Origin of the sequence: Pseudoalteromonas sp. NCIMB 1079 (genome assembly GCF_040567695.1) — a bacterium.
Taxonomy (GTDB): Bacteria; Pseudomonadota; Gammaproteobacteria; order Enterobacterales; family Alteromonadaceae; genus Pseudoalteromonas; species Pseudoalteromonas distincta.
Genome location: NZ_JBEWZA010000001.1, coordinates 3,056,586 through 3,171,928, shown reverse-complemented (window position 1 = coordinate 3,171,928; position 115,343 = coordinate 3,056,586). Strand labels below are relative to the sequence as shown.

110 protein-coding genes, 1 tRNA gene and 4 pseudogenes (2 of these 115 cut by a window edge) are annotated in these 115,343 nt (G+C 40.0%); 79 read left to right on the top strand and 36 right to left on the bottom strand.

The genetic code is table 11. The features are described 5' to 3' along the window. A protein-coding gene (locus ABX891_RS14760) for a hypothetical protein (RefSeq protein ID WP_024595444.1) crosses the window boundary here: on the top strand, positions 1-210 show its 3' portion. 12 nt of this gene lie to the left of the window's left edge; only the last 210 of its 222 coding nucleotides appear in the window; its start codon lies beyond the left edge, outside the window; the stop codon is at positions 208-210. On the opposite strand, the gene ABX891_RS14755 is transcribed toward ABX891_RS14760, so the two are convergent. Further along, complete coding sequence (locus ABX891_RS14755) at positions 199-1,395, bottom strand: MFS transporter (RefSeq protein WP_024595445.1); 1,197 nt, start codon at positions 1,393-1,395, stop codon at positions 199-201. The genes ABX891_RS14760 and ABX891_RS14755 overlap by 12 nt on opposite strands. 106 nt (positions 1,396-1,501) lie before the next feature. Between ABX891_RS14755 and ABX891_RS14750 the strand changes: the two genes are divergently transcribed. Next, on the top strand, positions 1,502-2,296 hold the full coding sequence (locus ABX891_RS14750; RefSeq protein ID WP_024595446.1) for an AraC family transcriptional regulator: 795 nt from the start codon (positions 1,502-1,504) through the stop codon (positions 2,294-2,296). A 7-nt stretch (positions 2,297-2,303) separates the two neighbouring features. Here ABX891_RS14750 and ABX891_RS14745 read toward each other — a convergent pair whose 3' ends face one another. The 3 genes from ABX891_RS14745 to ABX891_RS14735 all read right to left on the bottom strand — a co-directional run bounded on the left by ABX891_RS14745 (position 2,304) and on the right by ABX891_RS14735 (position 5,814). After that, a complete protein-coding gene (locus ABX891_RS14745) occupies positions 2,304-4,364 on the bottom strand; it encodes a TonB-dependent receptor (protein ID WP_350587568.1) in 2,061 nt (686 codons plus the stop codon). A gap of 74 nt (positions 4,365-4,438) precedes the next feature. Next, on the bottom strand, positions 4,439-5,095 hold the full coding sequence (locus tag ABX891_RS14740) for a YoaK family protein (RefSeq protein ID WP_024595122.1): 657 nt from the start codon (positions 5,093-5,095) through the stop codon (positions 4,439-4,441). A gap of 29 nt (positions 5,096-5,124) precedes the next feature. Next, positions 5,125-5,814, bottom strand: a complete 690-nt coding sequence (locus ABX891_RS14735; RefSeq protein ID WP_024595123.1) for a substrate-binding periplasmic protein — start codon at positions 5,812-5,814, stop codon at positions 5,125-5,127. A 123-nt stretch (positions 5,815-5,937) separates the two neighbouring features. On the opposite strand from ABX891_RS14735, the gene ABX891_RS14730 reads away from it, so the two are divergent. The 3 genes from ABX891_RS14730 (at position 5,938) to ABX891_RS14720 (ending at position 7,731) form a co-directional block, all read left to right on the top strand. Next, positions 5,938-6,186, top strand: a complete 249-nt coding sequence (locus tag ABX891_RS14730; RefSeq protein ID WP_024595124.1) for a TIGR03643 family protein — start codon at positions 5,938-5,940, stop codon at positions 6,184-6,186. A gap of 76 nt (positions 6,187-6,262) precedes the next feature. Next, positions 6,263-6,625 (top strand): hypothetical protein, encoded by a 363-nt coding sequence (locus ABX891_RS14725; protein WP_024595125.1) that lies wholly within the window; start codon positions 6,263-6,265, stop codon positions 6,623-6,625. Positions 6,626-6,648: 23 nt separating this feature from the next. Then, positions 6,649-7,731, top strand: coding sequence for an endonuclease/exonuclease/phosphatase family protein (locus ABX891_RS14720; RefSeq protein ID WP_024595126.1), 1,083 nt, complete (start codon positions 6,649-6,651; stop codon positions 7,729-7,731). A gap of 159 nt (positions 7,732-7,890) precedes the next feature. Here the strand turns inward: ABX891_RS14720 and ABX891_RS14715 are convergent, their stop codons facing one another. Further along, complete coding sequence (locus tag ABX891_RS14715; protein WP_024594862.1) at positions 7,891-8,628, bottom strand: hypothetical protein; 738 nt, start codon at positions 8,626-8,628, stop codon at positions 7,891-7,893. A 372-nt stretch (positions 8,629-9,000) separates the two neighbouring features. Here ABX891_RS14715 and ABX891_RS14710 point away from each other — a divergent pair, with 372 nt between their 5' ends. Next, positions 9,001-9,348: a hypothetical protein gene (locus ABX891_RS14710; RefSeq protein ID WP_024594863.1), complete on the top strand. Its 348-nt coding sequence runs from the start codon at positions 9,001-9,003 to the stop codon at positions 9,346-9,348. Positions 9,349-9,505: 157 nt separating this feature from the next. On the opposite strand, the gene ABX891_RS14705 is transcribed toward ABX891_RS14710, so the two are convergent. After that, positions 9,506-10,882, bottom strand: a complete 1,377-nt coding sequence (locus tag ABX891_RS14705) for an NAD-dependent succinate-semialdehyde dehydrogenase (RefSeq protein WP_350587567.1) — start codon at positions 10,880-10,882, stop codon at positions 9,506-9,508. A gap of 200 nt (positions 10,883-11,082) precedes the next feature. Here ABX891_RS14705 and ABX891_RS14700 point away from each other — a divergent pair, with 200 nt between their 5' ends. After that, positions 11,083-12,123: an NAD(P)H-dependent flavin oxidoreductase gene (locus ABX891_RS14700; protein WP_024597243.1), complete on the top strand. Its 1,041-nt coding sequence runs from the start codon at positions 11,083-11,085 to the stop codon at positions 12,121-12,123. Between the two features lie 78 nt (positions 12,124-12,201). On the opposite strand, the gene ABX891_RS14695 is transcribed toward ABX891_RS14700, so the two are convergent. Beyond that, positions 12,202-12,717, bottom strand: a complete 516-nt coding sequence (locus ABX891_RS14695) for an NUDIX hydrolase (RefSeq protein WP_024597244.1) — start codon at positions 12,715-12,717, stop codon at positions 12,202-12,204. A gap of 234 nt (positions 12,718-12,951) precedes the next feature. Here ABX891_RS14695 and ABX891_RS14690 point away from each other — a divergent pair, with 234 nt between their 5' ends. The 6 genes from ABX891_RS14690 (at position 12,952) to ABX891_RS14665 (ending at position 19,299) form a co-directional block, all read left to right on the top strand. Further along, complete coding sequence (locus ABX891_RS14690) at positions 12,952-14,292, top strand: sigma-54-dependent transcriptional regulator (protein ID WP_024597245.1); 1,341 nt, start codon at positions 12,952-12,954, stop codon at positions 14,290-14,292. 14 nt (positions 14,293-14,306) lie between these two features. Further along, entirely contained in the window at positions 14,307-14,516 is a 210-nt protein-coding gene (locus tag ABX891_RS14685; protein ID WP_024597246.1) for a hypothetical protein, read from the top strand. A gap of 38 nt (positions 14,517-14,554) precedes the next feature. Beyond that, positions 14,555-16,039, top strand: a complete 1,485-nt coding sequence (locus ABX891_RS14680; RefSeq protein WP_024597247.1) for a sensor histidine kinase — start codon at positions 14,555-14,557, stop codon at positions 16,037-16,039. After that, positions 16,040-16,501 (top strand): response regulator, encoded by a 462-nt coding sequence (locus ABX891_RS14675; RefSeq protein ID WP_354629798.1) that lies wholly within the window; start codon positions 16,040-16,042, stop codon positions 16,499-16,501. It abuts the gene before it with no gap. Between the two features lie 11 nt (positions 16,502-16,512). Then, positions 16,513-18,480 (top strand): response regulator, encoded by a 1,968-nt coding sequence (locus ABX891_RS14670; RefSeq protein ID WP_354629797.1) that lies wholly within the window; start codon positions 16,513-16,515, stop codon positions 18,478-18,480. A 198-nt stretch (positions 18,481-18,678) separates the two neighbouring features. Further along, positions 18,679-19,299, top strand: a complete 621-nt coding sequence (locus ABX891_RS14665; protein ID WP_024597249.1) for a fumarylacetoacetate hydrolase family protein — start codon at positions 18,679-18,681, stop codon at positions 19,297-19,299. On the opposite strand, the gene ABX891_RS14660 is transcribed toward ABX891_RS14665, so the two are convergent. The 3 genes from ABX891_RS14660 to ABX891_RS14650 form a co-directional block, all read right to left on the bottom strand. Continuing rightward, entirely contained in the window at positions 19,250-20,173 is a 924-nt protein-coding gene (locus tag ABX891_RS14660; RefSeq protein ID WP_024597250.1) for an ABC transporter substrate-binding protein, read from the bottom strand. The genes ABX891_RS14665 and ABX891_RS14660 overlap by 50 nt on opposite strands. Positions 20,174-20,290: 117 nt before the next feature. Continuing rightward, entirely contained in the window at positions 20,291-21,343 is a 1,053-nt protein-coding gene (locus ABX891_RS14655; RefSeq protein ID WP_272450756.1) for an aldo/keto reductase, read from the bottom strand. 18 nt (positions 21,344-21,361) lie between these two features. Next, a complete protein-coding gene (locus ABX891_RS14650; protein WP_002958095.1) occupies positions 21,362-21,790 on the bottom strand; it encodes an acyl-CoA thioesterase in 429 nt (142 codons plus the stop codon). 161 nt (positions 21,791-21,951) lie between these two features. On the opposite strand from ABX891_RS14650, the gene ABX891_RS14645 reads away from it, so the two are divergent. The 3 genes from ABX891_RS14645 to ABX891_RS14635 all read left to right on the top strand — a co-directional run bounded on the left by ABX891_RS14645 (position 21,952) and on the right by ABX891_RS14635 (position 25,170). Next, positions 21,952-22,128 carry a hypothetical protein gene (locus ABX891_RS14645; RefSeq protein WP_165743387.1) on the top strand — a complete coding sequence of 59 codons (177 nt, stop codon included), beginning with the start codon at positions 21,952-21,954 and terminating at the stop codon, positions 22,126-22,128. A gap of 339 nt (positions 22,129-22,467) precedes the next feature. Continuing rightward, positions 22,468-23,520 (top strand): DNA polymerase IV, encoded by a 1,053-nt coding sequence (dinB, locus tag ABX891_RS14640; protein WP_354629796.1) that lies wholly within the window; start codon positions 22,468-22,470, stop codon positions 23,518-23,520. Between the two features lie 129 nt (positions 23,521-23,649). Next, positions 23,650-25,170, top strand: a complete 1,521-nt coding sequence (locus ABX891_RS14635; RefSeq protein ID WP_354629795.1) for a M17 family metallopeptidase — start codon at positions 23,650-23,652, stop codon at positions 25,168-25,170. A gap of 71 nt (positions 25,171-25,241) precedes the next feature. Here the strand turns inward: ABX891_RS14635 and ABX891_RS14630 are convergent, their stop codons facing one another. Continuing rightward, on the bottom strand, positions 25,242-26,879 hold the full coding sequence (locus ABX891_RS14630) for a methyl-accepting chemotaxis protein (RefSeq protein ID WP_354629794.1): 1,638 nt from the start codon (positions 26,877-26,879) through the stop codon (positions 25,242-25,244). 142 nt (positions 26,880-27,021) lie between these two features. Then, the gene (locus tag ABX891_RS14625) at positions 27,022-29,247 is read right to left on the bottom strand and encodes a S9 family peptidase (RefSeq protein ID WP_165743395.1); all 2,226 of its coding nucleotides are present in this window, start codon (positions 29,245-29,247) and stop codon (positions 27,022-27,024) included. A 111-nt stretch (positions 29,248-29,358) separates the two neighbouring features. Between ABX891_RS14625 and ABX891_RS14620 the strand changes: the two genes are divergently transcribed. Beyond that, on the top strand, positions 29,359-29,763 hold the full coding sequence (locus ABX891_RS14620) for an HIT domain-containing protein (protein ID WP_024597591.1): 405 nt from the start codon (positions 29,359-29,361) through the stop codon (positions 29,761-29,763). Positions 29,764-29,794: 31 nt separating this feature from the next. On the opposite strand, the gene ABX891_RS14615 is transcribed toward ABX891_RS14620, so the two are convergent. Further along, complete coding sequence (locus ABX891_RS14615; protein ID WP_354629793.1) at positions 29,795-31,495, bottom strand: DUF8614 domain-containing protein; 1,701 nt, start codon at positions 31,493-31,495, stop codon at positions 29,795-29,797. A 296-nt stretch (positions 31,496-31,791) separates the two neighbouring features. Here ABX891_RS14615 and ABX891_RS14610 point away from each other — a divergent pair, with 296 nt between their 5' ends. After that, a complete protein-coding gene (locus tag ABX891_RS14610; RefSeq protein WP_354629792.1) occupies positions 31,792-32,631 on the top strand; it encodes an HDOD domain-containing protein in 840 nt (279 codons plus the stop codon). Between the two features lie 55 nt (positions 32,632-32,686). Here ABX891_RS14610 and ABX891_RS14605 read toward each other — a convergent pair whose 3' ends face one another. The 6 genes from ABX891_RS14605 to ABX891_RS14580 form a co-directional block, all read right to left on the bottom strand. After that, positions 32,687-33,364: a FlgO family outer membrane protein gene (locus ABX891_RS14605; RefSeq protein WP_182752465.1), complete on the bottom strand. Its 678-nt coding sequence runs from the start codon at positions 33,362-33,364 to the stop codon at positions 32,687-32,689. A gap of 103 nt (positions 33,365-33,467) precedes the next feature. Further along, positions 33,468-35,144: an amidohydrolase gene (locus ABX891_RS14600; RefSeq protein WP_354629791.1), complete on the bottom strand. Its 1,677-nt coding sequence runs from the start codon at positions 35,142-35,144 to the stop codon at positions 33,468-33,470. A gap of 132 nt (positions 35,145-35,276) precedes the next feature. Further along, entirely contained in the window at positions 35,277-35,513 is a 237-nt protein-coding gene (locus tag ABX891_RS14595; RefSeq protein ID WP_354629790.1) for an EF-hand domain-containing protein, read from the bottom strand. 9 nt (positions 35,514-35,522) lie between these two features. Next, positions 35,523-35,759 (bottom strand): EF-hand domain-containing protein, encoded by a 237-nt coding sequence (locus tag ABX891_RS14590; RefSeq protein ID WP_182694203.1) that lies wholly within the window; start codon positions 35,757-35,759, stop codon positions 35,523-35,525. Positions 35,760-35,945: 186 nt separating this feature from the next. Continuing rightward, positions 35,946-36,173, bottom strand: coding sequence for an EF-hand domain-containing protein (locus ABX891_RS14585; protein ID WP_024597597.1), 228 nt, complete (start codon positions 36,171-36,173; stop codon positions 35,946-35,948). A gap of 24 nt (positions 36,174-36,197) precedes the next feature. After that, positions 36,198-36,431, bottom strand: coding sequence for an EF-hand domain-containing protein (locus tag ABX891_RS14580; RefSeq protein WP_002961641.1), 234 nt, complete (start codon positions 36,429-36,431; stop codon positions 36,198-36,200). A 331-nt stretch (positions 36,432-36,762) separates the two neighbouring features. Here ABX891_RS14580 and ABX891_RS14575 point away from each other — a divergent pair, with 331 nt between their 5' ends. Genes ABX891_RS14575 through ABX891_RS14560 form a run of 4 tightly spaced genes read left to right on the top strand, consistent with a single transcriptional unit; the run spans position 36,763 to position 40,628 of the window. Beyond that, complete coding sequence (locus ABX891_RS14575) at positions 36,763-38,220, top strand: sensor histidine kinase (RefSeq protein ID WP_354629789.1); 1,458 nt, start codon at positions 36,763-36,765, stop codon at positions 38,218-38,220. Between the two features lies 1 nt (position 38,221). Next, the gene (locus tag ABX891_RS14570) at positions 38,222-38,767 is read left to right on the top strand and encodes a hypothetical protein (protein WP_197098145.1); all 546 of its coding nucleotides are present in this window, start codon (positions 38,222-38,224) and stop codon (positions 38,765-38,767) included. Positions 38,768-38,769: 2 nt separating this feature from the next. Beyond that, the gene (locus ABX891_RS14565; protein WP_354629788.1) at positions 38,770-40,119 is read left to right on the top strand and encodes a sigma 54-interacting transcriptional regulator; all 1,350 of its coding nucleotides are present in this window, start codon (positions 38,770-38,772) and stop codon (positions 40,117-40,119) included. An 8-nt stretch (positions 40,120-40,127) separates the two neighbouring features. Further along, a complete protein-coding gene (locus tag ABX891_RS14560) occupies positions 40,128-40,628 on the top strand; it encodes a DUF1543 domain-containing protein (RefSeq protein WP_354629787.1) in 501 nt (166 codons plus the stop codon). Positions 40,629-40,658: 30 nt separating this feature from the next. Here ABX891_RS14560 and ABX891_RS14555 read toward each other — a convergent pair whose 3' ends face one another. Further along, complete coding sequence (locus tag ABX891_RS14555; protein ID WP_007581571.1) at positions 40,659-40,886, bottom strand: hypothetical protein; 228 nt, start codon at positions 40,884-40,886, stop codon at positions 40,659-40,661. Between the two features lie 132 nt (positions 40,887-41,018). Here ABX891_RS14555 and ABX891_RS14550 point away from each other — a divergent pair, with 132 nt between their 5' ends. Further along, positions 41,019-42,269 carry a multifunctional CCA addition/repair protein gene (locus ABX891_RS14550; protein WP_354629786.1) on the top strand — a complete coding sequence of 417 codons (1,251 nt, stop codon included), beginning with the start codon at positions 41,019-41,021 and terminating at the stop codon, positions 42,267-42,269. 5 nt (positions 42,270-42,274) lie between these two features. On the opposite strand, the gene ABX891_RS14545 is transcribed toward ABX891_RS14550, so the two are convergent. From ABX891_RS14545 to pdsR, 3 genes are all read right to left on the bottom strand, one after another. After that, positions 42,275-42,439, bottom strand: coding sequence for a hypothetical protein (locus ABX891_RS14545; protein ID WP_165743405.1), 165 nt, complete (start codon positions 42,437-42,439; stop codon positions 42,275-42,277). Between the two features lie 281 nt (positions 42,440-42,720). Further along, complete coding sequence (pdsS, locus tag ABX891_RS14540; RefSeq protein WP_354629785.1) at positions 42,721-44,859, bottom strand: proteobacterial dedicated sortase system histidine kinase; 2,139 nt, start codon at positions 44,857-44,859, stop codon at positions 42,721-42,723. Continuing rightward, positions 44,859-45,548: a proteobacterial dedicated sortase system response regulator gene (gene pdsR / locus ABX891_RS14535; protein WP_197098138.1), complete on the bottom strand. Its 690-nt coding sequence runs from the start codon at positions 45,546-45,548 to the stop codon at positions 44,859-44,861. The genes pdsS and pdsR overlap by 1 nt, the downstream gene beginning before the upstream one ends. A gap of 204 nt (positions 45,549-45,752) precedes the next feature. Here pdsR and pdsO point away from each other — a divergent pair, with 204 nt between their 5' ends. Genes pdsO through ABX891_RS14520 form a run of 3 tightly spaced genes read left to right on the top strand, consistent with a single transcriptional unit; the run spans position 45,753 to position 49,151 of the window. Next, positions 45,753-46,484: a sortase-associated OmpA-like protein PdsO gene (gene pdsO / locus ABX891_RS14530; RefSeq protein WP_354629784.1), complete on the top strand. Its 732-nt coding sequence runs from the start codon at positions 45,753-45,755 to the stop codon at positions 46,482-46,484. Positions 46,485-46,530: 46 nt separating this feature from the next. Then, positions 46,531-48,549 carry a marine proteobacterial sortase target protein gene (locus tag ABX891_RS14525; protein ID WP_354629783.1) on the top strand — a complete coding sequence of 673 codons (2,019 nt, stop codon included), beginning with the start codon at positions 46,531-46,533 and terminating at the stop codon, positions 48,547-48,549. Beyond that, positions 48,546-49,151, top strand: a complete 606-nt coding sequence (locus ABX891_RS14520; protein ID WP_197098132.1) for a class GN sortase — start codon at positions 48,546-48,548, stop codon at positions 49,149-49,151. Before ABX891_RS14525 ends, ABX891_RS14520 begins: the two co-directional genes overlap by 4 nt. Here the strand turns inward: ABX891_RS14520 and ABX891_RS14515 are convergent. After that, the gene (locus ABX891_RS14515) at positions 49,046-50,005 is read right to left on the bottom strand and encodes a DMT family transporter (protein ID WP_354630142.1); all 960 of its coding nucleotides are present in this window, start codon (positions 50,003-50,005) and stop codon (positions 49,046-49,048) included. The genes ABX891_RS14520 and ABX891_RS14515 overlap by 106 nt on opposite strands. Before the next feature lie 119 nt (positions 50,006-50,124). Here ABX891_RS14515 and proB point away from each other — a divergent pair, with 119 nt between their 5' ends. The 5 genes and pseudogenes from proB to ABX891_RS14490 all read left to right on the top strand — a co-directional run bounded on the left by proB (position 50,125) and on the right by ABX891_RS14490 (position 54,696). Continuing rightward, positions 50,125-51,228, top strand: coding sequence for a glutamate 5-kinase (gene proB / locus ABX891_RS14510; protein WP_197098131.1), 1,104 nt, complete (start codon positions 50,125-50,127; stop codon positions 51,226-51,228). Between the two features lie 101 nt (positions 51,229-51,329). Next, on the top strand, positions 51,330-52,304 hold the full coding sequence (locus ABX891_RS14505; RefSeq protein ID WP_354629782.1) for a GGDEF domain-containing protein: 975 nt from the start codon (positions 51,330-51,332) through the stop codon (positions 52,302-52,304). A 56-nt stretch (positions 52,305-52,360) separates the two neighbouring features. Next, on the top strand, positions 52,361-52,720 hold the full coding sequence (locus ABX891_RS14500) for a glutaredoxin family protein (RefSeq protein ID WP_077535797.1): 360 nt from the start codon (positions 52,361-52,363) through the stop codon (positions 52,718-52,720). 39 nt (positions 52,721-52,759) lie between these two features. Beyond that, the gene (gltX, locus tag ABX891_RS14495; RefSeq protein ID WP_002961608.1) at positions 52,760-54,244 is read left to right on the top strand and encodes a glutamate--tRNA ligase; all 1,485 of its coding nucleotides are present in this window, start codon (positions 52,760-52,762) and stop codon (positions 54,242-54,244) included. 163 nt (positions 54,245-54,407) lie between these two features. Next, positions 54,408-54,696, top strand: a pseudogene (locus ABX891_RS14490) (2OG-Fe(II) oxygenase). Between the two features lie 16 nt (positions 54,697-54,712). On the opposite strand, the gene ABX891_RS14485 reads toward ABX891_RS14490, so the two are convergent. Then, on the bottom strand, positions 54,713-55,105 hold the full coding sequence (locus ABX891_RS14485) for a hypothetical protein (RefSeq protein ID WP_354629781.1): 393 nt from the start codon (positions 55,103-55,105) through the stop codon (positions 54,713-54,715). Between the two features lie 104 nt (positions 55,106-55,209). Continuing rightward, a complete protein-coding gene (locus tag ABX891_RS14480; RefSeq protein ID WP_354629780.1) occupies positions 55,210-55,989 on the bottom strand; it encodes a CPBP family intramembrane glutamic endopeptidase in 780 nt (259 codons plus the stop codon). 202 nt (positions 55,990-56,191) lie between these two features. On the opposite strand from ABX891_RS14480, the gene ABX891_RS14475 reads away from it, so the two are divergent. The 5 genes from ABX891_RS14475 (at position 56,192) to ABX891_RS14455 (ending at position 59,559) form a co-directional block, all read left to right on the top strand. Further along, positions 56,192-56,893 carry a DUF3581 domain-containing protein gene (locus ABX891_RS14475; RefSeq protein ID WP_197098123.1) on the top strand — a complete coding sequence of 234 codons (702 nt, stop codon included), beginning with the start codon at positions 56,192-56,194 and terminating at the stop codon, positions 56,891-56,893. Between the two features lie 175 nt (positions 56,894-57,068). After that, on the top strand, positions 57,069-58,316 hold the full coding sequence (locus tag ABX891_RS14470; RefSeq protein ID WP_182672962.1) for a DEAD/DEAH box helicase: 1,248 nt from the start codon (positions 57,069-57,071) through the stop codon (positions 58,314-58,316). Between the two features lie 59 nt (positions 58,317-58,375). Beyond that, positions 58,376-58,633 carry a hypothetical protein gene (locus ABX891_RS14465; RefSeq protein ID WP_354629779.1) on the top strand — a complete coding sequence of 86 codons (258 nt, stop codon included), beginning with the start codon at positions 58,376-58,378 and terminating at the stop codon, positions 58,631-58,633. After that, a complete protein-coding gene (locus ABX891_RS14460; protein WP_354629778.1) occupies positions 58,554-59,354 on the top strand; it encodes a sensor domain-containing diguanylate cyclase in 801 nt (266 codons plus the stop codon). Before ABX891_RS14465 ends, ABX891_RS14460 begins: the two co-directional genes overlap by 80 nt. Before the next feature lie 16 nt (positions 59,355-59,370). After that, positions 59,371-59,559, top strand: coding sequence for a hypothetical protein (locus ABX891_RS14455; protein ID WP_039484956.1), 189 nt, complete (start codon positions 59,371-59,373; stop codon positions 59,557-59,559). A 126-nt stretch (positions 59,560-59,685) separates the two neighbouring features. On the opposite strand, the gene ABX891_RS14450 is transcribed toward ABX891_RS14455, so the two are convergent. After that, complete coding sequence (locus tag ABX891_RS14450; protein ID WP_197121206.1) at positions 59,686-60,642, bottom strand: methylenetetrahydrofolate reductase; 957 nt, start codon at positions 60,640-60,642, stop codon at positions 59,686-59,688. A 250-nt stretch (positions 60,643-60,892) separates the two neighbouring features. On the opposite strand from ABX891_RS14450, the gene ABX891_RS14445 reads away from it, so the two are divergent. The 4 genes from ABX891_RS14445 to ABX891_RS14430 all read left to right on the top strand — a co-directional run bounded on the left by ABX891_RS14445 (position 60,893) and on the right by ABX891_RS14430 (position 66,301). Continuing rightward, entirely contained in the window at positions 60,893-63,775 is a 2,883-nt protein-coding gene (locus ABX891_RS14445; RefSeq protein WP_354629777.1) for a M16 family metallopeptidase, read from the top strand. 123 nt (positions 63,776-63,898) lie between these two features. Next, positions 63,899-64,657 carry a hypothetical protein gene (locus tag ABX891_RS14440; RefSeq protein WP_354629776.1) on the top strand — a complete coding sequence of 253 codons (759 nt, stop codon included), beginning with the start codon at positions 63,899-63,901 and terminating at the stop codon, positions 64,655-64,657. Positions 64,658-64,769: 112 nt separating this feature from the next. Beyond that, positions 64,770-65,588, top strand: a complete 819-nt coding sequence (gene cysE, locus ABX891_RS14435) for a serine O-acetyltransferase (RefSeq protein WP_002958786.1) — start codon at positions 64,770-64,772, stop codon at positions 65,586-65,588. Between the two features lie 35 nt (positions 65,589-65,623). Then, positions 65,624-66,301: a hypothetical protein gene (locus tag ABX891_RS14430; protein ID WP_024606055.1), complete on the top strand. Its 678-nt coding sequence runs from the start codon at positions 65,624-65,626 to the stop codon at positions 66,299-66,301. On the opposite strand, the gene xseA is transcribed toward ABX891_RS14430, so the two are convergent. Then, entirely contained in the window at positions 66,298-67,629 is a 1,332-nt protein-coding gene (gene xseA / locus ABX891_RS14425) for an exodeoxyribonuclease VII large subunit (protein ID WP_354629775.1), read from the bottom strand. The two genes, ABX891_RS14430 and xseA, sit on opposite strands and share 4 nt — an antisense overlap. Before the next feature lie 401 nt (positions 67,630-68,030). Between xseA and guaB the strand changes: the two genes are divergently transcribed. From guaB to rimI, 5 genes are all read left to right on the top strand, one after another. Then, a complete protein-coding gene (gene guaB, locus ABX891_RS14420; RefSeq protein WP_002958783.1) occupies positions 68,031-69,500 on the top strand; it encodes an IMP dehydrogenase in 1,470 nt (489 codons plus the stop codon). Between the two features lie 102 nt (positions 69,501-69,602). Further along, positions 69,603-71,180, top strand: a complete 1,578-nt coding sequence (guaA, locus tag ABX891_RS14415; RefSeq protein ID WP_002958782.1) for a glutamine-hydrolyzing GMP synthase — start codon at positions 69,603-69,605, stop codon at positions 71,178-71,180. A 155-nt stretch (positions 71,181-71,335) separates the two neighbouring features. After that, positions 71,336-71,412, top strand: a tRNA-Trp gene (locus ABX891_RS14410). Positions 71,413-71,476: 64 nt separating this feature from the next. Continuing rightward, a complete protein-coding gene (locus ABX891_RS14405; RefSeq protein WP_354629774.1) occupies positions 71,477-71,782 on the top strand; it encodes a hypothetical protein in 306 nt (101 codons plus the stop codon). Next, positions 71,769-72,236 (top strand): ribosomal protein S18-alanine N-acetyltransferase, encoded by a 468-nt coding sequence (gene rimI / locus ABX891_RS14400; protein WP_002958780.1) that lies wholly within the window; start codon positions 71,769-71,771, stop codon positions 72,234-72,236. The genes ABX891_RS14405 and rimI overlap by 14 nt, the downstream gene beginning before the upstream one ends. A 73-nt stretch (positions 72,237-72,309) precedes the next feature. Here rimI and ABX891_RS14395 read toward each other — a convergent pair whose 3' ends face one another. Then, positions 72,310-74,976 carry an ATP-binding protein gene (locus ABX891_RS14395; protein ID WP_354629773.1) on the bottom strand — a complete coding sequence of 889 codons (2,667 nt, stop codon included), beginning with the start codon at positions 74,974-74,976 and terminating at the stop codon, positions 72,310-72,312. 243 nt (positions 74,977-75,219) lie between these two features. On the opposite strand from ABX891_RS14395, the gene ABX891_RS14390 reads away from it, so the two are divergent. From ABX891_RS14390 to ABX891_RS14380, 4 genes are all read left to right on the top strand, one after another. Further along, positions 75,220-75,423, top strand: a complete 204-nt coding sequence (locus ABX891_RS14390; RefSeq protein WP_354630141.1) for a multidrug transporter — start codon at positions 75,220-75,222, stop codon at positions 75,421-75,423. A 1,151-nt stretch (positions 75,424-76,574) separates the two neighbouring features. After that, a complete protein-coding gene (locus tag ABX891_RS14385) occupies positions 76,575-76,895 on the top strand; it encodes a helix-turn-helix domain-containing protein (protein ID WP_024606417.1) in 321 nt (106 codons plus the stop codon). Then, complete coding sequence (locus tag ABX891_RS20580) at positions 76,888-77,271, top strand: HipA N-terminal domain-containing protein (protein WP_502936050.1); 384 nt, start codon at positions 76,888-76,890, stop codon at positions 77,269-77,271. Before ABX891_RS14385 ends, ABX891_RS20580 begins: the two co-directional genes overlap by 8 nt. Then, positions 77,202-78,101, top strand: a complete 900-nt coding sequence (locus ABX891_RS14380; RefSeq protein WP_502936049.1) for a type II toxin-antitoxin system HipA family toxin — start codon at positions 77,202-77,204, stop codon at positions 78,099-78,101. The genes ABX891_RS20580 and ABX891_RS14380 overlap by 70 nt, the downstream gene beginning before the upstream one ends. A 427-nt stretch (positions 78,102-78,528) precedes the next feature. Here ABX891_RS14380 and ABX891_RS14370 read toward each other — a convergent pair. After that, positions 78,529-78,873, bottom strand: a pseudogene (locus ABX891_RS14370) (site-specific integrase); the annotation flags it as partial. A gap of 183 nt (positions 78,874-79,056) precedes the next feature. Further along, positions 79,057-79,950 carry a LysR family transcriptional regulator gene (locus ABX891_RS14365; protein ID WP_197098108.1) on the bottom strand — a complete coding sequence of 298 codons (894 nt, stop codon included), beginning with the start codon at positions 79,948-79,950 and terminating at the stop codon, positions 79,057-79,059. Between the two features lie 159 nt (positions 79,951-80,109). Here ABX891_RS14365 and ABX891_RS14360 point away from each other — a divergent pair, with 159 nt between their 5' ends. The 10 genes and pseudogenes from ABX891_RS14360 (at position 80,110) to ABX891_RS14315 (ending at position 89,010) form a co-directional block, all read left to right on the top strand. Further along, positions 80,110-80,868, top strand: a complete 759-nt coding sequence (locus tag ABX891_RS14360) for an SDR family oxidoreductase (RefSeq protein WP_165744967.1) — start codon at positions 80,110-80,112, stop codon at positions 80,866-80,868. Between the two features lie 74 nt (positions 80,869-80,942). After that, positions 80,943-81,950, top strand: a complete 1,008-nt coding sequence (locus ABX891_RS14355; RefSeq protein ID WP_024606412.1) for a zinc-dependent alcohol dehydrogenase family protein — start codon at positions 80,943-80,945, stop codon at positions 81,948-81,950. Positions 81,951-82,020: 70 nt separating this feature from the next. Next, positions 82,021-83,028: a zinc-dependent alcohol dehydrogenase family protein gene (locus tag ABX891_RS14350; RefSeq protein ID WP_197098102.1), complete on the top strand. Its 1,008-nt coding sequence runs from the start codon at positions 82,021-82,023 to the stop codon at positions 83,026-83,028. Positions 83,029-83,150: 122 nt separating this feature from the next. Beyond that, positions 83,151-83,561: a GNAT family N-acetyltransferase gene (locus ABX891_RS14345; protein ID WP_354629772.1), complete on the top strand. Its 411-nt coding sequence runs from the start codon at positions 83,151-83,153 to the stop codon at positions 83,559-83,561. Positions 83,562-83,630: 69 nt separating this feature from the next. Continuing rightward, a complete protein-coding gene (locus ABX891_RS14340; RefSeq protein ID WP_024606408.1) occupies positions 83,631-84,086 on the top strand; it encodes a PaaI family thioesterase in 456 nt (151 codons plus the stop codon). Between the two features lie 135 nt (positions 84,087-84,221). Further along, positions 84,222-84,554: an alcohol dehydrogenase catalytic domain-containing protein gene (locus tag ABX891_RS14335; protein ID WP_502936055.1), complete on the top strand. Its 333-nt coding sequence runs from the start codon at positions 84,222-84,224 to the stop codon at positions 84,552-84,554. A 166-nt stretch (positions 84,555-84,720) separates the two neighbouring features. Further along, positions 84,721-85,917, top strand: a complete 1,197-nt coding sequence (locus tag ABX891_RS14330; protein WP_165744823.1) for a low temperature requirement protein A — start codon at positions 84,721-84,723, stop codon at positions 85,915-85,917. 284 nt (positions 85,918-86,201) lie between these two features. Then, positions 86,202-87,342 (top strand): annotated as a pseudogene (locus ABX891_RS14325) (IS3 family transposase). A 78-nt stretch (positions 87,343-87,420) separates the two neighbouring features. Then, positions 87,421-87,723, top strand: a complete 303-nt coding sequence (locus tag ABX891_RS14320; RefSeq protein ID WP_024603810.1) for a putative quinol monooxygenase — start codon at positions 87,421-87,423, stop codon at positions 87,721-87,723. 217 nt (positions 87,724-87,940) lie between these two features. Continuing rightward, positions 87,941-89,010: pseudogene (locus ABX891_RS14315) on the top strand (IS3 family transposase). Positions 89,011-89,046: 36 nt separating this feature from the next. Here the strand turns inward: ABX891_RS14315 and ABX891_RS14310 are convergent. Beyond that, positions 89,047-89,235, bottom strand: a complete 189-nt coding sequence (locus ABX891_RS14310) for a transcriptional regulator (protein WP_024603823.1) — start codon at positions 89,233-89,235, stop codon at positions 89,047-89,049. Between the two features lie 117 nt (positions 89,236-89,352). On the opposite strand from ABX891_RS14310, the gene ABX891_RS14305 reads away from it, so the two are divergent. From ABX891_RS14305 to ABX891_RS14285, 5 genes are all read left to right on the top strand, one after another. Continuing rightward, on the top strand, positions 89,353-90,000 hold the full coding sequence (locus ABX891_RS14305) for a LexA family protein (RefSeq protein ID WP_024603822.1): 648 nt from the start codon (positions 89,353-89,355) through the stop codon (positions 89,998-90,000). 255 nt (positions 90,001-90,255) lie between these two features. After that, a complete protein-coding gene (gene prfC / locus ABX891_RS14300) occupies positions 90,256-91,845 on the top strand; it encodes a peptide chain release factor 3 (protein ID WP_354629771.1) in 1,590 nt (529 codons plus the stop codon). Positions 91,846-91,905: 60 nt separating this feature from the next. Further along, on the top strand, positions 91,906-93,648 hold the full coding sequence (gene argS / locus ABX891_RS14295) for an arginine--tRNA ligase (RefSeq protein ID WP_024596080.1): 1,743 nt from the start codon (positions 91,906-91,908) through the stop codon (positions 93,646-93,648). A gap of 338 nt (positions 93,649-93,986) precedes the next feature. Beyond that, positions 93,987-94,625 carry a pyridoxamine 5'-phosphate oxidase gene (pdxH, locus tag ABX891_RS14290; RefSeq protein WP_002958774.1) on the top strand — a complete coding sequence of 213 codons (639 nt, stop codon included), beginning with the start codon at positions 93,987-93,989 and terminating at the stop codon, positions 94,623-94,625. A 21-nt stretch (positions 94,626-94,646) separates the two neighbouring features. After that, positions 94,647-95,414: a TatD family hydrolase gene (locus tag ABX891_RS14285; RefSeq protein WP_354629770.1), complete on the top strand. Its 768-nt coding sequence runs from the start codon at positions 94,647-94,649 to the stop codon at positions 95,412-95,414. Here ABX891_RS14285 and ABX891_RS14280 read toward each other — a convergent pair. Next, positions 95,381-96,001 (bottom strand): AhpA/YtjB family protein, encoded by a 621-nt coding sequence (locus ABX891_RS14280; RefSeq protein ID WP_354629769.1) that lies wholly within the window; start codon positions 95,999-96,001, stop codon positions 95,381-95,383. The genes ABX891_RS14285 and ABX891_RS14280 overlap by 34 nt on opposite strands. 173 nt (positions 96,002-96,174) lie before the next feature. Here ABX891_RS14280 and serB point away from each other — a divergent pair, with 173 nt between their 5' ends. Further along, positions 96,175-97,203, top strand: coding sequence for a phosphoserine phosphatase SerB (gene serB, locus ABX891_RS14275; protein WP_182677720.1), 1,029 nt, complete (start codon positions 96,175-96,177; stop codon positions 97,201-97,203). Here the strand turns inward: serB and ABX891_RS14270 are convergent. Continuing rightward, positions 97,200-99,677 carry a PilZ domain-containing protein gene (locus ABX891_RS14270; protein ID WP_354629768.1) on the bottom strand — a complete coding sequence of 826 codons (2,478 nt, stop codon included), beginning with the start codon at positions 99,675-99,677 and terminating at the stop codon, positions 97,200-97,202. The two genes, serB and ABX891_RS14270, sit on opposite strands and share 4 nt — an antisense overlap. Positions 99,678-100,042: 365 nt before the next feature. Here ABX891_RS14270 and radA point away from each other — a divergent pair, with 365 nt between their 5' ends. Both radA and ABX891_RS14260 read left to right on the top strand, forming a co-directional pair. Further along, entirely contained in the window at positions 100,043-101,428 is a 1,386-nt protein-coding gene (gene radA, locus ABX891_RS14265; RefSeq protein WP_076923598.1) for a DNA repair protein RadA, read from the top strand. 75 nt (positions 101,429-101,503) lie between these two features. Then, entirely contained in the window at positions 101,504-102,436 is a 933-nt protein-coding gene (locus tag ABX891_RS14260; protein WP_354629767.1) for an aq_1923 C-terminal domain, read from the top strand. Between the two features lie 53 nt (positions 102,437-102,489). Here ABX891_RS14260 and argE read toward each other — a convergent pair whose 3' ends face one another. Continuing rightward, positions 102,490-103,638 (bottom strand): acetylornithine deacetylase, encoded by a 1,149-nt coding sequence (argE, locus tag ABX891_RS14255; RefSeq protein ID WP_354629766.1) that lies wholly within the window; start codon positions 103,636-103,638, stop codon positions 102,490-102,492. A 224-nt stretch (positions 103,639-103,862) separates the two neighbouring features. Here argE and argC point away from each other — a divergent pair, with 224 nt between their 5' ends. The 10 genes from argC (at position 103,863) to ABX891_RS14205 (ending at position 113,269) form a co-directional block, all read left to right on the top strand. Then, positions 103,863-104,873, top strand: a complete 1,011-nt coding sequence (gene argC / locus ABX891_RS14250; RefSeq protein ID WP_182693380.1) for an N-acetyl-gamma-glutamyl-phosphate reductase — start codon at positions 103,863-103,865, stop codon at positions 104,871-104,873. Next, a complete protein-coding gene (argB, locus tag ABX891_RS14245) occupies positions 104,874-105,641 on the top strand; it encodes an acetylglutamate kinase (protein WP_165744981.1) in 768 nt (255 codons plus the stop codon). Between the two features lie 7 nt (positions 105,642-105,648). Further along, a complete protein-coding gene (locus ABX891_RS14240) occupies positions 105,649-106,581 on the top strand; it encodes an ornithine carbamoyltransferase (RefSeq protein ID WP_002958764.1) in 933 nt (310 codons plus the stop codon). Next, entirely contained in the window at positions 106,578-107,780 is a 1,203-nt protein-coding gene (locus tag ABX891_RS14235; protein ID WP_007377844.1) for an argininosuccinate synthase, read from the top strand. The genes ABX891_RS14240 and ABX891_RS14235 overlap by 4 nt, the downstream gene beginning before the upstream one ends. Positions 107,781-107,831: 51 nt before the next feature. Next, complete coding sequence (argH, locus tag ABX891_RS14230; protein ID WP_354629765.1) at positions 107,832-109,697, top strand: argininosuccinate lyase; 1,866 nt, start codon at positions 107,832-107,834, stop codon at positions 109,695-109,697. 259 nt (positions 109,698-109,956) lie between these two features. Beyond that, positions 109,957-110,151: a hypothetical protein gene (locus tag ABX891_RS14225; protein WP_197238739.1), complete on the top strand. Its 195-nt coding sequence runs from the start codon at positions 109,957-109,959 to the stop codon at positions 110,149-110,151. Between the two features lie 16 nt (positions 110,152-110,167). Then, positions 110,168-110,701: a hypothetical protein gene (locus ABX891_RS14220; protein WP_354629764.1), complete on the top strand. Its 534-nt coding sequence runs from the start codon at positions 110,168-110,170 to the stop codon at positions 110,699-110,701. A gap of 573 nt (positions 110,702-111,274) precedes the next feature. Then, the gene (locus ABX891_RS14215; protein WP_231619994.1) at positions 111,275-111,718 is read left to right on the top strand and encodes a hypothetical protein; all 444 of its coding nucleotides are present in this window, start codon (positions 111,275-111,277) and stop codon (positions 111,716-111,718) included. A gap of 503 nt (positions 111,719-112,221) precedes the next feature. Continuing rightward, positions 112,222-112,749: a hypothetical protein gene (locus tag ABX891_RS14210; RefSeq protein WP_165744984.1), complete on the top strand. Its 528-nt coding sequence runs from the start codon at positions 112,222-112,224 to the stop codon at positions 112,747-112,749. Position 112,750: 1 nt separating this feature from the next. Then, positions 112,751-113,269: a hypothetical protein gene (locus ABX891_RS14205; protein ID WP_182196475.1), complete on the top strand. Its 519-nt coding sequence runs from the start codon at positions 112,751-112,753 to the stop codon at positions 113,267-113,269. 32 nt (positions 113,270-113,301) lie between these two features. Here ABX891_RS14205 and coaD read toward each other — a convergent pair whose 3' ends face one another. Next, the gene (coaD, locus tag ABX891_RS14200) at positions 113,302-113,793 is read right to left on the bottom strand and encodes a pantetheine-phosphate adenylyltransferase (RefSeq protein ID WP_039484868.1); all 492 of its coding nucleotides are present in this window, start codon (positions 113,791-113,793) and stop codon (positions 113,302-113,304) included. Positions 113,794-113,991: 198 nt separating this feature from the next. On the opposite strand from coaD, the gene ABX891_RS14195 reads away from it, so the two are divergent. Beyond that, the gene (locus tag ABX891_RS14195) at positions 113,992-114,657 is read left to right on the top strand and encodes a TetR/AcrR family transcriptional regulator (RefSeq protein ID WP_165744837.1); all 666 of its coding nucleotides are present in this window, start codon (positions 113,992-113,994) and stop codon (positions 114,655-114,657) included. A 380-nt stretch (positions 114,658-115,037) separates the two neighbouring features. Beyond that, positions 115,038-115,343 carry the 5' portion of a tRNA uracil 4-sulfurtransferase ThiI gene (gene thiI / locus ABX891_RS14190; protein ID WP_149602230.1) on the top strand. The gene runs 1,152 nt beyond the window's last position, so the window shows 306 of its 1,458 coding nt (coding positions 1-306); it begins with the start codon at positions 115,038-115,040; its stop codon lies beyond the right edge, outside the window.

Genomic DNA, 115,343 nt, shown 5'->3' with positions numbered 1-115,343 from the left:
CCTAAAAGCAGCCGAGCAGTGAAAAAAACAGCCATTAGTTTTAATGATGAGCTTACTCAAGAGCAGCGCTTGCGTTTTGCTGCAAAAGATAATTTAGCACAAGAGCGCCGTGAACAGCGCGAAGTAACGAATAAACGCTATGAGCAAAAGCACGCGAGTAGTAAACCTTCGTCTGGTTTATTTTCGTGGTTACAGCAGCTAGTTAGCTGATTTAGCTAAAGTGGTGTTTTTACCACAGCCCAAACCACATAAAGCACACAGTACTCCGGCAATAGCGCACAACCACAATGGCGCACTCCAACTTCCCGTAGTCGTGTGTAATGCACCAGCTAGCATAGGACCAATAGCCGCGAGCAAATAACCTACGCTTTGCGACATACCTGAAAGCGACGCTGCTTGTTGCGAATCGTCAGTTCGTAAACTAATAAACGACAGCCCCAATATAAAACATGCCCCAGAGCAAAAGCCCAGCATTAGGGTCCAAACAAAAGCAAAGCTAGGCATGTAAAGCAGTCCCAATGCACTGAGTGCACTCAACATGGCTAAAATAAAGCTAAGCGCGCTTTGATCTTTTAATTTGGCAAGTAACGGAATTAATATTAAACCCGGTAATGCAGTCGCTATTTGAAAAGCACCATGATAAGCACCTGCTTGGGTAGCTGAGTGACCGGTTTCGGTTAATATGCTTGGTAACCACGTAATAATTATATAATTTAAAAATGAGTTTAAACCCAGCAGTAGGGTAATTTGCCATGCTAGTAAATAACGCCAAACACTTTTTGACGTGTTAGCGTGTTGAGCAATACTCGCGGGTTTTGTGTGCTTACTTAATTGCGACATCCATACAATAATACTCGCCAGAGTAATAATGGCTGATGAGCCCAGCGCAAGTTGCCAGCCTAATCCGTTTAACTGACTCAGCGGAAATACCAAAGTAGAAAACCCACCCGATACCACGCCCATAGTAAGCACGTAGGCTGAGGTCATTAACGCAACCTTTGCAGGGAAGTCACGCTTAATTAAACTTGGTAATAATACGTTTGCAATGGCAATACCCACACCAATAATAGCGGTGCCCACAAAAAGCATGGCTGAGGTATTTATTACCCGCGCTGCAACCCCTGCAAGTATAAATAACAAAGCTACAAACAAGGTGCGCTCTAACCCTTGCTTTTTAGCAAGAGTTGCGGCCATTGGCGATACAACCGCAAAGGCAATGAGTGGCAATGTTGTTAAAAAACCAGCTTGCGATGCGCTAAGCCCAAAGTGATTAATAATTTGTTCAAGCACAGGTGCAATACCTGTAAATGTGGCGCGTAAATTCGCGGCAATAAGTAATATGCCAAGCACAAGTAATATGCCAGCAAAGCGTGATTTAGGTGTGTTATTTAACAAAAGGGAAGACCATTAAAGCTAATACTTAATGGGCGCTAGTATAAAGGCTTAGCAAAAACTATAATTTAGAGATAATGACATTAAATAACTAAAAACAGACAAAACTATGTTTGATGCAATTGGCTGGGACGACATTAAAAATTTTGAAACTATGGCGCAGCCCATAATAGCCAAAATAGAGCATGCCCATGCAAGTCACGAAATACCACTGCATACCCATCCAAAAGGGCAATTAATTTTAGCGCTACATGGTTATGTAACGTGTGAAGTGTCGGCAAAAATGTGGATGGTGCCTACGCACAGTGCAATTTGGATCCCAGCACAAAAGGTGCATAGTAATAGGGCGTCTGATAACGCGCAGCTTTGTCATTTATTTATTGATAGTAGTAAAAACGGTATGCCGCTAAATACCTGTACTTTAGCTATTACGCCGCTGGTTAAAGAGCTAATGTGTGAGTTGGCTGGGCATAATCAGCACTATACTTTAAATAGTAAAACAGCGCGTTTAGCGCAGGTGTTATTTGATCAACTTATTGAAATGCCCGTACAACCACTTGATTTTGTATTATCTAAAAACGAGGTAATTCAAACCATGAGCGATCAGCTTATAAATATGCCAAACAACCGAAAAACACTACCACAATGGGCTAAGCAGTTTGCATTAACTGAGCGCACATTAGCGCGGTTAATTAAAAAAGAAACAGGCATGACATTTGGAAAATGGCGTACGCAATTGCATATAATTACAGCCTTAAAAGCGCTTTCTGATAAGCAAAGTGTGCAGCAGGTGTCGGAGTTATTAGGGTATGAGTCGGTGAGTGCTTTTATTACTATGTTTAAAAAGGTAATGAAAAAGTCGCCCATGAAATACATGAGCGACTTAAATCAGCTTAGCCCTTAAATAAGCACTACCACGTGTAAGTTGCCGAAAGCATCGCGTTACGAGGCCTACCCGGGAAGTATCTGTCACCGGTGAAACTGGTGTAATCGGCGCGCTCCGCATAAGCCTCATCAGTTAAGTTAATAATGCGGGCAAGCACTTCAAGGTGATTAGTAACTTGCCACTGAGCGCGCAAGCTTAAAACATCATGCCCTTGGTATTTATTTAAGTTTTCTGGGTCGGTGTAGTAGTTACCAACGCGGTGCCACTGCAAAGCAAATTGCGCGTTGTTTAATGCCTGCCATGTTAAATCGAGATTAGCAATATTACGCGGCGCGGTATCTATGTCGTTGCCGTTTATATTTAAACCGTTAAGTATTTGGTTGTTAGTATAAGTATGCTTTGCGTGTGTGCCTGCAAAGTTAAGTGCAAGCGACTTAGTGAGCTGGTAGTCAAGCTCAAGCTCAATACCACGATGGCGAGAGCTGCCATTATTTACCGTAAAAAAGTCACTATCGCGGTAAATCGTATTGTGTTTACTCATAGCGTAAACCGACACGCCATAACGTAGTTTTTCGTAAATCCCTTTAATACCAAGCTCTGCGTTATTTGCTATTTCGGCGCTTAAATTTGCAGTAGTTTGCTCGCGTTGTAATTGGTATAGCTCAGCCGCTTGTGGCGCTCTGTAACCACGAGAAAAGTTCGCATAAAGCGTGTTATTTGTATTGTACTGATAACTAACCCCAAGCTTTGGCGATAGATTACTAAAACTATTTTTAGCACTCGCTGGGCGGCTGTATCGGCAGCCACCAAAGCCGCATTCTGTGCCATCGTCTTTTGTTCTACCTGCTAGCATATTATTGGTGTAGTCGTACTGCATATGCTCGTAGCGCACACCTGCTGTAAGTAACCATTTATTTAATTGCCAATCAAGCGATGCAAAAGGGGCATAAAGCGTGGCGTTTACATCGTAATCGTAATGCTTACCTTGGGGTACTGTAGCCACTAAAAATGCAGAACCTTGAGTGGGCTCATTTTGACTTTGAGTAAAGTCGGCTTGCGTGTATTCGCCATCAAGCCCGAGGTTTACTTTTACATTGCTTTGTAAATTATGTTGATAAAGCGATTGTATGCCAAAACCAGTTTGACTGTTTGTTTCAAGCGGTGTGCCGGGTAAAAAGTGCTTAAAAAAGTCCATGCTTTGGTCGCGAAAATATAACGTAGTAGAGAGCACATCATCGTTATTTAATTGCCATGTTGCATTGCTCCATGCTCTAAATGCGCGTGCTTTTCTAAATGCGTCAGGGTCAAAGTTTTTTTGCGCTAGGTCTTCGTTTTTATAGCTTTCAAAGCCCGTAATAAATCCCGCAGTTTGCTGATCAAGATTTGTGTAAGTAAGCCCAGAGGTAAGTAATAAATTATTATTTGAATAGCGATGGCGAATATTTACTTTTTGTTGCTCTACGCTTTCGTCGTCGCGGTAACCGCTATCGTCGGTAACACTTGCGTTAATGCCTATACCGCTGTTGCCGTAATCTTGCCCTGCGCGTAATTTGTAGCGAGTATAACCGTACGAGCCATAATCTAAACCAACTAAGCCACCGCCTTGTGTGGTGTCGGGCGTTATTACATTAATAACACCATGCACGGCGTTTGAGCCATAAAGTCCAGAGCCAGGGCCTTTTAGCACTTCAATGCGCTGCGCCATTTCGCTGTGCGCCTCAAATAGCTCGTTTATGTTACAAAACCCAGCGGCTCTCAGTGATATGCCATCCTCCAAAGTCAATATGCCACCACAAGCGCCAGCGCCCGAAAGTACGGGGGAGCGAAGTGCGGGTAAATACTCTTGGCCATTTCCGCGTTGAATATTAGCTCCTGCTACACGTTGCAGGGCTTCTTCAATATGGGTAGGCGCTATGCTGTTTAGCTGCGCTTCGCTGAGTGTACTTATTGATAAAGGGAGTGGGGTAGATAGCGCTTCAATACGTGATGCCGTAGTTGTTATGGTTTCTATTGCATCGTTGTTTTTATTATCGGCAAACGCAGTGTGGCTAAAGGGTAATATCAGCGGCAAAAAATAAGGTTTCATACATTCCTTGAAAGTAATCTATATTGCATTGCCTCTATAATATGCGGTTTTAATATGCATTTAAACTTGTTGCGTTAAAGCGTACGTAACCTGTAAACCCGATACGTAATTGATAAAACAAAACAAGCCACAGCAGGAAACACTAAAGCTAGCACTAAGTAATGCTTAAATAAAACGTAGCCGGTTATACCGCCTAGTAAAAAGCCTGCAATAATGAGTAAAAACATAACGCCTTTACGGGTATCAAATTGCTCATCTTTAAGCGCTTTACCTAGCATTAAACCAAGGTCAGTAAAAATACCGGTTAAATGTGTCGTACGTATAACAGCACCACTGTAATTAGTTGCTAGCGCATTTTGTAACCCACACGCAGCAGACGTTAATACAATGCCGTAAACGAATGTGTTTTTGAGTAAATAAGCACTCGCAAGTAGCAGCAATCCTTCAATAAAAAGCAAAGTGTCGTAATGACGACCAAGTTTTAATGAGCCACCAGAGAGCAAAAAGCCCGACAGTGCCGAACCCAACATAAAGCTAACAATTATTGAAAGTAACAATAAGGCAGTACTAGGATTAGTTATTGCTTTAATACCAAGTAAAGTAACAGAGCCAGATACATGCGAAATAGCCTGGTGCTCAAATCCTAATAAGCCTACAGCGTTTACTATGCCCGCTATAAATGCGAGCGTAAACGCGCCATATTCAACCCACTTTGGTAGTTTTGTAAACATTGGTTATCTCTTAACGTGTACAGTGTTAATTATTGAGTTTGTGCTTTAAAACGCTTTATTTGCTCATCAACTAATTTTGTATCTATTACGCCACGCTTAAAAGCAATGTAAGTAGGAAACGTAAACTCATTGAGCTGCCTAGCGGATACGTTTTTATATTCCTTTGAGTACCACAAACCCGCTTGATAGTTAGTTATTGCGTATTCAACGCGATTTTTTTCTAGCAGCTCAAAAGTGTCTTTAGTTGAAAGTGAACGAAGCAGATTATTCTCATCAAGGTTATACTTTTTAGCAATAACCTCAGGCACAGGAACGCCGCGCAGCATTGCTATTGGGGTATTTGATAAATCGTCAGTGAGCAATTTATCTTTGTTTAAAGCAAATAAACCATACTTAGTAGTATGCAAGGGCACGCTTGTAAAATCTAAATACTCTGCTCGCTCTTTTGTATTGGCCAAAGAGAAATAGCAGTCGTAGTAGCCCAGCGCCATTTCTTTTTTAACGCGCGCCCATGGCAGATGAATTACGTCAATTTTAAGATTTAAATTACGCTCAATAAAGGTTAAGTATTCAATATCTAAACCTGTGAACGTTTCGCTTTTCTCATCAAATATAGTAAAAGGCGGGTAGTGAGTTGTTACGCAGCGCAGGGCTTTACTTGGCGCTGCAAGTAATAATGAAGGTAAAGTTAAAGCTAAAAACAGAAATATTGCGCGCATAAATAAAAATTCGATATCTTTTAAAATACATAAATTGAACGCCAATTATACAGTTACTGAGCTTAATTGCATTGATCTAAGTATTTTTACCTAGCGTATAAGTTAAATTTTGTGAGATATACCATGTTTAACGCAGAGCAGCAGTCACGCATTATCGAAATGGCGTGGGAAGATAGAACCCCTTTTGAGGCAATAGAGCAGTTATACGGATTAAAATACCCGCAGCTGGTGGTATTTATGCGCGAACATATTTCAAAAGGCAGTTTTAAAGTGTGGCGTAAACGCCATGCTGGTCGTAAAACAAAACACTTAAAATTACGCGATCCCGCTATTATGCGAAGCCACTGTAAAACACAATATAAACAACGTTAAATAAGTGTAAGCTGTTTCATATGATGTTCAGCCGTGTTTGTTAACCTTTAGCTATTAATTACGCTAGAGATTATTTATGAGAGCACTAACATACACAGCACTAATAGCATTGGCTTTATGTTCAATAAGCGCAGATGCGAAACCGCATAAAGATAAGCATGGTCATAAACACGGCCATAATAAGCATCATTCACATAAACACAACGACAATGACTACCTTTCTAAAAAAGAGGCTAAGCAGCTAATTCGCGCAGGTTGGACGCCACCAGGGCTAAGTAAAAGCTACCACCGAGGCGACTATTTAGATCGTGATTTATACAAACGAGGTAGAGTGATTGAACGCTCTAGAGATAATGGTACAGTGAGTATTGAAATAGACCGTACAGTTATTCACATGGTGCACGACACCCGAGAAATACTTTCAATTTTAAGTCGCTAAACTAACTTTATAAGGATATTAAAATGCTCATTGCGCTGGCTATAATTATTGGCTTTTTTTTACTGGTTACCTTGTTGCCTATGTCGTACAGCCAGCATTACTTAGTGCGTAGCTGCGACTTTGTGCGCTTACAGGTATTTTATATTGCCAGTTTTGTAGCCGTTACATCGTTGTTTTTATTATGGCAAAGTAGCGCAATAGGTTATGTATTTATAGCCTTAACCTCATTACTTATAATGATTTTACAAGGTAAATGGATTTACCCGTATACGTGGCTTGCTAAAAAAGAAGTGCAAAGCGCACCAAAGCATATAGACCACAGCGTACGAATTATGTCGGCAAATGTACTGATGTCGAACCATAAAAGTGAGCAGCTAATTAGCCTTGTAGATGAGCACCAACCCGACCTGCTCATTACGCTTGAAAGCGATAGCTGGTGGGAAAATAAATTATCAGTCATTAAAAAAAATTACCCGTATTACATAGAATGCCCTAAAGACAATCGTTATGGCATGCACTTATACAGCAAGTTTAAAATACTCGATGCACAAATATGTGAGCTAATAGAAGAAGATATTCCTTCAATTCATATTCTGTTTGAAAATGATGAAGGCCTGCAAATGCAAGGTCACTTTATTCACCCCGCACCACCAAGCCCGACAGAGGAAGACTCATCACGTCCTCGCGACTCTGAGCTAATAATGGTGGCTAAAGCACTTAAAAACCCTACACGGCCTACTATAGTTGCCGGAGATTTAAACGACGTAGCATGGTCGCGCAGCACTCGTTTGTTTATGCAAATAAGTGGCTTTTTAGACCCTCGAAAAGGCCGTGGTTTTTATAACACCTTTCATGCAAGTTACTTTTTTATGCGTTGGCCGCTCGATCACTTATTTCACAGCGAAGGCTTTAAAGTAAAGCGTATTAAGCGCTTAGCTAAGTATGGCTCTGATCACTTTGCGCTACTCACTGAGCTTTCTTTTGAGAACGCTAATCAGGAGTCACTAGAAGATAAACCCGAAGATCTAAAGCAAGAAGAAATCCAAGAGCTTGCTATGAATAAGGCAGACAAGCGAAAAGTGCCGAGATTTGAGGAAAAGTTATAGCTATTAGGTAGTGTAGGTCGGATAGGTGGCGAAGCCACGCCATCCGACAAAAATAATGAATTGGCTAGCAACAAAACGACTACCAAGTTTATATTGTCGAGTGGCTAGAAAGTGCCAATTGCGGACACTCATAACCTTAGTCACTTGTATGGTTGTATTTTATAGGAAGTGTAAGATTAACCTCCCAATTGAGTTCACTAAATCTCGGCTATAACTTGCTAGCCATTTATTGGACTCATTATCAAAATGTGAATCACTAAAACCATTTCTTGAGTTGCCAATGGCACTTGTAAGCGTTGATATGCTTGTAACCATATTCTGAGGAAATGGACCAATCGCATTTAGTTTTACAGTGATATCATCTCGCACAACTTTTGATAAAGGAATTAATTCACTTAAGTGAGAGCTTTGCGGTAAATGCTTGTGCACATAAGCTTTATATAAACCCTCTAGGCACGTATACGATAATGTCATCGAGTGATTATAATTTTTCTGGTCAATAACACTATCTATTTTTTTTAGGAGGGTATTTAACTTTTCAGAATTCCAGTTATCTTGAGGCAACACCGCTTGAGGCACAGGATTACCATAACCAAAAAGATATGATTTGAGCTCATCAGTTTCAATAGGGAAATGAGGAGAAATAATATCTATAAACGTTCTAAATACCTCTAATCTAACAGAGTCATCTAAACCGTCTAAAATATCCCAATAAAAGTCTTTTCTAGAAGTACTGAGACCTCGATTGTTTCTTTCTTTGATATATAGAGAATAACCAGGCTGTCCTTGGTCATACTGCTGAATAACTTTAATGAAGTCACCACCACTATGATACGCAGGTGTGTCTTTTTTATCTAAAAGTAAGAAAAGCCGACTAAATGCGGCGAGCCAATTCATGATGATACATCCTTATACAACTAACAGCTTATTGAACACCATTTTGGTGGTTTATAACACACCAAAATGGCGTATATTAAATACCATGATAATTTCACCAATAATTACCTTTGTAAACAAGTAATTAAAACAGCTAGGAATTAAGGATCTTATTTTGCCCCAAAGCGGCGTTTAATAATGTTATTGGACAAAATTAGATTTCTACTCGAAACACAGGAATAAATTTAACTTTTTTCAGTGTCCGGTTATCACTCATTGTTGCCTGTCAGGTTAAGTCTAGTGAAATAGATTGCATTGCATAATTAAAGTTTTTATATTGTTCGGCAATATTTTATTTGGTGCTAATAAAGCACTACGTGCAAAGGAAAGCATGTGAATTATAAAAAAATGTACTACCCAGTTAAGGCGCTTGCTGTTTTATCTTTAGTTGCTGTTGCTATTAAGTACTGGATGCCAACTGAAATTGGCTTTGCGTTTATGCTGTTGCCTTATTTGCTTCTATATTTTTTAGCTAACACTAAAAACTATAAAAATAAACGGCTCATTTTTATTAGAATTATAGCTGCATTATGTACTATTACTTTAGCGCCAGTACTTGTCTTTGGTATTGAACCTGACCCTCAGGCTGGGATTGGTATTATGTTTTTGCTGATAATGCAGCTAGCTGCAATTAGTGCCTCTGAATTTATTATATTATTCTTTTATGTTGATAATGATTAAAAAGTAAACTGCTCATTTACAGTTATTACTGTGTAGTTACTTTGCGGTTTGAACTTAGTAGAGACTAAGCTCTTCTTTAATCTAATTTTAAAGTTAAAAAACCTAAAAGCGGTTACCCACTTTTAGGTTTTCTAATGTATTAGTATTTAAAGCTAAATTAGCTATTGATCATAATACATTTGATATTCACAAATTCGCGCATACCAAAGCCGCCGTGCTCTCGGCCGTAGCCACTTTCCTTAACACCACCAAACGGTAGGTTAGGTTGTGCTAAACCGTAGCCGTTAATATTGATCATGCCTGTGTCAAAGTACTTTTTAGCAAGCTCAATGGCTTTTTTCTCATCTTTAGAGAAAATACCGCCGCCTAAACCGTAGCGAGAGTCGTTAGCGATGCGCATTGCATCGTCGTTGTCTTTGGCTTTAATAAGTGAAGCTACTGGGCCAAATAATTCGTCGTCATAGGCTGGCATACCAGGGGCTAAGTTATCTAGTAGAGTAGGTGGGTAGTAATAGCCTGTTTGCGAAGGTATTTCGCCGCCCGTTACTATGTTTGCACCTGCTTTAACTGATTCCATTACTTGGTCGTGAATGCCGTCGCGTAAATCTTCACGAGCCATTGGGCCTAAGTCTGTATCGTCAGCCATTGGGTCGCCCATTTTCATGGCTTCAAATTGCTCTTTAATTTGCGCTTTAAAGTCATCGTAAAGTGACTCTACAACAACAAAACGTTTAGCTGAAACACACGTTTCACCGTTATTGATCATGCGCCCGGTTACACAGGTTTTAACTGCAAGCTCTAGGTCTGCGTCATTAAGTACTAAGTAAGCGTCGTTACTACCAAGCTCTAACACTGTTTTCTTAACGTGTTTACCTGCTTCTTCTGCTACTTTTTTACCTGTCGCATCACTACCGGTAAAGGTTACGCCGCTAATTGCTTTGTGCGAAATTAAAGAACTGGCTGTTTTGCCGTCGATAAGTAGATTGTTAAAGCAATACTCTGGGAAACCAGCTTGTTTAAATAGCTCTTCTATTTTTTCAGCCATGCCAAATACATTACCAGCATGTTTTAATACGGTTGTGTTACCCGCCATGATGTTAGCTGCACTGTAGCGAATTACCTGATAAAGCGGAAAGTTCCACGGTTGAATACCTAATAATACACCTGTTGGTTGGTAGCTGATAATTGCGCGGCCGCCGTCCATATCACGTTCTTCGTCAGCAAGTACTTCTGGGCCTTGTTCGGCTGTATAACGACAAATTCCTGCACATAGTTCAACTTCTTGAAAGCCTTGCTCGTAAACTTTACCCATTTCTTCGGTCATGAGTTTTGCAATAGCTTCTTTTTGATCTTCAAAGAGTGAGGCTAACTTATTAAGGTATTTTGCACGTTCAGTGAATGACGTTAATCGCCATTTTAAATATGTTTCGTGAGATTTTTCGATTACCTGTTCTGCTTCCTTTTGAGAAAGTAGTGTATAGGTTTCAATGGTTTGCTCAGTTGCGGGATTAATCGTTTTAACTGTGTTACTCATTTCTATCTCCTTACAAATTATGTATAGGTAATATTGCAAACCGAACGCCAACTATTTAAAGATATAAAATTAAACTGAACCTATTGTTATTTGTTGGTTTTTGTTTTTTATTTGTGAGTGTGCTGATTTTTTATTTAGTTAGTTTTCTGATATGTTCTGTAAATAATGCAAGTTGCAGAAAAAATTACATGGAGAATAAAATGATACGGACACTTTTTGATATTTCAGTTGCGCTAATACAAGCGCCCATGGCAGGTGTGCAAGATGCCAGCTTAGCTGCGAGTGTTTGTGAAGCAGGTGGGCTTGGCTCATTACCATGTGCGATGCTCTCTAATCAGCAGCTTATCGAACAGCTAGAGTTACTTAGCCGCTCAACCAGTAAGCCTTATAATCTTAACTTTTTTTGCCATTCAACTTTGCAATATACCAAACTGCAAAAACAACAATGGCATTCATTATTAGCCCCTTATTTTAATGAATATGCTATTGCTGAAAGTAGCTTAGTGGACGAAGCTTCTCGACAGCCAATAAATCAAAGTGTTATCGATATTATTGCGCCTTATAAACCTGCAGTGGTAAGTTTTCATTTTGGTTTACCTGCGCCTTCTTTGCTTGAACAAATTAAAAGTTGGGGGGCAAAAGTCATTTCTACCGCAACAACCTTTGAGGAAGCTAAATGGCTTGCTGATAATGGTGCTGATGCTGTTATTGCTCAAGGCTTAGAAGCGGGCGGACACCGTGGTCATTTTTTATCTATGGATTTAAGTTTGCATAAAAGCACGACTGAACTAGTGCAAGAATGTGTTGCGCACCTATCAGTTCCTATAATTGCTGCTGGTGGGATTGCAACTGAGGATGATGTAGCACATATACAAACATTAGGCGCATCAGGCGTACAAGTTGGGAGTGCGTATTTACTCTGTAATGAGGCGACTACGTCAATGCTTCATCGTGATGCTATTTTAGCTCAACAAAAAGATAGCACCGTGCTTACTACGTTGTTTTCAGGTCGCGCTGCGAGAGGAGTTTGTAATCGCGTTATGCAAGAGCTTGGTGCAATGCCTGCACATGTGCCACCATTTCCTTATGCAAGTATTGCTATAACGGCATTAAAAAGTCGAGCTGAATCGCTTGGTGATAGTAGTTTTTCGCCTTTGTGGTGTGGTCAAAAATACATTCCAAGAGAGAGCATTAGCGCGGCTCAGATTACACAAATATTAATGCAAAAATGGTCTGTATAAATGCGTAGCTGTAAATAGTTGAACTGATGTTAGCTACGCAGGGTAAGGGGCATATAAGTAATTAATCGTGAATCGTAATTAAAAAAGTTGCTTAGCAATCTTTTTGAGTAAATAGGTTTCACGAAGGAGCGATAACCCTTGCTTTTCGCTGTTAGCTAGCGTGCGTTCGTTATGTGCAATTGCGTCGTTTATATCAACCCATTTAGCAGTCATGCCATTTTGCTGTTCGTAATGCTCTAACTGCGCTTTGCCAAACTCGTCGGCAATACTACATACAAAGCAATACGATTTAATATGAATAATATCAAAATCGTCTTTATACCAAGGGCGATACTCTTCATAGAGTCCAAAAGCTTTAACTACACTTATTTGTTGTGCACCGGTTTCCTCGCTTAGTTCGCGAATTAAGCCTTGTTCAATACTTTCGCCGTCATCTACTCCACCGCCGGGTAGGCTGTAGTCTTCATAACGGTTTGTATACATTAAAAGTATTTTATTATTTTTAATTACAATGGCGCGAGCTGTTAAGCGTGTAAATTGAGTACCTTGGTCAATATTAATACCTGAATGTATTAAGGTTTTTAATTGCTGCATTTCGTCTCCTTTTTTAGGTTCTTAATAATAATAGTTGCTACCATTGTATAAATAGAAACGATTTTAATTATTAATCATAATTTGTGATCGATTTTTTTCAGCATACGTAAATATTAGGTTGGTAACATTAATAGCATTTAGTCGCTTAAGTTTATTTTAAAAATTAGATTCTGGGCGCACCTTTAAATTAATATCTAGGATGCGTAGAATAAGAAAAAAGCATAGGGATTTATCATGTTAGACATACTTTTAGTAGATGACGACGTTGAATTTAGTGACGTTGTTTGCCACATAGTCGAATTCCTCGGCCACAATATAAGCACAGCTACCAGTTTAAAAGAAGCACATCAATGGTTTGAAAATAATACCTTTGATCATGTGCTGCTTGATTTTATGCTGCCTGATGGTAGCGGTTTGCACTTACTTGATCACTTAAAAACGATTGGGCAATCTCCAAAAATTACACTTATTTCGGGCCATCCTTCAGTTAAAGGTATTTTAGCTGATATGTGTGAGCCAAATGTAGGGCATTTATTAAAACCATTACAACGTGAAGATTTAGAACTCGTTTTAAATGACCCTAAAAAAGCAGTCAAAAAAGCAAAGTCGAGCGGTATTGTACGCCACTTTGGCGGTTTAATTGGTGAATCTGAGCCAATGCAAAAGCTTTACAACATGATTGAACGCGTAGCTAAAACAAATGCTAACGTGATGCTTATGGGTGAAAGTGGTGCAGGTAAAGAAGTAGTGGCTCAAGCTATTCATAACGCAAGCCAGTGCGAAGGGCCATTAGTTGCTAGCAACTGTGGCGCACTTTCAAAAGAGTTAATTGGTAGTGAGTTATTTGGCCACGAAAAAGGCGCATTTACAGGCGCAATTGCACGTAAAGAAGGTGTATTTGAGCAATCAAATAACGGTACTTTGTTTTTAGATGAAGTAACTGAAATGCCAATTGATATGCAGCCAAATTTACTGCGAGTGCTTGAAACTAAAAAGGTAACACGCGTAGGTGGTAACAGAGAAATACCAACCAATTGCCGTGTTATTTCAGCCACTAACCGCTCGCTTACCGATTTAGCACAAAATAATGTTATTCGTGAAGATATTTACTTTAGGTTGGCTGTTTTTCCTATTGATATACCGCCACTTCGCGATAGAAAAGAAGATGTACCGTTATTAGCAAAAGCCTTTTTAGATCAACTTAATGACGAAAACGGCACTGCCTTTAGTTGGACTGCCGTACAGCTCAAAGAGCTGCAAAGCTATGAATGGCCGGGTAATGTGCGAGAGCTCCGCCATGCTATACACCGTGCATTTATTATGAGCGACCCACAAACCAGCGACATTATTTTACCTGATAACTTAGAGTCACCTTTTTCGCGCGTTAATAATCAAGCTGCCGAAAAGCCTGTATCAGCAGGGCAAACAATTGAAGAAGTTGAAAAAGAACTTATTCATGCAACGCTTGATAAGGTGCAAGGTAATAAAACGCTTGCTGCACAAATGCTGGGTATTAGTACTAAAACACTTTATAACCGCCTTAATGCATATGGCGGTATTGGCGAATATAAATAGATTTGAGGAAGGGCATGACATCCGATAACCAAATAGAGCAACTCAATAAATTAGTACACGATGCAAGAGGGCCGCTAAATCGTATTTCGATGAATGCTGAGCTGATTAAATTGGTACTTGAAAACGATATGCCAAAAGAAAAAGCGTTAGATGCACTTGATAAAATTATCAATAATTGCCAACAGTGCAGCGAAAGTTTGCAAAAAATATCAGACTCTCAATAAGTATTAAGTGTTGTATAAACTTTAATTCGGGAAGCTAAATGAGCAAGAAAAAACAGCAAGGTAAGGCTAATATTACGTGGGCAACATTTATGGTGGTTGTGCTAGGTATTATTGTGGGCAACGCATTTTTAGCATTGAATACGATTCAAGGCTTAACACAAACCCAAAAAAGTTTAGACAACACTAGCATGCTAACCACAGCAATTGAAAAGCTGCATCTATCCATAGTGCAGGCTGAGTCTGGGCAGCGTGGTTATTTATTGACAGAAGAGGCTGACTATTTAGCGCCTTATTATGACGCTATTGGGCAAATTGAGGCGCAAACAGATCATGTCAAGTCGCTTCACTCTGAGATTGACGGTCAAGCTGAGCGTATAGCCCAGTTGTTAGTTCTTGTAGATAGTAAAATTAAAGAATTAAAACAAACTGTAAACCTTGCGCTAGATGACAAAGAAAGACGTGCGATGTATGTATTAAATACACATAAAGGAAGAAAGCTTTATAAGCAAATTAGAGAGTATGTTAATGAAATTCAAGACCGTGAATTACTCTTTAAAGTAAGCCATTTTTCTAAATTAGCACAGATTAAAAATGAGGCTAAAATTACATTCGCTATAACAGCAATAACCAGTGGGTTGCTGATTATTGGTATGTTTATTATGACGCGCCTTAATTTAAGAAATGCAGCACAATATCGTTTTGAGCTTGAAAAACAAAACGAAACATTAGCAATTAAGGTTTCTGAGCGGACACAAGAGCTAACATTATATTCAGATGAATTGAGCCGAAGTAACCGAGAGCTTGAAGAGTTTGCTTTTGTAGCAAGTCATGACTTACAAGAACCTCTTAGAAAAATCCAAGCCTTTAGTGACCGTCTCGAAACTATGTTTAAAGATGAGCTAGGTGAAAAGGGGATGGATTACATTGGGCGCATGAAAAATGCAGCGCAGCGTATGTCTAACCTAATAAACGACTTATTAGAGTTTTCGCGTATTACAACGCGTGGCAAAGACTTTGACGATACGAATTTAAATGAAGTTGTAGCTGATATATTAAGTGATTTAGAGATAGCAATAAAAGAGTCTGAAGCACAAATTGATGTGGAGGATTTGCCAGTTATTCAGGCTGATAAAAGCCAAATGCAGCAGCTGTTTTTAAACTTGTTGTCGAACGCTGTTAAATTTAGGCGTCCAAATATAAGCCCGCACATAAAAATCAGTTATCAAGATGAAGATATTTTCAGCTCTGATCATAATACTCATTTAAGTTTTCAAGTTATTACCATAGAAGATAACGGTATTGGTTTTTCACAAGACTATGCCGATAAAATATTTGTACCGTTTCAGCGATTACATGGACGCTCACAATATAAAGGCACGGGTATTGGCCTTTCTGTATGTAGGCGGATTGTGGAGCGCCACGGCGGAACAATTACAGCCCAAAGTAAAGACGGTGAAGGTGCAACCTTTATTATAAAATTACCTGTGGAAGCTGAGCTTTTCACATTGCAAGGAGAGGCTTAAATGCCCTATTCAAAAGTAAAACCGATTACTATTTTAATGGCAGACGACGATGAAGATGATCGTTTGTTAACACAAGATGCCCTTGCTGAAAGTCGTGTACTTAACGAGCTTCACTTTGTTGAAGATGGCGTTGAGTTGCTTGAGTATTTAGAGCGTAAAGGTAAGTTTGAAGACAAAACAGTGTCGCCACGACCAGGGCTTATATTACTTGATTTAAATATGCCTAGAATGGATGGCCGTGAAGCGCTTGAAGCTATAAAAGGAAACCCTAGCTTAAAGGGAATTCCGGTTGTTATATTAACTACGTCTAAACAAGAAGAAGACATGGTTAAAGGGTATAACTTAGGTGCTGCATCTTACATTACAAAACCAGTAACGTTTGATGGTTTGGTTGATTTGATGAAAACGCTAGGTAAATACTGGGTAGAATTTGTAGAGCTACCATCAACATTTAACGATTAAAGGGAGATTCTATGTTAGATAAAGTGACTAAGCTGCTGCTAGTTGAAGACGATGAAGATGATTACATACTCACCTGCGACTATTTACAACAATTAGATTCACATACGTTTAATGTAGAATGGATAAGCTCTCCAGAGCAAGCAATTGAAAAGCTGAGTAAAAATGAGCACGATATTTGTTTGCTCGACTATCGCTTAGGTGCATCTAACGGGCTAAGCGTTTTAAAAAAAGCGATAGCCAACGGTTTTAGCGGTCCTATTATTATGTTAACGGGGCAATCTAATGATGAGTTAGACTCAGCTGCGCTTGATGCGGGCGCCGTTGATTACTTAATTAAAACAGAAATGAGTTCGAGCCGATTTGCGCGTGCTATTCGTTATGCTTTAGCGCGTAAAGATGTAGAAGGTGAGCGAGTTGAACGCTTAAAAGCTGAAGCCGAAAATCGTTCAAAAGATCGATTTTTAGCTCATTTGAGCCATGAGTTACGTACCCCTCTATCGTCTATTTTAGGTTACACCGAACTGTTAATGCAGAGCGACTTTAGTCAGCAAGCAGAAAATGAATTGGGTGTTATTTATCGAAACGGTAAACACTTATTGAGCTTGTTAAACGATGTGCTCGATTTGTCAAAAATAGCAGCCGATAAACTGGAACTTACCCTAAGCGAAGTTAACCTTGATAGCATGCTTGCCGATGTATACACGCTAATGCGCGTATCGGTGCTTGATAAGGGTCTTACGTTGCGCTTTGAATCTCATCAGCCATTACCTCTAGTTGCACGACTGGATGCAACAAGAGTTCGTCAAATTTTAATAAATCTAATAAATAATGCGGTTAAATTTACCGATAAAGGCGAAATTGTTGTTAATGCGTGGACGCAATGGGTTGATGGCACTGAAATGCTATTTTTTAGCATTAAAGATTCAGGTATGGGCATTGCCCCTGAAAAACAAGAACTTATATTTAAGCCTTTTGAACAAATAGCCGATGTAGAATCACGCTCTGTAGGTGGCGCAGGCTTAGGTTTGGCAATATGTGCTGAATTGTTAGCGCGTATGCACGGTGATATTAGTTTGCACTCTGAAATAGGCAAAGGTTCTACATTTACTATTTCGGTTTATCCGGGTGACATTAGTGGAGTAGAACGCCAAACGCTTAATTTTAGTAGCGCACCACAATTACAAAGTAAATCAGCTCCTTGTAAGGTACACGGACGAGTATTAGTAGTTGATGATTTACGTGATTTACGCATGCTAGTTGGTCATATGATCAGTACCTGTGGTGCGCGCGTAGATTATGCCGAACATGGCCAGCAAGCGCTTGAAAAAGTACGCATAGCAGATGCGTATAAAGCGCCTTACGACATTATTTTTATTGATATTCATATGCCTGTAATGGGCGGCAAGGAAGCTACCATAGAGCTTAGAAAAATGGGCTATAAAGGCCCAATAATTGCGCTCACTGCCGCTACGATGAAAGGCATACATGAAGAGCTTGCTGCACTTGGTTTTAACGATGTAATACCAAAGCCTGTTGATAGCGCGGCTTTATATCAATGTTTGCAAGATTACTTGGTAGCGCCAGAGCATGCACCGCAAGCTAAAGATATAAATTGTAGTAATGGCTTAACCGAGAAAAAGCAGCGCTTTTTACTTGTGGAAGACGATCACGATGCAGCGCAAATTACGCAACTACTTTTAGAAAGTTTAGGCGTTGAAACCGTCATTGCGTCTAGCTGCGCACAATGTTTGCAAATACTTAATCACGACCAGCAATTTAATAAGGTATTGTTAGATATGCATTTACCTGATGGTCGTGGCGTTGACTTAGGTCAGCAAATTAATGAACGATATCCAGATCTACGTTTAGTAATTGTAAGTGGCGCAGAGCCAGATCCAAGAGAAATAAAAGATTTAAATATTGACCGAGTTTTACTTAAACCTATTAATTTGAGCTTACTTGAAACGCTTATTAGCTAGGGACTGTTTCTCTTTTTAGGTTGAATTCATCAGTATGTTTGGTGTTTAGGCAAGGCTGAGCTTGTGTAGTATGGTTATTTCCTATAAATAGGCGATAGCGAAGCAAAAATGCCGAACATGCGTTGCCCGATAGCTCCTAGATTGAACAAATTTTAATTCTGAAAGGTCAACAGGCCCAATAACTGAGACATTATTTATATGCATTCAATAAAGTTAGTATCTGAAGAGTTAACACCATCAAAAGTAGTGTGTGTTGGGCGTAATTATACCGCACACATTGCAGAGCTAAATAACGAAACGCCAGAGCAAATGGTTTTATTTAATAAGCCAAATAGCGCAATTACTAATACGTTATTTGCAGCTCACAACGGCGATACGCTACATTATGAAACCGAGTTGTGTTTTGTAGTTAAAAATAAAAAATTTGTAGGTGTTGGACTCGGCCTTGATTTAACTAAGCGTACTGTGCAAAGTAAATTAAAAAATAAAGGGCTTCCATGGGAGCGCGCTAAAGCGTTCGACGGCTCTGTAATTTTAACTGATTTTGTAGCGCTAACTGATGCAATGAAGCACTTTACTTTTGAACTTAAAATTAATAATGAAGTGATTCAGCGAGGTGATACTCATTTTATGCTGCACAACCCTGACTCAATTTTACAAGAAATTAGTGAATTTATGAGCTTAGAAGACGGTGATGTAATAATGACAGGTACACCGTCGGGCGTAGGTGAGGTAACAGCTAAAAGTATTTTTGCAGTGGCGCTTTATGCTAATGATCAGTGTTTGCTTGAGCATCAGTGGCAAGTAAGTAAAAGTTAACGACTTGCTGTTGGTAGTGTTTATCAAAGTCAGTAAAGGTGGTTTTAAGCCAGTTATGCTGACTTTGTTGATACTCAGGCGATTGGAGTACATTATTTTTTAATGCGCGGTTAATTTTTTTAAGGGCTTGCTCTGCAAAATTATTAGGTGCTTTAGCCGCACAGCCTATTGCTCCTCTTATAAATTGAATGTCATTTTCTGCAATTGGCACACTTTCTATATACGTATACTCCCCTTGTTTATTAAAGTAATCAGCCATAAACGGGTAATCAATTGAGTAGTCTAAAAAGCCGTGACTCAAGCGTGCTATAACAGCCTGACTTTCATTTTCGCTACTCCAACTTAACGACGACTCTTTATCTCGTTTTGTATTTTCAATAATTGTATTAATTTTAGTTGTAAATTTACGTGCAGCCGCTTGCCCGTATACATATTGCGGGTCGGTTAATAAATTAATAAGGTGAATAGGCGAGCCGTGCTTTTCTTCTAATTGCGGCTTTAGCTCTTTAGTCGTGATAATTGAAAATGGGGGATATACCGTTGTTGGATTTGAGTAGTTAAGTTGTTGGTTATTATTTTTTTTATAAATAACACACGGAAAACATACATTTTTTCCTTCATTTAAATATTTATTTATACGCTGCTGAGGAACAATTAAGCGGGTATGTTTTACATCAGTTATGGTTCTGATGAGTTGCTCGGTTAGGTTGTCGCAAATACCGCCTTGTGGTGCGCTTTCACTTTTAGCTATATGAAAAGGGGGCGTGTAACTTTGCAGCCAAATAATCTCTTCTAGAGGTTGTACTTTTTGCTCAACGGCGTGCGCGTTGAATACAATTAATAAGCAAAATGCATAGTATCCGTTTTTCAGCATTGATAAGTGTTCGTTGAATTAAGAAAACTTAATAAAAGTATAGTGTTGGTTGTAGTAGGGTCAAATATTTTAGTTTAAAAGCAACCTCATTCAAGGCTGCTTTTAACTCATACATGCTTAATAAGGCATCGGATGGTTTCTAAATATGGTGTTAATCTCACTAAGAATTTCGTCGTTTAGCGTTATGCTAAATGCGTCTATATCTTCCTTTAATTGAGCTATAGATGTTGCCCCGATAATTGAAGAAGTTACGCCATCTACTTGGTTACACCATGCTAAGGCTAGTTGTGCTGGAGTAATATTGTTTGCATGAGCCAGCTCAACATACTGCTTAGTGGCTTGCTCTGCATTGGGTGTATCTCTAAAAATACCGTTACGCTGCATGAAGGTCCAACGAGAGCCTTCAGGGCGAGCACCGTTTAGGTATTTACCCGTTAATAAACCGGCTGCTAAAGGCGACCACGGTAAGTAGGCAATATCTTCGTGTACACATTGTTCTATTAAATACGGCCAGTCTTTAGCGTGCGCTAAGCTAAACTCATTTTGAATAGATACCATACGCGGTAAGTTATGCTCTTTGGCCAAACTTAAGAACTGGCTTATACCCCATGGCGTATCGTCAGATAAACCGCAGTGCTTAATTTTACCTGCTTTAACACATTCATTAAGGCCTTCTAGAATATCAAGCATACTAGCTTGTTGCTCTTGTGTATTTACGTCGGTAAATTTAAGAGTGCCGGGCCATTGTCTGCCAAAGTGAGGGGTAGAGCGGTTTGGCCAATGTAGTTGATATAAATCAATGTAGTCTGTTTGAAGTCGCTTAAGTGAATCATCTACGGCTTCTATTACTGTTTGGCGAGTAATATTGCCGCCATCACGTACCCACGATAATCCATTGCCTGCAATTTTTGTAGCTAGTACCACTTCGCTGCGCTTTTGCTGATTACGCGATAGCCAATTGCCAATAATTTCCTCGGTTTTACCATAGGTCTCTGGCGAAGGAGGCACAGCATACATTTCGGCTGTATCAATAAAGTTTACGCCTTGCTCGAGCGCGTAGGCTATTTGTTCATCAGCGTCGCTTTGAGTATTTTGTTTACCCCAAGTCATACTCCCTAGGCACACTCGAGATACGTTTACGCCACTGCTACCTAGTGGGTTGTATTGCATAAAAATTCCTTAACTAAATTAGTTTTGAGCATGGCTGATTAAAGCCGATAAAAGAGGCTCGGAGATTGGGGCTTTTTGCCCTGTAGTAAAATCAAACATTACAACTTTAGATGCACCCGTAGTCGTTATTGCTTTTTGTGCATGGCTGTAAACGGTGTAGTTCATGGTAAAGCGATCTGTTTTAAGATCTGTAATTGTAACGCCTACAGTGAGTGTGTCGGGAAAAGTTACTGGGCGTTTATAGCGAACGTTATTTTCGCTGATTACTGGGCCCACACCGTTTGGGCTTATTGTATCGAACAGATTTATTTTATTTAAAAAGTCGATCCGGGCTATTTCAAAGTAACGTAAATACACTACATTATTTACGTGTTGTAGCGCATCCATATCAGCCCATGCTACGGTGATATCGGTATGAATAGGGTGCTGATCTTTAAACGTTTGCATTATTTATTGGCCCTTGATTTTTAAAGTACTTAGATTATCAACATGGTGTTACGAGCTCAAGGTAATTAATGGCATGTTTTTTTATAAGATGATTGTACCTGTTTAATTTTAGGTCTACAGTTAAATTACACAGACACACAAAAACACACAAAGGTAAAAATATGCAGAATATAATTAATTGGGCCTTAGCTTGTTTGGTTTTTATAGCCTCTTTTACCTGTTACGCGATGGGGAATGAATCTGGCGCTATCATTTTAATGTTGGCAGGATTTTTATTTGAGGTTATGTATTGGCTACGTGGTTATAAAGAGCAAGAAGGTAATAAGCGCTTTTTTTAATCGCTAACTAGGGCCTGTTGACCTTTCAGGATTAAAATTTGTTCAATCTAGGGGCTATTTAATCGCGGCGCGAGGTTTGTACCTAGTGGGCTAAGTAAAAACCGAGCAACAAAGAGTAAATTGCCCCTAGGCAGAACCCTTCGGGCAGCGTATGTTTGGCATTTGTGCTACGTTATCGCCTATTTATGGGGAATAACCACACTACATAGGCTCTGCCTTGCCTAAATACCAAATATACTGCTGCAAATTTAACCTCGAAAGATAAACAGGCCCTAGGCTTGCTTATCACATTTGATTCTATAATAATGACTGTATAAATAACCAGTCGTTATAGTAGTGATGAAAAAGTTTATTCACATAGATATGGATTGCTTTTATGCAGCAGTAGAAATGCGAGATAATCCAAAACTTGCATGTGTACCGCTTGCTATTGGAGGCAATAGCCGACGAGGCGTGCTCTCAACCGCTAACTATATAGCTAGAGAGTATGGCGTACGATCGGCTATGTCGAACTATCATGCTAAACAATTATGCCCCGATTTAGTTATTGTCCCAGGGCGCATGGCTGTATACAAAGAAGCTTCAAACCAAATACGTGAAGTATTTAGACACTACACAGACTTAATTGAACCTCTTTCTTTAGACGAAGCCTATCTAGATGTAACAGACAGCACCGCTTGTAAAGGCAGTGCCACACTTATTGCACAGCAAATAAGAGCCGATATTTACAATGCTACAGGGCTCACTGCATCAGCTGGTATTGCACCGATTAAATTTATTGCTAAAATAGCCAGTGACGAAAATAAACCGAATGGTCAATTTGTCGTTTTGCCTGATGAGGTTGATGACTTTTTAGCGCAATTACCGCTGGGGAAAATTCCAGGAGTGGGCAAAGTAACGCTCGAAAAGCTAAATTTAAAAGGCTTATATACCGGCAAGGATGTACGTGAAAAAGGCATTAACTGGATGCAGCAACATGTGGGTAATTTTGGTGTGTCGCTTTATCAAAAATGTGCAGGTGAGTATGTTGGTAAAGTATCCACAGATCGCATAAGAAAATCGCTGAGTGTTGAACATACCTACGAGTACAACAAAACGAGTTTACAGGAGTGCTTAGATGAGCTGCCAAGGTTGTTAGAGGAATTAGTTTTAAGGCTTAATAAACAGCAGTTACAAAATCGTATTAATAAATTGAGTGTTAAGGTGAAGTTTGCAAATTTTGTAGTGACCTCAGCCGATCAGGTATATCACGAGCTAAATACAGAAATATTTGTTCAACTACTTACTAAGGCCTACCAGCGAGGGCTACAACAGCCTGTAAGATTACTTGGCATAGGCGTTGGGATTAAAAACGAGCCAGAACAAAACTTCCAACTTAGTATTCTCGATTAAGCTGTAAAGCCTGTAACTCCAAGTTGCCATTTATTGATAGGTTATGTGATTAGCTCATCGCTCCTTGCTGGTCTTCAATATATAAATCGACGATAATAGGGGCTTATGTTTTCTAACAGGACCTTATTTATGGCATACCCTCAAGCGGTTAGTGCAAGCCTTGAATGCACATCTCATGATGCGCTTATTATTATTAGTAATGACTTTTCTCAGTTACCAAATAACTCATTACGTGATGCTATTTTAGCTCAAGCAAACGTAGATTCTCGCATCGGTAAGCAAGTTACTTTATTAGTAATTGAAAACAAGCGCGTTGTACTTGCGCCAACCGGTCCGTTAAATAGAGATTACGACGACGTGCGTCGTTATTTTGATGCTGCTAAATTAGCAATTAACGAAGCAAAAGCGTCGGGCAGTGTTAACCCTGCATTATTTTTACCAAATTTAAATGACGATAGCCGTTATCAGCATGCTTTAGAAGTTGCTTATTTAGGCGCTTGCCAAGCCTTATGGCAGCCATTAGAAGCGCGTGAATATCACGGTGAAAGCATTGAACCTATTACACAGATTGGTTTAGTTGGCGCAAGCGAGCAAACGATTAAAGCTGTTAATGCAATTGCAGCAGGCCAATATGCAGCGCGTGACCTGTGTGGTACTGAACCTGAGCGTATGGCTCCACCACGCTTTGCAGATTACTGTGTTGATTTATTTAAAGGCTCAAACATTGCGGTTGACGTAATTGACGATATTGCAGCTATTGATAAAAACTACCCAATGCTGAGTACAGTTGCTCGCGCATCGTATGCAGTTGAGCGCCATCACCCACGTGTTGTTAAGCTTGAATATGTACCAGAGGGCGAAATTACTCGCACACTTATGTTTGTAGGTAAGGGGCTTGTATACGATACAGGCGGTGCAGATTTAAAAGTAGGCGGTTATATGGCAGGCATGAGCCGTGATAAAGGCGGCGCAGCTTCTGTTGCTGGCTTTATGAAAGCCGTTGCGGATTATCAGCCTAAAGGCGTTAAAGTGGTATCGTACTTAGCTGTTGTTCGTAACTCTATTGGCTCGGATTGTTTTGTGCCAGATGAAATTATTACTAGCCGTGAAGGTGTTCGTGTACGTATTGGTAATACCGATGCAGAAGGGCGCTTAGCAATGGGCGACCTGCTTAGCGAAATGAAAGATTTAGCTAAAACAGAGGTTAATCCAACGTTATTTACTGTAGCTACATTAACGGGTCATGCAGCTCGTGCAATGGGTCCTTACGGTGCGTATGTTGAAAATGGTCCAGCTCGTAGCGCTGGTGTTTCACGTCAAATAGCTGATTTGGGTGACTTATGGGCCGATGGCGCTGAAGTATCGCGTTCACGCCGTGAAGACTACGACTTTATTAAACCACGCACGCTAGCTGACGATGTTTTATCTAGTAATAACGCAGCATCTGCCGTGACTGCGCGTGGACATCAGTTCCCTATGGCGTTTATGGCTATTGTTGGTGGGCTTGATAAGCATGGTAATGATTCTGCACAGCCTCTACCTTATGTTCATATGGATATTGCAGGCAGCGGTGTTGAAGGCGGTGATTGGCAGCATGGTAAGCCAACAGCTGCATCAGTAACGAGCTTGTTTGCACGTTATTGTTTGTAAGCTAAAAACTTACATGTAATAAAAAAGCCCTGTTAATTCAGGGCTTTTGCATTTTATGAGGACGCTATCGGTTAATCTAATTTAAAACGATTAACTACGCTCGAAAGACCTTCGCTACTTTGTTTGAGATTATCACTGGCATCAGTAAGCTGCTTAGTATTATTTAATGATTGCTCGGTTGATTGAGATAGTTCATTAATACGCAAATTAACCTCGTCGGCAGCCTGCGTTTGTTGCTCTGTGGCACGTGCTATTTGGCTGTTCATTTCGGTAATAATTGAAACAAGTCGCTCTATTTCATTAAGCGATGTATTGGCTGATGACGCCTGCTCTACGGTAGAAACTGAAAGTGCTTGGCTTGATTTAACTGCTTCTACTGCTGCTTTTGCACCTTCTTGTAGTTTAGTGATCATGGTTTGAATTTCGTCAGTACTTTGCCCTGTACGACTGGCCAATGTTCTTACTTCATCTGCAACCACAGCAAATCCCCGACCATGCTCTCCTGCGCGAGCAGCCTCAATGGCAGCGTTTAATGCCAGTAAGTTTGTCTGCTCCGATATGCTTCTTATTACGTCAAGCACCGAGCCTATATTATGGCTCTCGTTGGCTAAACCTTCTGTTACACGGCTGACTGTTTCAATGTTGCTTGAGAGTGTTTCTATTGCTGTAATTGTTTGCGCAACCACATTTTTACCCGTTGATGCGTTTTGTGCTGCATCCTTAGCTGCTTGCTCTGCGGCTTCAGCGTTACGGCTCACATCGTGTATTTGGTGAGTCATTTGCTCCATGGCAGCTGCAACTTGGGTTGAACTATCGTTTTGAAGCTCTATAAATGAGTGGCTTGTTTTACTTGATTCGTCAACGATTTGTGCATGCTTGCTTACGCCGTTTGCGCTTTGTGATACATGAACAAGTGACTCTCGTATTTTTAAAACAAACAAATTAAATGAGCGCGATAGTTCAGATATTTCATCGTTACCGGATTCATTTAATGTACGGGTTAAGTCGCCTTCGCCTTGTGAAATGTCCTTCATCATATCGGCTGCTAAGCGAGTAGGTATTAAAATACTTTTACCTATAAAGTAACTAAGCAAAATAACAGCAATAATCATAATTATTGCACTGACTATAATTAGGTTACGTTGTTGGCTAAATGCCTCGTCAATTGAATCAAGGTATACACCCGAGCCAATAATCCATTGCCATTGACTAAACCCTTTAACAAAAGCAACTTTCTCTACAGGTTGGTCTTTACCTGGCTTTGGCCATTTATAAGGGATAAATCCCTCGCCAGAGCGTTTAACTATATTTACCATATCAACAAACAATGCTTTGCCGTCAGGGTCCTTGTTATTAGTTAAATCTTTTCCATCAAGCGCCGGTTTTATAGGGTGCATAACCATTGTTGGCTGGTAATTGTTAATCCAAAAGTAATTGGTTTTGTCGTAGCGCAGTGCTTTTATTGCATTAAGTGCTTGTGATTGAGCTTGTTGTTGAGAGAGAGTGTTATCTTGTTCAAGCGCATAATAGTGCTCGATTATACTGTACGCCGTTTCTACTACATTTTGTGTTTTTATGTATTGCTCGTCTTTTAGCGAACTATATTGATGAGTTAGGCTCGATATACTAAGTATTATTAGTCCAAATACAACGATGGCTATTAACAGTGAAAAACGCTGGGATATACTAAAACTTCGTAGATTAGGCATACATTTATCCTCAAAAAGTGTGCGCTTTAGCGCATAGAATAAGCGTAGCTAAAAAAAGAGTTTAATCTAGGCTTAACGCCTATTAATGCAAAAAAAAGGCTGATTTATCAATCAGCCTTTAGTCTGTTATTACTTTACTTGCTTATTTAACGTCAAAATGGCGATTAAAGAAGTTTGTAATTGTTTGATGTAAGTGTGTTTGCACTTGTTTACCGCGTAGGCTGTGCTTAGAGCCTGGGTAGGTCATCATTTCAAACTGTTTTTCGTTATCTTGCAGTTGTTTAAACAACTTAGTTGAATGCGTAAACAATACGTTGTCATCAGCCATTCCATGGTAAATCATTAATGGGCCTTTTAAGCCATCAGCATATGGAAATACTGCGCTGTCTTCATAGCCTTTAGCATTTGTATCGGGGTGACCTAAATAACGCTCTGTGTAATGCGTATCATATAGAGCCCAATCGGTTACTGGAGCACCTGATACGCCGGCTTGAAAGTAATCGCCCGCTTTAAACATAGTCATAAGTGCCATGTAACCGCCGTAACTGTGGCCATAAACACCGATGCGTTGTGGGTCAACGTAATCCAGTGTACGTAAAAACTCTACGCCTTTAATTTGATCGGCAACTTCAACCACACCTAAATGTTTATAAATAGCATCTTCAAACTTTTTACCACGGTTGTACGAACCACGGTTATCCAGTTGAAAAATTACGTAACCTTGTTGCGCCATGTACTGAAAGTACAAGTTTTTACTGCGCCAGCTATTCGTTACTCGCTGAGCATGCGGGCCGCCGTATACGTTAACAATAACAGGGTGCTTTTTGCCATCAGCAATGGTGCTAGGCTTAAATAAACGGTAATGCATAACTTGGCCATCATCGGCTTTAATTGTGCCGTATTCTGGTTTTGCTAAGTCGCTTAAATAAGGAGTAAGCGGATGGTTACTATCAAGCTTATTTTCTTCAAGCCAGGTAATGAATTCGCCGTTTACTTTACGAAGTGCTGCTGAGTTTGGTTTATTATCAGACGAGCTATTATCGATAAAGGTTTTATTGTCTTTTGCTAGCACAACATTGTGGTACTGACCTTTTTCGGTAATACGTTTGGCATCGCCTTTTTTAAATAAAGGCGCGCTGTATAAATGGCTTTCAAGCGGTGTATCTTTTCGACCGGCAAAGTAAACAATGCCTTTTTTCTCATCAATACCTTTTAAGCTATCAACAGCCCAATCACCAGAGGTGATTTGACGTACAAGTTGACCGTTTGTGCGATACAGATATAAATGTTTAAAGCCGTCTCGCTCAGATGCCCATACAAAATGTTTTTTGTCTTTTAAAAACTCAAGATCAAAATGTAGGTTAATCCACGTTTTGCTATTTTCGGTCAGTGCTACTTTTTGGGCTTTAGTTTCGCTGTTATAAAAACGCAGTTCTAATTTATGTTGCGAGCGATTTTGCCATTGGTACGACAGTGTATTGCCGTCTTTTAGCCATTTAGCGCGCGCAATGTAAATGTCTTCATCTTTACCTAAATCAATCCAATCTACTTTTTGGTCGTTTAGCTTAACCACACCAAGTTGAATTTTAACGTTATCGGTACCTGTAAACGGGTAGCGCTGGTTAAATAATTTAACTTCGTCAGCGTAAATTTCGTTACGGATAGCTTCTTTTACAGGGGTTTCGTCAACGCGGGTATAGGCAATTTTAGTTTCATCACCTGACCACCAGTAACCTGTCATACGGCTCATTTCTTCTTGAGCAACAAATTCGGCCATGCCGTTTTTAATTACGCCGCCGCCATCTTTACTAAGCTGAATCTCTTTACCTGATTCAAGCTCTAAAGCATAAAGGTTTTGCTCTCGAATAAACGATACGTAGTTACCTTTAGGTGAAAAGCGTGCATCGGTTTCAAATGCTTCAGTGTCGGTTAGTTTTTTACTTTTAGCTGAGGCTAAATCGTAATAATAAAGGTCACCATTGAGTGGGAATAAAAGTGCTTTGCTATCTTTAGACCATTTGTATTCAAGTATGCCTTTACCAAAAATACGTTGGCGTTCGCGGCGTGCTTTTTCTTCATCTGATAGGTTTTCTGGGCCTGAAAATAACTTTGCCGAATCAACTAGCACACGGTTGGTGTTATCTTTTAGATTGTACTCCCATAAATCGTAGCGGTTGTAGTCATCGCTTTTGCCTTGTAGGTAAGTTACACGGCTGCCGTCAGGCGAAAATTTAAGTTGTACAGGCGATTTACCAGAAAGGCTCGGATCGTCAAAAATACGCTCCAGCGATAAAGGTTTTGCTTGAACACTAATAGCGCCAACCATTAACGGTATAGCTAGTGAGAGGTGTTTTATTTTTTTTAGCACAAGGTTGCCTTAGCTTATTATAAATATTGCTTTGATGGTAAAGCCAAGCGTGTGCAACTGCAACTAAATGCTATAAAGTGGCGATTATCAAAGACAAAGTAGGACATAGCAATGACTCACCCTGAATTTAAACTAGCGCCAGAACTTAAACGCGACTGTATAGAACTTGCCGATTGGCCACTGTGTAAAGTGCTTTTACTGAACGACAGCTTGTATCCGTGGTTTGTATTAGTGCCTAGGCAGGCTAACTTAAAAGAGATAATTGATTTATCTGAGGATGATCAAATTGTTTATTTAAAAGAGTCAGCCAAGCTAAGTAAATTATTAATGGATGTATTTAAACCAGATAAATTAAACATAGCGGCTTTAGGGAATATGGTGCCGCAATTGCATATTCATCATATTGCGCGTTTTACGAGTGATGCTGCATGGCCTGCGCCAATATGGGGTAAGCACCCAGCAGTGCCTTATACAGATCTACAAATCACAGAGCTAAAAAAAGCGCTGCAGTTTTAAGCTGCAACGCTTTTTTAGGGTTTAACTAAACTTATTTAAGCCCTAGTATTTCCTTACCTTGCTTAAATGTTACATCTACAGGGATATTAGCTTTGCTTAGTTTTTCTAAGTCTTTAGCAAGTTCTTCTTTAATGTCGCCATGCGTTGCAATTAGTTGATCTACTTTTTCGTAATCGCCATCACCCTGTAAGGTTAAAATTAAGCGAGAAAGCTTAGCCATTGCAATGCTCATTTTTTCCATATTAACGCGGTATAAGCCTTCTTCATTTTTAGAAAAAGCACCTTCTTGAGCAAAAAAGTTAAAGCGGATCATATTTGCTTTACCATGCGCGCTTGATGCTCCAAAACGAACTGAGCGGAATATACCTGCCATGAAGGTCGTGTAATAATCTTCAATAGTGCCTTCAGTAATTTCGCCTTTTTTAAGTAACTGTTCAATCATGTATAGACCTAAAATATCGGCTTTACCTTCTTCAAGGGCACTTGCGTGCTCTTGTAATGATTGACGAACAGTACCTTTACCTGTGATTGTGTTTTTAATACCTAAACCGTGAGCCACTTCATGGAACATCGTATTGGCAAAAAATGCATCAAAAGTAATGTGTTTACGCTGCTCTGGTACAATTAACTGCTCTGAAATTGGCACTAAAATTTTATCAAATTTAGCACGCATTGCGTTTTTAAGTTGCAGACGACGAGTTCCTTTTTCTAGCTGTACTTGCTCATCGTTTGGTAAGTTAATTGCAATTGTTTTACTACCCGCGTTTGAATGCCCAGCGTAGTAAACAACATCATAAGCGTTTAAGTCGGCGTCAGAGCCTGGTACTTCTTGTTTGTACTTATCATCTACAGGTAAGCCTTTTTGAAGCTCAGGTAAAAATGCTGCAAACTTAGCTAAGCGTTCGCTCCATTTTAAATCTTTAATAAGTACGTAAGATTCATAAGCTGCGCGGTAACCAAATAATTGATCTTCATAAGTTTCAATTGGACCAATAACCACATCTACTGGGTTATTTTTCATATCCATCCAAGCAAAGTCAGATACTTGGAAGTCATCTTTTTGTAGAGCATCGGCACGCAAGTTTAGATAGTTAGCAAATTCTTTATCGTCAGCAAGTTTGCTTGCTTCACGTAAAATATCAGCGGCTTTTGCAAGCTCATCAGCGTATTCTTTTGAATAAGGCACGCTGTAAAGCTTACCTTGCTCATCACGCTTAATTACAGAATAAAGCCCTGTTTTATCTTCAACGTCTGCATTGTTCAACTCTTCTTTGGTTATATCAGCAGGGTAAAACTGTGCGCCAAGAGGTTTTTCTTTATAGCTGGATAAAAATGCTTCATCACCATTTAAACGATCCCATGGACCATAGTTAATGTCAGCAAATTTACGTACTTTTTCATCGTTTAGTTTTGCTAAAAAAGCATCTTTATTTTCACCAAATGCTTGCTTCCAAAATAACTCATCCATTATTTTTGAAGCGTCAATAAGCTTTGCAACCATTGCTCGTTGATTATCGCTTAAGTGCGATAAATCACTTTGTAAGCTAAAGTCGGTGTAAATATCTAAACGTTGTTTATCTGCATTAATAAGCTTAGGGCCTGACTGTGCACTGCTTTTTTGAGCAAGCTCTGTGGCTGTGTTGTCGGTAGAAGACGGCGCTTGTTCAGAACATGCGCTTAGAAAAACAACACCAGAGAGCATAATTGCTTGGCTAATTTTATTTAAGATCATTATATTGCCTGTTAAAAAGTAAGTTTAATAATTTGTACTGCTTTAGTTAAAATATTAAGTATGTACAAACGCTTCCTTATTGTGAGTGCATTAAAGCAAAACTAAATGGTAAATAGCAAGTATTTGGCGTTGTAAGGCAAGCATGAGCGGTAAAGCATTATAAATAAAAATAAACTTCTATAATTTTCTTAACTTTATCGGTAAGTTAGACAATACTAATTATATTACTAATACGAAAATTAACTGCCTGAGTTTGCAGTTACTTTACAGGCTGAACACAAAAGGATGGCAGCTTTATGTCTACAGAAAACGCTTTATTAACGATTCTAGTCGATAGAATAAATAACGATACGTTGGTTTTACCAACGCTACCTGAAGTAGCGATTAAGGTTCGCCAAGCTGCAGATAACCCAGATGTGAATTTAATCCAAATGTCAGATGTAATCTCACAAGATCCAGCGCTTTCAGCTCGTATGATAAAAGTAGCTAATAGTGCGATTATGGGACGTTTTGTAAAAGTATCTAATTTACAACAAGCAGTGACTCGTATTGGATTACGTCAAATTAAAAACATTGCTACAGCTATGGCTATGGAACAATTATTTGTATCAAATAATGAGCTAATTAAAGGCTACATGGGTAAGGCATGGCAAAAAACATTAACTGTTGCTAGCCATTCAATATCACTCATGGAATTTTATTTAAAAAATAGTAAGCACACGTCACTAAACCGCGATTCTATTACACTCGCCGCACTTGTTTATAATATTGGTGTATTACCAATTTTAACCGAAGCTGAGCGCCACCCAGAGGTATTTGCTAATCCAAGCTTTTTGGCTCATGCAATTCAAAAGCTGAGTGGAAAAATTGGCTCATCTATTATGCAAGCGTGGGAATTCCCTAAAGAGTTTGTTGATGTAGCTCAGAGCTGGGCTGACCCAAGTTACAAACCTGAAAAAGTAAGTTACGTGGATTTTATTCGAGTAGGGGCTATTTTAGAGGGCACGTTACAGGTTTCTGATAAGTCTGCAGCGCTGCAAACGTATATAGACAAAGGCGTTATACCGTCTATGCAGCTATTCACAAGTGATGAGTACAACGACATGCTAAAAGATGTGAAAAACATGTTTAGCTAAACATGTTTTATTACACAAACAAAAAGGGTTAACTTGCGTTAACCCTTTTTTATTTCTATTGAATAGCGTCTAGTACTATTCCATCGGTTCTGCGAGTAGGGTATAGCGATTCAACCACAAAGCTGGGAATAAACCCTTTAGCTGATGACACCACTACTTTAGATTTAGCGCCAATAATACGAGCATTAACAATAACACCGCGGTTGGTGTATGTAAGCGTCCCAGTTAAAGTGTATTCAATATGTGGGTAGCCTTTAATATCTTTGCCATTACGGCTAAATGAAAAATCACCCATCGGCGTCACGTGCACTGTGCCTGTGTGCTTATAATCTACAACAGACAAACCAAACTCTTGTAATTCAGTAATAAAGCTTTCAGCTAAATGATTGCCAAAAATATTAGTAGTTTGCAGGTTGTCGTCTAAATTTACAAACGAAGTTATAGCGATAGGCGTGCTACTATTTATGTAATTCATATTTTCAATTAGCTTCATTGCTAATTGCTCTGTGTAATTACTTAGTAACTTACTGCTGTTAATTGGGCGGTAATTATTTTCTGGAAATTGCCAATTACTCACGCGCGGCTGATTATTTTCAGCATAGCGATTATGGGCATTATTATAGCCAATATTGTTATGTGGTGCATGTCCATTGTAAACAGGATGGGTAGAGCAAGCTGAGAGTGATAGTGTAAAAAGTGCCGATAAAGTAAGAGTTATTTTTTTTGATAACATGTTTTCTTCCTGAAACATAAGGGGATTTTATAAATACCCCTCCTTATCGACACACTTTTTGATTACTTTAATTAAATTTAATAATTAATTTGTTTATTTTTAATTATGGTGCTTTTGTAACCTCTTCTTTTTTATAGCGAAGCTTACCTGCTACCCATGTTTGCAGTACGTTTGTTTTGTATATCTCCTCAACAGGTACTTTAAAGTAGTCTTTATCAATTAAAATAAAGTCGGCCCATTTTCCTTTTTCTAAACTACCCACCTTAAATTCTTGATGAGCTGCATAGGCGCCGCCAAGAGTAAATGCACGTAATGCATCTTCGCGGCTTAGTACTTCACTTGCGCGCCAGCCGTTTTCCGGTAGTTTGTTATGATCCATGCGTGTAATGGCTGAATACAAACCATCAAATGGATTTGCAAGCTCTACAGGGTAATCAGAGCCTGCCGCAACCACCGAACCTTGCTGTAAAAATGTTTGCCACGCGTAGGCGCCGCTTAGTTGTTTTTCAGTTAAACGCTGCTCTGCCATATGCATATCAGAAGTAGCATGTACTGGCTGCATTGAAGGGATTATTTTTAACGCTTTAAAGCGAGGGATATCATCAGGGGTTACAATTTGGGCGTGCTCTATTCGGTTTCGCAGTAATATACCGCCCGTTTTTTTAAACACATTTTGATAAGCATCGAGTACTACTTTATTTGCTTTGTCGCCAATGGCGTGAGTATTTGCGCTAAAGCCGCTTTTAAAGCTTTGTGTAAAGAGTGCTTCGAGTTTCTCTTGTGTTTCAAGCATTAAACCATGGTGACTAGGTCTGTCTGCATATTCTTCAATAAGTGCTGCACCACGAGAGCCCAGTGCGCCATCGGCGTAAACTTTAACACTGCGAATTTCCATAAAGTCATTTTTGTCGTGGTATCGGCCTGCCTTTAACATTGTGTCTAAATCAGGGCTTGCACCACTTAACATTGCCACAATACGTAGCGGTAAATTACCAAGGTCGCCGCGCTCTTTGTAAACCTCCCATGTGGTTTTATCAATACCTGCATCGTGAGTAGAGGTAATGCCTAAACTTAATAAATGTTTACCTGCTGCATCTAGTGAGTCACTTATATCTTGTTTTGAAGGGGCTGGCATATGTTGGGTAATTAGCGATTCTGCTTTGTCTACAAAAATACCCGTAGGATTGCCAAATTCGTCTTTAATTATCTCACCGCCTTCAGGTGCTTTTGTTTGGGCGGTAATACCTGCAAGTTCGAGCGCTTTTGAATTAACCCAAATGGCGTGGCTATCAACTCGAGAAAGCACCACAGGTCGATCGTTAACTACTTTGTCTAAATCTTTAGCCGTAGGAAAGCGTGTATCAGCCCAAAGCTCTTGGTTCCAGCCTCGTCCTATAATCCAACCTTGTTTGTTATCGGCAAATACTTTTAGTTTATTCGTTACTTCATCAACCGATTTTGCACCGCGCACATCAAGTTGCGATAAATTATCGCCAAGGCCAATAACGTGCCCATGAGCATCAATTAAGCCTGGTAATAAGGTATTACCGTGCGCGTCAATTAGCTTGGCATCTGGGTAGCTATCTTTAAGTGTATCGCTACCTAGTTTTACTACCTTGCCATTTTTAATAACGAGGGTAGTAAACTGCTGTACTTCACCTTGGTATAAAAGGGTATAACCATTTGCGTTATAAATTACTTTTGTTTGTGCAAGAGTGTAACTAGAACTAGCGCAAAGGCTGGCTAGTATGAGTGGTTTGATTATTTTTTTGAGCAGCATAAGGCATTATTTTTTATTGTTAGTGCGTTAACACTAGCAAACCCAACTTTATAATACCAATATGTGAGACAAATTATGATGAAGAAAAAAGCAGTAAAGCTAGAATATAAAATATCTAGCTTTTGAAAGGGTTTATTTACTAGCGTATAAACTGTATTCACTTAGCGTTAGTTTACCGTCTTTGTCTTGATCGTAGCTTGAAAACCGAGACCACAAAGCGGGGTCTACAGCGGTTTCTGAACGTGTTAAAAAACCATCCTGGTTTCTATCAAGTTCTTCAAATTGCTCTGCAACATTGTTGCTTGCAGCAAAGCCTAATGTGCTAAAAATACTAAACGCAAAAAGCGCTATATAGCTTGTTTTTTTCATGAAAAATACTCAGTAGAGGTTATTGGTAAGGTAATTTTTAAATTCGATTAACGAAATTTGGTTATCTTGGTTTTTGTCCCATTTTACAAATGTGTTTAATAGTTGTGGTTGGGGATCAAGTTCGTCATGCGTTAAATAGCCACTTTTGTCGCTATCGAGGTGATCAAAGCGTTGCTTTACATCAAGTGCAGCGGCATCAAAGCTTAATAGCATTAAGATGCTTATAGTAAGGGGAAGTATCTTCATGGTGTTCCTTCCAAAAGATGTATTTAAAGTTTGTGGCTAAAATAAAGTGAAAAGGAAAAAGCACTTGCCGTAATTTAACTCCCAACATTAAATCCTTTTACACACTCCCTCAGGGATTATGGCAAATGCTTTTAATTCCAGTTTACCTATAACAAGCTTAAGTAAAGCTTAATCAGTAATTACTCATTAAGGTTTAAAGCTTTCAAATTCTTTTTTTGAGACTTTTTCATCACCGTCTTCATCTAAGTCAGCAAACTGTCTCATTACTTCCTTGTCTTCCTTTGCTTCTGCAATCGATATTTGTCCGTCCATGTCTTTATCTAAGTGGGCAAAACGCACATTTGTTGGCGATGCAATTACGGTGGCACTAATTGCTAAAAACATTAATGAAAAAGCGGCTATAAGTTGTTTCATAATCACGTTCCTTATTAAATGAGTTTATTGAATAAATTTTTTGAATTCATCTAGCGACAATTGCCCATCTTGATTAGTATCAATTTGAGAAAAATTCTCGTGTAACACAGCATCTTCACCTGCTTCGGCTTCACTTAATGTGCCGTTACTGTCTTTATCAAGTTCGTTAAAAGTCGCGTGAACGTCCATTGCGTGTGCATTAGCGCCTAAAAAGCCTAAAGCCAGTAATGATGAAATTACTAAAATGCGTTTGTTCATAATTATTTCCTTATTGATTAAAGTTATTACTTCCTATTACAAAAATGGTGCCAATAATAATTATTGTTATTTTTCAATTGGTTATTGTTTTTGCTTTAAGCCAGTGAGAAGTTTTTACTGGGTTTATTGTAATTTTTGTGCGCCTTTTGCAACATTATTTGGTGGGGATGAAAGGGAGTTTATTAAAATCAACGAGTTACGCTGTCTCTATTTGGCGACACATTGTTTTATAGTGCTGGCTGTTAATCGTATTAAATATAATTGCTGGTTCAGCTAGTGTATAAGGTAAGCACTTAATAATAGAGCGCTTAACTTAAAAGGACTAAACTAAATGCCAGCAACCATAGCTAAAAAATACCAAGCAATGCTTAACTGGCGGCCTAATTTAATTGGGCAATTTGCAATGAGTATGCTGCTTTCGCTACTTCCGCTTTCTATAGTGGTGATCGTATTTTTAAATGCGCTTAATAAGCAATTAGCGGTTACTCAAAGTATTGTGAGTAGTAACTACCAAGTTACCAAATCGTTTAACACTTTAAAGCAAGAACTCAACAGCCTTGAGCGCGCTACTAGGCAAAACTGGGTATTAAAAAGTGAATCGCTTGATAAGCTCATTGTCGATAAATGGCAATCATCCCTACAAAGCATTGATGAACTCAAATTTGTAAACACGAATAAAGAGTATATCCACCAATGGCAACGCTTATATACCACCTTACAAACCGCGCATGTAAAACTCGTTGAGCAAAAACAACAACAAGCTGAGCTATTTGTGCCAGTGAGCGACTTAGTTGCTGAGCTTACTTTATGGTTACGTGATAAAAACGAAGCGCAAATTACCAATAACCAAAATGAGCTTACAAGCCTGCAAGCGTCATTTATAAACTGGCTGGTGGCACTTATTCCACTGACTTTAATTGTTGGGGGAGGTTTTTTATGGCGCATAAGTGGGCGGCTAAAAGGGTTAACTACGGTTATTGATAAGCTTGGGCAGGGGCATTGGCAGCAAAAAATATCTGTGAAAGGTTCAGCTGAGCTTGTTGAGCTAGGAGAAAAGCTCCAATGGGTACAAGAACAACTTCATATGCTTGAGCAGCAAAAAGATACTTTTTTACGCCATGTAACTCATGAGCTAAAAACGCCGCTTGCTTCAATGGTCGAAGGCACTGATTTATTAACTGATGAAATAGTAGGTCCAATTACTGCTGAGCAAAAAGCAGTGCTTGAGCTCATTAGTCAATCTATGGTGCGCCTTCGTACAATGATTGACAGTTTGCTGAGTTATAATGCGATTCGCACCAGTAAAGACAGCCTAAGCGAAGTTGAATTTAGCTATCTTATTAATAAAATTAATAGCCATTTTGAGCATCGCTTAAGTGCGCGTGAGCAAGCTCTGCAGTGGCAAAACACTTTACCTAACAAACCGCTTGCTTTACCTAGTGAGCTTATTGAGATGATTTTAATTCAGCTTATTTCAAATGGCTTAAAATTTTCAGATAATAAGCAAAGCGTTACTATTAATTTAGCGCTTGAGCAAAACCAGCTTTGTATCGTTGTACTTGATAAAGGGGGCGGTATTAAAGAGCAAGAAAAAACTCAAATTTTCAGCGCATTTTATCAAGGTAAACACAGTAAAAATGTTACGCTGCAAGGCAGTGGACTGGGTTTAACTATTGTAAAAGAGTCTGTTGAACAGCTAAGAGGTACACTTAGTGTTGAGCATAACGAGCCACATGGTTGCCGGTTTTCAATTAAAATTCCCATAACAAAAAATCTAGGAGTTAATTAACATGCGCTTGCGTTTAATCGCTATTTTATGTGTGCTCAGTAGCAGCATGGTTATATCAGGTTGTGAAATTAATAATGGGCAAGAAGAGCGTGTGTCAATTACACCTGCACCTGTGGTCGATACAAAAAAAACGAACGACAAAAACAGTAACCCTAGTCCAAAACCTAGACCAAAAATTGAACCAAGCTATCCTCCTGCAGAGCAAGTTATTGCATGGCACGCTAATCAGTGTGGCGGATTTAAATTGGTACCTAGCAAAGATGTTTTTACAGGCGAAAACGAGCTTAAACGCTTTTTTAAGTTCATGTGCTTAAACATAAATGATGATCCAAATATGGTAATGACTAAGTTGCTAAAGCTCGATCTTGCTTACTTTTGGCCTGATGACATAAAGCAATATTTATGGCTTCAAAAGCAGCAAGTAACTATGCAAATAAATGCTAAAAAAGAGCAGCAAGCACTTAATAATAAAATGCAAGAAACCCTCTCATCGTTAGCAACGATTGAGCAGCAACTTTTACTACGAGAAGAAACGAAGGAGCAGTAATTATGGCCGCAACTAAAGTACAAGGTGCAAAAGTATTACTCGTAGACGACGACGCTAGCTTATTAAAACTGCTCGCTATTCGTATCGAATCAAAAGGATACGAAGTGACAACCTGTGAAAGCGGTTTAACCGCACTACAAATACTTAAAAGCCAAGTGTTTGACGCCGTAATAACCGACTTACGCATGGATGAAATGGATGGTATGGCACTGCATCGTCAGCTGCAAAGCCGCTACCCAGCATTACCTGTCATTATGATGACAGCGCACGGCTCAATTCCTGATGCAGTAGAGGCAACTAAGCAGGGCATTTTTGCATTTATAACTAAACCAGTGGATAAAGACGAGCTATTTGACAGCCTTGCAAAAGCCATAGAAATTCATGGTGTTAACGCCGATGAAGCTGCACCTAAAAGTAATATAGTTACGCGCAGTGGTGCAATGCTGCACTTGTTAGAGCAAGTAAAGCTACTTGGGCCAACGCAAGTTAATGTACTTATTTCGGGGGCTAGTGGTACTGGTAAAGAATTACTCGCACAGGCGATTCATCAGTATAGTCATGTAAGCGGTGGCCCTTTTGTTGCAATTAACTGCGGCGCTGTACCTGGGGAGCTTTTAGAGTCCGAATTATTTGGTCATAAAAAAGGCTCTTTTACGGGTGCAATTAAAGATCACCAAGGTTTGTTTCAACAAGCACAGGGTGGCACGTTATTTTTAGACGAAATAGGCGATATGCCACTTAACTTACAGGTTAAGTTACTGCGCGTATTACAAGAAAAAACAATTCGCCCAGTAGGTTTTCAAGAAGAAATAGCAATTGATGTACGCATAGTGTCGGCAACACATAAAAATCTTCCTGAAGCTATTTTAAACCAGCAATTTAGAGAAGATTTATACTATCGCTTAAACGTAGTTAATTTAAAATTACCGCCACTGTGTGAGCGCCGCGAAGATATAAGCTTATTAGCACAGCACTTTAGTGCAAGCATTGCTAAGCGCATGAACCAAACTGAAAAACACTTTGCAAGCGATGCTATGCATGCGCTTGTACGTTACGACTGGCCCGGTAATATCCGCCAATTACAAAACGTAGTAGAGCAGGTTGTAGCATTAACGCCAAGCGATGTTATTTCAGAGCACTTAGTGTTAGCTGCGCTAAATAGTAACGAAACAAACGTAGAACCATTATCACTAAACGACGCTAAAAAAGAGTTTGAGCGCGACTATGTAATTAACACTTTAAAAATGGCAGGTGGTAACGTAGCCGAAGGCGCTAAGCTTGCCAAGCGCAATCGCTCAGATTTTTATAAGTTGATTAAAAAGCATAATATTGATGTTGATAATTTAGGTTAAGGAAAAGCATGCAGTTATTTATGGTGTATTTAGGTGGCCGGATTCAAGGTTGCCACATTGAAATGCATGATATTCGTTTTGTTGTAGGGCAAAACATTGAGCAAACTTATACAAAGTTAAAAAGCCAATGGGTAGGCGACAGAAGTAGTGTTCACATGGATAGCTACATGGCAATTAATCATATTGATGGCTTTAAAGTAGAAGTTGTCGACAGCTATGTGGAGCAAAATAAACAACTCTATTTTGTAAATTTAGGCGCTTACAGAAGTGATTCTATGGCTGAGCAACACGACTTTGCATTGTATGTTGCAAGCAGTAGCCATGAAGCTAAAGAGCGCGCTAAAAACGATTTACTCGCAGGGCTTAGCCATATCCATAAAGATGATTTACATGACGTAGACGATTGCTTTGCCATTGATTTACTCGACAGCCAGCTAAACATTAAGCTCACGCCCAGCGGTATATCGCAGCCTATAAAGCCAGACTGGTTTGGCTATCACATACTTTAAATTATAATAAGTAGCTAAAACTGAGTAGGATTAAGAGTCCTGCTCGTTTTGTTCATCCTTTTCGCTTTTAGCCGCCATTTTAAACGCCACAATAACCAATCCAAACATAGCAAACGGCAGTGCTGCTAACATGTATTCAACTACATTACTGTCTTGAAAATTTGCTTGTAGTAAAAAGTGACCCGCCACACACATTAAAATAACCACTAATAAAATGGGTAGTAACATGAGTTCTTTTTTTGATGAATGGTTTTTCATTAATTGCGAAGCTATAGCTGAAAATAATGCGCCATTGTAATGAGCTTACTTAAGCTTGGCAAACACCGCAGAATTTTTTAATTAATGTTATGATTAGTATCAAACAATTTTATTAATGTTTATGGGAATAAAGTGAAAAGTAACTTAAAAAAAGTTTACCTCGTTGGTGGTGCAGTGCGCGACAAACTGCTAAATATAAAATCGAAAGATAACGATTATGTAGTGATTGGTGAAACGCCAGACACAATGCAGTCGCTCGGTTTTGTACCAATAGGTAGCGACTTTCCGGTTTACTTGCACCCAAAAACAAAAGAAGAATATGCACTTGGGCGCACAGAGCGTAAAAGCGGCAAAGGCTATACTGGCTTTGTGGTTGATGCCAGCCCAACGGTAACGCTCGAAGAAGATTTAGCAAGGCGTGATTTGACCATAAATTCAATGGCGCTTGATGAACACGGTAATATTATTGACCCGTTTAATGGCCAAGCTGACTTACAAAATAAAACACTGCGCCACACCACTGAGGCATTTGTAGAAGACCCTGTTCGAGTGCTGCGTATTGCCCGTTTTTTAGCGCGCTATGGCAGTGATTGGCGTATTCACCCAAGTACGTATGCATTAATGCGCGAGCTTAAAAATAAAGGTGAGCTAAATCATTTAGTACCTGAGCGCGTGTGGCTTGAAACTGAAAAAGCACTGGGTGAAAAGTACCCTGAGCTTTATTTTGAAGCACTGCAAGGTTTGGGGGTTTTTCCAGAGCTTGAGCGCATGGTTAATGTACCGCAACCGGCAAACCATCATCCTGAAGGAGATGTATTTGTACATACTATGCTGGTACTTAGGCGTGCAGCCGATTTAAATTTTAATTTAGAAACACGTTTTGCTGCACTAACCCATGATTTTGGAAAAGCGCTTAGTTTTAAAAAATATGGAAACCTACGTGGGCACGAACGCGAAGGTGTTGCAGTTATTGAGGCGTTTTGTGAGCGCTTAAAAGTGCCTAACCGTTTTCGCGATATTGGCGTACTCACCAGTGATAATCACACCCTTTGCCACACGATTGATCAGTTAAGGCCGCAAACCATTCACAAGCTAATAGTGACTAACTTAAATGCGTTGGTACACCCAGAACGTTTTATAGCGTTTACCCAAGCATGCCAATGCGATGCACAAGGGCGTGGTGAAACACTTGTTGATAAGCCATACCCGCAATCAGCTAAGCTGCGAGCAATTCATACTGAACTGCAAAAAATGGATAAGAAGCTGGTAGTGCAAAATGCACTTAAAAATGGCAAAAAAGGCCCTGAAATAGGCGAAGAAGTAAAACTTGCAGAAATAAACTGCATTAAAGCATTTTTAGAACATGAGAAGTCCCAAGCGTAATAAAATTAGACTAAGTAGTGCGATACGCCTTGGTTTTTGGTCGCGTCGTGCTTTCTTAGCTCTTTGTAGTTTGTACTTTTTGGTTTTACATTTTCAGGCTCAGGTTTTTTAGAGGGCCTGTATAAGTCAAAAATAAAGTCTAGTTCTTCACGCTCTAGTGATGGTTTCATGAGTATTCCTTCAATTTAATACTTTAATATGATGTAGGGTATGGTCATTCGACTGAATTAAAAGTGAATAGTTACATTTGAAGTTGTACTAAATTGTAACCGGCGGGTTTTAAGGGATGAGAGGAATTTGTTTGTTAATTTATATGGAGTTAAGGTAAATTAAAGTAACTCTTTTTAACTAAAAATATACAGCTGAATTTAACTTATTGCGTACTTACTATTTGCATATAATGCTGTGGCTATAAATACAACGGTACAAATATAACGGTATAAATACAGCCTTAACCATTTACTAACGGCAGTGTTACGGTAAACACGACACCATTACCTTGCTCGTTGTTTTGCGCTGTTACACTGCCTTTATGGTAGTCGCACACCAGCCTTACAATATAAAGACCTAACCCCAAATGTGGCTGTTGCTGCATTTGCTGGCTACGTACCGACACCATAGAGTCAAAAATATGTTCAGTTAATCCTTCGGGTAACGCGGGGCCTGTGTTACTCACTGTTAATGTTGCTTTATTTTCGCTCTGCTTAAGGCCTACATTAATAGCCGTATTGGCCTCACTAAACTCCAGCGCGTTATTAATAAGTTTATCAAGCAGCTGAGCTATAAACTCCGGTGCACCTTGCATAGGTAATTTGTTTTGGCATACATCAAGCGTAAATAACTGGTTTGGGTAAGTAAGCTGATAGCCTTGCATGCAACCATTTATTACTTTTTGTAAATCAAAAGGCTCAGGCTCGTTGCTTTGAATACTTTGCTCAAGGCGAGTTGCTTCACTCATGGTGGTTATTATTTTACCTAAGCGTTCAACGCCTTCGCTGGCGCGATCGAGGTATTTTTGACTCAGCTCGTTTTGTGGCAAGCTTTGTAAGTTTTCGAGTGATGAGCGCACTACGGCAACCGGCGTGCGCAGTTCGTGGGATAACCGCGACGACATATTCTCTAAGTAATCGGTATAGCCACCAAGTCGGCTCACAATGTTTGAAAAACTACGAGACAGGTCGCCAATTTCATCGTTAGCGTCGCTGTAATTAATACTGCCAGTAACACGCCCTTGCGCATCAATTGCTTGTTCAGCTGTATCGCGCAGCCGCCTAATTCGGTTCGATATACGTGAGGCAAAAAAGAATAAAGTCACAGTACCAATTAGCATCACAGCTAAAATAACGTTAAACAGTTTTTCGAGTGACTTATTACGCAGCGTACGTACGCCGTTTGTGGTTTCCTCTGCTATTACTGCGCCAATTACTTGGTCTTGAATCCAAATAGGGTAAGCGGCCGATAAAATAACGGCTTTACTGTCGGGTGTTAATCGCCAAGACGATGCTGGTTGTCCTTTTAATGCTTTCGCTAAATGTGTGCCCTGCATAGAGGCTACATCGTGCAGGGTATCTAAAAACTCATTTTCGGGGCGCGTTAATATCTTATAGTAAATTGGGTGCAAGTAATTTTGCTCAAAGCGCTGCCACCAAGTTTCAGGTGCTTTATTAGCAAGCCCATCAGCCCATACGCCATCTGCATTTTGAATAGTACCCGACTGCGCAAGTACGCGATGATGGTTATCAACCACCCAAATGCGGCTACCACTGTGGCCCATGCCTTTTAAAATACGGCTAATTTCTGGAGAAGGGACTAATACTGAGCCTAAATCGTTTGGGTTATTTAAATTTGAGGTCGACATTATTTTAGGCTCGAGCAGTGCCTCTTTACTATCTACGTCAACAATAGCAAAGCCAAGTTTGTTGCCTAGCATGCTAATAGGAAAGCGCAGCTCTACGTTATAACCTGATTCGGTACTTTCAAAATAGCCCTGAATTTTTGTAAAAGGGGCTTTGGTATTTGCATCAAACGCATTAACCCAGCCATCTTGGCGTGGCGCAATTATATAGGTATTAAATTGGCCGTCAGGTGTTTTTAAGCCAATTTGTAAATAATCGTTATTGGTAATACTTAAGCTATTTTTAGCGCGATAAATAAGGGTATTGTCGGTGACTTTAAATACGGCGTATAAGTAGTTATCAAATTTTCCCACCATATGATCAAACGATAAGTCACTGGCTTGATGTTTGTTATCTGTTTTTTGTAAGTAGCGCTTGTCGTAATGCCAAAATAGCGGTTGATAGCTGTCCCAATCGTTAAGTTTACCGTCGAGCTGAATAGGGTTTTTAAGATTATAAGCGTATAAATCGCGGCCTTTTACTACTTGGTCTAAAAAGTTGGTTTGCTCGTCAAATAATGCGGGGCGCTCATGTAATGCGGTAGCAAGTGCTCGAGTGGTGCCTACGAGGGTTTTTTCTTGGCCTTGGCGTAAAAACTTTTCCATTTCCCATACGTACTCGTAGCCAAGCCACGGTAGCAAAAACAAAAAACATGAAAGTAATATAAATTTACTGCGCAGACCAAATCGTAGCATTAGTGTTGTTCCCACCTGTAGCCCATGCCATACACGGTATCTATGCAATCAAAGGTGCTATCGAGTGCTATAAACTTTTTACGAATACGTTTTACGTGTGAAGTAATGGTGCTGTCGTCTACATAAATTTTTGCATCGCTCATTAATTCGTTACGGCTTTTAACATGGCCAGGTCGCTGGGCGAGTGAATGCAGCATCCAAAATTCGGTTACGGTTAAATCAACTAATTGTTGCTGCCAAAATACCTGCATGCGTTGTGTGTCGAGCGTTAATTGTCCGCGTGTTATGAGTGCGTTTGCATCAGCAGGTTGTTCAAGTGCTTCCATTCGGCGAAACAGCGCACCAATACGTGCAGCCAAGTGAGCCAAGCTTATGTCTTTTGTTAGGTAGTCGTCGGCGCCCATGCGCAGGCCGCATACGGTATCTATTTCGCTATCGCGGGCGGTTAAAAAAATAATAGGCAGCGTTTTAGAAAGCGATCGCAATGTTTGGCACAGTAAAAAACCACCATCTATTTCATGGCCTAGGCCAATATCAACAATGGCTAAATCGGGCAGGGCATTTTTAAATTCAGCTTCTGCGCTGGCGCGATTTTCAAAGCCACTGACTTGGTAGCCCTGTGCGCTCAGCATTTCTATGTAGTTTTCGCGGATTGCGGGTTCATCTTCAACGATGGCTATTTTTTTCATCTTAATCATTATCCTATCGGCTCTGCTGTGCACTATATCGAAGTTTTTAAGCTAAGTACGCTTAAAAAGGCAATTGCCATTTTTTTGCCACAATTGCTCAGCAGTTTGCCATTTTTGATCCCCTTTGTTGCCACTTGAACTTGTTTTAATAGGTCCATCAAAACAAAACATCACAAATTAAAAAGTAAGTTTAAGGAGCACGTCATGAAGAAGACATTAATTGCATTAACACTCGTTGCTAGTTTTTGTACTCCAGCAATTGCCTCAAGATCTAACACGCCATCAAAAGAAGCCCATAAAGAAACGGCTATTGGACTAGGTGCAGGCGCTATTATTGGCGGCGTAGTAGGCGGGCCAATAGGTGCGTTTATTGGGGCATTTGCCGGTGGTTTAATAGGTGATTCAAAAGTAGCTGATAACAAAATTGCAGAGCAAGAGCGTGCAATTACGGTTATGAAAGAAAAAACCAGCGATTACCAACACGTGCTTAACCACAACAATATGTTAGAGCAACAGCTAGAAGTGCTTGCCAATCAAAATGAGCAGTTAACTCAAGTTCAAATTAATAACTTATTGGCGATGACGGTGCAATTTAAAACAGGTTCAAGTGTTATTGCCCCTCATTTTGCACTGCAGTTAGACCAACTCGTTACCTTGTTAAACAACCAACCACAACTCGCACTTGATTTAAGTGGCTTTGCCGATCAGCGCGGCGATGAGCAAGCCAACCTTTTACTTTCTAAAGCGCGTGTAAATGCCGTGCAAAGCTACTTAATAAAACACGGTGTGAGCCACAAGCGCTTAAGCACGCAGGCATTTGGCGAGCAGCAAACGTTGGCTAACAGCAACACGGTGGAAGATAACTTTTTTGATAGACGCGTAACGCTTACCACTCGCTCAATAAATCCAGTAAATGGCCAAACGGCGAGTAACTAAATCTAACTGAATCTAAGTAAAACAAAGCGTTCGATGGAGTGATTTTATGTTGAGTAAACCGACCAAAATGCTTACTAAAGTAAGCATTTTTATATTCATAGCGATTGTGCTGTTAGCGAGCTTTAAAAGCCATGCGCAATCACCCAAGTTAGAGCTTTTTGATAGCAATGGTGCGCCAGCAGGCCCAGCAATAATATTAAAAAGCGACGCCAATATGACCTTAACTGGCCTAATTAATCATGTTGTAGTAACGCAAACCTATCAAAACGAAAACCCGTTTGCGGTTAATGCGCGCTACGTTTTTCCATTGTCTGATGAAAGCGCCGTACATGCCATGACAATGCGTATAGGTGAGCGAGTTATTAAAGGCCAAATTGATAAAAAGGTAGAGGCCGAAAAAAAATACGAGGAGGCTAAAAAAGCAGGCAAGCAAGCGGCCCTTGTACGCCAACAACGTGCGAATATGTTTATTACGAATGTGGCTAATATTGGCCCCGGTGAGCAAGTGATTATTGAGCTTGAGTATCAAGAAATAATTGATTACAGCAGCGGTACATTCGCTATTAGATTTCCTACTACCATTACACCGCGTTATCACGCGATTAGTGGTGAGGTTGAGGTTAGTACTCAAAATCAAGCGCATGTTAATCCGCTCCCAACGGGATGGTTAAGCCCTGTTTACAGCATTAAAAGCAGTAATCAAACTGATAACGTACCAAGTAGCCAATTTAGCTTAAACATTGATATAGACGTAGGCTTAGAGCTGGTGGATATCAATTCTAAATTTCACAATGTTGATGTACAAAACACAGCATTTGGGCAATATAAAATAGCGTTAAATGAGACAAATGCAGTTAATCGCGACTTTTTACTTGAGTTTAAACCGCTGCAAAAAGAGCAAGCTCAGGCCGCATTTTTTACTCAGCAGTTTGAAAATGGTGACCGATACGGGCTTGCTATGCTTATGCCACCAGGGGATCACTTTACACAAACTCAGCGATTACCTCGCGAAATGGTATTTGTAGCTGATACGTCTGGCTCTATGCACGGGCAATCTATGGAGCAAGCTAAAAAAGCCTTGTTTTATGCACTGTCATTACTTGATAGCGACGACAGCTTTAACATTATTGGTTTTGACAACATAGTAACTCCAATGAGCGATAAACCACTTATAGCCAATGACTTTAATCTACGCCGTGCAGAGCGATTTATTTATAGCCTAGAGGCCGACGGCGGCACAGAAATACAAGGTGCGCTTAATGCCGTACTTGATGGCAGTCAGTTTGATGGCTTTGTACGCCAAGTTGTATTTTTAACTGATGGCAGCGTAAGCAACGAAGACGCATTGTTTAAAAATATTCAAAGTAAGTTAGGCGATAGCCGCTTATTTACAGTAGGTATTGGCAGCGCACCGAATAGCTTTTTTATGCGCCGAGCGGCAGATATAGGTAAAGGCTCATTTACGTTTATAGGCAGCACAAGCGAGGTGCAACCTAAAATGCAGCAGTTGTTTGATAAGCTTGCACATCCGGCTATTACTAGCTTGGCGCTAAGCGATGAAAGCGGTAATAGCTTAGATTTTTGGCCATCACCACTACCTGATTTATATTTTGGCGAGCCTATCATGGTCGCTATAAAACTTAATAATGCTAAAAATGTGGTACTTGCTGGGCAAACAGCACAAGGGCCTTTAAGTATTAAATTAAGTACACAAAATAGCTCAAGCGCTCAAGGTATAGCAAAACTGTGGGCGCGCCAAAAAATCAAATCATTACTTTTATACAACGAGGAAAGTGTAGTTAAAGATGAAGTACAGGAGCTTGCGCTTACTCATCAATTACTTAGTCCGTTTACTGCTTTTATAGCGATTGAACAAACTCAAATAAAAGAAGTGGCAGAGCAAACGGCGCAAGCTACTAATGCATTACCACAAAGTATGGCAATGCGTTTACCGCAAACCGATGGGCAAAGCAGGTTACATATATTACTAGGCTGTATTTTATTATTGGGATTTAGCGCGCTTAAAATAAATCGAGGGCTTAAATTAAGCAGGGCACGTAAATGAAAAAGTGGCTAAGCGCGGGTTTACTAATAGCTGGGCTTGGATTATTTGGTCACGGTGCTTATATGCAGGCAAAAGCATGGCTTGCTCAAGTATTAATTGAGCAAGCATGGCAAGAGGCGCTTAAATCACCCGGCACTAAAGTAAAACCGTGGTATTACGCCGACAGCTACGTTACTGCAAAGCTTAATTGGCCAAGCCATAATAAAACATTAAGTGTATTGGCTGGAGCGAGTGGTCGTAATTTAGCGTTTGCGCCAAGCCAATTTTTACCTGCAGGGGAGCTGGGCGGAAAAGAATTTGGAAACGAAAAGGGCGCGCTAATAGCCGGACATAACGACACCCACTTTGCATTTTTACAAAACGCAAAAGTGGGGGAGGCGTTTACTTTGCAACTTCAAAGTGGGGTGATACAAAATTATAAAGTAACGGGGATTGAGGTTATTCATCAATCCCAAAACTCATTTTTACAAACACCTGGGCTGTATTTGCTTACCTGTTACCCTTTTGATTCGCTTGCCTCGGGTACTGATTTAAGATTGCTTGTATCTGCGCAAATGTCTTCGCCCGATTCACTAAGCGGTATATCAACCACGAGCTCTTGATGGCGCTGGCTTACCATTACGCCAACAAATACCACAAATATGCTCAACCATTGCCAAACGTTGAGCACTTCGCCCAAAATAATAGCTGACAAAATAAGTGTAAAAATAGGAATTAAATTAGAGTACGCAGCAGCGGTTAATACCGATACCTTGCTAATTGCATAGTTGTACATGCCATACCCGCCAAGGGTTACACACGAGCCTAAATACAAAATGCTCATAAGCGCAGTTAAGTCGTGTTGATTTTCGCTTGGTAGGTCGATAAAAAATAAAAACGGCGCAAAAAACAAGCTGCCGCTAATACCTTGCAACGCAATTAAAGTCAGGGGCGAGTAGCGATTAGCTAAATGTTTAATACTTACGGTATAAAATGCAGCGCACACCATAGCCATAAGCTCTAAAAAGTTACCTAGTAACGGATTAGGTGCTTGGTCGGAACTTGGTGAAAGAAGCGTAAGTAAAATACTGCCGCCTATACACAGCGTAAAACCGACAACAATGGCTTTGCTTATATGCTCTTTAAGTAATACAAAGGCAAGCAACGCAATTATAATAGGTAAGCAAGAGACAATAACACCGGCCTGCGAGGCTGATGTGTATTCCATTGCATGGCCTTCAAATAAAAAGTATAAGCAAGGCTCAGCAAGCGACATACCCACTAAATACTTCCAGTCACCTTTTAAGTACTCAAACCGAATAACGTAGCGCCATAAACAAAGCGACAAAACTAACGTGGTGAGCATGCGTAAAAATATCACCAATGCAGGGTCGTAAATAGCAATGGCGTATTTGAGCGCAATAAAAGAGCTGCCCCATAAAAAGGTGGCAATAATTAAACATAAACTGGCAGGCATAGAGAGTAATTTACTTAATTTAATAAAATCAGATCCTAGCATGAAAATTTTTAACTTGTTCAAAAATACCGAGCTGGTATAAATTAATTCATCTTTAATTAATCAATAGTAAAAAGCACATGCAAAGGGAACAGGTAATAGTTGTAAAGCTTGGTACAAGCGTACTAACTGGCGGCACCGATAAGCTAGACAAAGCACATATGGTTGAATTAGTACGCCAATGCTGCGAGCTTAAAAAGCAGGGGCATCAGGTTATTTTAGTATCGAGCGGCGCGGTAGCTGCTGGGCGCGAACAACTATTAAAACCCTGTGGCAGAAGCTTAATTGATAAACAAATGCTTGCTGCAATTGGACAAGGTCAACTTATTCATATTTGGCAGAGCTTGTTTGCTTTATATGGGGTAAATGTAGGGCAAATGCTGCTTACTCGCGCTGATGTAGACGACAGAGAGCGCTACCTTAATGCCCGCGATACACTCACCGCACTGCTAAATTACGACGTTGTACCCATCATTAACGAAAATGACGCAGTCGCTACCAGTGAAATAAAAGTAGGCGACAACGATAATTTATCGGCACTTGTCGCTATTTTGGCTAATGCTAATAAATTATTGCTACTTACCGATCAAGAAGGGTTATTTACCAGCGATCCTCGCACAAATGCCGATGCCACCCTCATTGGCGAAGTAACACATATAAACGATGAGCTGCGCCAACTTGCTGGTGGCAGTGGTACAAACTTAGGCACCGGCGGTATGGCGACTAAACTGCAAGCCGCCGACATTGCAAGGCGCGCAGGCGTTGAAGTTATTATTGCTAAAGGCGCAGGTAAAAACGTTATTTTAAAATGCATGAGTGACGAGTTACCAGGCACGCGTTTTTTAAAACTCACCGCTCCAAAAGATGGCCGTAAAAAATGGTTACTAGCCGGGCCTAAAAGTACCGGCCAAATTGTTATAGATGCAGGTGCTATTGGCGCCCTTCAAAATAAAGGCGCAAGCTTACTTGCTAAAGGCGTTACTAATGCATTTGGACGTTTTGAACGCGGTGATTTAATTGATTTAATAGATAATAAAAATCAAGTAATTGCACGGGGCTTAACGCGCTTTAGTAGCATCGAGGTAAATAAAATAAAGGGTGCGCATTCTAGTCAAATAGGCCAGTTACTCGATTACGATAGTGGTGCAGAAGTATTGCATCGCGACGACTTAGTATTACTTTAATACCTATTCTAAAGGATTAGTTAATAAGTATTACCTCATAACTTAGTAAATTCATGAGTATTGTCTAGACTAATAAAAGTTTAATTAGTTTAGGCAGTGTAATGAAGGCAAATAAGTGTGGGCACGAATGGATTATTAAGCTTACCCAGCAAGAGGAAGAAAGTGATTTAGATAGCGCATTAATACAAATAATTAGCGACTTGCTCGAAGTTGATAATTTTGCTATTTACGTCAATAAAAACTTTTCAGCCCCTATACCCCCTACTCTTATTAATCCAAATAGTAATTTAGAGCAATTAAGCCCAGATGAAGCATCATTATTATTACAAAAGGTCACTCAAAATAAAATTAGGGTGAGCTATGCCTTTAGTAGCACAACAAGTTACGTGCCTATTTATCATTTTGGAAAAGTAGTCGGCACTTTATTAATAGAAACCGAGCAAGAATTACCAGAACGAATAACTATGTTAGCTGTACATATTTTAAATATTTATGCTAATCAGCTTGGGCTATTATATAAGTCGCGGTTAGATCCACTTACAGAGCTTTTAAATAGGCAAACATTTGATAAAAAAGTAATTGAGATTGTATCGGGTAACGGTTTTTTGTTACCAAGAAATGATAACAATAAAAAGCGACGTTGGTATTTAGCTATTGCCGATATCGACAACTTTAAAAATATTAATGATAACTACGGGCATGTAATTGGCGATGAGGTTATTTTACTTGTTGCACGGCTACTAAAAAATAATTTTAGAATTGAAGACTATGTATTTAGGTATGGTGGTGAAGAATTTACTATGTTATTTCAAGCAGAAACAGAGGGTGATGCACATGTTGCACTTAACCGGTTACGCCTTAATGTTGCCCAATACCCTTTTCCACAAATTGGCCAATTAACCATTAGCATTGGTTTTTTAGAGTTAGTGAGTATTGATACTGTATCGAGTATTGTAAACCAGGCTGATTTAGCGCTTTACTACTCTAAAAATACTGGCCGTAATAGAGTTACCTCCTACAGTGAATTAGAAGTTAATAACGAACCAAAGATAGATAACAGTATTGAGCTTTTTTGATTGTAAATTTGTGCTAAAATCTGGCTCCTTAAATTGTTGTAAGCAGAGCACAGAACATGAAATTAGTTCGTTGGTTTTTAGGTTGTATAATCTTATTCTTTAATTTTGTATTTACTCCTCGCAGTAAAAAGCGTGCAAGCGACGAGCAAGCACAGCTTGATCAGCAAACCTCACAATTTAAACTGTACCAATTTAAAGCATGCCCGTTTTGTGTAAAAGTACGCCGCGCTATTAAGCGCGAAGGCTTAAACATAGAAACGCGTGATGCAAAAAATAATGAGCAATATCGTCAAGAGCTTCTTGAACAAGGCGGCAAAGTTAAAGTGCCTTGCCTGCGTATAGAGCAAAACGGTCAAGTACAATGGCTGTATGAATCAAACGATATTATTGCTTACTTAAACAAAGTAGCTGCATAAACCACTTTTATTATCTCACTTATTTAAAGAGAATTTACCATGACAATTCGCACCCGTGTTGCCCCGTCGCCAACTGGTGACCCGCATCTTGGCACCGCTTATATCGCCTTATTTAACTACTGTTTTGCTAAACAACAAGGCGGTGAATTTGTACTTCGTATAGAAGATACAGACCAAGTACGTAGCACGCCAGAGTCGGAACTTGCGATAATGGATAGCCTACGTTGGTTAGGGCTTGAGTGGGATCATGGTCCTGATGTGGGTGGCGAATTTGGTCCTTACCGTCAATCTGAGCGTAGCGATTTATACAAAAAATACGCGCATCAGTTAGTTGACGATGGTAAAGCGTTTTACTGTTTTGCAACAAGCGAAGAGCTTGATCAAATGCGTGAAGAGCAAATGGCAGAAGGCTTGCGCCCTAAATACGACGGTCGTGGTTTAAACCATACAGATGAAGAAATTAAAGCAAACTTAGCGGCAGGCAAACCTTACGTTATACGTATGAAAATCCCAAGCGAAGGCACATTTAAGTTTAACGACTACCTACGAGATGAAATTGAGATCCCGTGGGAAAACGTAGACATGCAAGTGCTTTTAAAAGCGGATGGTTTCCCAACGTACTTTTTAGCGAACGTAGTTGATGACCACCATATGCAAATTAGTCATATTTTCCGTGGCGAAGAGTGGATTAACTCAGCACCTAAGTTATTAAAACTTTACGAAGATTTTGGTTGGGAAGCGCCGGTACTTGGTCATTTACCATTGCTACGTAACCCAGATAAATCAAAGCTATCTAAGCGTAAAAACCCAACATCTATTAATTACTATAAAGAAATGGGTTACCTGCCAGAAGCCGTGCTTAACTATTTAGGTCGTATGGGTTGGTCAATGCCAGATGAGCGTGAAAAGTTCACACTTAATGAAATGATTGAAAACTTTGACATGAAGCGCGTATCGCTTGGTGGCCCAGTATTCGACGTGGATAAATTAAGCTGGTTAAACGGCATGTGGATCCGTGAAAATCTAACCGACGAGCAGTTAATTCAGCGCTTTGTTGATTGGAAGTTTAACGGTGAAATGTTAGCTAAAGTATTACCAGAGGCTAAAACGCGTATTAATACCCTTTCGGATATGGTTGAGCTGGCAGGGCACTTTGTAGGTGGTATTCCAACTTACGATCCTGCGCTATTAACAGCTGGTAAAGCAGACGAAAACGTAATACGCCAAGCCCTACAATTTTTTGTATGGCAGCTTGAAGGCTTACGTAGCTTTGATAAGCCCGCTATTTTTGCAATTGCAAAAGAAGTGGCTACATTCCACGAGCTTAAAATTAAAGACTTTTTAGAGCCAATTTTTGTCGCAATTACAGGCAAAACATCAAGTACGTCAGTGCTTGATGCAATGGAAATATTAGGCTCTGACTTATCACGTGCTCGTTTACGTGTAGCGCTTGCTCATTTAGGTATTTCTAAAAAGCAGGCTAAAAATATAGAGCGTGCGTACCGCGAATACCCAAGTGCATAATTGCTAAACAATGTACTTTTAAAAGCCGAGCTTAGTAAAATAAGTTCGGCTTTTTTGTTTCAGGCTGTTTAGCTATATGACATCGTATTTTGATGTTTTTTAACTAAAGTATTAGTACTTAGCCCAATGATACAATAGGGAATATAAAATCATAGGAGGCAGTATGATTGCACCTGTAAAAAACAAAGCCATTTTTAGCAGTAACACATTTTCGATAAACCTTGTTACTTACCCAACCAATCATAGCGTAATGAACCATATTGACCCTGTGCAGCAAGGGCGCTATTACAAGCTCAATTTTGTATTAGAGAAACGGGGTATTTAAATGCTCAAAATGCATTATAAATTTATTTAATCGCGTGTATTTGTTCAGACCCGATAAGTACGAACACAGCGTATCTAAAATCGAGTCTGGAAAGCGTGTGCTACTGAGCTTTGCGCTTAATATATAATTTGCACTTTTACTTATTAATAGTCGTAGGCCTGTCCGGTGCATAAAACAGATAAGTCGCAGTACGATACAGAGGTTTCACTACAGGAATTGATAGTAAAAGCATTTCCGCCTTTGCGCATAGCATCAGCTTTAAGTAAATCAATCGCGTTTGATTTAGAGCGATTGTAACTTACATTATTGCTGCCCATGCCGTCGCCATCACAGCTTTCACCTTCTATTCGCCCTAAAAGTGTTGCGCCACTTTCGTGTGCTTCTTGGTCGCTATAAAATTGCTGTAAATCTCTTTTATTAACGTATGTGCCAATTTCTTGAGATAAAACACCGTTGTCTATATCTGTATGATAAGTCATTCCTGAACAACCAGTTATTGTGGTCAGCACTGTTATTGTCATTATAAAACGTAGCATATTTATTAGTCCTTTAATTTATTATTTAAAGTAGTAAATTACTAATAAAATCAAATGCTGGCAATGTTTGCTAATGGGTAAATTGTTAGCATTTGTAAATGTATTTAGATTTTACTGAGCATAGGGTAAGTAAACAAAAAGAAGTGGCAAACATTAACTAACCAATGGCACATAATGGCCCACTCTAAGCGCTGCGTTTTATAAAAAATATAGCCATATCCTAAGCCTGTAATAAATGAAACCAATACATAGTTAAATCCTCCTGCAAAATGTGCCAAAGCAAACACTGCTGCTGTCATTATTGGAGCAAGTAGCGCTGGGCGAGTAGATGTGATTATTTGGCTAAGTTTGGTTTGTAATAAACCTCTAAACAAAGCTTCCTCAGCTACACAGGTAAATAAAAGATTAATAGCAATAAAGGCTAACCAAAAGTTGGGCACTTTTGGGTTAAAGCTTACAAGTCCAAGTGTTAAAGCCGCAGTGAGCGAAGCTAAAACAGTAGTAATAATTATAAAAATAGGTTGTTTAACGTTTAATGGGCCTGCTTTATTAGAGTCTGCTTTTAAATTTTTTTTATTCGAATAAAAGTAAGCACAAAGGAATAAACCAGCCATAGCTTTATCAAAATTAGCATAAAGGGTAAAAGCAATCGCATCGCTTGTAATACGCTCATCTATAACAATAGGGAGGTTATTAAAACCAGGCACCCAATGAAGTGCTAATGCCAGTGAGGAAATTATAAAAACAGTACCTAAAATAGCGCGTATTATTGCCCGCTTTGCATTTAGCACACAGTAGTATAAAACAACGTATAGCCCAGTGCTGAGCAGAGCATACAAATTTATATAACCTTGAAAATACCCACTTAGAACACTTAAAGCCATTAAGTAGTGCCAAAGGGGTTGCCGCATTATTGATATTTTGCAGTACGGAAATACACATATAATTGATAGCGCTAATAAATAAAAGGTCATTGTTTTTTATTGCTCTGTTTTATTTAGCAACTAATCTAACAGATTCGACCTCTCAGTATTTTTTTTCTGGTAATATAGATAGGTTATAAGCAGTTTAAGCAGTGAACAAACTATGTTAAGTCCTTTTTTTCAGCAGCATGCTGATTATGTTTCTATCTCTCGTGAGCAAGGTTGTCGATTCGCTAAATGCGTTGCTGATGATTACAATCCACTTCACGACAAAGATGCCAAAAAGTTTTGCGCGCCAGGAGACTTACTTTTTTCATTGGTACTAGACCGCTACGGTATTAGTGAACAAATGGAATTTACTTTTGCCGGTATGGTTGATGAAAACACCAAACTACATTTCCCTGAGGGAGCCGATGAGTTTGATGTTACCAATGGCGAAAAAGTAATTTTAAAGGTAAAGCGCAGCGGTAAAACCAGCCAATGCCCAGCACTAACTAATAGTCTAATAAAAAATTATGTTGAGTTTTCTGGTACTACCTTTCCGCATGTAATTATCCCATTAATGGGCAAGCAAGAGGTAATGATAAACCCTGCTCGTCCGATGGTAATTTACGAATCAATGCTTATTAATCTTGATAACCTTGATATTACAGCACCAGAACTTGAGTTTGCAGAGCCTAGTTTTGAGTACGCCGGCAAGCGCGGAAAAATTACACTACGTTTTAACCTGTTAGAAAACGGCGTTAAAGTGGGTTTTGGTGAAAAGCACATGGTGGTTTCGGGTATTCGTGAATATTGCCAAGCAACAGTTGACGATTTAATCGCGTTTTACAACGAACGTAAAGCGACGTTAAAACCCGCTTAAAGCTACATTAAATTATTAAAAGGCGCTAAATACACTGTTATTTAGCACCTTTTTTATTGGTTTTAAGAGTACAGCTAGATTAGCCGAGGGATTAAATACTTTTCTGGACTGGTTAATTTACGCAGTACAGTAATATGCGTACAATAGCGCTCTTTGTTATTTTAAAGCTAAGCCTATGTCTGCCACTACGTTCTCATCACTTAATCTCGACCCGTTATTATTAACAGCGATTGAGCAAAATAATTACACTCAACCTACCGCAATTCAGATTAAAACTATTCCGCCTATTTTAGCCGGAAGTGATGTAATGGGCAGCGCGCAAACAGGTACGGGTAAAACCGCCGCCTTTGTTTTACCTCTATTACATAAGCTTTTAAATACCCCTAAAAAAGATGAGCAAGGCCTTGCCCGCGTTGTAATTTTAACGCCAACACGAGAGCTTGCTCAGCAAGTATTTGCCAGCTTTGAAAAGTATGCACAAGGCACTAACATTAATGGCGCTTTAGCCTATGGTGGTGCAAGTATTGGCCCTCAAATAAAAGCACTTAAAACAGCACAAGTTATAGTGGCGACACCAGGGCGTTTGCTTGATCATATAGTTAAAGGCAGCGTGGTACTTTCAAGCGTAGACTCTTTAGTGTTTGACGAAGCTGACCGTATGCTTGATATGGGCTTTATTGATGAAATTAAACGTATATTGCGCCATATCCCGGGCGATCGCCAAACTCTACTCTTTTCGGCTACGTTTGATGACAGCGTGTTTGAACTCAGTAAAAAACTACTAAAAAACCCAGAACTAATTGAAGTTGATAAACGTAACTCAGCTGCGGTTGAAGTAGAGCAAGTTATTTACGCTGTTGATGAAGACCGTAAGCGCGAACTTGTATCGCACATGATTGGCATGAAAAACTGGCGCCAAGTGCTTATTTTTACTCGCACAAAACAAATGGCTGATAAGCTCGCTAAAGAAATGTGTAAAGATGGGTTAAAAACCGAATCAATCCATGGCGATAAATCGCAAGGCGCACGTGACCGTGCATTGCAAAACTTTAAAGAAGGTATTACACGCGTACTTGTTGCAACCGATGTCGCTGCGCGTGGTTTAGATATTTCTACACTTAGATACGTAATTAACTTTGAACTACCTTACATTGCCGAAGATTACGTGCACCGTATTGGCCGTACAGGTCGTGCTGGTGAACAAGGACTTGCTATGTCGCTGGTGAGTCTTGATGAGCAATGGCTGCTAGAAGAAATTGAAGTACTACTCGATACGCGTTTAACGCCGCAGTGGTTAGAAGGTTACGAGCCAGATCCTAATAAAAAGCCAAAAGATAATCGTAAAAATACTAACAAGTCGCGAAAAGATCGCGATAAAAAACGCATCACTGGTAAAAGAGAGCCAAGTAGACGTCGTAAATAATAGCTTTTACTTTGCTTTTTTGCCTATACTGGAGCTATTAAATAGCCGAGGTAAAGTTAATGTTTGAAACTGATAAATGGGCATTCTCTGGTGTTGATGGCCAAATATCTTTGCATAAATGGCAAAAAACAATCGACCTTATTACGGGGCTTTTTTCAGCCCCATCTGGTTATATAGTTCAGGCAACAAGCAAAGGCTATCGCGTTGTTATTAGAAGTAACGAAGGTGGCTCAAGCTTTGAAACCAACCCGATACTTCCTCCTCAAACACCTCTTTTTTGTCGGCACGTCGCTGAAACTAATAATATTTTATGTTAATGATGCAAGCAATAACGATGCATGGAACACCCTACCAGAAGTAGTTGAGGACGGTGTTGAATCCTACTTAGGTTTACCTATTCATTGGCCAGAAGGTGAAGTATTTGGCACGCTATGCTTAAAAGACACTAAAATAACTAGCTATACCGATGAATACTTTGAGCTCATAGAGCAACTACGCGATTTAATTGAAGACGACCTAGCACTTGTTTACAGCTATGAACAAATGCGCGAAATAGCCATGTTAGACTCATTAACGAATATTTATAATCGCCGAGCACTTAACTTACTAGCTCAGCAAAAGCTTAATTTAGCGCTACGCTTAGGTTTTGACGTGTGTTGTTTGTTTATTGATATAAACGACTTTAAAAAATTAAACGACACCTTTGGTCATGAAGTAGGTGACAAAGCCTTAATTATTTTGGCGGATACGCTAAAAAACCATTTAAGGGATGCCGACATAGTAGGGCGTTTAGGTGGTGATGAGTTTGTTGCAGTAATGCAATTAAGTGATAAAAGCAAAATTAACTACATTATGGATAAAATTTCGACTGAGTATACAAATGCTTTACTAAAAGAAGGTGTTTGCGATTTATCGCTCAGTATTGGTTATAGTTTTACAAATAAACAAAAGCAGCCCTTTGAAGCGCTATTAAATGATGCCGACCACGCAATGTATAAAAATAAACAAGCGTATAGGCTCGCTAAAAAAGCACAATAATAAAAGGAAGTTCGTCATGACTCATGCCACAAAAACTTGGCTGGTTTTTTCTGCGATAGGTTTTATTTTTTCATTAGCAATAATAAGCTTATTTGAAGCGCTTCCTAGCATTAGATTTATATCTGATGAGGGAATTATTTTTGGTGTTATGTGCTCCTCTATGGGGTTTGCCTTAAAAAGGCTTGAGAGTAATAACCAAAAATAGCTTCAATGAATAGCTTAAGCTGCAAATTTTTACTTGTACTTATTAATTTATTTTTCAAAGTACGGACATAAAAAAGCAAGCCATGAGGCTTGCCAAGAAGGGTGTTAATTAGCTCTAACCTAGCCTTTAAGCTATTAGTTTTTCGGCTAGGTTTAATTCCATAATGGCTTTTAATAAACGGTATAAGTTAATTGACGCGTCAATTTCTTCTTTACGGTTTGTTAAGCTTTCAATATTTAAGCCCAGCGGTACATCTAAATGAGCACAGCTTTTAAGTATTAAGTCGAGGTTTTCGCGGCAAATACGGACCGATTCGCTTAATGTATTGTCTGCATCGAGCATGCGCCATTTAGTTGCCTCTGGCACTGAGATACCCAACCATTGCATAAATTCTAAGGTTTTTTCGCCGCCGCACGGGGTAAACGTTAATATAATACGTTGTGGTGCAATACCCTGCGCTTTACATGTACGTGCGTAGCTAGTGATTAGCTCTATAGTAGCTTGTGCATCGTAAACAGCTTGCGATATAAAAAACTGACAACCTTGTGCTGTTTTTTCTATTAATCGTTCGTGCTCATTTCGTTTACTTGAATGGCGCTCGGCAATCGTAACGCCACCTAAAAAGAAATCATCTGATTGCTCAGCCATCGCTTTATAAGCATCTGGCAGGCTTAGCTTTATATCGCCTATCGATGATGGGCTACCTACTAAAACAACATTTTGTAAATCGTAGTCGTTTTTAGTTTCACTTAGCCAATCTTTAAATTCGCCTACACCACGCTGCGCCACACTTTTATAAGTAATCACATCTTGTGCAGATAAATTACGAAGTAAATGGCTGTATTCACGCGGATCAACGGTTTGTTTAAACGCAAATGGACGGTCTTGATTAGTTCGGCTGCTTTCGTCTTGAATGTCGTAAATTATCACGCCGTCGTATTCAATTTCGTGTAAGCGACCTAATAGCTTTTCTGCAATGGTTTTTAATTGCGCTTTATCGGTGCCAATTTTAGGCGGGGTAGTACCAATAAGATAAACACCTTGGTTGGTGTCCACTATCTTCTCTTTTAGTGATAAAGCCATAATCCTCATTCCAGCTAAGTTTGTTTTGATGGATTTAATATAGCAGCCATTTAGACGTCTAGATAGATTTATTTAATGAAAGTTTTTCAATTAACATGATGTTTATTCATAGTGCTTGTTCCCATAATTTATAATTGACACAGTTGTTTACATAATAAATCCCCTTGGGACTCTTATATTTATTGGCTTTGGGGCATAATTAAAGAGTTAAATCTGACAACAAATTTGCTCAATTTAAAAAGGGACAACAATGAAATTTAAATTATTAGCAACCAGCTTAGCGGTATCGCTGGCGTTAACAGGTTGCACCATGCAACAAAACCAAAGCACGCAAACAACAGCACAACAAGAACAAGTAAATAAAGCTGATGACCGTGTTTTTTCACAAGATTACTTAATTGAAGAGCTAGAAAACGGCTTGCGTGTCATGGTTGTTAAAACCGATTACCCTGATGTCGTGTCGCTACAAATTCCGGTATCGGTTGGATCGCGTAACGAAGTTGAAGAGGGCAAAACAGGCTTTGCTCACTTTTTTGAACACATGATGTTTAAAGGCTCACAAAAATACCCTGAAGATGTGTACTCAGACATATTAAAAAATTCAGGTGTTGATAACCGCGCTTATACAACAAACGATTATACAAATTACCATTTAAACTTTTCGAAGCAGCACCTTGATAAAGTACTTGAGCTTGAAGCTGATATTTTTCAAAACTTAACCTACACCGAAGAGCAATTTAGAACAGAAGCACAAACGGTAAAAGGTGAGTACTTAAAAAACAACGCGAGCCCAATTCGTAAATTATTAAGCGCTGTACGCGAAGAAGCGTTTGATAAGCACACGTATAAACACACCACTATGGGCTTTTTTAAAGACATAGAAGCCATGCCTGATCAAATGGCCTATGGTAAAGAATTTTTTGCTAAGTTTTATAAGCCTGAGTATGTGTCACTTGTCATCGTGGGCGATGTAGACCCACAAGCAACAATGGCAATGGTTAAAAAGTATTGGGGCAGCTGGAAAAAGGGTAACTATGTTGCTGACATTAAAGCAGAACCTGTTCAACAAGCACCAAAATATTTGCACCAGCAAGATGAAGCGCTACCAGGGCATTGGTTACTCGTATCGTACAAAGGCGCTGCGTGGGAGCCTGCTAAAAAAGACAGAGCGGCGCTTGATTTAATCTCACAGCTTTATTTTTCAAATAATTCAGATTTATATCAAGAGCTAGTGGTCGACAAACAAATTGCCAGCCAAATGTTTACCTATAACCCAGAGACCAAAGATCCGGGTTTATTACACGTATTTGTTAAAGTAGAAAACGCAGACGATTTAGCCACTGCGCGCGATGCCATTAACCGAACTTATGCAAAAGCACGCACTGAGCTTGTTGATGAGCAAAAGTTGAGTGATTTAAAATCGAACCTTAAGTACAGCTTTATTAATGGCTTAGATTCGTCGCAAGCGATTGCATCAACCCTTGCAAGCTACATGCATTTTGAGCGCGATCCTGAGGTAATAAACCAGCTGTATAAATCGGCAGATAACATCACCAGCGCAGATATTAAAGCCGTTGCTAATAAATACTTTACTGATAACGCACGTACCACATTAACAATGTCGGCACTTGATAAAGCCCCAGGTTTTGAGCAAGAAGTTGATTTAAATGCGCTTACTGCAAAACTTGAACAAGCATCTGCGGCACCTGCATTTAAAGTGCTTGATAAAACGAATAGCTCGCCATTAATTGATGTTAACTTTTTATTCAATACCGGCGCGGCTGCCGACCCTCAAGGCAAAAAAGGTGTTGCAGCGCTCACTGCGGCTATGCTTGCACAAGGTGGCTCAGAGGCGACAAGCTATAAAGATATTCAAAAAGCACTTTATCCGCTTGCAGGTAGCTTTGGTTATCAAATAGATAAAGAAATGCTGTCGTTTCAAGGGCGTATTCATAAAGACAATGCAGCGCAGTGGTATTCACTTGTGAGCGATCAATTATTAAACCCAGGCTTTAGAGACGATGACTTTAAACGCCTTAAAAAAGAAATGATCGATGGTATTAAATCAGGCTTAAAAGCATCTAACGATGAAGAGCTAGGCAAAGAAGTGCTATACAGTGCACTTTACAAAAATCACCCTTACGAAAGTTACAACTACGGTGATATTTCGGATTTAGAAGCGTTGACGCTAGATGATGTTAAAGCGTTTCATAACAGCGAGCTTACGCAATCTAAACTCACGATTGGCTTAATTGGGGCTGTGCCTGCAAACCTTAAAGCTAAAATGATGAGCGATTTTGCAACGCTACCAAAAGGTGAGCAAAGCCGTTTAAGTATTCCTGATGCGCCAGTGCTTAAAGGTCATCATGCAACTATTGTAGAAAAGTCAGCGCAATCGACGGCTGTATCGTTTGGTTTTCCTATTGATACAATAAGAAGTAGCGAAGACTGGACAGCCCTTTGGCTTGTGCGTTCGTACTTTGGTGAGCACCGTAGTTCTAACAGCTTTTTATATGAGCGCATTCGTGAAGCTCGCGGCATGAACTATGGCGATTACGCATACATTGAATACTTTCCACGTGGTATGTTTCAAACCAAGCCAGATGCAAACCTAGGGCGCTCAGAGCAAATATTTCAAGTGTGGTTACGCCCACTTCGCTCTAATAACGATGCGCACTTTGCAACTCGTACCGCCTTGTTTGAGCTAGATAAGCTAATTAAAAATGGTATGAGCGAAGGTGATTTTGAAGCTACGCGTAACTTTTTAATTAACTTTGTGCCGCAAATGGTTGCAAGTCAAAATCGCCAATTAGGTTACGCGCTTGATAGCGAATTTTACAACACAGATAGCTTTGTAAGTTACGTAACTAATAAACTTAAAACGCTAACGCTTGCTGATGTTAATCGCGTTATTAAAGAAAACTTACAAACAGACAATGTTCACTATGTATTTATTACTGGTGACGGCGCTGATATGCAAAAACGTTTAGCATCGCAGCAAACATCACCAATGGTTTACAACACCGATAAACCTGCCGAATTAGTGGCTGAAGATAAAGTGATTGCTGATTATAAATTAGCAATTCCTGCAAAAAATATTGAAGTGATGAAAGTCGATAAAGTATTTCAATGAAGGTTTAAATAGTTATAAATTAAGATAATTTAAATGCCCCATACATTGGGGCATTTTTATATTTTGAATAATTTTTTAGTAATATGTATTTTTTGATAAGGTTAAAAGCCGAAAGGAATTAGTATGTTTAAATTTTTAAATAAACCTCTTAATGTCTATCTTTTTATAGTAGCTTTTTTTCTAATAATTGGTTTGCCATATATTATTAAATTTGGTTTTGGTTTTTGGGATACACAATCCGAATGGGGGGTAATGGCGACATACTTCGGTGGAATGTTAAGCCCTGTTCTCGCGTTTTTTACAGTTATAATTTTGATTCAAACAAATGGAAAAAACCAAAGAGCACATAGGAGTGTTCTTCGTCAAAATGCAAGGCATCATCAACAGGTTGTTTCACAAGTAGAGCAGCAATTATTTAATAGCCTTTTTGCTCAATTAGCTAGCGATCTAGAGAAAAGTGTAGAGAAAAAACTAGAAAGTGATTCAAGTTACTTTACTAAGATTACAGATGAATTGTGTAACATACCATTTATTGGAACAGAACTTGATATTGATAAGTTCTATTCGGAGCAAGCAAGTAAAATAATTAAGAGCGAGAAGTATCAGGGGATATTTGAAAAAGAGAGTGAATTACTTGCTCTTTTATTTGAGGAAGTGATAGAGCTTGCAAAAAAAAGCGGACACTTTCAAGAAATTACAGGTAAGTATTTTTATCGCTTACGAGGATATCTAACTAAAGAGCAATCTTTTTGGATAAATGTTTATGCTGAACAATATTGTGAAAATTATAAAAGCCTTAAAAAGTATCAATGGGAGGATATGAGATATTTCCCTTCATTTGAGAACCCACAAAAGTTAAAAGATAAAATAGATTCTATTTAAGATGTTATATCTAATAACCAGAACAAATAACTAAGGGATTAACACCTTAGTGGTTAAATCCGTTAGACTTGGGAAAAGGCTATTTTATATCAACTTAAGGCAGTGCAGTATTATGCGTCATGCAATTTGGCAACAGCTTCGCGACGAAGCTAACGATGTAGTAAAACGTGAACCATTATTAGCAAGTCATGTTTATTCATGTGTTTTAAATCATGATTGTTTAGGTTCGGCATTGAGCTTTATTGTTGCTAATAAGTTGGCTGATGCGGTGGTATCTGCATTCACTATCCGAGAGCTGTTTGACCAAGCATTTGTAAAATGTGACCGTATGCTATCTTTTGTTGCTGAGGATATTAAAGCGGTAAAAGACCGCGATCCGGCATCAGAAACCTATCTTACGGTTATATTAAATCTAAAAGGTTTTCATGCTATTCAGGCGCACCGTTTGGCTAATTGTTTGTGGCAACAAAATCGCAAAGAGCTAGCGCGCTTTATTCAAAGCCGTAACTCTGAAGTGTTTGGGGTCGATATTCACCCAGCATGTAAAGTGGGTAAAGGCATTATGTTTGACCACGCAACCGGTATTGTTATTGGTGAAACAGCGGTAATTGAAGATAACGTATCAATTTTGCAATCTGTAACGCTTGGCGGTACAGGTAATGAGCAGGGCGATCGTCATCCCAAAATTAGAGCGGGCGTATTAATTGGCGCGGGTGCTAAAGTACTGGGTAATATTGAAGTAGGTGAGGGCGCACGAATTGGCGCGGGCTCAGTTGTGCTTAGCAATGTTCCACCACACACAACCGCTGTTGGCGTACCCGCTAAAATTATTGGTCGACCGGATTGTGAGTGTCCGGCGCAAAGTATGAACCAAAACTTTTTAGCAAATCCTGAGCCTGAAAACGAATCGCACACGAGTGCAATGCTATAAGTAATTAAAAATAATAAAACTTAAAAGGAATTAACATGAACAAGAATAGTTTATTGGCTCTAGGGATTGGGTTTATTGCGGGTGTAGGTTTAACTTGGAGCTACTTTAATGCAGCTTCAAGTTATCCGGAATCTGTTAAGTCGCAGCCAAGTTATGAAAAACAGAAAAAGCTTCATACTGAACAACAAAGTAATGAGGTATTGAGTAATACAGGTTCAGCACCTGAGCAAGTCGCTAGTATAGAGCCCGCTGAAGACACGCCAACAACCAATTCAGAAACCCAAATGCTTGATGAACTACCTTTAGAAGAGCAAGTAACTCAGCTTAAGCAGCAGCTCGCCGAACAGAAAGCGGCGCTCAAAAGTGTTTTAAAGAAAATGAGGAGCCCTTCAGATTTTGAGCAGATTTTACGTGATAAATTTGAAAATCAAACGCGCGACGAAGAATGGGCTTATCGTACTGAAATGGCATTACAAGATTTTTTATTAACAGCTGATTTATCAATTATTCCTGACGTTGTTAGTGCAAAATGTAAAAAAACAGTATGTGAATTTGAACTTGCCGCCCCTACTGATAACGACACATTTGGTAATGCTCAATGGCGAGAGCTAAACGATAAGTTGATGGAACAAGAGTTTTGGCAACAATTTAAAAGCACTACCTCCACATCAAGCGATAGCGAGCTTAAAATGTTGCTAAGTACAGAGCTTTAAATAATTTGTGATTCTATAGAGCCATCGACTAACTCTGTAACTAAAACATCGCCTGTTTTAATTTGCCCCACAGATTTAACTACTTTTCCTTGCTGTGTTTTAGTGATGCTATAACCGCGCGCTAAAACATTAAGCGGACTTACCGAGTCTAACCTGCTTGCTTGCAGTGCTAAGCTATTATTCGCTTGTTGTAACTGATGCTGTATAGCTTGGTTTAGCCTAGCTTGTAATTGCGAGAGTTGATGGCTTGCTGAAGCGAGTTTTTTATCAGGTGATTGGCGCATCAAACGCGGCGTTAAGTTATTGAGTGTGCGTTCTTGTTGGTATAAACGATTACGCATAGCTTGTTGCAGCGCAATGCTTAGCTCATCCAAACGTTGTGATTTTTGACTAAGCTGATTACGCGGATGACACAAATTAAGGCGGTGTTGTAACTGCGTTGCTAATGCGCGTTTATCGGCAATACCGTGCTTAAACGCGTTAGATAAACGATTAACTAATTGTGTTACTTTGTTGTGTAACTCTTGCGTATTAGGGCTTACAAGCTCAGCTGCGGCTGATGGAGTGGCAGCCCGTAAATCGGCTACATAGTCGCTTATGGTTGTGTCTATTTCATGGCCTACAGCGCTTATAACGGGCAGCTCGCTTTGATAAATTGCGCGCGCAAGTTGCTCGTGATTAAAGCACCATAAATCTTCAAGTGATCCGCCGCCTCGTCCTAAAATAAGTACGTCAACTTCATCACGAGCATTAGCTAATTCAATTTGATTAATTAAATGTAGGTGTGCTTCTTTGCCTTGTACCATAGCAGGGTAAATGATTACTTCTAACTGCGGCGCACGGCGTTTAAGTACCGTTAAAATATCTTTTATAGCAGCGCCGGTTGCAGAGGTAATAACACCAATACGATTAATGTTTTGCGGAAGTGGTTTTTTATACGCAGAGCTAAATAATCCTTCGGCGGCCAAACGCATTTTAAGCGCATCGAATTCTTGTTTTAGCTGACCTTCGCCGGCCGGTTCCATATGCTCAACAATAAGCTGGTAGTCACCGCGAGGTTCATAAAGTGATACACGCGCTTTTACTGTAACTTGCGCGCCATTTGCAGGGCGATAGCTTTGGTTGCGATTATTCCCACGCCACATAGCGGCTTTAATTTGTGCTTTATCGTCTTTTAACGAAAAGTACCAATGGCCGGATGCAGGGGTAATAAAGTTAGAAATTTCGCCCGTGAGCACTAAAGATGCAAAACCTTGCTCAAGGATTGTGCGAATTTCTCTATTAAGGCGCGACACGGTGTAAACCGTCTGCGAAGGCTTCGAAAACATAAAAAACAACCTAAAACTATTTATAAAGCAAGGGTCTATTGACCTTTGCAGATTAAAATTTGTTCAAACTAGGGGCGATTTAATCGCGGCGCGAGGTTTGTAACCTAGTGGGCTAAGTAAAAACCGAGTAACAAAGAGTTAATCGCCCCTAGGCTGAACCCTTTGGGCAGCGCTTGTTTGGAATTGATGCTACGTTATCGCCTATTTATGGGGGATAACCACACTGCATAGGCTCTGCCTTGCCTAAATACCTAACAAACTGCTGCAAATTTAACCTTGAAAGTCTAATAGACCCTATATTATCATAAATATTTGCGAAATATTATTTACTCATGCCAACAACGCTGTTAAAATTTGGCCGCAATTCCTTATCTTAGATCCACATGTGAGAAGTTGCCAAAATGCTTAGAATCGCTAAAGAAGCTCTTACCTTTGATGACGTACTTTTAGTACCTGGTCATTCTACTGTTTTGCCACACACGGCAAATATTTCAACTCGCTTAACGCGTGGTATCAAACTTAACTTGCCGCTTATTTCAGCATCTATGGATACTGTTACAGAAGCTCGTTTAGCTATTGCCCTTGCGCAAGAAGGTGGTCTTGGTTTTATTCATAAAAACATGACTATTGAAGAACAAGCGAAAAACGTACGTAAAGTTAAAACCTACGAAGCAGGTATTGTTTCATACCCTGTAACGGTTACTGCCGATTTAACAATTGCAGATGCAATTGAGCTTTCGCACGAAAAAGGTTTTTCAGGCTTTCCGGTTACCGACAGCAATAATGTGCTTGTAGGCATTGTTACTAGTCGTGATATGCGTTTTGAAACTAAGCTTGAACAGCCTGTTTCTACCGTTATGACTAAAAAAGAAAAGCTTGTTACCGTTAAAGAGGGCGCAGCACGCGAAGAAATTTTAGGCTTAATGCACGAACACCGCATTGAAAAAATCCTTGTTGTTGATGATGAATTTAAACTCAAAGGCATGATCACAGTAAAAGATTACCAAAAAGCCCAAGACAAACCTGACGCATGTAAAGATGACCAAGGTCGTTTACGTGTAGGTGCTGCTGTAAGTGTTGGCGCAGGTACTGATGAGCGCATTGCTGCATTAGTAGAAGCGGGTATTGATGTTTTACTTATCGATACATCGCATGGTCACTCTCAAGGCGTTATTGACCGTGTTACTAAAACTCGCAAAGAGTACCCAGACTTACAAATTATTGCAGGTAACATTGCAACGGCTGAAGGTGCGATTGCACTAGCTGATGCCGGAGCGGATGCAGTTAAAGTAGGTATCGGCCCTGGTTCTATCTGTACTACACGTATTGTTACCGGTTGTGGCGTTCCACAAATTACCGCTATTTCAGATGCTGTTGAAGGCTTAAAAGGTCGCGACATTCCTGTTATTGCTGATGGTGGCATTCGTTTTTCTGGTGATATTGTTAAAGCACTTGTTGCTGGTGCATCGTGTGTAATGGTGGGTTCTCTTCTTGCTGGTACAGAAGAAGCACCAGGTGAAGTTGAATTGTACCAAGGCCGTTATTACAAATCTTACCGTGGTATGGGCTCATTGGGCGCGATGGATCAAAAAGAAGGTTCATCAGATCGTTACTTCCAAAAATCAAACGAAGCAGACAAGTTAGTACCTGAAGGTATTGAAGGTCGCGTAGCTTACAAAGGTCCTATTGCAACGATTATTCATCAGCAAGTAGGTGGCTTACGTAGTGCTATGGGCTTAACGGGTTGTGCAACAATTGAAGAGCTAAATACAAAACCACAATTTGTACGTGTTACTTCAGCAGGTATGGGTGAGTCGCATGTTCATGATGTGCAAATCACTAAAGAAGCACCAAATTACCGCTTAGGTTAAGCAGCGTAATTAATTTAATATACTGGGCTTGCTTTGCAAGCCCTCTTTTTAGTCGTTTACATTAACAAACGGCATTTAGCATCAGACTTTACGAGATACTCCATGAGCAAAGATATTCACGATTCACGAATTCTCATTTTAGACTTTGGTTCACAATACACTCAATTAATCGCCCGTCGTGTGCGTGAAATTGGTGTTTACTGTGAACTTTGGGCATGGGATGTGACTGAAGAGCAAATCCGCGAGTTCAACCCACAAGGTATTATTCTTTCTGGTGGTCCAGAATCAACAACACTTGAAAACAGCCCGCGCGCTCCTGAGTATGTATTTAATGCAGGCGTGCCTGTGCTAGGTATTTGCTACGGTATGCAAACAATGGCAGCTCAACTTGGTGGAAGTGTACACAGCTCTGATAAAAAAGAGTTCGGCTACGCACAAGTTGAAAAAGTAGGCAGCTGTGCATTATTTGATGCAATTGAAGACCATATTACTGATGGCGGCAACGGCATACTTGACGTATGGATGAGTCATGGCGATAAAGTAATGGACATTCCAGCTGATTTTACAACAACAGCTAAAACATCTACTTGTCCACATGCTGCAATGTCTAACGAAGAAAAGCGTTTTTACGGCGTACAATTTCACCCAGAAGTAACGCATACTCATCAAGGGTTACGTTTGCTTGAGCGTTTCGCTATTGATATTTGTGGCTGTGAAAAATTATGGACTCCTGCAAAAATCATTGATGATGCTATTGAGCGTATTAAAGAAACTGTAGGTGATGACGAAGTTATTTTAGGTCTCTCTGGTGGTGTTGATTCATCAGTTGTGGCTATGCTTATTCACCGTGCAATTGGCGCAAAGCTAACATGTGTATTTGTTGACAATGGTTTACTTCGTTTAAACGAAGGCCAGCAAGTGATGGACATGTTTGGTAATAAATTTGGCTTAAACATTGTTAAAGTTGAAGCTGAAGAGCAGTTTTTAAATGATTTAGCTGGTAAGTCAGACCCAGAAGATAAACGTAAAGCCATTGGTCACACGTTTATTAATGTATTTGATGAGCAAGCCAAAAAGCTTAAAAATGCGAAATGGTTAGCGCAAGGTACAATTTACCCTGACGTTATTGAATCTGCGGCATCTGCCACAGGTAAAGCGCATGTTATTAAATCTCACCACAATGTGGGCGGATTACCAGATGACATGAAAATGGGCCTTGTTGAGCCATTGCGTGAATTATTCAAAGATGAAGTGCGTAAAATTGGTCTAGAACTTGGTTTACCGTACGACATGCTTTACCGTCATCCTTTCCCTGGACCAGGCTTAGGTGTACGTGTACTTGGCGAAATCAAAAAAGAGTACTGTGATTTACTACGCCGCGCAGATGCGATTTTCATCGAAGAGCTACACAAAGCTGAGCTTTACCATAAAGTAAGCCAAGCGTTTACTGTATTCTTACCAGTTAAATCGGTAGGGGTTATGGGCGATGCACGTAAGTACGATTGGGTTGTATCACTTCGTTGTGTAGAAACAATCGACTTTATGACAGCACGCTGGTCACATTTACCATATGAATTTTTAGGTGTGGTTTCAAACCGTATCATTAACGAAATTGATGGTATTTCTCGTGTAGTTTACGATATTTCAGGTAAACCACCTGCAACTATCGAATGGGAATAATTAATTTTAGTTTTAATTAACTAATTTTAAGTGATTAAAAAACGGCGAATTAGCATGCTAATTCGCCGTTTTGTTTATTTAAAAAGCAGTTGAACTAAAAGAGTGATTTTTCTCTTTACCTTTGGCGAAACTTCTCTATAATTCGTCGTCATTGCAGGGGCGTAGTTCCAATTGGTAGAACAGCGGTCTCCAAAACCGATGGTTGGGAGTTCGAATCTCTCCGCCCCTGCCATTTCTTCTTTACATCGTTTTTATTACTTCTTATATTGTTCAAATGTCTAATCTACTGAGTTGTTATGCATCCACGTTACGCAGCTATTTTTGATATAGAAAATCTTGAACTCAATCAGCATTATTGTTCTCAAGCAAATGACCAAGCAGGTACTTTATCGCAAAGCACGACAGCTAGTTCTTTAACGATAAATGAGCAACTATTTGCAGACATTAAGCTCAGTGCAGGGGCTATTATTATAAATAGCGTTGTACAGGGTAGTGAGATGCAATTAAACGACAATAAGCTTACATTGCCAACCCCACAGCTCAACGCCTCTGAGAAGCGTGCTTTATGGGCTTTAATGAGTGAACACCTTGATAAACTTTAAATCAGTAGATGAAACTGCAATACCTCAATTAATGGCCATCGAAACAGCATGTCATAGCCATCCGTGGACTTTAAATACAATGAGTTCATGTATAGGCGGGCGCTATTTTAATGTTGCCGCATTTGATGAGGTGAGCATGATTGGTTTTTATATTGGTGAAAAAGCAGGGCCTGATTTTACGCTTATGGATATTTGTGTAACACCAAGCCACCAGGGTAAGGGTATTGCAAGGCAGTTGTTAGCTCAGTTTATTGAATATGGTGAACAGCAAAATGCTGAAAACCTCTTTTTAGAAGTACGCGAATCTAATACGCGGGCTATTGCGCTATACGAGAACGCTGGCTTTACAGAGATGTCAGTGCGTAAAAACTACTATCCAAGTGATAATCCGGCCAAAAATGGCTTTGAAGACGCTATTTTAATGGGCATGGCATTAGGTTTAAACTTTTCATAATTAAAGTCGGTGATTAGCGTTTTAAGCATAGAGCGCTAACGCACCGAACTTGTACTATTTAGTAAATTTTCTTTTAGGTTACTTTGCCACTAATTGCTTGCTCAATGGCTGCTATTAATTTATTTACCAGCTCGTCTCTTGGCACTTTATTGTTACTTTTTAAATTTTCTTCAAGTGCCGCAGCGCTGTGATAAATTTCATCAAAATTAAAGCATCCAGAACTACCTTTAATACTGTGCGCTATACTTCTTAATGCTTCCCAGTCATTACAATGTTGCAGAGTTTTAACTTCTTCTAAATAAATAGGTAAGTTGGCTAAATAGTTATCAGTAATTTGCTGAAACTTTTCGCTTTTTAATAAGCTGTCCCACTTATTTTGATTATCCTTTTCAAGATGTAGGTAGCTTACGAGTACATTTTCCAGAGCATCTTTATCAATGGGCTTAGCGAGTGCTTTGTTGCAACCAGCTTCTAGGTAAGTACCTATATCGTGGTTCATAACATTAGCAGTAAGGGCAATAATGGGGCCATCGTATGCTGCATGACGAAGCATTTTAGTCGCTTCTAATCCGCCCATTACAGGCATTTGCATATCCATTATAATAAGCTGGTAGTCATTAACGAGTGCCATTTCTACAGCTTGTGCGCCATTACTAGCAATATCGGGTTCAAGGCCCCAAGTTTGAAGTAATAATTTAATTAATAGTTGGTTATCAGGGTTATCCTCAGCGACTAAAATATTAGCCTCAAAGTTATTGGTCGCAAACGATAAGAGAGGGTCTTTCTCTGGTATTAACTGGCTTTCTTGCGTTAAAAACTCAAGCATTGGTTGATCATCAGATAACTGACACGACACCCTAATTGTAAAGCGGCTACCAACGCCAACTTCACTTTCAAGCGTTACATCGCCACCAAGTAACAGTGCTAAATTTTTAGAAATACACAACCCAAGGCCTGTACCACCAAAACGACGTGTGGTTGTGGCATCGGCTTGCTCAAACGGTTTAAACACACGCTCTATTTGATGCTCAGACATCCCAATGCCGGTATCTTTAATTACAAATTCTAGCTTTTGACTTGCTTGTAAATAATGCACGCAAATAGACACACTGCCATTTTCGGTAAATTTAACAGCGTTATTTGCAATATTTATAAGTATTTGTTTTAAGCGGGTCACATCACTATAAATGGTGCGAGGTAGCGGCAGTTGGTAATCAATATTAAGGGTTAATTGTTTTTCTTGTGCCAGTGGTTGAATAATTGATTCAATGTCATGCACAAGCTGCACTACGTTTAACGCAGACAAATCGACAGCTAGCTTTTCAGCTTCAATTTTAGATAAGTCGAGTATATTATTTATTAACTCTAGTAAGTATTTTGAATTACGTAAAATAGTGCTTAGATGTTGTTTGTCGTTGGCTACTTTGTCGTTGTGGAGTAATTGCTCTGTAAAGCCCATAATAGCCGTAAGTGGCGTTCGTATTTCGTGACTCATATTAGCTAAAAAACGACTTTTAAGCTGATTAGCTTGCTCGGCTTGGCCAATTGCAAGCTCTAGTTGGCTGTTCATGGCTTCAAGTGCTTTAGTACGACTTTCTACTTTATCTTCAAGGTGGTGTTTATATTCTTCAAGCTGCTGCTGGTAGTGTCTAATTTGATTAACCATGTGGTTAAAGTCGTTAAACAAAACACCCACTTCGTCATTTGTATGAGCTGGTAAGTGCACCGACAAATCGCCATCACCAACACGGTGGCTTGCAGCACCTAATAATTCAATTGGGTTAAGTAATAAATTACGTACCACTATAAAAATTAATATTGGCAGGGTGATTATCGAAATAATAACAATTAAGCCTGTTATTAAGCTTATGGCTTTACCAGATTGATAAAGCACACCTTTGGGAATGGTTGAAACGTAATAATATCCACCGGGCATTTGTACGGCAAAAATCATACGCTCTATTTTATCTATGCTTGAGAGTTCAATGGTAGAAAGCATGCCTATATCGGCAAGATCGTGTACTTGGTTAAGTTCATATTCGCTTATGTATTGGCCGCGCATGTTGTAGTCGGAGCTAAATAAAATTTTCCCGTCTTTGGTCAACATTAAATTAAGTGTGTTGTTATATGGCGCTTCTAAAATACTGGAGTTGAGTATTGAAGGCTCTATATGTATTACAATAAAACCAAGCTGCTGTGGACGTTTCAAGTAGTAATCAACGCTGTCAATTCGTTGAATGAAATATAAGCTCGTGGTGCCATCGTCCTTTTGAATCATAAATTGCTGTGTACTTAAATTACTTTGCAATACTCGATTAAAAAATGGATAGCTTTTAGGCGCTGTTGTTAGGTTATTAGAGTAATAGGCATCACTTTTCCCACTTGCTGAAACTAAATTAATGCTAATTATATCTGGATAAGCTTCGCTGTAACTGGCAAATACATCCATAAGCGCGCCAAGTTTTCGGGTGTAATTACCGTTGGCGCTAATATCGTTTGCTAAAAAGTCACTAAGTACTGGCGAATTTGAAAGTAGTTTTGCAGTAGAGTGAAAAGAGTCGATATAGTTGAATATTTTTTGCTGTTGTTGCTCAACAAAACGGCTCATTATTAAATCAGCTTGTTTTTGTGTTGAATTAGTGACATTGGTGAGCGTAAAGCCACCTAAAAATAGCAGTGGCAGAATAACAAGAGGTGTTATATACCATAATAATCTTATACTTAACTTACTGGTTTTCATGACCAAACGACTTATCCTCCATGCAATCTGCCAATAATATGCGTTACGACCTGATTACACAAGCTTATAGCGGTCTTGGTGGCTAAATTACAATCATTAGTTGCATGATCTTTAGCTCTTTTTTTTATGTTTAAGTTATTTAAATTTAACAAATCACACTGAATAATATCAATTCAGTGTTTAAAAACTTACATAGTTTTACATCTTTTAAAGTCAATAACTAAAGTTGATGTATTGCCAGGCGTGACATTAAAAGGACACGTTGACAGTCTAAGTCCAGCAAGTGGTGTAAGTTACTCCACTATTGGTGCGCATAATGCAACAGGCAACTTTACTAAAATAGCGCAGCGCCTACCGGTAAAGATTAGTTTAGATGCTAAGCAGCCTTTACTTAGTCAACTACGTGTTGGAATATCGGTTGTACCTACTATTGATGTTGTTAAGTAACTACTCATTTTTATTTAAACGATCTACGACTAAATTGTAGGTCGTTTAAATATCGCTTGCTGTACACATTTATTTTAAAACTAAGATATTTTTAAGTAGATAGCACACTTTTATACCGACTCCTGTTACAATTGCCATTATTAAAAAATCAACTATTGACGCTTTATTATCAGCTGTTTGCAACGTGAAAATCAGCGAGAATAGTAGTTAATTACGATCAACATAACGGGTTTACTCGCAGACGCTTATTAAAATGCATTCAACCCCGCATATAAACTAAAAGAATTTATCAATGGCAGACCAGACTATTATCAATGGAATCAGCAAGCGAAGGACCTTTGCTATCATCTCGCATCCTGATGCCGCCCAGCCTTTCAACGCATAAAACCACCTTTCATTGCACACCACAATCACATCTCTACGTACTGAATTTAAAGGCTTTTTGTCTTTTTCTCGTTTCTTTGCTTTTCAATGATGTTCAAGCGTAACCTCGGAAAGTGTGTACAAACTTGAGTACAAATTCCGTTTTAGAGGTCTTTTGCGAAAATCCCATGACACAAACCTGGCTGTAGGCCTTGTCGTTACTGGGTTTGACGTAAAAAGTACTACCGTTAAAAAGAGTCTCTTTTTTTGGTAAATGTTTTCTTCTGTGCCAAATTACAAAATTTAATTAAGGGATTTATTGTTGGTGTAATTTTTGCTCTAGTGTTTGTTTTTGAAGATGCTTGAAGCGAACCAATACGGTTATTTCTAATTGAGATATCAGACTTACCTTCAAATTTAGTTGCTGTTTACACCATCATTTTGCACTTGTTTTTCGGCCTGTGTGTACAAAATTTCCTGTAACTGTGTACAAACTTCCTTTTTGTTGCACTTATCCTTCGGTTATTTGATGCGAGTTCTTCTGTAGACCTTGCTGTATATGAGCTGAGCGACAAAAGTACTTAGGGGATTTGATGCGCTTGTTCGCGATTATCAGCTGGAGTATCGCTCTTTTGTTGATGATAAAAATCTTTGCCTTGATTATATGTAATTGTGTATCAGTTCATAGCTATTGATATGCAATAGCTAATCAACTTTGTGTTTTTCGAGTTGGTATGATGTAGTTTGGTATATAATATTTCTTCAGTGATGTATTAAGGTGTATCGAAATGAGCTATGTAACAGAGCAGATACTAGAAGGCCTTCGAGAAGCTCGGGTACGTAAAGGTTTTAGTCAAAGAGAGCTGAGCGCGCGTTCGGGTGTGCCGCAAAGCCATATTTCGAAAATCGAGTCTGGCGGTGTTGATTTAAGAATATCCAGTTTGATAGCTCTTGCCCGTGTACTTGACCTAGAGCTATTTGTTGCGCCTAAAAAATCTGTACCTGCCATCAAGTCGATCATTCAAAGTGGCCAAGGTATTAACGGCATCAGCGATGAGAGTGAGCCAATGTCGCCCGCATATCAGTTAGAGGAAGGCGACGATGACTAACCATGTCTCTACGCTCAACGTTTTGCTTTACGGTGAACCCATTGCAACGATCACCAACGTGGGGAATGACAGAACGCTTTTTGCCTTTATGGATTCGTACATTCATGACGAATCGCGTCCTGTATTAGGACTTGGATTTAAAGATTCGCTAGGAGGCTTGCTGACTAGCTTCAAACCGACCCAAACTAAGTTAACCCCGTTTTTCTCTAACCTTTTGCCAGAAGAAACCATGCGAAATTACCTAGCAGAGCGTGCCGGTGTTAATTCAGCGCGGGAGTTTTTTTATTGTGGGTACTGGGACAGGATTTGGCAGGCGCAATCACGGTTGAGCCAGCAGATGGTGAAGCCTTACCACCTAATGTGCATCAAGACATAGAAGATGAAACGAAAACAGATGGGCCAATGCGTTTTTCATTAGCGGGGGTGCAATTGAAGTTTTCAGCTGTGCAGCAGGCAAATGGCGGTTTGACGATCCCAGCAACCGGTCAAGGTGGCTCTTGGATTGTAAAATTACCGTCGTCTCGGTTTGAAGCTATGCCAGAAAATGAATATTCGATGATGGAACTGGCTCGAATGCTGGGAATGGACGTGCCAGAAACGCAGCTACTCCCTATTAATCGGATTGCTAATATCCCCAATGGCATTGGCAAATTTGGTGACAGTGCGTTTGTGATTAAGCGTTTTGACCGTGCAGATGGTCAAGCTGTTCACATTGAAGACTTTGCGCAAGTGTTTGGTGTTTATCCTCAAGATAAATACAAAAAAGCCAGTATGCGCAATATTGCTCATGTTATCGGTATTGAAGGGCAAGACGAAGACATTGCTGAATTTACTCGCCGATTGGTGTTCAATACTCTAATTGGTAATGCTGATATGCATTTGAAGAATTGGTCTGTGATCTACAAAGATAAGCGCACAGCGTCTATTGCGCCTGCTTATGACTTCGTTTCAACCATTCCCTATATCCCAGATGATAGTGCATCGCTTAAGGTGAGCCGTAGCAAGAGATTCAGCGATTTCACGCTGGATGAGCTATCACACTTAGCGGCTAAAGCCATGTTGCCAGAAAAATTGGTGTTAGATACTGCAAAGCAAACTGTAGCAGGCTTCCATGAGGTATGGGCGAAAGAAAAAGCGCATTTACCCCTCACTAAGTCAGTGATTGAAGCCATCGAAATGCACTTACGAAGTATACCGCTACGCTGAATTCCTAGTAGCTAGAGCGTGCATATCGATAAAGATGGTTTAACTTAATGCGATTTTACGGCGCTTTTCGCCGTAAACTGGAAATTTGGTAAACTGCACAATGATACCGGTGTCTTGATAAGGCTGACCTTCTGAACAAATCATGCATCTTTCTGACCATCAACAAGTGATGAATCAGGCGATGATAGCTTTACATTGATTTTCAGGAGAATGCAGATGACAGCAGTAGCGCACCAGGTAACCCCTTTTCTAACATCTTACGAAGTGATGGCTCGTTACCACATTAGCTATACAACGCTCTGGCGAAGAATAAAAGATGGCAGCTTGCCGCAACCTCGTATCAACCGAAATACACGAAACAAGCTGTGGCACATTGAAGACCTAGAAGAGTATGAGAAGAAAGAGGATTGAGCCTCTTTCTTTTATTTTATTGTCCGAAACGCCAGTTGAATGGAAAGCCTGTCGGCTCGATGATGGTTTCTAGTTGTTGATACCAAACGTCGTAAGCATGACGCATTTCATCCAGGTACTGATATTGGTTGTAGATAGCATCCAACCCTTTTTTGCTGTGGCCAATCATCAACTCGGCAACTTCTTGCGTCGTGATGGCTAACATTCGCGTTCGCATCGTTCTGCGAAGATCATGCATAGACCAGTGTTCCATCTCAATACCAAGCGACCTGCGAGCCCAGATTTTCACATTGTTAGGAATAGTGGTATCAAAGCCATTTGTGGCAAGCTATTCTTGTCCGTTCGCGAAAAACAAGTAAGTTCAGGGCTTGGCAGGCGCATTTGATGTGAATCCTGTTCCGACGATTCAGAACATGGCAGCATGTTAGTAGCAAAATGCACTTTGTTATGATTCCTGGTGACTCAATGAAGACATTGGTTACGGTTTTTGCAGTAAAGTGAGCTAATGTAGTATTCGCACTTTATGAATATTACTTATGTGCCATTAGCGGCCACTCAATCTTGACACCAAGTGATCAAAAACCAATCGAATACGTTGTGGTACTGGACCACGTTGAGGGCGATAAATATATAACTCCCAAGGCACAGGCTCGACTTCTTCTAACACTCTCACAAGTTTCTCTTGGCGTAATAAGTCTTGGACCAAAAAGTCAGGAATTTGAGCAAACCCCAGTCCATTTTGTATAGCCATTAATTCAGCTTCGGTGTCGGCACTTCGAAAACGTGTTATGGATGGGGTCCACTGTCTGTCCATGGAAAAAATCCATGGCCAAAGCTTTCCCGTATTGCGATCTACTAACCCTGTAGCCGGCAAGTGGTTTAGATCTTCAATAGACGCAGGCTTTCCCACTCTATTTATTAACTCAGGCGAAGCCACGACATACATATTAATTTTGGTGAGCTGGCGGGCAATAAATCGACTATCTCTCATGAAGCCGATACGAATCCCAATATCTATTTTTTCGTCAACTACATCAACGCGTTCGTCACTGAGTGTCAGGTCTATATCCAGTTGAGGATGTATTGTTGAGAGTTCCAGTAATACTGGCATTAAGCATTTATGACCAAAACCAACAGGCGCTGCGATACGAACCCGCCCTTGTAATTCATTACCCGAGTTAGGGGCGCTTGTTTGAAACAATTCATCTACAGCGCGCAGGCGTTCTTTTGCTATCACAGCAAATTTTTCTCCAACTAGGGTCACTTGTATGTGTCGAGTATTTCGATGAAATAAAAGCTCCCCTTGCAATCGCTCTAACTCCTTCACTGCTCGTGTCACTGCCTGAGGAGAAATTCCCAGACGGTTAGCCGCTTCTTTAAAGCTGCTAGACTCAGCAGCAGTACAAAATATCCGGAGCATTTCTAATCTGTTAAGCATCACAGTCACATTCAGTTTAGATATGAATACATTAATACTATTCCATTTTTAGGAATTGTGAAATTAAAACTTTTCCATTTATTAATTTCTGAAGGTAAGTGATAATTTGTTTGTTATTTAGACAGAGTCATTCATTCAACCGATTTGAGGATATTAACTATGAGCAGTGTTTTAGCAAACAACATCAGCAGTAAAGTCGTTGTTATCACCGGTGGTAGCAGCGGTTTAGGCGAAACAACAGCAAGATATCTGGCCAGTCTTGGTGCGTCAGTAGTGTTAGGTGCCCGCCGTATCGACAAGCTTGAAGCTATTGCTGCTGACATTCGCTCAGCAGGCGGAAAAGTTGCGGTTCAAGCGACAGATGTGACTTGCCAGGACGAAGTCAAGGCCCTTGTAAATCTTGCACAAGAGCGCTTCGGTAAAGTTGATGTGGTTATCAATAATGCAGGGTTAATGGCTATTGCACCGTTAGCTGAGACTCGAGTTGACGAATGGGATCGCATGATTGACATCAACGTTAAAGGTCTGCTGTATGGAGTAGCCGCAGCGCTTCCGATCTTTCAGGCTCAGGGAACAGGCCACTTTATCAATATTTCTTCCGTAGCGGGTATCAAAGTATTCAGTCCCGGCGGCACGGTTTATAGCGGAACGAAATTCGCTGTTCGCGCTATTGCCGAAGGCTTACGCCATGAAGTTGGGGGTAAAATTCGTTCAACAATTATTTCACCAGGTGCAATCGAATCTGATTTAAAACATGGAAGTTCAGATACTCAGGGTGCAGCCTTTGTAAAAGATTTTTATCAGCAAAATGAAATTCCATCTGAATCTGTTGCTCGTGCTATCGCATACGCAATTGAGCAGCCTGCGGATGTGGATATCAACGAGATTGTTCTGCGCCCAACTGTTCAAGAGTTTTAATTCGTTTAATAAAAGACCTATTAACCAGCGGGTGATTTAACCACCCGCTGAATATTCAGTTTGTGAGGTTATTGATGACAGCGTTAAACAGACAAATGCGTGCTTTGATATTAGATAGCTACGAAGAGGGTACAGTATTCCGGGATGCCCTGATTAACTTACCCTCTCCATCAGCAGGTCAGGTGCAAGTAAAAATATTTGCAAGTGGCGTCAATCCTATTGATTACAAGATCCGCCAAGGTATTGCTCCTTATGCCATGCCGGAATTACCCGCAGTACTTGGCACCGATTTAGCTGGAGAAATTGTTGCTATCGGCGACGGCGTCACCGACTTTGCAGTAGGCGATGCAGTTTATGGTCTGACTGGCGGAGTGCGAGGATTGCAAGGCTCATTGGCTGAATATGCCAACGTAGATGCTGAGTTACTTGCTCTCAAACCGAAAAATTTATCCATGCGTGAAGCTGCGGCTTTACCTCTGGTTACACTTACCGCTTGGGAAGGTTTGGTCGACAAGGCGAATGTTAAAGCGGGCCAGAAAGTCCTTATCCAAGGTGGAGCTGGCGGAGTTGGGCATGTAGCTGTGCAAATTGCTAAGGCCTTAGGTGCCGACGTTTATGCCACTGCATCGACTGGAAAACAAGAACTGGTCAAGGCGCTTGGTGCCACGCCGATTGATTATCACACTGTAAGCCCTGCTGACTACGTGGACGCATACACCCAAGGCAAAGGATTCGATATCATTTACGACACTGTCGGTGGCTCTGTACTCGATGCCTCATTAGGTATCATTGCACATTATGGACATATTTTAAGTTGTGCTGCATTCAGCTCACATAACCTGGCACCGTCGTCATTACGCTCTGCAACATTGTCAGCGATTTTTGTGTTACACCCACAGCTCAGCGGAGAGGGGCGCAAACATCATGGTGACATTCTGCGGCAAATTACGGCTCTAGTTGAAGCTGGACAAATTAAGCCAATACTCGATCCGTTACGCTTCTCCCTTGACACGGCAATGGATGCACATAATGCTGTAGAGTTGGGGTCCATGGGTAAAGTAGTTATTGATGTAATTGCTTAAAAAGTCATTGTTGTAATTACTTAAAAAGTCATTGTTGTAATTACTTAAAAAGTCATTGTTGAGGATGCATATGAGCCCAAGAAAACTAATTCGAACTGTTCGTTTCCATGAACTAGGTGGCCCCGAGGTATTAACTATTGACTCGCTGGCGAGTCCAAGTTTGCAGGCTACTGATGTACGCATTGCGGTCAAAGTTGTTGGGCTCAATCGTGCTGATGCCATGTTTAGGCGAGGCAGCTATATAGAAAAGGCTGACTTCCCTTCGCGAATCGGCTATGAAGCATCCGGGATAGTCATTGAAGTCGGGGAAGAGGTAAATCATTTACGCCTTGGGGACGAGGTTTGTATTGTCCCTCAGATGGGGCTTTCTCAGAACGGCTGCTACGCAGAAGAGATTGTCGTACCAAGTGAATATGTGGCACTCAAACCAGCAGGGCTAACCTTTGCTGAAGGTGCTGCAGCTTGGATGCAGTACCTGACAGCTTATGGCGCTTTGGTCGAAATTGCTAACGTGCAAAAAGGCGATGCAGTACTGATAACCGCCGCATCGAGCAGTGTTGGATTGGCTGCGATTCAAATTGTGAATGCTCTAGGGGGTATCCCTATCGCTACAACTCAAACAGGAGCTAAAAAGGCTGCTGTGCTCAAGGCTGGCGCGGCCCATGTGATTGCAACCCAAGAAGAACCGCTGCTGGATAGCTTGATAAGCATCTTGGGAGAAAACAATTTAAAAATCGCATTTGATGCTGTCGGTGGGCCGCAGATAGCTGAAATTGCTGAAGCAATGAGCCCTGAAGGAACAATAATAGTACACGGAGCATTAAGTCCCGAAACAACTCCTTTTCCCTTAAAAATAGCACTTCGTAAAAGTCTGACAGTTAGGGGATATGTGTTTACTGAAGTTATAAAAGACATCGAGCGTTTTCGCAGAGCAAAGCAATTTATCCACTCGGGTTTATCCAAGGGAACACTCAAGCCTGTCATTGATCGAAGCTTTAAATTTGAAGAGATAGTAGCAGCGCATCATTATCTGGAGTCAAATCAGCAGATTGGTAAAATAGTGGTCGAACTTGATTAACAGTTCGTAGCTTCCGCTGGTCTCTCGACTCAGTCAGTGCCTGATAATAATTAGCGTGGGCTTTGTTGTGGAAATCGAATGAACTAAATCAGAATCTTACGATCAGATTAGGGACATTCATTTTGATTGCACGTGTTACGGAGATGTATGCCCATTATTACGCGACAGTGGCTGATTTTGGTCGGGAATTTGCATGTTCAGTGGCGAGTAGCATGGCGGAATTTATTGGAAGGCTAGATAACCCATGTAATGAGATTTGGACGATCAAACGGGACGATAAAATTCCAGCTTCTGCTGCCATTGATGGTGAAGAACTTGGGCATAATCGAGCACATTTACGATGGTTCATTGTGGACGACTCTTTAAGAGGTTTCGGACTAGGTAAACAGCTTCTCAATTCTGCATTAGCTTTTGCCGATGCTCAGGGTTTCGTCCAAATCAACTTATGGACTTTTTCAGGGCTTAATGCAGCTCGATATCTTTACGAAAGTCAGGGCTTTGCATTGGTGGAAGAGAAACTAGGCTCACAATAGGGTATAGAAGTTTTGGAGTAACGCTTCACCAGGTGCTTATAAACGTGAATAAATATTTAAGGAGTCTCAATGACAGCTACAAAAGAAGAAGTTATCGCTTTCATGAAATCGGAGTTTCCACAAAGCAAATGCGTTGTGGAAGCAGTGAGCAACGGTGGAGCGACTGTATCTCATCATGTAGGTCAGGATGAATTACGTCCTGGCGGAACGGTTTCGGGGCCTGTTTTAATGAGTGTGGCTGATGTGGCACTTTATGTGGCGATACTTGGTAAAATTGGCATCGTGCCATTGGCAGTAACAACTAGCCTTAACATCAACTTCTTACGTAAGCCATCGGCAAATGAGCGAATCATTGCGGAATGTTCTCTGATAAAAGTCGGCCGTACTCTCGTGGTTGGGGAGGTTTCTCTGTACTCTGAGGGGGTGAGTGATTTAGTAGCACATGTTGTGGGTACATACTCTATACCGCCCTATACATCGGAACGAAGTGAGAATATTAAAACAATTAACTCTCTGAAAGCTTGACTCCGTTTAAAAGGTTATTGTTGAGGATGCATAAGAGCCCAAGAAAACTAATTCGAACTGTTCGTTTCCATGAATTAGGTGGTCCCGAGGTATTAACTATTGACTCGCTGGCGAGTCCAAGTTTGCAGGCCACTGATGTACGTATTGCGGTCAAAGTTGTTGGGCTCAATCGTGCTGATGCCATGTTTAGGCGAGGCCAGTATAAAAAAGGCCGACTTCCCTTTGCGAATCGGCTATGAAGCATCCGGGGTAGCCATTGAAGTCGGGGAAGAGGTAAATCATTTACGCCTTGGGGAAGAGGTTTGTATTGTCCCTCAGATGGGGCTTTCTCAGAATGGCTGCTACGCAGAAGAGATTGTCGTACCAAGTGAATATGTAGCACTCAAACCAGCAGGGCTAACCTTTGCTGAAGGCGCAGCAGCTTGGATGCAGTACCTGACAGTTTATGGCGCTTTTGGGGAAGCATGAGTGCTATCGGTCATTGTGCCGATATATTTTTTTACATCGAGCGGTTTCATAATCTAAGAATACGACGTAGAGTAGCGAATAAAGACAGGTAGTTTACAAACGTTTTAAACTGTCCGTAGAAACGGGGTAGAACCCTCGCCATAACAATAAGACAAAGGAGGTGTGTATGGTAATTAACGATCTTCTCTGGCGGCGACCGCGCCATCACATGGATGTCGATGAAACCCACGACCACGTGCACTGGGTGGAACTTTTCTTCGATCTGGTCCATGTAGTGACAATTTTCATTCTGGGGAATTACCTGTCCCATCATCTGGGGTGGCAAGGATTCTGGGTGTTTACGGGACTGTTCCTGGCGATTTTCTATGCCTGGGCAGACAGTTCGGTCTATAACTCGCTGTATATCTCCACGGACATGCCGCATCGCGTGGTGATGGCACTTAAGATTGTCACGATGATGACCATCGCGGCGGCAATTCCCGACGTGGGCGGTGAAGGCTGGACGTATTTCGCGCTGGGCTATGCGTTGAATCGGGCGCTGACGGCCTATCTTTACTGGCGGGCGCGCTGTACCGACAACGCGGGCAATACGCTGGCGCAGGAACAGGGGCGGAATTTTTTCGTGTTGGCCGGGGTGTTCGCACTGTCGGCTTTTTTGCCCACACCGGTCGCCTATTGGGTCTTTGCCGCCGGCGTGGCAGCAATCCAGCTGCAGTACATGCTGCCGCGCGTGGGCACGCTCCGCTTCGAACGCTTTGTGCCTCAACTCGGACACATCTCGGAGCGCTTCGGCCTTCTGATGTTGATTTTGCTGGGTGAAGGCTTCTTTAAGCTGGTGGTCACGCTGGCCGACAAGGGCGTCTACAAAGTCAGCGCGGGTACGCTGTTCAATGTGACCATGGGCGGCTTGTCCCTCTTCGCGCTGGCCTGGACTTATTTCGACTGCGCCGGCAATGCAAAACCGAAGAGCCGCACCAGTGCCGTGCTGCTGAGATACTGGTTTGCTCACATCGTGATTTTGTGGAGTGCGGTGACGATTGGCGTTGCGCTGGCCGGAGAAGTCTACGTCGGCCTGTGGGAGCCTTATCCGCCCGGCTACGCCGCGCTTGGCTCGGTCGGCCTTGCGGTTTTTTTAGCTTCGCTATGGGCGCTGCGTCGAACTGTGGCTGATGCCATCGACACTTACCATAGCGCCGGTCTGAGGCTGTTCGGCATTGTCATGGCGCTGGTTGTGCTAGCCGTTCATCCCCTCGTACCGTCGATTGTCAGCAACGCCCTTTGGGCCCTGGCGTTGTTCTCGCAGATTGGTGTGCCGATTTTTCTGGCGGTAAGAGATGCGCGCCGGTCTGATAAAATGCTGTGATGGAACATGGCTACGCCCATGCAATTTGACAGATAGCCGTCAGGGATTTGATGCGCTCTTCTTATGCTCATTAAGCCGTAGAACCACATTCTTTTCGGAAGCATTCATCAAGCCGGCCTTTTTGTTTTCGTGATCAGTGATTGTCCGTCGGCGCAGTCCACGCCGGCGCTTCGTCCTCAGTTCGCCGTGCGTCCTCCCGCATGGCGTGCCCCTTCTAAAATAGCAGAGCCAATAATGTTCCCCTTTTATGGTAAAAATGTAACTATGACCATAAGAAGTAAATCATGGGTAAAGGTATCCGATATTCGGACGAGTTTAAACAAGAAGTAGTGAATCAAGTCGCAGTGCATGGCTACAGTGTGAATGATGTTGCTGAACGTCTAGGTATAAGCACTAAAACGCTGTATGGATGGCTTAAAAAATTTCAAAGCCAACAAAAGCGCGTGAAGAAGAACAAGACTTACGAGCTGAAAATGCCCGGCTGAAACGTGTTGAACAAGAAAGGAACCTGTTAAAGGAAGCCGCGGTGTTCTTTGTCGGTGAGTCAAAGAACGGTACCGGTTCATAAAATCTTGTAGTTCACGTTATCCCGTGAGAGTTTTGTGCCGAACGTTAGACGTTCACCCCAGCGGTTATTATGATTGGCTGAAATCGCCAGTCAGCAAGCGAGAGCGTGAAGACCAAAAACTCGCGCAAAAAATTAAGCAGTTTTGGATAGAAAGCGGTGGCTTTCATGGTTACCGCAATATCTACATGGACTTTCGTGACTCCAACCAATATTGTGGCCGTGATCGGATCTTACGCTTAATGCAAAAAGAAGGCATTCGTGCGCAGCGGGATTATAACACGCCCCGAGGCTACTACGGAGGTAAGACCGATATTATTGCCGATAACGCGTTAAATCGCGCATTTAACGTCGAGCACCCTAATCAATGGTGGGTGACCGACATCACTTACATTAAAACACATGAAGGCTTTCTTTTTTTAGCCGTCGTCATGGATTTATTCGCACGTCATATCGTTGGTTGGTCGATGAGCGAACGAATGCCCGAAGACTTGGCTATGCAAGCCATTGCAGCCGCTTATTGGTGACGAAAACCGCAGCAACAAGTCAGTTTGCACTCCGACCAGGGCTCTCAATATTCCAGTCGGCAGTTCAGAAAATTACTCGATGTATACAATATTAAAGCCAGTATGAGTCGACGTGGTAACTGTCATGATAATGCGGTTGCTGAGAGCTTCTTCAGCAATTTAAAGAAGGAAAAAATACGCCGTCGTATTTATCCAAACCGGGCTGAAGCCAAACAGGCAGTATTTCATTATATTGAGATGGTTTACAATCCAACTCGGCGTCATACGAAAAATGACAGAGTATCGCCAAACAACTTTGAGCGTGAATATTTTAAAAAGGTAGAAGGTGTCTAGAAAAATCAGGCATTACCAGCTAAGCTTACAAGAGAACATCGCATATCGTGATGTCGTTTTAACAACAGGAGACATTCCATGGTCAAAGTAGCCTTGTTCGTTCGCCTTGAAGCGAAACCCGGAAAAGAGAAAGAGGTTGAGAGCTTCCTTATGAGTGGCCTTCCCATCGTCAATGAGGAGCCTGCCACCACTGCGTGGTTTGGCATTCGCCTTGGACCAAGCACTTTCGGAATCTTTGATGCTTTCCCGGATGAAGCGGGTCGCCAGGCCCATCTCTCCGGCAAGGTCGCAGCCGCGTTGATGGCAAAGGCAGGTGAGTTGTTCTCCGAGCCCCCGTCCATCGAAAGCGTTGATGTACTTGCGGCAAAGCTACCTGGCTAGCAAGCCTAACAATTCGTTCAAGCCGACGCCGGTTCGCGGCGCGGTTTAACTCAGGCGTTAGCGATACAAAAAGGAGAACTCATGAACACAAAACAAGTGTTCGGCTTAATCATACTTTTTATCGGAGTTTTTACACCGATTGTTAGTGTAGCTACCCCGTATAATAATACAGCTCACTCGTAGAATTTCTTTTAAACTAAAACAAAGGAGTTTTACGATGAGCAAACGCATGACAGAAAGCCAGATTGTGGCGATTTTAAAAGAGGCCAAAGCCGGTATGCCGGTGAAAGATATCTGCCGTAAGTACGGTATCGGTAATTCAACGTTTTATAAATGACGCGAAAAATACGGCGGCATGGAGGCGTCGTATGTGCGCCGCTTAAAAGAGCTTGAGGAAGAAAACCGTCGGCTTAAGCAGATGTATGCTGAGTTGAGTCTCAAGTCACAGATGCAAGAAGACATCATAAAAAAAGCTCTAGCATCTGTGGCAGAACGAAAAGTCTGGGCACGCGAGTTGCGGGTGCAGTATAAGGCGAGCGTTGTAATAGAGCTGTGATGTGGTTGGTATCAGTCGCACTGCTTACTGTTACGAGCCGAAATTGAACGATGATGACGAAATCATTGATGCCTTGAATGCTTTAATCGAAAGGCACCATCGGTGGGGCTTCCCGAAGTGCTTCAAACGCCTTCGTAAGCTATAGGCAACCGCTGGAACCACAAACGAGTTTATCGCGTTTATACTAAGTTAAAACTGAACCTGCGACGCAAAGGTAAAAAGCGACTACCCAATCGCATTCCAGAGCTGCTCCAAATGCACTGGAGTAAGTCCTGGTCAATGGACTTTATGAGCGACAGCTTGCACAACAAAGTCAGGTTCCGCACATTTAACGTTATTGACGACTTTAATCGCGAAGTTTTAGGTATCGATATTGCGACCAGCATGTCGTCGCTGCGCGTCATACGCTATCTTGACCAACTTGCTGAGTGACACGCTTACCCTGAGAAAATTCGAGTTGATAATGGCAGCGAATTCACCTCGGAAGTGTTTGTGAATTGGGCAAAAGCACATGACATTATGATTGATTACATCAAGCCCGGCTGCCCATATCAGAACGCATACATTGAACGGTTCAACCTAACTTATCGTGACGATGTACTCGACGGCTACATCTTCAACAACCTGAATGAAGTGAAGCAAATAGCCGAAGATTGGATTGAGTTATGCATCAACGACCGCACGATTCACTCAATGATATGACGCCGTTTGAGTACCGAAATGCGGCATAAATATTCTACGAGATGACTGTGTTCTAAATGGGGTATTTACATTACCTGTCCTTGCGTAGCTTGTTCGATGGGTAAAACGAATTCAGCGGGAACACGCCCTGATTTATTTAACCAAAACCAGACGTTTTGCTGTTTTGAGTTGATGGCTCGTGCTAATGCTGATTGCCCGCCGAACAAGTCAATGGCACGGCGGAGATGTTTTTGTGTCGTGTTGAACACTTCCATACCGTCACCTGTTACAATAATAACTGTTACAAGATTGAGTGTTACAGTTTAAACTGTAGGTTGGTCAACAGTTAAAATTGTTGAAAGGCTACAGTTTTATTTGTAGAATACGGGCTTATGAAAACTTTATCCGAACGACTAAACCATGCCTTGCAGCTTACTGGGGTGACTCAGTCTGAGTTGGCTCGTCGCATTGGTATCAAACAGCAGTCGATCAGCCAGATTTGCTCTGGTAAATCGGCTAGGTCTCGTTACACCATGCAGATCGCGGAGGCGCTTCGCGTGAATGCTCATTGGCTCGCCACAGGTGATGGCGAGATTGGCTTGGGGGTCGGTAATGTAGAAGTTGGGCCTGACATTAAGGGAAGAATTCCTCTCATTAACTGGGTTCAGGCCGGTGATTGGACTGAAATAGCGGAGGGATTTGCCCATGAAGATGCTGAAGAGTGGCGTGAAGTCACTGGAAAAGCACATGAGGGTTGTTTCGCACTTCGCGTAAAAGGCGACAGTATGGAAAATCCAAGCGGGAAAAAATCCATACCTGAGGGGGCAGTGATCGTTGTTGATCCTGAGTTACCTTGCACTTCAGGTTCATTGGTTGTTGCGCGTTTGGATGATTCGAAAGAAGCAACCTTTAAGCAGTTGGTCATTGACGGTGAACAGAAGTACCTAAAACCTTTGAACCCCCAATACCCTGCAATACCGATCAACGGCAACTGCACCATCATTGGTGTAGTACGACAAGCTATCATCGATTTTTGGTAGCGAAGGAATTTGTGGTTTAGCCACAGTTGTTCATGAGCTGAAGAAGCAACGATTGCAAACAGCTACAACTGAGCATTGGCACACGCTGAGAGTAAATGGTAACCGATTAGATAACCATTGATTGTTTATAAAGTCAAGATCAGCGAAAATAGCGGCCAATTACGATTAACACGACGGATTTGACAAGCGAAGAACTGAAAGAGAGTACTTCCAAAAGTGTGTACAAATCCGTGTACAAACTAAAAGAATTTATACATGGCAAACCAAGATTTTATTAATGAAATCAATAAGCGAAGGACCTTTGCTATCATCTCTCACCCTGATGCTGGTAAAACAACGATTACCGAAAAAGTATTGTTATTCGGACAAGCTATTCAAAGAGCTGGTACTGTAAAAGGTCGCGGCTCTAACCAGCATGCTAAATCTGACTGGATGGAAATGGAAAAAGAGCGTGGTATATCAGTTACTACGTCTGTAATGCAATTTCCATATAACAACGCACTTGTTAATTTACTTGATACGCCAGGACACGAAGATTTCTCTGAAGATACGTACCGTACATTAACAGCAGTAGATTCGTGCTTAATGGTTATTGATGCGGCTAAAGGTGTAGAAGACCGTACCCGTAAGCTAATGGAAGTTACACGCCTGCGTACCACACCTATTGTTACATTTATGAACAAATGTGACCGTGATATTCGCGACCCAATGGAAGTGCTGGACGAAGTTGAAACAGAGCTAAATATTGCCTGTGCACCCATTACTTGGCCAATTGGTTGTGGTAAAGAGTTCAAAGGTGTTTATCACATTCATAATGATGAAGCTGTTTTATATAAAACGGGCCAAGGTCATAAAATTCAAGATGTTCGCACAATTAAAGGCCTTGATAATCCAGAGTTAGATATAGCCATTGGTGAAGACTTAGCTGCGCAGTTACGTGATGAGCTTGAGCTTGTTATTGGTGCATCAAACGAATTTGATTTAGATCTGTTTTTAGCCGGTGAGCTTTCGCCAGTTTATTACGGTACCGCACTTGGTAACTTTGGTGTTGATCACGTGTTAGATGGTTTAACTAAGTGGGCGCCAACGCCATTACCACGTGAAACCGAAGACAGACTAATTGTTGCAACTGAAGAAAACTTTACCGGGTTTGTATTTAAAATTCAGGCCAACATGGACCCTAAACACCGTGACCGTATTGCATTTATGCGTATTGTATCGGGTAAGTACAGCCAAGGCATGAAAATGAATCACGTGCGAATTGGCAAGCAAGTGAGCATTTCTGATGCGGTAACCTTTATGGCGGGCGATCGTGAACGTGCCGCAGATGCATTCGCGGGCGACATTATTGGCTTGCATAACCACGGTACAATTCAAATTGGTGATACGTTCACGCAAGGCGAAAAACTTAAATTTAGTGGTATTCCTAACTTCGCCCCTGAACTATTTCGTCGTATTCGCCTTCGCGATCCGCTTAAGCAAAAGCAATTATTAAAAGGCTTAGTACAGCTTTCTGAAGAAGGGGCTGTACAGGTATTTAGACCACTTATTAATAACGACTTAATAGTAGGCGCGGTAGGCGTACTTCAGTTTGATGTGGTTGTAGCACGTTTAAAAGCAGAATATAACGTTGATGCTATTTATGAAGGCGTAAACGTGAATACGGCACGCTGGGTAAGCAGTGATGACGTTAAAAAGTTTGAAGAATTTAAACGTAAATGCGAAAGCAATTTAGCACTCGATGGCGGTGATAACTTAACTTACATTGCGCCGAGCCGTGTAAACCTTAACTTATCGGTAGAGCGTTACCCAGAAGTAACGTTTAGCCATACACGCGAAAACTAGAGCTCATTTACAAGAATTAAAAGAAAACCTGCTTTGGCGGGTTTATAAAGGTAAAAAAATATGAATATTCGTACTATTTTAATTGAAAAAGCCATTGCAGCTATGGTCGGTGCAGGCTTACCTGAAGATACAAACCCGGCAGTAACGCAAAGCACGCGTCCACAATTTGGTGATTACCAAATTAATGCAGCCATGGGCGCAGCTAAAAAAATGAAAAGCAACCCGCGTGAGCTTGCACAAAAAATTATTGATAACCTTGATGTAAGCGATATTGCACAAAAGACTGAAATTGCGGGTCCAGGTTTTATTAATATTCATTTAAAGCCTGAGTTTTTAGCGCAAAGCGTGAAAGCGGCTAACAATGATGCAAAACTAGCTGTAAACGAGCACGCTAAGCCACAAAAAGTAGTTGTTGATTATTCATCACCAAACCTAGCTAAAGAAATGCACGTAGGTCATTTACGTTCAACTATTATTGGTGACTCAATTGTACGTGCGCTTGAATTTAGAGGCGATACGGTTGTGCGCCAAAATCATATGGGTGATTGGGGTACGCAATTTGGTATGTTAATCGCGCATTTAGAAGATCAAATTAGTCAAGGCGTTGACTTAGATACTGTTGCGCTTGCTGATTTAGAAACTTTTTACCGCGATGCTAAAAAACGCTTTGACGACGAAGAAGGCTTTGCAGATAAAGCACGTGACTACGTTGTTAAATTACAAGGCGGCGATGCGCACTGTGAAAAACTTTGGAAACTATTTATAGCCACCTCAGTTAAACACTCTGAAGAAGTATACAAGCGTTTAAATGTAACGCTTACCCAAGCCGATATTATGGCTGAAAGCGCATACAATGCAGAGCTTAACGATATTATTAGCCTACTTAAAGATAAAAACATTGCCGTAGAGTCGCAAGGCGCGCAAGTGGTGTTTTTAGATGAGCTAGCTAATAAAGATGGCGAGCCATCAGCGTTTATCGTACAAAAATCTGGCGGTGGTTTTTTATATGCAACAACAGATTTAGCTGCATGTGACTACCGTTCAAATAAATTAGGTGCTGATCGCATCTTAATTTTTGTAGATGCACGTCAAAATCTACACTTTAACCAAGTAGAGCTAACAGCGCGTAAAGCTGGTTTATTAAGAGACGAAACAAGTTACGAGTTTTGCCCGTTTGGCACCATGATGGGCGCCGATAATAAACCATTTAAAACACGTACTGGCGGCACAGTAAAACTTGCTGACTTATTAGAAGAGTCAATTAACCGCGCAGCAGCAAAATTAGCTGAACGTGAGTCTGATTTAAGTGATAGCGATCGCAGCGAAATTGCCCGTAAAGTAGGTATTGGCGCAGTTAAATATGCCGACCTTTCTAAGCACCGTACCAGTGATTACATTTTTAACTGGGACAGCATGCTAAGTTTTGAAGGCGCAACAGCTCCTTACTTACAATATGCTTATACACGTGTACGCAGTATTTTCCGTAAGTCAGGCGTTGATGCTGCTACATTAAATTCAGACGTTGCAATTGTTGAGCCTCAAGAAAAAGCACTTGCACTTAAGCTACTACAGCTCGAAGAAGTACTTGATTTAATGATCAGCGAAGCAACACCGCACGTACTATGTGGTTACTTATACGAGCTTGCAAGCTTATACATGACATTTTACGAAGCCTGCCCAGTACTTAAAGAAGGCGTAGAGCCAAGCGTGCGCGATAGCCGTTTAGTGCTGTGTAATCTGGTTTCTAAAACACTAGAAACGGGATTGGATCTGCTAGGTATTGAAGTTATGGAGCAAATGTAATCACCTTCTGCTGCGTGTAGTTCGCTTTGACTGCGTTGTCGTGCTTTTTTAGCCTAAGTCACATACTAAATGTATGCTCCTTGGCATAAAAAAGCACTCCGTCTTGTCAGCACTTCTACACTTGCAGATGTAATGTTTTACATTGTAGGTTGGGTTGAGTGAAACGAAACCCAACGATACACCTGAGGCTCTGTGTTTATTGCTATCGAATACACTCGAGACTCGGTGTTATTGCTATCACATATACCTGAATCTTAATATTTGTTACTACTCAATATCTATTGTTTTAAGCTCGCTACTCTAAGCTCTTTTCTAAGTCTTTATTTAAAGGATTTGTTATGAAACTCGAAGATATCCGCCGTGAATACCTGCAAGACGCGTTAAGCGAAGATAACTTGCAAGATGACCCATTCAAGCAGTTTGAAACATGGCTTGAGCATGCTGTAGCAAGCCAATTACCCGACCCAACAGCGATGGTTGTAGCAACTGTTGATGAAACCGGTCAGCCTTCACAGCGTATAGTGCTTTTAAAACATTTAGATGATAACGGGTTTGTGTTTTTTACTAATACCGGCTCGCGTAAAGCGCAAGAGCTTAAAGGTAATAATAAAATTTCCTTGCACTTTCCGTGGCATCACATGGAACGCCAAGTTATTGTATATGGCGAGGCTAAACCATTACCAACTTCTGCTGTGGCAAAGTACTTTTTATCTCGTCCTAAAGAAAGCCAATTAGCAGCGTGGGCATCAGCGCAAAGTCGTCCGGTGTCATCACGTAAAGTACTAATGGAAACCTTTGCTAATATGAAAAACAAGTTTGCTAAAGGTGAAATTCCACTCCCTGATTTTTGGGGCGGTTATTGTGTAGTGCCCACTAAAATTGAGTTTTGGCAAGGTGGGGCGCATCGTTTACATGACCGTTTTATGTATCAGCGCCAAGCAGATAACAGCTGGCAAATTACACGCTTAAACCCTTAATAAATAGATGAGTAAGTAACCGTGCAATTTGTTGACTCTCATTGCCACCTCGATTTTAGTGAGTTTGATTCAAGTCGTGAATCGCTCATAACCGAGTGTGTAGCAAAGGGAGTTAATCAGTTTGTTGTACCGGGTATTACGCTTGCTCAATCGCATACTCTTATAGAGCTCAAAGCAACCTATCCAAGTATAAAAATAGCGGCAGGGCTACATCCTTACTTCTTAGATCAACATAAAGAATCGCACATAGAAGCGTTATTCGAGTTTGCAACTACAAATAAGCATCAGTTAGTGGCCATTGGTGAGTGTGGGCTTGATAGAAGCATTGAAAACCTCTCTAAACAAACTTATTTATTTGAACAGCAAATAAAGCTTTCTAACGAGCTAAGCTTACCGCTCATTGTACATCACAGGCAAAGCCATGATTTAATTGCGCAAGCGTTTAAACGTTGTAAGCCAAAAAATGGGGGAGTGATTCATGCATTTTCAGGTTCAATCCAACAAGCGAAGTATTATATCAAACAGGGCTTTAAGCTTGGCGTAGGCGGTGTTATTACCTATCAACGTGCAGCTAAAACCCGTGCTGTTATTGCCGCTATTGAGCCCGAGCACTTAGTGCTTGAAACAGATTCACCTTCAATGCCGTTAAGTGGCTACCAAGGGGAGGTTAACACGCCATTGCATATACCTGATGTGTTTGACGCACTATGTGATTTAAAGCCACACAGCGAAAAAGAGACGCTTGCAAAGCAACTTTATGATTCTTGTTCAGATGTTTTTTGCATATAACGATTTACCTGCCAGCGTTTTAATCCACGGCCTAACTGCCACGTAAAAATACAAGCAATCACTAGCATTAGTAAAACCTGCCTGCCTAAGTCATGAAAATGATTATGGCTGTCGGATATTGCAGCGCGAGTTAAATAAGTAATAGATACAAAACCTATAGGGCGGTCATCATCGCTTATAACAGGTTCCATAAAAGGTGTTTTTAACTTACTTATTCCGGGGGTAGAATCAGAAAGTTGACCATAAACATGATGCGACTGCCAATTGTCGCTACTGGCTAATAAAATACCCTGTTGATCGTAAATAGTGGCCGAAAGCACGAACTCATCTTTACTTATATCGTTACAAATTGCATTGAGCTGGGGTTTATTTTTTTCGATTAAAGGTGTTTTAACATTTAAAGCCATAAACTGAGTGAGGCTTTTTGCGGTGCTGTCGGCGCTATCGTAAAGTAACTGGTGACTCTGAAAACTACTATTAACACCCACCCAGCTTAGTAATACAAAACAGCCAGCCGCAAGAATTAAGCGAACGAGTCTCTTTCTTTGGGATGCGCTTATAGGGTTTTTAAGATGGTTATTTTTCATAGTCACCGTATATACTACTGACAGCATTTTGATTTGATGTTACAAATGCTATACCCAAGTTGTTTGGGTATACTATAACCTTAAACCCCACCTGATGGCGAATTTAGCGCAAGTAATATATTTAACATTTTGTAAGTAGCTATCAGGATAACAAAAAAATTCACGGAGAATCCATGTCGCAAACGAACATGGCACAGCCTGGTGCTGAGCAACCATTAACGCAGTTAGTATTAAATAAATGGTTTAGCTATCAGGATGAGGTGTTTTTACCGTTAAAAAACCTACCTAATAAACACCAAGGTTTATTTAGTATTGCCTTTGCTGGCAATTTTAGTATTACCCATATTAAAGCCATAATAGATTTTTTTGCGAAGCATAATCAAACCGTTACAGGGCTTTGCCAGTATCAGCCCGACTTAAGTTTACCAGCGGCACTGTGTTTTTATATTAAGCAAGCAGAGCTGCCGATTAACCCGCTAGTATTACAACAATTTTCCAGCACACTTGATTTTCAGCTAGTGCAAATAGCTTGCCCACCCAACTTGTATGAGCCAGGTTTATTGGTAATGGATATGGATTCAACCGCTATTACTATTGAGTGCATAGATGAAATTGCACGCTTAGCTAACGTATACGATGAGGTTGCTTCGGTAACAGCACTGGCAATGGCTGGTAAGCTTGATTTTAGTGAAAGCCTAAATCAGCGCGTCGCTAAACTTACCGGAATTGAAAAAAGCTTAATAGATGAGTTAAAAAATAATTTACCTTTAATGCCGGGTATTAAAATGCTTTGCCAAATACTTAAACAGCATCAGTGGCACTTAGCCATTGCGTCGGGTGGTTTCGTACCCTTTGCAGAGCAAGTACAAGCGTTAATCAATTTAGATGAAGTACACGCTAATGTGCTTGAATTTAAAGATAATAAGCTCACAGGTAAAGTATTAGGCACAATTGTAGATGCACAGCAAAAAGCCGTTATTTTAGAGTCATTACAGCAACAGCTGGGATTAATAAAGTCGCAAACAGTGGCGATTGGCGATGGGGCTAACGATTTAAAAATGATGGCAACAGCAGGGCTAGGTGTAGCAGTACATGGTAAAGCAAAAGTGGTTGAGCAAGCCCAAGCAGCTATTTGCCAAGGCTCGTTATTACAATTACTGTATATGCTAGCTATACCATTAAATAGTGTGGCTACTGTTTAACGCAGGCGGTTTAGCCAAAGCAGTTTGCGGCGACCCATTTGGTCAACTTGTTGCTGTTCAAGTTTTAAATGGCTTAAGGCTTCTTCGGTGATATCGACAATATCACCGACACCCGCTACAGACCACAATGCCTCTTCTAATTCCCTTGCTTTATGCAGCGCATATTGACTCACATATTTTAGTTCGTTAGATAAATAATCGGTATCTGGGCGTCCAGTACGTGATATGTACAAGCGCATAACAAAAATAAGATTCGACTTTAAGCCTTTGCTTATTTGTTCCTGAAAATCATTATAATCCTCACCTGCTATGCAATAACTGTTAGTAGACTCTGAAATACTGCCCTTACGGGGATCAAAATTAATCACAAGTGTAAAGGCGCTTGGCGGATCTTGGCGGCTAAGATCTTTTATCTGTGGGGTGATCACATTAACGATTTGCTCATCAGTAATAATGCTCGATAAATCGGTTTTATTACCCAACAAACCAAAGTTTTGTAAAAGCACATGTAGTGGGCTAGGGTATAAGCCAAAGCCAATTGCACCTGCTTTAAAGTGCGCTCCTTCTTTATGTAAATAAAGTGGGAACTGGCAAACGCTTTTAGTTACCATATTTCTAAGTGCTGTAGAGAGCCCTGGCACTTTAGGCGCTTCTTCTGACACTTTTAGTTTATCTTTATTACTGTTAATTAACTGCGTAAAAAACAGCACTCCAGCATGGGGTAAGTCGGCAACTCGGCTGGCTTTTAAATTAATAATAGTGAACGACTTATTTACAGCCATCACTTCGTACTTTAGCTCACTAAGCTGATATGTTTTGGTTATTTTTTGTAAGTCAGGAAACGAGAGTAAAACAATGTCGCCTTTTTTTAAGCTTACTGGTTGTTTGCATTCAAGCTGCAAGCCCATTACCGAAAAGTCGCGAGTAAGGCCATGTACTACCTCATCGTTTACGCTAATCGACACATTCGTTTTATATAAGTAGCGCTTATCAGAGCGAAGATTTACATACTCTAAAGGTACAATATCTAAATAAGGAGCAGACTTACTTTTGCTATGGCCAAAACTCTTCAATTGATTAATCAAAGCTTTATCGTAATTTAATTGCTGATAGTGTTGCTGTTCAGTTTTATTACCAATAGCAGTTAGTACCACCATATATTTTACATTTTTCACTAACCCTTCTACCCGAGGAGAAGGCGGCTTATTGAGCTTTTCAATATTTTTACTTACAGTGTTTGGTAACGATAAAGGAATAAATGAGTCATCTGGATGGCTTGGCATAATTTGTATTTTAAAGCACTGCCAAGTGTCTTTTTGACTGCCAAAACCTAAAAATAAGTTTTTTAGCTGAGGGTTTTGTTCAAGCTCATTACGTGTTGCAGAATAATAATAAATTTTGCCCGCTGAAATATGAGTAAAAGTATATAAATAATCTTCTTTAACTGGAGCCTGTTTTAAAAGTAATGCATTAATGCGTTGCTCATTAAGCACACTGTATAAACAAGGGTTTTGGCGTTCATCGGTAAAGTAACGTTGAATAAAAATGTTGTTTTCGGTGGTTAGACTTAAGCTAGGATAAAGTACATTGTCTTTTTTACTTAAAAACACATATAAAGAGGTGACGCGTGGAATATAGTATTGCTCGTAACCCTTAGAAACCACAGCATCGAGCGTATTATCAAGGTTTACTTTATAGCGACGTTTATTACCGTGGATAAAGCTTTCTAAAAAATTATCAAACGCTTCATTATTTTCAATAAAGGTGCGTTTTAAACGAATATGATTAAACTCTTTAGAAATATTTTCTACGGCGACAACCTCATACTGAATGCCATTTTTTAAACCTAGCTCAAAGTCTTGCTCTAAACCTACCAAACGCAAGGCGATTAAATGTCCTTTTTTTAGTACATAACGAGTGGCTAGCTTTATTTTACAACCACTGAGGGATATATCGGAAGTGCTAGCAGCAATACTTTTTTTGTCGTTGTATTCAACCGTTACTTTAATTGAATAGTTCATTCGCTCTTCAGAGCGGCTTTCATAAGAGGCAAACTTTATAACATTTGTATTAAGGGAGTCATCAATGGCTTGCTCTGCAATTTTTTCTGTGGTTTTGCGTTGTAACACCCGATGATTATTTTCGGTGTTCATCACTGCCTCATAAACGGCAAGGGTATAACCACCGTGTTGTTTTAGCGCAGCTTCAAATACTTCAATCGCTGTTTCATCCATGAAATGTTGTTTGCCATTGTGATCATAAGGCTTTACCTGCCCAGTCACTAAACCACGTAAGTCAATAAAGCGCGCTATCGGCTGAGATAAGCGTGTCATTTCCATTTTCATTAAAAACTGTTCAGGCTTTGTAAGCCCAGCTATTTTAGACTTAAAAATTAAATCAAATTTAGGGTTGCCTAAATAATGTTTTAATTCAGATATAAGATCTTCGTGCTTGAGCAGTATGTCTTCAGCCATTTATAAAACCATCACCGTCTAATTAAAAAAGTAGGTATACTATTAAATCCATTTATTAGAAAACTCAATAAATGTCGTATCGTGTTATTGTTGTTAATATAGGTACGATTATTCGAGTAACTACAGTTTAGCGCTTGTTATTATGTGTTAAATACCAATTTATTGGCAAGTTACTTTAAACTATTATTCAAGCAATAAGTATGCCCTAAAGTATAGTAAAAAAGAAAACAGCATTTATAGATAATAATAGTAGTGCTAAATTATCTTGTTGGTATGACTCATTGTTAGGCGAAAGTTTAAAATGGTAAAATAAGCACTTAACATTAAGTATTTTTAAAATTAAAGAATAGTAGGTAAAGTTATAAATGGCTAAAGCGGCAAAAGTAGAGTTTGTTTGTACCGAATGTGGCATGAACTACCAACGTTGGCAAGGTCAATGCCGCTGTGGTGCGTGGAACACATTAGCGGAATTTAAGCCTTCAGCAGGGCATAGTAAAAAAGCATCAATACGATCAAACGTTGGTGGTTATGCTGGTGGTGTTGGTGGTGGTTCTAAAAAAATCAATGATATTGCTACATCAGAGGCTGAAAAGCAGCTAACTGAAATCGGCGAGCTTGATCGCGTACTAAGCGGCGGGGTGACTACTGGCTCGGTTAATATTATTTCGGGCGATCCGGGGGCGGGTAAGACAACTTTGCTATCTGACCTAGTGGCAAGAATGTCGCAACGGATGCCGTCACTTTACTGTACGGCAGAAGAATCTTTATCGCAGTTTAAAAACAGGGTAAATCGTTTAAAGTTAAACTATAACCCGGACGAGCTTTATTTACTTTCAGAAACGAGTGTTGAAACCATCATCGAAGAGCTCGAGAAAAATAAAATTAAGTTTGCTGTTATTGACTCTATTCAAGCTGTTGTAACCGATACGGCAAATGGTAGCCCAGGTTCGCCTTCGCAAGTAAAAAGCGCCGCCCAAGCATTAACTCAGTACTGTAAGCAAAATGATGTAACCATGTTCATTATTGCTCACGTAAATAAAAATAACGAAATAGCAGGCCCTCAAACACTTGTACATATTGTTGATGCGCTTTTACACATAGATACCAACGATGGGCAAATACGAACACTTAGGGCAAATAAAAACCGCTTTGGTGATATTGATACTGTTGGCATTTTTAAAATGTGTGAACGTGGGATGTTAAGCGTTGATAATCCAAGTGAAATATTTTTATCGGGTTCAACCACCGACTCACCTGGCTCTACTATTACCTGTATTCGTAAAGGGAATCGTAATTTATTGCTTGAAATTCAATGTTTAACCACTGAAACAGAAGCAGAATTTCCACAGCGAGTATGTGTTGGTTTAAATATGAACCGGATTAAAATGCTTACCGGTATATTACGTAAGCATACTAAAACTAAAATATTTCACGATACGTTTTTTAATATTGTGGGTGGTTTAAGAATTGATGAGACAGAAACCTGCATCGATTTAGCATTAGTAACCGCGTTACTTAGCAGTTTAAACGAATTTGTTGTACCTCGTACCACGTGTATTATGGGAGAACTTAGCTTAAACGGCGATGTACGCCCAATAGACAGTGGTGTACCGCGTGTTAAAGAGGCTGCACAACATGGTTTTACAGAAATATATATTCCATTTCGCAATTACCATAAATCGATGGAAGGGCTAGGCGCTAAAATTACCCCTGTAAAAACCGTACATGAGTTACTTAGTTTGATTAATTAACACTTATCGGTGATGTTCTTCAGTGTTACTCTTAAGTTGAGACACTTTATAGAAAGAATTAAATAAGGAAATGACATGAAAAAATTAGTTATAGTTGCAGCTCTTGTGGCCGCAGGCGTGGGTGGTGTTAGTTACGCAAACTACGTAGCAACTCAAGAAGTGCGTGCAGAAGTAGATAAGCAACTTGCTTTAGTAAGCGAGCAAACTGGCGCTACATTTAAATACGCTGGTTTATCGGCAAGTGTTATTTCAAAGAGTGTAGAAATAACAAACATGGAAGTAATAAGCCCTGAAGGTGACAATGTTGCTAATATTCAAAGCATTGAAATAACTGGCTACGAGCCGGATAAAATATCACCACATACATCATTTGATGTAAAAAGCTTTCAGTTTGATAAAAGCTTCGTATCAAAATTACCAGCTGATACAAACGAAATGTTAGCGTCGGCAAGTTACGATTTACATTCATCACTTGATTACGATGAAGAGTCTGGCAATAGTGATGTAGTAGTTAAGCTTGATGCAAAAGACATTGTTAGTTTTAATATGGATATGGGTTTAGCTAATTCAAAAGCGTTAATGGATGCTTCATTAGCTATTAGCAAGGCGCAGCAAGAAGCCGGTGATCAACCGCTGACGTATGAGCAAGAATTACAGCAGCAAACACTTGTTATGCAAGCAATGAGTAAATTAGAGCCGCGTAATGTTAGCTTTGCCTTAAATAACCAGGGTAAATTAAAAGATTTACTCTCAAGCGAGCTTGAAAAGCAAGGTATGACGCTTGAGCAAATGGAAATGACGCTAGAGCAACAGTTACAACAAGCTCCTGTAACTGAAGATATTGCAGAGGCTTTAACCAGCTTTGCGAAAGGTTTAAATTCATTCAGTGTGTCTGCAAAGCTACCTGAAGGTAAAACTATGATGGAAATTAACCAACAAGTTATGATGCTAGTAGGGCAACCTGAAGAACTAGTTAAGTTTATTAACTTAGAAGTTAAAGGTAATTAGGCCTTAGTTCTGTATTAATAAAGGCGCCAATTGGCGCCTTTATTGTAATCTTATTAGCTAAAGCAATTTGCTTTTATAAGATCAGTGATTATTTGTTGTGATGGTTTTATTTTTTCCATCGCTAAAAATTCATCAGGCTGGTGTGCTTGGTTAATTGAGCCTGGGCCCATTACAATCGTTTCACAACCGAGTTGCTGGATAAACGGCGCTTCAGTGCAGTAATTTACTGCGACCGCTTTTTGCCCCGCTATTTTTTCAGCCATTTTTACTAAAGCACTGTCGGTGCTACCACTAAATGCCGGTATTGGTTCATGTAAATCAATAACGCTCACCGCATTTGGGTATTGCTGATTTATCTCTTTCGTTGCATCGAATACTAATGCTTGTAGTTCTTGTACACTTAAACCTGGTAATGGGCGCATATCTATATGCATTTCACAGCAACCACAAATTCTATTCGCGTTATCGCCGCCATGAATATTACCTAAGTTTAATGTTGGATAAGGGATTTCGAAGTGGTTTATTGAATACTTATGCTTTAATTGTTCTTTTAAGATCATCAATTTTGTAATCACTTTATGCATTACTTCAATGGCGTTAAGACCACGTTCGGGATCGGAGCTATGCCCAGAGCGACCAACCACTCTTATTGCTGTACTCATATGGCCTTTGTGCATAAATACTGGCGTCATATCAGTAGGTTCGCCTATTATACAACGCGCAGGTTTTAAATTCGGGTGCTTACATATTTGTTGTGCACCAGCCATCGTTGTTTCTTCGTCGGCGGTGGCAAGGATTAAAATAGGCTGAGTTTGCTGCTTTTCATCAAGCTCACTAATCGCTTGTAATACAAAAGCAAAAAAGCCTTTCATATCAATACTTCCTAGCCCATACAATTTATTATCGAGTTCGGTAAGTTTAAATGGATTATGATTCCAACGACTGTCATCAAAAGGCACTGTGTCGGTATGACCAGCTAGCATTAATCCGCCATCACCTTCTCCGCGTTTTGCTAATAAATTATAGCGCCCTTTACCTCCTTCTAATTCTATAATTTCACATGTAAAACCGATTGTTTCGCACCAACTGGCTAGGAGTTCAATTACGTTTTTATTGCTCATACACAGGTTGTCTTCAATCGCACTAATAGAAGGGGCTGCAATCAATTGTTGGTACATGGAAATAAACGAAGGCAAAGGCATAAAAAAATCCAAAATTATTATTCAATTTAATTGCATAACAATATAAAAGTATTTATGATGAATATCAATTCACTTTTTAAGCATAAATATATTAAAAGTAACGCCATGAAAATAATGCGACGATAATCAAAATTCATTAATAAAAAAGACTTAATTAGCGTCTAAGCTAGTTTAAGCGAACATTATAGATAAGTAGTAATTAATTTTAAGATAACGAGTAAAAAATGAATGTAGTGATTATTGGCGCAAGCGGATACAGCGGCGCAGAGTTAGCAAGTTTAGTTGTTAAGCATCCAAACTTAACTTTAACAGGCTGTTATGTATCAGAGGGTAGCTTAGATAAAAATAAATTGCTAAGTGATTTATACCCGGAGCACCTTGGCTTACTAGACTGCCCTTTACTTCCTCTTAGCGTATCAGCTTTTGATGACATTCAAAGTGATGCTGATTACGTATGCTTATGTACCGATCACAAAGTAAGTGTTGATCTAGCGCCGCAATTTTTAGCTATGGGTAAAAAGGTATTTGATTTATCTGGTGGCTATCGTTTAGCAAGCAATGACGACTACGTTACTTACTATGGTTTTGAACATCAACATCCAGAGCTTTTAAATGAAGCGGCTTACGGTCTAGCTGAGTGGAACCATGATGCTATCGCTAATGCAAAGCTAATTGCTGTTGCAGGCTGTTACCCAACAGCAGCGCTTAATGCGCTAAAACCGCTTAAGCAAGCAGGCTTATTGAGCAGCGAAAGTATTATTATTAATGCGGTTTCGGGCGTTACAGGCGCAGGGCGTAAAGCCAGTGTAGGAACACATTTTTGTGAAGTGTCGCTTGCACCTTATGGTTTGTTTAACCATCGCCACGGCCCTGAAATTGAACAACACCTTGGCCACAAAGTGTTGTTTACACCGCATCTAGGTAATTTTCCGCGCGGTATTTTAGAAACTATTTATGTACAGCTTAAGCCAGGCGTTACCAAGGAAAACGTTGCATCGGCTTATCAAGTACTTTCGAGCGAGCCATTAATTCGCTTATTAGGCGATAAAGTACCTTCAATTAAAGGTGTAGCTAAGCAGCCATTTGTTGATATTGGCTGGCAGCAACAAGGAACGCAGTTAATTGTGATGTCTGCTATTGATAACTTATTAAAAGGCGCTGCTGGACAAGCTTTGCAGTGTATTAATATTTCTATGAATTTAGATCATACCACTGGTTTAAAAGGAGCGTTTTAAATGAGTAAAAAAACGTGGGTAATTAAACTAGGTGGTGCAGTACTTAATACAGAAAATGCAGCAAAAGCGTTGTTTGATGTATTAAATGAGCAAACAAATGATGAGTTTGTGATTGTACATGGCGGTGGCGCTTTAGTTGATACATGGTTAAAACAAGCGGGTTTTGCCAGTGCTAAACACCAAGGATTACGTATTAGCCCAGCAGAGCAAATGCCTTATATAGTCGGAGCACTCGCAGGTTGCGCTAATAAACAATTAATGACTCAAGCTATTAGTGCTGGGCACAAGCCTGTCGGCTTAAGTCTTTTTGAGGCAGGTGTTACTGCCACTCAAAAGCTAAAAGCGCTTTGCTTAGTGGGTAAATGTAAAAGCAACGACGATTCTATTGTTAATGATTTACTTAAAATCGGTCGCCTACCCATTGTTAGCTCTATAGGCTTTGATGAGCAAGGGCTTTGGTACAACGTAAATGCAGATGAAGCAGCAGGGGCTATTGCTAGTAACTTAAATGCTGAGCTTATTTTTATGACGGATGTTGAAGCAGTGCTTGACGAAAATAAACAGCCGTTACATCAACTTGACACAAAACACATTGATACTTTAATTACAAATGGAGTAATTGTGGGCGGGATGGAGGTCAAAGTTAAGACCAGCCTTCACGCTGCCCAACATTTACGACGCGGTGTGTATATTTCCAGCTGGCAAAAGCCAGAAAATTTAACTGCTCTGCTACAAGGCGAGCATGTCGGAACTAAGATTACACCATAGGTTTATTATGTTTGAGAATTTTTTAACGGGTTTAGAGTTAGACCAAGAAGGCGCACTTAATTTATTAAAGTTAGCGCAAGATATAAAAGCAAAACCAGAAAAATACAGCAACGTATTAGCGGGAAAATCAATCGTAACATTGTTTGAAAAACAAAGTTTACGTACTCGCTTATCGTTTGATATAGGTATTAATCGCCTTGGTGGCCATGCAGTTTATTTAGATCAGCAAAATGGCGCTATGGGTGCACGTGAATCAATTAAAGATTTCGCACTTAATATTTCTACTTGGGCTGATGGTATTGTTGCACGCGTAAATCAGCACAGCACATTAACTACATTAGGTGAATACGCATCAGTACCGGTAGTAAATAGTTTGTGTGATTTATACCATCCATGCCAAGCTCTTGCTGATTTTTTAACGCTTCAAGAAGTTCACGGCGATGTGAGCGAGCTTAAAGTGGCTTACTTAGGTGAGGGCAACAATGTAACTCATTCATTAATGCTTTTAGCTGCAACGCTTGGCACTGATTTTGTTGCTGTAACGCCAAAAGGCAGCTCGCCTGATTCGCAAATCCTTAAAAAGGCAGAGCAAATAGCGGCAATGAATGGCGCATCAGTGATGGTAAGTGACCGTGTTGAAGCGGCTGTTGGTGCAAACGTTGTATATGCAGATACATGGGTATCAATGGGTGATACAACACCGCTTGAGCAAGTTAAAGAAAAATATATGCCTTATCAATTAAATCAGGCATTGCTAGATCAAACAGGTGCAACTACGGTATTACATTGCCAACCGGCACACCGTGAATTTGAAATTACCTCTGAGGTAATGGATGGTCCAGCATCGAAAATTATTCAACAAGCAGAGAATCGCATGCACGCGCAAAATGCTTTGCTAGTTACATTACTAAATCCAAATTTTGTTAAGGAACACCTATGAGTTCAATTAAAAAAGTCGTTTTAGCCTATTCAGGTGGTCTTGATACATCGGCTATCGTGCCATGGTTAAAAGAAAACTATGGTTGTGAAGTTGTTGCGTTTGTAGCTGATGTAGGTCAAGGCGCAGAAGAACTTGAAGGCGTAGAAGCTAAAGCAATCGCTTCAGGTGCTTCAGAATGTTACGTAGTTGATTTAAAAGATGAAATGGTAAGTGATTACATTTACCCAACACTTAAAACGGGCTCGATTTACGAAGGTACTTATTTACTAGGTACGTCTATGGCGCGTCCTATTATTGCTAAAGCACAAGTTGAAATTGCACGTAAAGTAGGTGCTGATGCACTTTCTCATGGTTGTACTGGTAAAGGTAATGACCAAGTTCGTTTTGAATCATGTTTTGCAGCCCTTGCTCCAGATTTAAAAGTAATTGCGCCATGGCGTGAGTGGGACTTATCGAGTCGTGAATCATTACTTGATTACTTAGCAGAGCGTGACATTCCGTGTTCAGCATCTGCTACAAAAATTTATAGCCGTGATGCTAACGCTTGGCATATTTCGCACGAAGGTGGTGAGCTTGAAGATCCATGGTGCCAACCAACTGAGCAAGTATGGACTTGGACTAACTCTCCAGAGCAAGCGCCAGATAAATCAGAACTAGTAACTTTAAAAGTTGTTGAAGGCGAAGTGGTTGCTGTAAATGGCGAAGAACTTAAACCATATGACTGTTTAGTTAAATTAAACGATATTGCATCGCCTCATGGCGTTGGACGTGTTGATATTGTAGAAAACCGTTTAGTTGGCATGAAGTCACGCGGTTGTTATGAAACACCAGGTGGCACAGTAATTATGGCTGCGCTTCAAGCCATTGACGAGCTAGTGCTTGATAAAGCAAGCCGTAAGTGGAAAGAAGTACTAGGTGGTGAATTTTCACATTTAGTGTATGACGGACGTTGGTTTACACCACTTAAAGATTCTATTTTAGCCGGTGCAGAAGCACTTTCTAAAGTGGCAACAGGTGAAGTGGTACTTAAGCTATACAAAGGTCAAGTAACTGCAGTTCAAAAGCAATCACCAAATAGCTTATACAGCGAAGCATTTGCTACATTTGGCGAAGATGATGTGTACGACCAATCACACGCTGAAGGCTTTATTCGTTTATTCTCGCTTTCAAGCAGAATTTCAGCATTGGCTAAAAAGTAAATTATTTATAGCCCCTTATAAAAGGGGCACTACAGGGTTTGGAGAGATTTCATGGCATTATGGGGCGGACGTTTTTCTACGGGTCCAGATGAGGCGTTTAAGCAATTTAACGACTCTCTTCCCTTTGACTACCAGTTAGCAGAGCAAGATATTATTGGCTCTGTGGCATGGGCAGGTGCACTTGAACAGGTAAATGTACTTTCAAGTGATGAGCATACAAAATTAGTTGCTGCATTAAATGAGCTACTTGAAGAAGTTAAAGCTGATCCACAATCAGTTGCTACTTCAGGTGCAGAAGATATTCATTCACACGTTGAAGCTGCTCTAATTGAAAAAGTAGGTGATTTAGCTAAAAAATTACATACAGGCCGAAGCCGTAATGACCAAGTTGCCACCGATTTTAGACTATGGTGCCGTGATACAGCCGATCATTTATTAGATGCCATTGCACAGCTAAAAGGCGAATTTGTAGCGCTTGCAGAACGAGAGCTTGGCACAATATTGCCAGGTTACACGCATTTACAGCGCGCACAACCAGTATTGTTTAGCCACTGGTGTATGGCGTATGTAGAAATGCTAGAGCGCGATGAAAGCCGCCTGCAAGATGCTAAAGCGCGTATGAATTTTTGCCCATTGGGCAGTGGTGCATTAGCAGGTACAGCTTATCCGATTGATCGCCAAGCATTAGCCCACGGATTAGGTTTTACAGCGGCTACAAAAAATAGCCTTGATGGCGTATCTGATCGTGACTTCGTGTTGGATCTTTTAAGTTGTGCGTCTATTTCGATGATTCACTTATCTCGTATGTCTGAAGATTTGATTTTTTATAATTCGGGTGAAGCCGGATTTATAGAGCTTGCTGATAACGTCACGTCAGGCTCATCGCTCATGCCCCAGAAAAAAAATCCTGATGCACTCGAGCTTATTCGCGGTAAAACCGGACGTGTATTTGGTGCATTTAGCGCTATGATGATGACATTAAAGGCACTGCCACTTGCATACAATAAAGATATGCAAGAAGACAAAGAAGGCCTGTTTGACGCTATGCCAACATGGCTTGCATGTATTCATATGGCGCAAGCATGTATTAAAGGCGTAAAAGTAAATGGCGATAAAACGTTAGCAGCGGCAAAAGGCGGCCACGCTAATGCCACCGAACTTGCAGATTACTTAGTTGCTAAAGGTGTGCCATTTAGAGAAGGGCATCACATTGTGGGTGTACTTGTACAGCTTGCTATTAGCGAAGGTAAAACGCTTGAGGAGCTATCACTTGAGCAGTACAAATCAGTAAACACTGTATTTGAAAATGATGTTTACCCAGTACTTGAAATTGATGCGTGTATAAAAGCGCGTCAAGCGCTTGGTGGGACGTCTATTGAGCAAGTAACTAATGCTGTTAAAGAAGCCAAAAAAAAACAGCAAATAACGGTACGTGATGCAAATTTAGATGATGTAGAGGCAATTGCAACACTTATACAGCATTGGGCAACGGTAGGCGAAAACCTACCTCGTGCAAAAAGCGATATGGTGCACTCTATTAACGAGTTTGCAGTTACTGAAATAAATGGAAAAGTGTCAGGTTGTGCATCGTTATACATTTACGATACCGGCCTTGCTGAAATACGCTCATTGGGTATAGACCCAAAAAGTAAAGTGACGGGGCAGGGTAGACAGCTTGTAGAGCACCTACTTACTAAAGCCAAAAAATTGGCACTTAACCGAGTTATTGTATTGACCCGTGTCCCCGATTTTTTTGAACAACAACGTTTTACTTTTTGTAGCAAAGACTCTTTGCCTGAAAAAGTAATGAAAGATTGTGAACTTTGCCTTCGTAAAGAAAATTGTGACGAAGTAGCAATGGAATATATTTTGAAGCTAAGTACACGTGCGGAGATCCCGTGTAAATACGTAGCTTAAACTCCCTGGATACAAAAAACGTACGGTTATCCCTGTGCGTTTTTTTATATTTGCAGTAAACTGGTCGGAGTTGTTTGGTTTGATTATATTCTTTGAGTGAATTTTAATGTGTCAAAAAAAGTTGGCACATTGGTTGCTATGTATAAGATAGATAGCAAAATAGCTATCACTGCTTAAAACAGGTAATGCATTTATCTACATAATAATGTGGTTAAAAGTTGCACCAAATATAAATAAAACTTTTACAAGGATCAATCACATGCAAGTTTCAGCTAATAGCCAATTACAAATGCAAGCATACAACAAAACACAACAATTAAAGCCTGCAATGGAACAAACTGCTAGCCCTAAAACCCTGCAATCTGATACAGTGAGTATCTCTCAAGAAGCTATTGCTGCAGCTGGTGCAGAATTACAGCGCGGTGGTGGTATAATACCTATAAAACCTAAGTAATTAATTAAGGTTATAAATGTTTTTAACTGAATTTTTTGGTTTTTTTTCGCTTTCAGCATTTACAATGTGGGGATTTTTAATGGCATTTTTTTTCAATGCCTTTGTTTACTCCCTAAATGTAAAAAGAGATACAAACCTATTGTTCAGTTCGTTTGTTATGATGATTTCTTACACACTCTCTGATTATTTCTTTACATGGCTGTCGATAAAAACTACTGTATTATTAGATTGGGCAATATATGATGTTCTAACTATTTTAATTCTTTCTGTAAGCCTAGCTTGTAAGAAAAAAACCTCCGTTTCATTCATATACTTGATCGTAGGACTATCAATAAATTTAACTTTTTTTCTTTTGATGTATTTTGATTTATATGTACATCAAAACAAAAAACCGTGGTTATTATGGGACATTTACGCAGTTTCAGTTAATATTATAGACTTCACAATGATTGTTGCACTTATTGTTGATAGAGACTTTCTCGGTCTTCATAAATTAAAAAATAAAACTATCAACTACTTCAAGTCAAAAGATACCCATAAAGTAACCTAACTTAAATGTACGTTACTGAAGCCCTGATGGATTATGTAGAAGCTTTCTCTCAATGGGGCTTTTTAATGGCCTTCTTATACTGCTTAGCATCCAGTATAAATAAAGAGAATAAATCTCCTGCCTATTTATCTGCGCTTATGCTCTGCTCATATATTTCTAGTGGTTATATAAACTTATTAGAAAATTTATATTTAAGCTGGGCGCTTTACGATTTCATTACAATTTTAGCTCTGTTAACTTTACAGTACTTCAAAGTGCTCCAACGTTCTGCAGCTTTTCACTTCATAATAATTTCGTTAACGATAAATGCAGTACTTACCTTAATACTGCACTATGATCTATATGTCTTATATAATATTGAGCCTTGGTGGTATTGGAGTTTTTATTCGATAGGTGTTAACTCTATAGATACTCTAATGATGCTTTCATTAGTACTCAATAGGAACATTATACAGATGCTACATTTAAAAGCCTTCAAATTAAACTTGAAAAAGTCGTAAAATAATGGGTGAACTTTTGGTAAGTCCAACAGTGTCATTGTACATAGGTGCATTTGTACAATGGGGATTCCTTATGGCATTTTTATACTCCCTTGCTCATTCGATTAATAAGCCTAATAAAGAAAGAGTGTATTTGTCTTTAGTCATGAGTATTTCATATTCATTTAGTATATTTACAAATCTTGATACGGTAACTTATCTCGATTTTTTGTTTTCCGATACTTTAACTCTCCTAGTTATTATTTTCCTTAGGTGGCTATGGCATGGTGGTATTACCTATCTATATATTATTACTGGTTTAGCTATAAACTCAACTCTGCATTTTCTCATGCATTACGACATCTATATATCAAATAATACAAGCTACTGGTGGCTTTGGAATGCTTACGCAATAGGGGTTAACGCTGCTGATTTCATAATGGTAGCTATATTTTTTATAAACAAAGATTTTTTAGGTTTGTATAAACTAAAAGGGTGGTTGCGAAATAATAAATTTATAAAGGGGCATGATGGCTGACATACTGTGGGATCTGGTAGCGATTAGAGATTATGTAGGTATTTTTATTACATGGTTCTTTGTAATTGCATTTCTTTATAATTTGTCAGCAAGCATAAACAGTCCCTATAAAAATACAATGTACCTTTCTGGTATTATGATGATTTCGTATACCTTAAGTACACTGTTCGATATGGTTATAGTGTCTCACTTAAACTATTTTTACTTCGATATTGTAACTCTAATTATTATTTTTGCGTTTCGGTACTGCAGTCGAGGCCCAATTCCTAACGCATTTTATTATCTTGTTTTTGGTCTGAGTATTAACGCATCTTTATTTTTAGCTATGCATTACGATATAGAGATTTTAGGTACTCTATATTATTGGTGGTTTTGGAACGTTTATGTATTTGGTATGTACTTTACAGATTTGATAATGCCATTAGCGCTTATCTTTAACAAAGATTTTTTAGGTCTAGTTAAGCTTACTAAATTTTTAACTGAAAAATTTAAAAGGTCACGCAATGCTTGATTTTTTATGGCAGCTGGCTGGTTTATACGACTATATAACCATTTTTACTACATGGTCTTTTGTACTCGCTTTTTTATATAATTTGTCTGCAAGCATTAACAAGTCTGACAAAAGCTGCACACAGCTTGCATTCATTATGATGGTATCTTACACCTCAAGTATTTTTATGGATCCCTTGAGCAACACACCCCATTTGACCCTTTTTATATTTGATATCTTAACTATATTTTTTCTGATTATATGGCGGATATACTTTAGTAAAAATCTCCCCGTAGCCTTTTATTATCTTTTAGTCGGACTTAGCTTTAACGCATTTGTTTTTCTTGGAATGCACTACGACAGTATTGTTTTAGGAAATTTAGACTACTGGTGGTTTTGGGCCTTATATGCAATAGGGCAAATAATTTCTGATTTAACGATGCTTTTAGTTCTCCTAATTAATAAAGATTTTTTAGGTTTGGTTGCATTAAAACGGTATTTACTTAATCGTAGAAAAAGCACTCATCAAAAGGTTGAATAGAATGGAGGATCTATTTTGGCAATTAAATTCAGTTAATGAATATTTTGGAATACTTATTACATGGCTGTTTGTTTTTTCTTTTTTGTTCACTCTATCAATTGCCATTAATAAGCAAGATAAAAGCCGAGTTCACCTTAGCTTTATTATGATGGCTTCGTACACACTTAGTTTATTTATGGACATAACTACTGCAGCTCCGCATTTAAAGATGTTTATATTTGATGTACTAACAATTGCCGTTATTTTTATGTGGCGTATTTTTTTAGGACGCAAAATACCGTACGGATTTTATTATCTTATTGTAGGGCTTGGTATCAATGCCTCACTGTTTATGAGCATGTATATTGATAATACTCTTTATGGCAATTGGGACTTTTGGTGGCTGTGGATGCTGTATGGTTTTCTTATGCCTATTATTGATATCACTATGGCGCTAATACTAATTATCAATAAAGATTTGCTAAAACTTGTTTGGTTAATTAAAAAATTAAAATCATCATCTATACAAAAGCCAAATTAGCGCATACAAGTTATGCGCTAATTCGGGAAGTGTTATTGGGCACCACAGCCCAGTTTAGTTTTTAGAGCTTTGACAATTACAGGATCTACAAACTCGCTTACATCACCATTGTGACGTGCTACTTCTTTAACGAGCGTTGATGAAATAAATGAATTTCGCTCTGCGGGTGTTAAAAATACACTTTCTAAATCAGGATTCAGGCGGCGGTTCATGTTAGCTAATTGAAATTCATAGTCAAAATCAGATACCGCTCTAATACCACGAATAAGCACATTAGCATTGTGATCGCGCGCAAGGTCAGCCAATAAGCCAGAAAAACCAATGACCTTAACATTATCTAAGTGACTTAAAATAGAGTTTGCAAGTTCAACACGTTCTTCAAGGTTAAAACAGGGTTTTTTACTTGGGTTGTTCGCAACCGCAACTAATACGGTATCAAACATTTTAGCTGCACGTTGAATAAGATCTGTATGACCATTAGTTAGTGGATCAAAGGTGCCCGGGTAAATTGCAATAACTTTCATAATGTTCACTATTTATGATTTTAGCGCTAGTTTAACAGTGTTTATGCCACAAAGCAGCCTAGCTAATAAAGCATATAAACACTTACTTTCTTTGAACAGATCAGTCCAAGGTTTGAGTGTTTTAATGATTCATATTTGTTTATACTGTTTACCTCTTTTGAGTGTAATGTAGCCTATAGATAATTTGAGTATTAGCATATGAATACCAAGGATAAAATAATACACACCAGTATTTTGTTGTTTAACGAAAATGGTGAGCGTGCAATAACGACAAATCATATTGCATCAAACTTAGGGATGAGCCCGGGTAATCTTTATTATCATTTTAAAAATAAAGAAGACATTATCCGTCATATTTTTGCGCTGTATCGCGATCATTTAAATACTCACTTTAAACCTATTAATAAAGATGATGATGCATTTAATCATTTAACGGCTTATTTAGATTCGTTATTTGAATTGATGTGGCGTTACCATTTTTTTTACGACAATCTTGGCGATATACTCGCCAGAGACACTGAGCTAAAACAAGCTTACATTGATTTTCAGTTAGAGTTATTAGAGCAAGTTCGTAAAATTATTCTAGGTCTTCGCGATAGTGAAATGATTGCTATTGATGAGCAAGATGTTATTGATTTAGCCCATACACTAAAGTTAACTGTTAGCTTTTGGACGCCTTATATTAAGGCTCGTAGGCCAAGCGGTACCCTTGCTGAGCAAGATATATATCACGGTATTTTAAAAGTACTTACATTATTTAGAGCGTACAGTACCGATAAAAGTATCGATAAAATGAACCTGCTACGCGAAAAGTACACCGAGTTAGCACAACAAGCCTTAGGGGCTGTGACCCTTCAGGATTAAAATTTGTTCAACCTAGGGGCGATTAAATCGCGATGCGAGATTTGTAATCTGGTGGGCTCGGTAACTGCTCCTGCGTTACCTTACTGACTACATCTATGTAGGCAACAAAGAGTTAATTGCCCTAAGACAGAATCCTTCGAGCAGCGTATGTTTAGCATTTATGCTACGTTATCGCCTATTTATAGGGAATAACCACGCTACATAGGCTCTGCCTTGCTAAAATACCAAACACACTGCTGCAAATTTAACCTCGAAAGATAAACAGGCCCTCGCGGTTGCTTAGTCGATAATTATTGGTTGTTTCCTAGACGCTGAATTTTTTGCTATAATCGCGCGTCAAATGCCTGGGAGCGCGAATTCCCGCAGTCTAAGAGTGAACTATGCTTAAATTTATCGTCAAACTACATCCTGAAATAGCCATCAAAAGCCGTTCGGTCCGTAAACGCTTTACTAAAGTGTTAGAAAATAACATTAAAATTGTATTGCGACGTCTTGACGAAAAAGTACAAGTAAGAAATAACTGGGATAATATTTCAGTTGTTACAAAGCTTGAAGATGCACAAGTTCGCCTTGATTTTATCGACAGCCTTAAACGCATACCTGGTATCGTTCAGTTTATTGAAGTAACTGAGACGCAATTTGAAACTCTCGATGATATCTATCAAAAAACAATAGCGTTAGTGGGT

Coding starts and splice junctions, on each gene's coding strand:
- ABX891_RS14750 (WP_024595446.1), top strand. CDS start 1,502: ATGTTTGATGCAATTGGCTGGGACGACATTAAAAATTTTGAAACTATG.
- ABX891_RS14745 (WP_350587568.1), bottom strand. CDS start 4,364: ATGAAACCTTATTTTTTGCCGCTGATATTACCCTTTAGCCACACTGCG.
- ABX891_RS14740 (WP_024595122.1), bottom strand. CDS start 5,095: ATGTTTACAAAACTACCAAAGTGGGTTGAATATGGCGCGTTTACGCTC.
- ABX891_RS14735 (WP_024595123.1), bottom strand. CDS start 5,814: ATGCGCGCAATATTTCTGTTTTTAGCTTTAACTTTACCTTCATTATTA.
- ABX891_RS14730 (WP_024595124.1), top strand. CDS start 5,938: ATGTTTAACGCAGAGCAGCAGTCACGCATTATCGAAATGGCGTGGGAA.
- ABX891_RS14725 (WP_024595125.1), top strand. CDS start 6,263: ATGAGAGCACTAACATACACAGCACTAATAGCATTGGCTTTATGTTCA.
- ABX891_RS14720 (WP_024595126.1), top strand. CDS start 6,649: ATGCTCATTGCGCTGGCTATAATTATTGGCTTTTTTTTACTGGTTACC.
- ABX891_RS14715 (WP_024594862.1), bottom strand. CDS start 8,628: ATGAATTGGCTCGCCGCATTTAGTCGGCTTTTCTTACTTTTAGATAAA.
- ABX891_RS14705 (WP_350587567.1), bottom strand. CDS start 10,882: ATGAGTAACACAGTTAAAACGATTAATCCCGCAACTGAGCAAACCATT.
- ABX891_RS14700 (WP_024597243.1), top strand. CDS start 11,083: ATGATACGGACACTTTTTGATATTTCAGTTGCGCTAATACAAGCGCCC.
- ABX891_RS14695 (WP_024597244.1), bottom strand. CDS start 12,717: ATGCAGCAATTAAAAACCTTAATACATTCAGGTATTAATATTGACCAA.
- ABX891_RS14690 (WP_024597245.1), top strand. CDS start 12,952: ATGTTAGACATACTTTTAGTAGATGACGACGTTGAATTTAGTGACGTT.
- ABX891_RS14685 (WP_024597246.1), top strand. CDS start 14,307: ATGACATCCGATAACCAAATAGAGCAACTCAATAAATTAGTACACGAT.
- ABX891_RS14680 (WP_024597247.1), top strand. CDS start 14,555: ATGAGCAAGAAAAAACAGCAAGGTAAGGCTAATATTACGTGGGCAACA.
- ABX891_RS14675 (WP_354629798.1), top strand. CDS start 16,040: ATGCCCTATTCAAAAGTAAAACCGATTACTATTTTAATGGCAGACGAC.
- ABX891_RS14670 (WP_354629797.1), top strand. CDS start 16,513: ATGTTAGATAAAGTGACTAAGCTGCTGCTAGTTGAAGACGATGAAGAT.
- ABX891_RS14665 (WP_024597249.1), top strand. CDS start 18,679: ATGCATTCAATAAAGTTAGTATCTGAAGAGTTAACACCATCAAAAGTA.
- ABX891_RS14660 (WP_024597250.1), bottom strand. CDS start 20,173: ATGCTGAAAAACGGATACTATGCATTTTGCTTATTAATTGTATTCAAC.
- ABX891_RS14655 (WP_272450756.1), bottom strand. CDS start 21,343: ATGCAATACAACCCACTAGGTAGCAGTGGCGTAAACGTATCTCGAGTG.
- ABX891_RS14650 (WP_002958095.1), bottom strand. CDS start 21,790: ATGCAAACGTTTAAAGATCAGCACCCTATTCATACCGATATCACCGTA.
- ABX891_RS14645 (WP_165743387.1), top strand. CDS start 21,952: ATGCAGAATATAATTAATTGGGCCTTAGCTTGTTTGGTTTTTATAGCC.
- dinB (WP_354629796.1), top strand. CDS start 22,468: ATGAAAAAGTTTATTCACATAGATATGGATTGCTTTTATGCAGCAGTA.
- ABX891_RS14635 (WP_354629795.1), top strand. CDS start 23,650: ATGGCATACCCTCAAGCGGTTAGTGCAAGCCTTGAATGCACATCTCAT.
- ABX891_RS14630 (WP_354629794.1), bottom strand. CDS start 26,879: ATGCCTAATCTACGAAGTTTTAGTATATCCCAGCGTTTTTCACTGTTA.
- ABX891_RS14620 (WP_024597591.1), top strand. CDS start 29,359: ATGACTCACCCTGAATTTAAACTAGCGCCAGAACTTAAACGCGACTGT.
- ABX891_RS14615 (WP_354629793.1), bottom strand. CDS start 31,495: ATGATCTTAAATAAAATTAGCCAAGCAATTATGCTCTCTGGTGTTGTT.
- ABX891_RS14610 (WP_354629792.1), top strand. CDS start 31,792: ATGTCTACAGAAAACGCTTTATTAACGATTCTAGTCGATAGAATAAAT.
- ABX891_RS14605 (WP_182752465.1), bottom strand. CDS start 33,364: ATGTTATCAAAAAAAATAACTCTTACTTTATCGGCACTTTTTACACTA.
- ABX891_RS14600 (WP_354629791.1), bottom strand. CDS start 35,144: ATGCTGCTCAAAAAAATAATCAAACCACTCATACTAGCCAGCCTTTGC.
- ABX891_RS14595 (WP_354629790.1), bottom strand. CDS start 35,513: ATGAAAAAAACAAGCTATATAGCGCTTTTTGCGTTTAGTATTTTTAGC.
- ABX891_RS14590 (WP_182694203.1), bottom strand. CDS start 35,759: ATGAAGATACTTCCCCTTACTATAAGCATCTTAATGCTATTAAGCTTT.
- ABX891_RS14585 (WP_024597597.1), bottom strand. CDS start 36,173: ATGAAACAACTTATAGCCGCTTTTTCATTAATGTTTTTAGCAATTAGT.
- ABX891_RS14580 (WP_002961641.1), bottom strand. CDS start 36,431: ATGAACAAACGCATTTTAGTAATTTCATCATTACTGGCTTTAGGCTTT.
- ABX891_RS14575 (WP_354629789.1), top strand. CDS start 36,763: ATGCCAGCAACCATAGCTAAAAAATACCAAGCAATGCTTAACTGGCGG.
- ABX891_RS14570 (WP_197098145.1), top strand. CDS start 38,222: ATGCGCTTGCGTTTAATCGCTATTTTATGTGTGCTCAGTAGCAGCATG.
- ABX891_RS14565 (WP_354629788.1), top strand. CDS start 38,770: ATGGCCGCAACTAAAGTACAAGGTGCAAAAGTATTACTCGTAGACGAC.
- ABX891_RS14560 (WP_354629787.1), top strand. CDS start 40,128: ATGCAGTTATTTATGGTGTATTTAGGTGGCCGGATTCAAGGTTGCCAC.
- ABX891_RS14555 (WP_007581571.1), bottom strand. CDS start 40,886: ATGAAAAACCATTCATCAAAAAAAGAACTCATGTTACTACCCATTTTA.
- ABX891_RS14545 (WP_165743405.1), bottom strand. CDS start 42,439: ATGAAACCATCACTAGAGCGTGAAGAACTAGACTTTATTTTTGACTTA.
- pdsS (WP_354629785.1), bottom strand. CDS start 44,859: ATGCTACGATTTGGTCTGCGCAGTAAATTTATATTACTTTCATGTTTT.
- pdsR (WP_197098138.1), bottom strand. CDS start 45,548: ATGAAAAAAATAGCCATCGTTGAAGATGAACCCGCAATCCGCGAAAAC.
- pdsO (WP_354629784.1), top strand. CDS start 45,753: ATGAAGAAGACATTAATTGCATTAACACTCGTTGCTAGTTTTTGTACT.
- ABX891_RS14525 (WP_354629783.1), top strand. CDS start 46,531: ATGTTGAGTAAACCGACCAAAATGCTTACTAAAGTAAGCATTTTTATA.
- ABX891_RS14520 (WP_197098132.1), top strand. CDS start 48,546: ATGAAAAAGTGGCTAAGCGCGGGTTTACTAATAGCTGGGCTTGGATTA.
- ABX891_RS14515 (WP_354630142.1), bottom strand. CDS start 50,005: ATGCCTGCCAGTTTATGTTTAATTATTGCCACCTTTTTATGGGGCAGC.
- proB (WP_197098131.1), top strand. CDS start 50,125: ATGCAAAGGGAACAGGTAATAGTTGTAAAGCTTGGTACAAGCGTACTA.
- ABX891_RS14505 (WP_354629782.1), top strand. CDS start 51,330: ATGAAGGCAAATAAGTGTGGGCACGAATGGATTATTAAGCTTACCCAG.
- ABX891_RS14500 (WP_077535797.1), top strand. CDS start 52,361: ATGAAATTAGTTCGTTGGTTTTTAGGTTGTATAATCTTATTCTTTAAT.
- gltX (WP_002961608.1), top strand. CDS start 52,760: ATGACAATTCGCACCCGTGTTGCCCCGTCGCCAACTGGTGACCCGCAT.
- ABX891_RS14485 (WP_354629781.1), bottom strand. CDS start 55,105: ATGCTACGTTTTATAATGACAATAACAGTGCTGACCACAATAACTGGT.
- ABX891_RS14480 (WP_354629780.1), bottom strand. CDS start 55,989: ATGGCTTTAAGTGTTCTAAGTGGGTATTTTCAAGGTTATATAAATTTG.
- ABX891_RS14475 (WP_197098123.1), top strand. CDS start 56,192: ATGTTAAGTCCTTTTTTTCAGCAGCATGCTGATTATGTTTCTATCTCT.
- ABX891_RS14470 (WP_182672962.1), top strand. CDS start 57,069: ATGTCTGCCACTACGTTCTCATCACTTAATCTCGACCCGTTATTATTA.
- ABX891_RS14465 (WP_354629779.1), top strand. CDS start 58,376: ATGTTTGAAACTGATAAATGGGCATTCTCTGGTGTTGATGGCCAAATA.
- ABX891_RS14455 (WP_039484956.1), top strand. CDS start 59,371: ATGACTCATGCCACAAAAACTTGGCTGGTTTTTTCTGCGATAGGTTTT.
- ABX891_RS14450 (WP_197121206.1), bottom strand. CDS start 60,642: ATGGCTTTATCACTAAAAGAGAAGATAGTGGACACCAACCAAGGTGTT.
- ABX891_RS14445 (WP_354629777.1), top strand. CDS start 60,893: ATGAAATTTAAATTATTAGCAACCAGCTTAGCGGTATCGCTGGCGTTA.
- ABX891_RS14440 (WP_354629776.1), top strand. CDS start 63,899: ATGTTTAAATTTTTAAATAAACCTCTTAATGTCTATCTTTTTATAGTA.
- cysE (WP_002958786.1), top strand. CDS start 64,770: ATGCGTCATGCAATTTGGCAACAGCTTCGCGACGAAGCTAACGATGTA.
- ABX891_RS14430 (WP_024606055.1), top strand. CDS start 65,624: ATGAACAAGAATAGTTTATTGGCTCTAGGGATTGGGTTTATTGCGGGT.
- xseA (WP_354629775.1), bottom strand. CDS start 67,629: ATGTTTTCGAAGCCTTCGCAGACGGTTTACACCGTGTCGCGCCTTAAT.
- guaB (WP_002958783.1), top strand. CDS start 68,031: ATGCTTAGAATCGCTAAAGAAGCTCTTACCTTTGATGACGTACTTTTA.
- guaA (WP_002958782.1), top strand. CDS start 69,603: ATGAGCAAAGATATTCACGATTCACGAATTCTCATTTTAGACTTTGGT.
- ABX891_RS14405 (WP_354629774.1), top strand. CDS start 71,477: ATGCATCCACGTTACGCAGCTATTTTTGATATAGAAAATCTTGAACTC.
- ABX891_RS14395 (WP_354629773.1), bottom strand. CDS start 74,976: ATGAAAACCAGTAAGTTAAGTATAAGATTATTATGGTATATAACACCT.
- ABX891_RS14385 (WP_024606417.1), top strand. CDS start 76,575: ATGAGCTATGTAACAGAGCAGATACTAGAAGGCCTTCGAGAAGCTCGG.
- ABX891_RS20580 (WP_502936050.1), top strand. CDS start 76,888: ATGACTAACCATGTCTCTACGCTCAACGTTTTGCTTTACGGTGAACCC.
- ABX891_RS14365 (WP_197098108.1), bottom strand. CDS start 79,950: ATGCTTAACAGATTAGAAATGCTCCGGATATTTTGTACTGCTGCTGAG.
- ABX891_RS14360 (WP_165744967.1), top strand. CDS start 80,110: ATGAGCAGTGTTTTAGCAAACAACATCAGCAGTAAAGTCGTTGTTATC.
- ABX891_RS14355 (WP_024606412.1), top strand. CDS start 80,943: ATGACAGCGTTAAACAGACAAATGCGTGCTTTGATATTAGATAGCTAC.
- ABX891_RS14350 (WP_197098102.1), top strand. CDS start 82,021: ATGAGCCCAAGAAAACTAATTCGAACTGTTCGTTTCCATGAACTAGGT.
- ABX891_RS14340 (WP_024606408.1), top strand. CDS start 83,631: ATGACAGCTACAAAAGAAGAAGTTATCGCTTTCATGAAATCGGAGTTT.
- ABX891_RS14335 (WP_502936055.1), top strand. CDS start 84,222: ATGTACGTATTGCGGTCAAAGTTGTTGGGCTCAATCGTGCTGATGCCA.
- ABX891_RS14330 (WP_165744823.1), top strand. CDS start 84,721: ATGGTAATTAACGATCTTCTCTGGCGGCGACCGCGCCATCACATGGAT.
- ABX891_RS14320 (WP_024603810.1), top strand. CDS start 87,421: ATGGTCAAAGTAGCCTTGTTCGTTCGCCTTGAAGCGAAACCCGGAAAA.
- ABX891_RS14310 (WP_024603823.1), bottom strand. CDS start 89,235: ATGGAAGTGTTCAACACGACACAAAAACATCTCCGCCGTGCCATTGAC.
- ABX891_RS14305 (WP_024603822.1), top strand. CDS start 89,353: ATGAAAACTTTATCCGAACGACTAAACCATGCCTTGCAGCTTACTGGG.
- prfC (WP_354629771.1), top strand. CDS start 90,256: ATGGCAAACCAAGATTTTATTAATGAAATCAATAAGCGAAGGACCTTT.
- argS (WP_024596080.1), top strand. CDS start 91,906: ATGAATATTCGTACTATTTTAATTGAAAAAGCCATTGCAGCTATGGTC.
- pdxH (WP_002958774.1), top strand. CDS start 93,987: ATGAAACTCGAAGATATCCGCCGTGAATACCTGCAAGACGCGTTAAGC.
- ABX891_RS14280 (WP_354629769.1), bottom strand. CDS start 96,001: ATGAAAAATAACCATCTTAAAAACCCTATAAGCGCATCCCAAAGAAAG.
- serB (WP_182677720.1), top strand. CDS start 96,175: ATGTCGCAAACGAACATGGCACAGCCTGGTGCTGAGCAACCATTAACG.
- ABX891_RS14270 (WP_354629768.1), bottom strand. CDS start 99,677: ATGGCTGAAGACATACTGCTCAAGCACGAAGATCTTATATCTGAATTA.
- radA (WP_076923598.1), top strand. CDS start 100,043: ATGGCTAAAGCGGCAAAAGTAGAGTTTGTTTGTACCGAATGTGGCATG.
- ABX891_RS14260 (WP_354629767.1), top strand. CDS start 101,504: ATGAAAAAATTAGTTATAGTTGCAGCTCTTGTGGCCGCAGGCGTGGGT.
- argE (WP_354629766.1), bottom strand. CDS start 103,638: ATGCCTTTGCCTTCGTTTATTTCCATGTACCAACAATTGATTGCAGCC.
- argC (WP_182693380.1), top strand. CDS start 103,863: ATGAATGTAGTGATTATTGGCGCAAGCGGATACAGCGGCGCAGAGTTA.
- argB (WP_165744981.1), top strand. CDS start 104,874: ATGAGTAAAAAAACGTGGGTAATTAAACTAGGTGGTGCAGTACTTAAT.
- ABX891_RS14240 (WP_002958764.1), top strand. CDS start 105,649: ATGTTTGAGAATTTTTTAACGGGTTTAGAGTTAGACCAAGAAGGCGCA.
- ABX891_RS14235 (WP_007377844.1), top strand. CDS start 106,578: ATGAGTTCAATTAAAAAAGTCGTTTTAGCCTATTCAGGTGGTCTTGAT.
- argH (WP_354629765.1), top strand. CDS start 107,832: ATGGCATTATGGGGCGGACGTTTTTCTACGGGTCCAGATGAGGCGTTT.
- ABX891_RS14225 (WP_197238739.1), top strand. CDS start 109,957: ATGCAAGTTTCAGCTAATAGCCAATTACAAATGCAAGCATACAACAAA.
- ABX891_RS14220 (WP_354629764.1), top strand. CDS start 110,168: ATGTTTTTAACTGAATTTTTTGGTTTTTTTTCGCTTTCAGCATTTACA.
- ABX891_RS14215 (WP_231619994.1), top strand. CDS start 111,275: ATGGCATTTTTATACTCCCTTGCTCATTCGATTAATAAGCCTAATAAA.
- ABX891_RS14210 (WP_165744984.1), top strand. CDS start 112,222: ATGCTTGATTTTTTATGGCAGCTGGCTGGTTTATACGACTATATAACC.
- ABX891_RS14205 (WP_182196475.1), top strand. CDS start 112,751: ATGGAGGATCTATTTTGGCAATTAAATTCAGTTAATGAATATTTTGGA.
- coaD (WP_039484868.1), bottom strand. CDS start 113,793: ATGAAAGTTATTGCAATTTACCCGGGCACCTTTGATCCACTAACTAAT.
- ABX891_RS14195 (WP_165744837.1), top strand. CDS start 113,992: ATGAATACCAAGGATAAAATAATACACACCAGTATTTTGTTGTTTAAC.